76 protein-coding genes and 2 pseudogenes (1 of these 78 cut by a window edge) are annotated in these 94908 nt (G+C 66.6%); 35 read left to right on the forward strand and 43 right to left on the reverse strand.

Annotated features, from left to right (window positions below):
• Positions 1-1082, reverse strand: the beginning of a protein-coding gene (locus HWX08_RS31460) for a TonB-dependent siderophore receptor (protein ID WP_174921836.1). Its footprint begins 1108 nt before the window's first position; the window shows 1082 of its 2190 coding nt (coding positions 1-1082); its start codon is at positions 1080-1082; its stop codon lies beyond the left edge, outside the window.
• A 417-nt stretch (positions 1083-1499) separates the two neighbouring features.
• Between HWX08_RS31460 and HWX08_RS31465 the strand changes: the two genes are divergently transcribed.
• The gene (locus tag HWX08_RS31465; RefSeq protein ID WP_174921837.1) at positions 1500-1946 is read left to right on the forward strand and encodes a hypothetical protein; all 447 of its coding nucleotides are present in this window, start codon (positions 1500-1502) and stop codon (positions 1944-1946) included.
• Between the two features lie 24 nt (positions 1947-1970).
• On the opposite strand, the gene HWX08_RS31470 is transcribed toward HWX08_RS31465, so the two are convergent.
• The 5 genes from HWX08_RS31470 to HWX08_RS31490 all read right to left on the reverse strand — a co-directional run bounded on the left by HWX08_RS31470 (position 1971) and on the right by HWX08_RS31490 (position 7815).
• Positions 1971-3065, reverse strand: a complete 1095-nt coding sequence (locus tag HWX08_RS31470; RefSeq protein WP_174921838.1) for a porin — start codon at positions 3063-3065, stop codon at positions 1971-1973.
• 99 nt (positions 3066-3164) lie between these two features.
• On the reverse strand, positions 3165-4508 hold the full coding sequence (locus tag HWX08_RS31475) for an MFS transporter (RefSeq protein WP_174921839.1): 1344 nt from the start codon (positions 4506-4508) through the stop codon (positions 3165-3167).
• Positions 4509-4663: 155 nt separating this feature from the next.
• Complete coding sequence (locus HWX08_RS31480) at positions 4664-5725, reverse strand: aromatic ring-hydroxylating oxygenase subunit alpha (RefSeq protein ID WP_174921840.1); 1062 nt, start codon at positions 5723-5725, stop codon at positions 4664-4666.
• Between the two features lie 48 nt (positions 5726-5773).
• Positions 5774-6739, reverse strand: coding sequence for a PDR/VanB family oxidoreductase (locus HWX08_RS31485; RefSeq protein WP_174921841.1), 966 nt, complete (start codon positions 6737-6739; stop codon positions 5774-5776).
• Entirely contained in the window at positions 6736-7815 is a 1080-nt protein-coding gene (locus tag HWX08_RS31490; protein WP_174921875.1) for an aromatic ring-hydroxylating oxygenase subunit alpha, read from the reverse strand. Before HWX08_RS31490 ends, HWX08_RS31485 begins: the two co-directional genes overlap by 4 nt.
• A gap of 199 nt (positions 7816-8014) precedes the next feature.
• Between HWX08_RS31490 and HWX08_RS31495 the strand changes: the two genes are divergently transcribed.
• Complete coding sequence (locus HWX08_RS31495) at positions 8015-8503, forward strand: MarR family winged helix-turn-helix transcriptional regulator (protein ID WP_039339640.1); 489 nt, start codon at positions 8015-8017, stop codon at positions 8501-8503.
• A 66-nt stretch (positions 8504-8569) separates the two neighbouring features.
• Here HWX08_RS31495 and HWX08_RS31500 read toward each other — a convergent pair whose 3' ends face one another.
• Positions 8570-9316 (reverse strand): TetR/AcrR family transcriptional regulator, encoded by a 747-nt coding sequence (locus HWX08_RS31500; protein WP_069260725.1) that lies wholly within the window; start codon positions 9314-9316, stop codon positions 8570-8572.
• Positions 9317-9486: 170 nt separating this feature from the next.
• Between HWX08_RS31500 and HWX08_RS31505 the strand changes: the two genes are divergently transcribed.
• The 6 genes from HWX08_RS31505 to HWX08_RS31530 all read left to right on the forward strand — a co-directional run bounded on the left by HWX08_RS31505 (position 9487) and on the right by HWX08_RS31530 (position 17840).
• Complete coding sequence (locus HWX08_RS31505) at positions 9487-10668, forward strand: isovaleryl-CoA dehydrogenase (protein WP_069260724.1); 1182 nt, start codon at positions 9487-9489, stop codon at positions 10666-10668.
• A gap of 31 nt (positions 10669-10699) precedes the next feature.
• Complete coding sequence (locus HWX08_RS31510) at positions 10700-12307, forward strand: carboxyl transferase domain-containing protein (protein ID WP_069260723.1); 1608 nt, start codon at positions 10700-10702, stop codon at positions 12305-12307.
• Between the two features lie 19 nt (positions 12308-12326).
• On the forward strand, positions 12327-13112 hold the full coding sequence (locus tag HWX08_RS31515) for an enoyl-CoA hydratase/isomerase family protein (protein ID WP_174921842.1): 786 nt from the start codon (positions 12327-12329) through the stop codon (positions 13110-13112).
• Positions 13113-13157: 45 nt separating this feature from the next.
• Positions 13158-15155, forward strand: coding sequence for an acetyl-CoA carboxylase biotin carboxylase subunit (locus HWX08_RS31520; RefSeq protein ID WP_174921843.1), 1998 nt, complete (start codon positions 13158-13160; stop codon positions 15153-15155).
• 324 nt (positions 15156-15479) lie between these two features.
• Positions 15480-15683 (forward strand): hypothetical protein, encoded by a 204-nt coding sequence (locus HWX08_RS31525; RefSeq protein ID WP_069260720.1) that lies wholly within the window; start codon positions 15480-15482, stop codon positions 15681-15683.
• A gap of 42 nt (positions 15684-15725) precedes the next feature.
• Positions 15726-17840: a phosphocholine-specific phospholipase C gene (locus HWX08_RS31530; protein WP_069260719.1), complete on the forward strand. Its 2115-nt coding sequence runs from the start codon at positions 15726-15728 to the stop codon at positions 17838-17840.
• Between the two features lie 126 nt (positions 17841-17966).
• Here the strand turns inward: HWX08_RS31530 and HWX08_RS31535 are convergent, their stop codons facing one another.
• Positions 17967-18665: a class I SAM-dependent methyltransferase gene (locus HWX08_RS31535; protein WP_069260718.1), complete on the reverse strand. Its 699-nt coding sequence runs from the start codon at positions 18663-18665 to the stop codon at positions 17967-17969.
• Between the two features lie 315 nt (positions 18666-18980).
• Here HWX08_RS31535 and HWX08_RS31540 point away from each other — a divergent pair, with 315 nt between their 5' ends.
• From HWX08_RS31540 to HWX08_RS31550, 3 genes are all read left to right on the forward strand, one after another.
• Positions 18981-20123 (forward strand): DUF2827 domain-containing protein, encoded by a 1143-nt coding sequence (locus HWX08_RS31540; protein ID WP_069260717.1) that lies wholly within the window; start codon positions 18981-18983, stop codon positions 20121-20123.
• Between the two features lie 788 nt (positions 20124-20911).
• Positions 20912-21715 (forward strand): EAL domain-containing protein, encoded by an 804-nt coding sequence (locus HWX08_RS31545; protein WP_069260716.1) that lies wholly within the window; start codon positions 20912-20914, stop codon positions 21713-21715.
• 92 nt (positions 21716-21807) lie between these two features.
• Positions 21808-22224, forward strand: a complete 417-nt coding sequence (locus tag HWX08_RS31550; RefSeq protein ID WP_069260715.1) for a hypothetical protein — start codon at positions 21808-21810, stop codon at positions 22222-22224.
• Positions 22225-22323: 99 nt separating this feature from the next.
• On the opposite strand, the gene HWX08_RS31555 is transcribed toward HWX08_RS31550, so the two are convergent.
• The 11 genes from HWX08_RS31555 to HWX08_RS31605 all read right to left on the reverse strand — a co-directional run bounded on the left by HWX08_RS31555 (position 22324) and on the right by HWX08_RS31605 (position 41048).
• The gene (locus HWX08_RS31555; RefSeq protein WP_174921844.1) at positions 22324-24303 is read right to left on the reverse strand and encodes an FkbM family methyltransferase; all 1980 of its coding nucleotides are present in this window, start codon (positions 24301-24303) and stop codon (positions 22324-22326) included.
• A gap of 25 nt (positions 24304-24328) precedes the next feature.
• On the reverse strand, positions 24329-25465 hold the full coding sequence (locus tag HWX08_RS31560; protein ID WP_069260713.1) for a DUF2827 family protein: 1137 nt from the start codon (positions 25463-25465) through the stop codon (positions 24329-24331).
• A 26-nt stretch (positions 25466-25491) separates the two neighbouring features.
• The gene (locus HWX08_RS31565; RefSeq protein WP_174921845.1) at positions 25492-25959 is read right to left on the reverse strand and encodes a DUF4019 domain-containing protein; all 468 of its coding nucleotides are present in this window, start codon (positions 25957-25959) and stop codon (positions 25492-25494) included.
• A gap of 25 nt (positions 25960-25984) precedes the next feature.
• Positions 25985-27139, reverse strand: coding sequence for a DUF2827 domain-containing protein (locus HWX08_RS31570; protein ID WP_069260711.1), 1155 nt, complete (start codon positions 27137-27139; stop codon positions 25985-25987).
• 14 nt (positions 27140-27153) lie between these two features.
• Positions 27154-28299, reverse strand: coding sequence for a DUF2827 domain-containing protein (locus HWX08_RS31575; RefSeq protein WP_174921846.1), 1146 nt, complete (start codon positions 28297-28299; stop codon positions 27154-27156).
• A 409-nt stretch (positions 28300-28708) separates the two neighbouring features.
• A complete protein-coding gene (locus HWX08_RS31580) occupies positions 28709-29371 on the reverse strand; it encodes an OmpA family protein (RefSeq protein ID WP_174921847.1) in 663 nt (220 codons plus the stop codon).
• A 124-nt stretch (positions 29372-29495) separates the two neighbouring features.
• Positions 29496-37064, reverse strand: a complete 7569-nt coding sequence (locus HWX08_RS34650; protein ID WP_175806995.1) for a YadA-like family protein — start codon at positions 37062-37064, stop codon at positions 29496-29498.
• A gap of 1266 nt (positions 37065-38330) precedes the next feature.
• Positions 38331-39233 (reverse strand): aminomethyltransferase, encoded by a 903-nt coding sequence (locus HWX08_RS31590; RefSeq protein WP_069260706.1) that lies wholly within the window; start codon positions 39231-39233, stop codon positions 38331-38333.
• A gap of 95 nt (positions 39234-39328) precedes the next feature.
• Positions 39329-39547, reverse strand: coding sequence for a transcriptional regulator (locus HWX08_RS31595; protein ID WP_069261235.1), 219 nt, complete (start codon positions 39545-39547; stop codon positions 39329-39331).
• Positions 39548-39780: 233 nt separating this feature from the next.
• On the reverse strand, positions 39781-40431 hold the full coding sequence (locus HWX08_RS31600; RefSeq protein ID WP_174921848.1) for an NADPH-dependent FMN reductase: 651 nt from the start codon (positions 40429-40431) through the stop codon (positions 39781-39783).
• A gap of 311 nt (positions 40432-40742) precedes the next feature.
• Positions 40743-41048 (reverse strand): NIPSNAP family protein, encoded by a 306-nt coding sequence (locus tag HWX08_RS31605; RefSeq protein ID WP_174921849.1) that lies wholly within the window; start codon positions 41046-41048, stop codon positions 40743-40745.
• Positions 41049-41327: 279 nt separating this feature from the next.
• On the opposite strand from HWX08_RS31605, the gene HWX08_RS31610 reads away from it, so the two are divergent.
• The gene (locus HWX08_RS31610; protein ID WP_174921850.1) at positions 41328-42116 is read left to right on the forward strand and encodes a GNAT family N-acetyltransferase; all 789 of its coding nucleotides are present in this window, start codon (positions 41328-41330) and stop codon (positions 42114-42116) included.
• A gap of 227 nt (positions 42117-42343) precedes the next feature.
• Here HWX08_RS31610 and HWX08_RS31615 read toward each other — a convergent pair whose 3' ends face one another.
• Positions 42344-43702: a DUF3999 domain-containing protein gene (locus HWX08_RS31615; RefSeq protein WP_174921851.1), complete on the reverse strand. Its 1359-nt coding sequence runs from the start codon at positions 43700-43702 to the stop codon at positions 42344-42346.
• Positions 43699-47124, reverse strand: coding sequence for a DUF2339 domain-containing protein (locus HWX08_RS31620; protein WP_174921852.1), 3426 nt, complete (start codon positions 47122-47124; stop codon positions 43699-43701). The genes HWX08_RS31615 and HWX08_RS31620 overlap by 4 nt, the downstream gene beginning before the upstream one ends.
• 605 nt (positions 47125-47729) lie before the next feature.
• Between HWX08_RS31620 and HWX08_RS31625 the strand changes: the two genes are divergently transcribed.
• The 5 genes from HWX08_RS31625 (at position 47730) to HWX08_RS31645 (ending at position 52869) form a co-directional block, all read left to right on the forward strand.
• Positions 47730-48899, forward strand: a complete 1170-nt coding sequence (locus tag HWX08_RS31625; RefSeq protein ID WP_242448787.1) for a quaternary amine ABC transporter ATP-binding protein — start codon at positions 47730-47732, stop codon at positions 48897-48899.
• Positions 48892-49788: a choline ABC transporter permease subunit gene (gene choW, locus HWX08_RS31630; RefSeq protein WP_069260699.1), complete on the forward strand. Its 897-nt coding sequence runs from the start codon at positions 48892-48894 to the stop codon at positions 49786-49788. The genes HWX08_RS31625 and choW overlap by 8 nt, the downstream gene beginning before the upstream one ends.
• A 108-nt stretch (positions 49789-49896) precedes the next feature.
• Complete coding sequence (locus HWX08_RS31635) at positions 49897-50895, forward strand: GlxA family transcriptional regulator (RefSeq protein WP_011354068.1); 999 nt, start codon at positions 49897-49899, stop codon at positions 50893-50895.
• 104 nt (positions 50896-50999) lie between these two features.
• Positions 51000-51947 (forward strand): choline ABC transporter substrate-binding protein, encoded by a 948-nt coding sequence (locus HWX08_RS31640; protein ID WP_069260698.1) that lies wholly within the window; start codon positions 51000-51002, stop codon positions 51945-51947.
• A gap of 295 nt (positions 51948-52242) precedes the next feature.
• A complete protein-coding gene (locus HWX08_RS31645; protein WP_174921853.1) occupies positions 52243-52869 on the forward strand; it encodes a trimeric intracellular cation channel family protein in 627 nt (208 codons plus the stop codon).
• 9 nt (positions 52870-52878) lie between these two features.
• Here HWX08_RS31645 and HWX08_RS31650 read toward each other — a convergent pair whose 3' ends face one another.
• Positions 52879-53304 (reverse strand): PACE efflux transporter, encoded by a 426-nt coding sequence (locus HWX08_RS31650; RefSeq protein ID WP_174921854.1) that lies wholly within the window; start codon positions 53302-53304, stop codon positions 52879-52881.
• Between the two features lie 148 nt (positions 53305-53452).
• On the opposite strand from HWX08_RS31650, the gene HWX08_RS31655 reads away from it, so the two are divergent.
• On the forward strand, positions 53453-54385 hold the full coding sequence (locus HWX08_RS31655) for a LysR substrate-binding domain-containing protein (protein ID WP_174921855.1): 933 nt from the start codon (positions 53453-53455) through the stop codon (positions 54383-54385).
• Between the two features lie 69 nt (positions 54386-54454).
• On the opposite strand, the gene HWX08_RS31660 is transcribed toward HWX08_RS31655, so the two are convergent.
• The 3 genes from HWX08_RS31660 to HWX08_RS31670 all read right to left on the reverse strand — a co-directional run bounded on the left by HWX08_RS31660 (position 54455) and on the right by HWX08_RS31670 (position 56566).
• Positions 54455-55603, reverse strand: a complete 1149-nt coding sequence (locus HWX08_RS31660; RefSeq protein ID WP_174921856.1) for a WD40/YVTN/BNR-like repeat-containing protein — start codon at positions 55601-55603, stop codon at positions 54455-54457.
• A gap of 74 nt (positions 55604-55677) precedes the next feature.
• Positions 55678-55947: a MoaD/ThiS family protein gene (locus tag HWX08_RS31665; protein ID WP_174921857.1), complete on the reverse strand. Its 270-nt coding sequence runs from the start codon at positions 55945-55947 to the stop codon at positions 55678-55680.
• Between the two features lie 220 nt (positions 55948-56167).
• Positions 56168-56566 carry a nuclear transport factor 2 family protein gene (locus HWX08_RS31670; RefSeq protein ID WP_107310149.1) on the reverse strand — a complete coding sequence of 133 codons (399 nt, stop codon included), beginning with the start codon at positions 56564-56566 and terminating at the stop codon, positions 56168-56170.
• A gap of 80 nt (positions 56567-56646) precedes the next feature.
• Here HWX08_RS31670 and HWX08_RS31675 point away from each other — a divergent pair.
• Positions 56647-57604: pseudogene (locus tag HWX08_RS31675) on the forward strand (LysR substrate-binding domain-containing protein).
• Positions 57605-57629: 25 nt separating this feature from the next.
• Here HWX08_RS31675 and HWX08_RS31680 read toward each other — a convergent pair.
• The gene (locus HWX08_RS31680) at positions 57630-58319 is read right to left on the reverse strand and encodes an aspartyl/asparaginyl beta-hydroxylase domain-containing protein (protein ID WP_069260692.1); all 690 of its coding nucleotides are present in this window, start codon (positions 58317-58319) and stop codon (positions 57630-57632) included.
• 242 nt (positions 58320-58561) lie between these two features.
• On the opposite strand from HWX08_RS31680, the gene HWX08_RS31685 reads away from it, so the two are divergent.
• On the forward strand, positions 58562-58906 hold the full coding sequence (locus tag HWX08_RS31685) for a DUF4148 domain-containing protein (protein WP_174921858.1): 345 nt from the start codon (positions 58562-58564) through the stop codon (positions 58904-58906).
• Positions 58907-58986: 80 nt separating this feature from the next.
• Positions 58987-59262: a DUF4148 domain-containing protein gene (locus HWX08_RS31690; protein ID WP_174921877.1), complete on the forward strand. Its 276-nt coding sequence runs from the start codon at positions 58987-58989 to the stop codon at positions 59260-59262.
• Positions 59263-59529: 267 nt separating this feature from the next.
• On the opposite strand, the gene HWX08_RS31695 is transcribed toward HWX08_RS31690, so the two are convergent.
• The 3 genes from HWX08_RS31695 to HWX08_RS31705 all read right to left on the reverse strand — a co-directional run bounded on the left by HWX08_RS31695 (position 59530) and on the right by HWX08_RS31705 (position 62238).
• The gene (locus tag HWX08_RS31695) at positions 59530-60057 is read right to left on the reverse strand and encodes a cytochrome b (protein WP_069260690.1); all 528 of its coding nucleotides are present in this window, start codon (positions 60055-60057) and stop codon (positions 59530-59532) included.
• Between the two features lie 70 nt (positions 60058-60127).
• On the reverse strand, positions 60128-61546 hold the full coding sequence (locus tag HWX08_RS31700; protein WP_244134347.1) for an ATP-binding protein: 1419 nt from the start codon (positions 61544-61546) through the stop codon (positions 60128-60130).
• Positions 61547-61578: 32 nt separating this feature from the next.
• Complete coding sequence (locus tag HWX08_RS31705) at positions 61579-62238, reverse strand: response regulator (RefSeq protein WP_069260688.1); 660 nt, start codon at positions 62236-62238, stop codon at positions 61579-61581.
• A 67-nt stretch (positions 62239-62305) separates the two neighbouring features.
• Between HWX08_RS31705 and HWX08_RS31710 the strand changes: the two genes are divergently transcribed.
• From HWX08_RS31710 to HWX08_RS31720, 3 genes are all read left to right on the forward strand, one after another.
• Entirely contained in the window at positions 62306-62881 is a 576-nt protein-coding gene (locus tag HWX08_RS31710) for a hypothetical protein (protein WP_157126883.1), read from the forward strand.
• A 62-nt stretch (positions 62882-62943) separates the two neighbouring features.
• The gene (gene hpnI, locus HWX08_RS31715) at positions 62944-64113 is read left to right on the forward strand and encodes a bacteriohopanetetrol glucosamine biosynthesis glycosyltransferase HpnI (RefSeq protein ID WP_084636136.1); all 1170 of its coding nucleotides are present in this window, start codon (positions 62944-62946) and stop codon (positions 64111-64113) included.
• Entirely contained in the window at positions 64110-65198 is a 1089-nt protein-coding gene (locus tag HWX08_RS31720; RefSeq protein WP_107310157.1) for a lysylphosphatidylglycerol synthase domain-containing protein, read from the forward strand. The genes hpnI and HWX08_RS31720 overlap by 4 nt, the downstream gene beginning before the upstream one ends.
• Positions 65199-65245: 47 nt before the next feature.
• Here the strand turns inward: HWX08_RS31720 and denD are convergent, their stop codons facing one another.
• From denD to HWX08_RS31760, 8 genes are all read right to left on the reverse strand, one after another.
• A complete protein-coding gene (denD, locus tag HWX08_RS31725) occupies positions 65246-66217 on the reverse strand; it encodes a D-erythronate dehydrogenase (protein WP_174921860.1) in 972 nt (323 codons plus the stop codon).
• 28 nt (positions 66218-66245) lie between these two features.
• Entirely contained in the window at positions 66246-67022 is a 777-nt protein-coding gene (gene otnI, locus HWX08_RS31730; protein WP_174921861.1) for a 2-oxo-tetronate isomerase, read from the reverse strand.
• A 75-nt stretch (positions 67023-67097) separates the two neighbouring features.
• Positions 67098-68423: an MFS transporter gene (locus HWX08_RS31735; RefSeq protein WP_069260683.1), complete on the reverse strand. Its 1326-nt coding sequence runs from the start codon at positions 68421-68423 to the stop codon at positions 67098-67100.
• A 114-nt stretch (positions 68424-68537) separates the two neighbouring features.
• Positions 68538-69176: a 3-oxo-tetronate 4-phosphate decarboxylase gene (otnC, locus tag HWX08_RS31740; protein ID WP_107310160.1), complete on the reverse strand. Its 639-nt coding sequence runs from the start codon at positions 69174-69176 to the stop codon at positions 68538-68540.
• Positions 69173-70492, reverse strand: coding sequence for a 3-oxo-tetronate kinase (gene otnK, locus HWX08_RS31745; RefSeq protein ID WP_174921862.1), 1320 nt, complete (start codon positions 70490-70492; stop codon positions 69173-69175). Before otnK ends, otnC begins: the two co-directional genes overlap by 4 nt.
• Before the next feature lie 19 nt (positions 70493-70511).
• The gene (gene ltnD / locus HWX08_RS31750) at positions 70512-71402 is read right to left on the reverse strand and encodes an L-threonate dehydrogenase (RefSeq protein WP_174921863.1); all 891 of its coding nucleotides are present in this window, start codon (positions 71400-71402) and stop codon (positions 70512-70514) included.
• A 49-nt stretch (positions 71403-71451) separates the two neighbouring features.
• Positions 71452-72156: a FadR/GntR family transcriptional regulator gene (locus tag HWX08_RS31755; protein ID WP_069260679.1), complete on the reverse strand. Its 705-nt coding sequence runs from the start codon at positions 72154-72156 to the stop codon at positions 71452-71454.
• Positions 72157-72418: 262 nt separating this feature from the next.
• On the reverse strand, positions 72419-73492 hold the full coding sequence (locus tag HWX08_RS31760; protein ID WP_174921864.1) for a GlxA family transcriptional regulator: 1074 nt from the start codon (positions 73490-73492) through the stop codon (positions 72419-72421).
• Positions 73493-73820: 328 nt separating this feature from the next.
• Between HWX08_RS31760 and HWX08_RS31765 the strand changes: the two genes are divergently transcribed.
• The 7 genes from HWX08_RS31765 to HWX08_RS31795 all read left to right on the forward strand — a co-directional run bounded on the left by HWX08_RS31765 (position 73821) and on the right by HWX08_RS31795 (position 81246).
• Positions 73821-75206, forward strand: coding sequence for an L-serine ammonia-lyase (locus HWX08_RS31765; protein ID WP_174921865.1), 1386 nt, complete (start codon positions 73821-73823; stop codon positions 75204-75206).
• Between the two features lie 15 nt (positions 75207-75221).
• The gene (locus tag HWX08_RS31770; protein ID WP_006480591.1) at positions 75222-76466 is read left to right on the forward strand and encodes a sarcosine oxidase subunit beta family protein; all 1245 of its coding nucleotides are present in this window, start codon (positions 75222-75224) and stop codon (positions 76464-76466) included.
• 14 nt (positions 76467-76480) lie between these two features.
• Positions 76481-76780 (forward strand): sarcosine oxidase subunit delta, encoded by a 300-nt coding sequence (locus HWX08_RS31775; RefSeq protein ID WP_069260676.1) that lies wholly within the window; start codon positions 76481-76483, stop codon positions 76778-76780.
• Positions 76777-79788, forward strand: a complete 3012-nt coding sequence (locus HWX08_RS31780; protein ID WP_174921866.1) for a sarcosine oxidase subunit alpha family protein — start codon at positions 76777-76779, stop codon at positions 79786-79788. The genes HWX08_RS31775 and HWX08_RS31780 overlap by 4 nt, the downstream gene beginning before the upstream one ends.
• Positions 79778-80410 (forward strand): sarcosine oxidase subunit gamma, encoded by a 633-nt coding sequence (locus HWX08_RS31785; RefSeq protein ID WP_069260674.1) that lies wholly within the window; start codon positions 79778-79780, stop codon positions 80408-80410. The genes HWX08_RS31780 and HWX08_RS31785 overlap by 11 nt, the downstream gene beginning before the upstream one ends.
• On the forward strand, positions 80407-80847 hold the full coding sequence (locus tag HWX08_RS31790) for a dihydroneopterin aldolase (protein ID WP_069260673.1): 441 nt from the start codon (positions 80407-80409) through the stop codon (positions 80845-80847). Before HWX08_RS31785 ends, HWX08_RS31790 begins: the two co-directional genes overlap by 4 nt.
• 72 nt (positions 80848-80919) lie before the next feature.
• On the forward strand, positions 80920-81246 hold the full coding sequence (locus HWX08_RS31795) for a helix-turn-helix domain-containing protein (protein WP_174921878.1): 327 nt from the start codon (positions 80920-80922) through the stop codon (positions 81244-81246).
• Positions 81247-81378: 132 nt separating this feature from the next.
• Here the strand turns inward: HWX08_RS31795 and HWX08_RS31800 are convergent.
• A pseudogene (locus HWX08_RS31800) lies at positions 81379-82450 on the reverse strand (alkene reductase).
• Between the two features lie 171 nt (positions 82451-82621).
• On the opposite strand from HWX08_RS31800, the gene HWX08_RS31805 reads away from it, so the two are divergent.
• Entirely contained in the window at positions 82622-83497 is an 876-nt protein-coding gene (locus tag HWX08_RS31805; protein ID WP_174921867.1) for a LysR family transcriptional regulator, read from the forward strand.
• A 30-nt stretch (positions 83498-83527) separates the two neighbouring features.
• Here HWX08_RS31805 and HWX08_RS31810 read toward each other — a convergent pair whose 3' ends face one another.
• The 5 genes from HWX08_RS31810 to tssC all read right to left on the reverse strand — a co-directional run bounded on the left by HWX08_RS31810 (position 83528) and on the right by tssC (position 88500).
• A complete protein-coding gene (locus HWX08_RS31810) occupies positions 83528-84199 on the reverse strand; it encodes a lytic transglycosylase domain-containing protein (RefSeq protein ID WP_174921868.1) in 672 nt (223 codons plus the stop codon).
• A 185-nt stretch (positions 84200-84384) separates the two neighbouring features.
• Complete coding sequence (tssE, locus tag HWX08_RS31815) at positions 84385-84819, reverse strand: type VI secretion system baseplate subunit TssE (protein WP_174921869.1); 435 nt, start codon at positions 84817-84819, stop codon at positions 84385-84387.
• Between the two features lie 76 nt (positions 84820-84895).
• The gene (locus HWX08_RS31820) at positions 84896-85555 is read right to left on the reverse strand and encodes a DotU family type IV/VI secretion system protein (protein ID WP_174921870.1); all 660 of its coding nucleotides are present in this window, start codon (positions 85553-85555) and stop codon (positions 84896-84898) included.
• The gene (gene tssK, locus HWX08_RS31825) at positions 85552-86898 is read right to left on the reverse strand and encodes a type VI secretion system baseplate subunit TssK (RefSeq protein ID WP_076606033.1); all 1347 of its coding nucleotides are present in this window, start codon (positions 86896-86898) and stop codon (positions 85552-85554) included. Before tssK ends, HWX08_RS31820 begins: the two co-directional genes overlap by 4 nt.
• 48 nt (positions 86899-86946) lie before the next feature.
• Entirely contained in the window at positions 86947-88500 is a 1554-nt protein-coding gene (tssC, locus tag HWX08_RS31830) for a type VI secretion system contractile sheath large subunit (RefSeq protein ID WP_174921871.1), read from the reverse strand.
• Between the two features lie 372 nt (positions 88501-88872).
• Between tssC and HWX08_RS31835 the strand changes: the two genes are divergently transcribed.
• From HWX08_RS31835 to HWX08_RS31845, 3 genes are all read left to right on the forward strand, one after another.
• The gene (locus tag HWX08_RS31835) at positions 88873-91218 is read left to right on the forward strand and encodes a type VI secretion system Vgr family protein (RefSeq protein WP_174921872.1); all 2346 of its coding nucleotides are present in this window, start codon (positions 88873-88875) and stop codon (positions 91216-91218) included.
• A complete protein-coding gene (locus HWX08_RS31840; protein ID WP_174921873.1) occupies positions 91218-92225 on the forward strand; it encodes a hypothetical protein in 1008 nt (335 codons plus the stop codon). Before HWX08_RS31835 ends, HWX08_RS31840 begins: the two co-directional genes overlap by 1 nt.
• 5 nt (positions 92226-92230) lie before the next feature.
• Positions 92231-94908, forward strand: a 2678-nt coding sequence (locus tag HWX08_RS31845; RefSeq protein ID WP_279610529.1) for a T6SS effector BTH_I2691 family protein, incomplete at its 3' end; no start/stop codon positions are given.

The raw sequence follows: 94908 nt of genomic DNA on the forward strand, positions 1-94908 counted from the left end.
GTGCTGTTGAACGCGGTGGCGCGGGTGATGTACTGGTCGTAGCGATCGCGGCCCCAGCCGTAGGTCGCACGCACGCGCCACGCGTCGGAGAAGCGGTGCTCGATGCGCGCGCGCAGCGTTTCCTGGATGCCGCTGCTCTGCGACCACGCTTGCTCGTAGCGGCGATAGCGCAGCGCATCGTCGAGCTGGCCATTCACGAGCACGGTGCCGCGATCGAACGGCGTCGTGTAGTCGACGTACTGGTAGCTGACGTCGATCGACGTGTTCGCGTCGTGCCACGACAGCGCGGGCGCGATCAGCGCGTCGCGTTGGCGGCCGAAGCTGCGCCAGTAGCGGCTCGTGTCGTATTCGCCGGTCAGCCGGAACGCGAGCGTGCCGCCCGCGACCTGGCCCGGCTTGCCGAGCGGGCCGGTGAGATCGAACGTCGCGCTGCTGCCGCCGTGACTCGTGCGCGACGCGGAAATCGAGCCGCCGAACGTGTCTTCCGGCTTGCGCGTGACGAGGTTGATCACGCCGCCCGGGTCCTGCATCCCGTACAGCAGTGACGCCGGGCCCTTCAGCACTTCGACGCGGTCGATCGTCGCGAGATAGCTGTGCAGTACCGGCGTGCGCACGCCGTCGACGAGCACGGAGCCGTCGTTGTTCGACCCGAAGCCGCGCTTGATGAACGCGTCGCGCGTACCGCCGAGCGTGTTCGTCTGCGTGACGCCGCTGACGTTGCCGAGCACGTCGTCGAGCGAGCGTGCCTGCTGGTCCTGCATCACGCTGCTGCTGACCACCGCGACCGATTGCGGAATCTCCTTGATCGACCGGTTGTCGCCGCCCGCGATGCGCGTGGTGCGCGGCTGATAGCCGACCGTCGGATCGACGGTGGCCGATGCGCTGACGCTGATGGCGGGGAGTTCGCGCGCGGCCGACGGGGCGGGCGCGGCGGCGGACGCCGGGGCGGTGGGTTCTGCCGCCTCGGGTTCGGCGGCGAACGCATGCGTGCCGTTCGCGACGCACAGGGTGACGAGGGCAGGCAGGCTCGTGCGCCACGGACGCAAGGTCCGGGCGCGGCGGGGCGTTCGACGGGAGGGCATGAATCGATGCGAAAAGGAATGCTAAGGATCGTGTCGCGTGCCGCGGCGTTTCGCGGCGACCAAGAGGCGAATAATACATTTAATGAGAATCATTTGCAATTGTAATGAGAGGTTCGGCGGCAGGCGGGCGTTGGTTGCCGGGCCGTCGGCCGTCTGCTACCGTAGCGGCCAAAATCAGACGCAGTGAAATTCAATGAGAGAGCCCGGGGGCCGCACCATGTCATCTTCCTGTCACATCGCGTTTCGCGCGACGCTGCGCACCGCGCACGACCATGCGGGTGGTGAAGGCATCACAGCCGTGTTCCGCCATTCGAACGACTAAAACCACGAAAGCGAATTCATCGGGCGTCGTGCCGGGCAGCCGGCGCCGCGCCGCCTTCCATGACTTCAACCACCACGCTTGACGGGAGACAACCCATGAAAAAGATTTCCGCACCGTTCGCGGCGGCCGCGCTTGCCGCCTGCGCGATGCTGGCGGGCGTTCACCAGACCGCCCGCGCCGCGTCGGACGCCGAACCCGCGATCGACGCGCACTACGGCGCCGTGATCGAGGCGTATACACAGGACATGGCCGCCGCGAAGACGAAATACGACGGCAAGCGCCTCGCGTTCGTCGGCGCCGTGATCCGGATGGGCAGCGACCCGGGCGGCACGTACTTCGGCGCGCTGACCGCCGACGGCGAGCAGTTCGACACGCATTTCGACGTGGCCGACCAGGCTGCGCTGAAGCCGAAATTCCCCGGCGGCGAGATCAAGCCGTTCGTCACGTCGGCGGGGTTCCGCTTCAGCTGCGTGAACGAGGGCTATGTCGATGCGCCGGTGCTGCCGGGGTTGAAGCTATTGCATTGCCGGCTCGCGAACTGAGCAGGCGCGGGCGCCGCCCCGCGTTCAGAATTTCTGCTGGATGCCGGCCATCACGCCGAGCTGATTCATCCCGGTGCCGACCGTCCCGCCGGCGGCGACCGCGTTCGCGGCCAGCGTGCTGTTGAACATGTAGCCCACCGACGTATAAACGGTCGTCCGCTTCGACAGGAAATAGTTCGCGCGGCCGACGAGCAGCGTGGCGTTCGTGCCGCCTTCGCTGTTTTCGCGGCGTTGCAGGTAGCGTACGCCCTGCAGGTCGAGCGCGAGGTAGGGCGTCGCGTAGTACGTGCCGCCGGCAAATACGATGTCGGCCTGCAGGTGTTCGGCCGCCGCGAGGTTGCGGCGGATCCACCCGGCGCCCAGTTTCGCGGGGCCGATCTTCACGTAACCGGCGACGATGTCGCGCGTGTCGGTGTACGCCGGATTGTTCAGCGGCGCGAGCGCGCCGCCGCCGCCGCGCATCACGTCGTGCGACGCGGCGAGCCCGAAATTGCTCGCGTCGTATGCGAGCATCGCCGTGTACTGGCGGCAGGCGACGATGTCGCCGGGCACCTGTCCGGCGCAGCCGGTCGCCGACGGCCCCGCCGGCCCGGCCGCATCGCGGCCGAAGCTGTAGGTGGCGCCGAGCGTCACGCCGTGGAACGTGCCCTTGTAGCCGATCGCATTGTCGCTGCGCGCGTTCGGCAGATACGAATCGAAATCCGCCATCGAATGAATCGACGGGCCGATCACGTCGGCATTGGTCAGCACGATCATCGACATGTTCATCTGGCGGCCGAGGGTCAGTGCGCCGAACGGACCGTTCACCCCGACGTTCGCCTGCCGCCCGAACAGGCGCCCGCCGTAGTTCAGCGCGCCGGTGCCGGGCTGGAAGCCGTTTTCGAGCACGAAGAATGCCTGGTAGCCGCCGCCGAGATCCTCCGTGCCTCTCAGCCCCCACCGTGACGGCACTTCGCCGGTCAGCGTCGGCATGCCCGTGAACGATCCGCCGTGCGCGGCGTTGTTGTAGTAGGACACGCCGGTATCGATGATCCCGTACAGCGTGACGCTGCTTTGCGCGCAGGCCGGTCCGGCCAGCGCGATCGCCGTCGCGAGTGCGACGCCCAGTTTCGTTTTCATGACTGTCTCCAAACAGTATGTAGATGTACTGATATTTTTTTATTGACTCGGCTATCCCGGGCGGCCGACGGGTGTCGGCGAGACTGCGGGCGTCGCGTGTTACGGCATCGCCGGGTCGCGTTGCCGGTGCGGCGCCGCGGTGCGCGTACCCACCAGGGTGACGGCGACTGCCGCGCCGGCCATCGGCAGGAGGAACGCGAGATAGAGATGGGACACCGACCAGCCGTCGTCCAGCAGCGCACCGACGGTCATCGGCGACAGGATCGCGCCGAGGCGGCCGATGCCGACCGCGAGGCCGATGCCGGTCGTGCGGATTTCGGCGGGGTACGGCGTCGGCGACAGCGCATACATGCCGGCCACGCACGCATTGATCACGGCGCCGAGGAACACCGCGACGGTCATCCCGATGCCGAGCGAGCCCGTGTTCGCGCCGAACACGACCATCAGCACGCCGCCGAGCAGCAGTGTCGCGCCCAGCAAGTTGCGCAGGCCGAAGCGCGTCGACAGCAGGCTGAAGAGCGATGCGCCCGCAATGCCGCCGAGGTTGAGCAGGACGCCGCCGGTGACGCCCTGCGATGCCGACAGGCCGGCCTGGACCAGCAGCTTCGGCGTCCAGCTCACGACGAAGTAGAAGCTGCCCATCACGAGGAAGAACGCGACCCACAACGCGATCGTGCGGCGCGTGAGCGGCGCGCGCAGCACGGCGGTCCAGCCCGACGCGGGGCTTGCCGTGTCGATGGACAGGGCGGCGGCCGGCAGCGCGTCGATCGGGGCGCGCTTCATTCTCGCGAGGATGCGGTTGATTTTCTGCAGCGCGTCGTCCGGACGCCTCGCCAGCAGGAAGTCGAGCGATTCCGGCAGCAGCGCGAGCACCATCGGGATCGACAGCAAGGTCAGGATGCCGCCGAACGCGAACACGCTGCGCCATCCCCACGTCGACAGCAGATAGCCGGCGACGACGCCGCCGGCGGTGGCGCCGATCGCGTAGCCGGTCGACTGCATGCCGATCGCGGCGCTGCGCCATTTGTTCGATGCGTACTCGCCGCTGATGACGGTCAGGCTCGCCAGCATGCCGCCGATGCCGAGCCCCGTATACGCGCGTGCGATCGCGAGTTGCAGCGTGCTGTGGGTGGCCGCGCACGCGAGCATCCCGGACGAGATCACCGCGAGGCAGAGCAGGATGATGCGCCGGCGGCCGACGCGGTCGGCCAGCGGCGCGATCAGCACGGAGCCCACGCCCATGCCGGCCAGCCCGGCACTCAGCAGCAGGCCGATTTCCTTGCCGCTCAGTTTCCATTCGGCCGCGAGGTGCGGCGCGGCGAACGCGACGGCCAGCACGTCGAAGCCGTCGAGCATGTTCAGCACGATGCAGGCCGTGACCGCCATCGTCTGGAACGCGCTCATCGGGGATTCGTCGATCGTATTGCGGATAGGTGCGCTCACGTCAAAGATCCTTCATAAAATAGTAGGACTAATCAAAAGGGATGGACCAGAAGCCTGCGGCAGCGGACGGGATAAAGGTGAATGCGCGCGCTGGCGGGCATCCCCGGGAATACCCGCGTTGGCCGGCACGCATCGCTGGCGGGCCGGCACGATGCTCACGCGGGTTCGGGTTGCCGCAGCAGCCGTTCGATCACGCGCCGCGCGCGATTGGGGCCCGCGTCGACGTGAATGTCGATCTGGCGACCGTCCGGAAACCGCAACTGATTCCGGTATTGCGCTTCGATCACGGTCTTGTCCTCGTCGAACGTCGCCGCGGATTGCTCGATGACCGTTTGCGCGACGCGCTCGACGTCGTGTTGCGGATTGGTCGCGACGGTCCAGAAGTAGTGCGTGGTCGTTTCCGTCTCGGGCGTGATGCCGTGGAAGCCGCGCATGTGAAAGCCGCCGCGCGCCGGATCGTGCAGGGCGCCGGTGCCGGCGTCCATCGCGCCGGTCCAGATCCGGATGTGCGACACGTGGAACTCGATTTCCTGCCAGCGATCGACGCGCGCCGCGAACGGCCATGCGGCCGTGTAGGTCGGCGGCGGCTCGGAATCCGGCATCCGGCGCACCAGCGTTACCGTGTCGCCGTCGCTGCTGACGCGGGTTTCCGCGCCCATGTGCAGCGGCGCGTTGCCGCCGATCGTTTTCAGATGGACGTAACCGAGGTGGCTCAGGTCCATCAGGTTGTCGTGTATCAGTTGATACGGCGCGTCGTAATGGTAGCGGCCGCCGCCGAACCGGTAGTGCGGATCGCCGTGGAACGCGTAGCGCGGCGGCGCGCAGGTCGGTCGAGCCTGCGCGTCGGCGCCGATCCAGATCCATACGATCGCGTCCTGTTCCTGCACCGGATACGACGACACGCACGCCTTGGCCGGAATCCGGTCTTGCCCGGGGATCTCCACGCATGCACCGCCGCGGTCGAACAGCAGCCCGTGATAGCCGCAGCGCAGGCCGCGCGCTTCGAGCGAGCCGCACGACAGCGGCAGCGACTTGTGGCAGCAGCGATCCTCCAGCGCGCCGACTTCCCCGGACGGCAGCCGGAACAGGACGACCGGATGGCCGAGCAGCGTGCGGGCGACGGGTTGGTCCGTCAGCTCGGACGACAGCGCGGCGACCCACCAGCGGTCGACGGGAAATTTCGTACTATTAAACGGTGGTCGGGCGTGTCGTTCCATGGTTCGTCTCCAGTATTGTGCTTGGCCGCCGCGTATCGGGCGGTCCGTCTACAGATCGAGTACCAGCAGGTCGCTTCGCGCTCGCGAGCAGCAGGGCATGAACTGGTCGCCGGCGGCTTTTTCGTCGTCGGTCAGGTACGCATCGCGGTGATCGGGCTCGCCTTGCAGCACGCGCGTCACGCACGTGCCGCAGACGCCTTGCTCGCACGACGTCAGCACGTCGACGCCGTTCGCGGCCAGCGCCGCGATGACCGTGCATTCGGCCGGCACGTCGATCACCTGGCCGCTGCTCGCGATCCGCACCTGGAACGCGCGGTCCGAGCCCGACGACGCCACCGCGCCGCCGAAGAACTCATAGTGCAGCCGGTCGTCGGCCCAGCCGCGCTCGCGCGCGGCGTTCAGCACCGCATCCATGAAGCCGCGCGGGCCGCACACGTACAGGTGCGTGCCTTCGGCCGCAGCGGCGAGCACGGCGGCGACGTCGAAGCGTTGCTCGGGCGCGCCGTCGTCGACGTGGAGGCGGGTGCGATCGCGGAACCCGGCCGCGTCGATGCGTTCGACGAAGGCCATGCGGTCGGTCGAGCGCGCGCAGTAGTGCATGTCGAACGCGGCGCCCGACGAGAACAACCGTTCCGCCATGCAGAGAATCGGCGTGACGCCGATCCCGCCCGCGAGCAACAGGTGATGCGGCGCGTCGGGGGCGAGTGCGAACTGATTGCGCGGCACGCCGATCCGCACGGTATCGCCTTGCCGGATCTCGTCGTGAATGGCGCGCGACCCGCCGCGACCGTCGGGATCGCGCAGCACCGCGATCTGATAGCGATCGCCGTGTTCCGGGTGATTGCACAGCGAGTATTGGCGCACGAGGCCGCCCGGCAAATGCACGTCGATATGCGCGCCGGCGTCGAAGCGCGGCAGCGGCGAACCGTCGTCGCTGACGAATTCGAAGCCGCAGATGTCGCGCGCTTCCTGCCACTTGCGGGCGACGCGGACCGTCAGCGTCGCGGCGCTCACGATGCCTCCGAGATCGGCGTGACCGGGATCACGGGCCGCTGCGGGCTCGATGCGTTTTCGTCGGCGAGCAGCCGCTCGATCACCTTGCGCGACAGCACGCCGCCGGCGTCGATGTTGAGCTTGAGCAGCTTGCGGTCCGGCCATTTGTCGAGGTTCAGCTGCTGGCGCTCGAGCATCTCGAGATCCTCGGCGAAGATCTTGCCCTGGCCTTCGCGGATCTCGGCGGTCAGTGCGTGATCGTCGGGCCGGAAGTTGCGCGCCATCCCCCAGAAGTACCAGATCGACGTGTCCGTCTCGGGCGTGATGAAATCGACGACGATCGACGACGCCTTCAGGTCGGCCGGTGCGTCGTAGCCGCCGTGGCCCGCATGCGCGACACCGACCTCGATCATCACGTGGCTCGGCGGCGAGAAGCGACAGATCTGCCAGCGGTCGACCGGCACGTCGTCGGCCAGTCCGTTGCCGCGCAGCGCCATCCGCCAGAACGGCGGCGGCATCACGTTTTCCATGAAGCGGCTCGTGACGACTTCGTCGCCGTGGCTGGTGGTCTTCGGCGCCGCTTCGTCGATTTCCTTCTGGCCGATGCTCGATGCGTGCACGTAGGTCTCGTGCGTGAGATCCATCAGGTTGTCGATCATCAGCCGGTAGTCGCACCGGATGTGATACAGGCCGCCGCCATGGGCCCACGCCGGATCCTCGGCCCACGCCAGCGCGGGCAGCTTGGCGGGATCGGCAGCCGACGCGTCGCCCGGCCAGACCCAGATGAATCCGTACCGCTCGATCGCCGGGAAGCTGCGGATCGGCGGAAACCCGCCGACACGCTGGCCCGGCATGCCGGCCGTCTTGCCGTTGCAGCCCATTTCCAGCCCGTGATAGCCGCACACGAGCACGCCGTCGCGCACGAATCCCAGCGACAGCGGTGCGCCGCGGTGCGGGCAGAAATCCTCGAGCGCGGCGACCTGGCCGTCCGCCGCGCGGTAAAACACCATCGATTCGTTGCAGATCTTGCGGCCGAGCGGCTTGCCGTCGATTTCATCGGGCGTGCATGCCACGTACCAAGCATTCTTGAGAAACACGTTCGTCGTCTCCATCAGGTCGATGCCGCCGGTACGCGGCATCTCTTCATTCCGTGTACTGAATGAGATTCAGTGTACTCATTGAGATTGGCTGGGGCAAGGCGGGCGGTATACTGGTTTTCCCGGGAAATGGCGCGAGGCAGCGCCATGCCGTCGGCGCGTGCAACCGGCACGCGCCGCTTATGTCATCGACTCATTCATGGAAAAAACCAATCCCGCCGACCTGCCGGTTTTCCCGCTCGATCTGTACGACGAACCCGGGCATCTGATCCGGCGCGCGCACCAGATCGCGGTTGCGATGTTCTACGAGAAGCTGGGCCGGGACGTGACGCCGGTGCAGTACGCGGTGCTGCGGATGCTCTACGAGTGCCCGGGGCTCGATCAGGTGACGCTCGCGCAGCGGGTCGCGCTCGACACGTCGACGACCGCGGATCTCGCGGTCCGGCTCGAGGCGAAAGGATTGATCGTGCGCGAAGTGCTGCCGCGGCGTCAGCGCCGCCTGCTGCTGACGCCGGCGGGCGTCGAACTGCTCACGCACCTGATTCCGTCGGTGAAGGAGCTGCGTGCCGGCCTGTTCGACGGCATGGGAGAGGACGATTCGCAGGAACTGATGCGCCTGTTGCGCAAGTTCGTCCATTTGAACAACGAGCAGAGCCGCGCGCCGCTGCGCGTCGGCGACGAGTCATAGCCGCTTCGAATCCCGCGCCGGCGGCAAAGCGGCGCCGAGGGCGGGCGTGCTGCCCGCCGCCGCGCGTCACCGGCGCGTGCTTTCGCCTTCCAGCCGCCGCACGGCTTCGGCTACGTCGTTCCTGAAGCGCACGAGCGCCGCCTGTTCCGGCGCCGGCGGCTGCACGGCGGCCCACAGCATGTCGACGAGCTGCGTGGCCGTCGTTTCCGTATCGAGCTTGCGGTGCCCGAGGATCGCGTCCCACAGCACGTGCTCGATCGGCCCGAACACCATCGAGCGCAGCAGGCTCAGCGGCAGGTCGGTGCGCACCTGGCCGGCCGCCTGCCCGCGCGCGAGCACGTCCATCAGCGGCGCCGTGTAGCGGCGCTGCAGCGCGGTGAGCTCGTCGCTCAGCGCATGCTGCTTCGCGCGACCTTCCGACAGCACCAGCGCGCACAGGCCCGTGCCGTTCACCAGCATCAGCCGCAGGTGGGTGCGCACGATGAACGCGAACTGCTGCTGCACCGACGCGTCCTGCGGCATCCCTTCCTCGAACGCGGCGATGTTTTCGTCGTACCAATCCGCGATCACACGCGCGCACAGCTCGCGCTTGCCGCGGAAGTAGCTGAACACCGTCGCCTCCGATACCCCCACGCGCTGCGCGATCTCGGCGGCCGTCGCATGCTCGTAACCTTTTTCGGCGAACACTTCCCGGCCGGCGCGCAGAATGTCCTGCACGCGTTGCTGGGATTTGCGCCCGGCGGGCGCGCGCGACGTGTCGGCGCGGTCGGCTTTGACGGTGGCGGTCATGGTGTCGGCGGGTTCGGCTGTCATTCCCGCATGATATCTGAGTGTCACTCAAAAAACTATTGACGCCGAACCGGGCGACGCGCGAAACTGTGCGAAATTTACGCTGTATTGGTCAATGAATCGATGCATTCATTCGATTTGAGCGAAACTCAGAAATCGGTGAATGCCACCCACTTTCTGGAGACGGAGGAGACATGATCAACCTGCCCGGTGTGCAATTCATGCTCGGTGAAGACATCGAGATGCTGCGCGACGCCGTCGCGACGTTCGCGGCGAAGGAAATCACGCCGCGCGCGGCGGAGGTCGACCGCACCGACCAGTTTCCGATGGATCTGTGGAAGAAGTTCGGCGATCTCGGCGTGCTCGGCATGACGGTGGCCGAGGAGTACGGCGGCGCGAACATGGGCTACACCGCGCACATGGTCGCGATGGAGGAGATCTCGCGCGCGTCGGCGTCGATCGGCCTGTCGTACGGCGCGCACTCGAACCTGTGCGTGAACCAGATCCACCGCAACGGCACCGACGCGCAGAAGCGCAAATACCTGCCGAAGCTCGTATCGGGCGAACACATCGGCGCGCTCGCGATGAGCGAGCCGAACGCCGGCTCCGACGTCGTCAGCATGAAGCTGCGCGCCGACAAGCGCGGCGACCGCTACGTGCTGAACGGCACGAAAATGTGGATCACCAACGGCCCCGATTGCGACACGCTGGTGGTCTACGCGAAGACCGACGTCGAAGCGAATGCGCGCGGCATCACCGCGTTCATCGTCGAGAAGGGCATGAAGGGCTTCTCGGTCGCGCAGAAGCTCGACAAGCTCGGCATGCGCGGTTCGCACACGGGCGAGCTGGTGTTCCAGGACGTCGAGGTGCCGGAGGAGAACATCCTCGGCCAGCTCAACGGCGGCGTGAAGGTGCTGATGAGCGGGCTCGACTACGAGCGCGCGGTGCTGTCGGGCGGCCCGACGGGCATCATGGCCGCGTGCCTCGACGCGGTGGTGCCGTATATCCACGACCGCAAGCAGTTCGGCCAGGCGATCGGCGAATTCCAGCTGATCCAGGGCAAGGTCGCCGACATGTACACCACGTTCCAGGCATGCCGGGCGTACCTGTACGCGGTCGGCCGCCATCTCGATTCGGCGGGCAGCGACCACCTCCGCCAGGTGCGCAAGGATTGCGCGGGCGTGATCCTCTACACGGCCGAGAAGGCGACGTGGATGGCCGGCGAGGCGATCCAGATCCTCGGCGGCAACGGCTACATCAACGAATACCCGGTCGGGCGCCTGTGGCGCGATGCGAAGCTGTACGAGATCGGCGCCGGCACGAGCGAGATCCGCCGGATGCTGATCGGCCGCGAGCTGTTCGCGGAAACGATGTAACGCCCCACGTCACGCGAACGGAGCCTCGTCGATGCCGATCATCGAATCGAAACTGAACCCGCGCTCGGAAGACTTCCGCGCGAATGCCGCCGCGCTCGAGGCGGTCGTCGCCGACCTGCGCGCGAAGATCGAACAGCTCGCGCAGGGCGGCGGCCAGGCCGCGCGCGACAAGCACCTGGCGCGCGGCAAGCTGCTGCCGCGCGAGCGCATCGCGCAACTGCTCGATCCGGGCGCGCCGTTCCTCGAGTTCTCGCAACTCGCCGCGAACGGCATGTACAACGACGACGCGCCGGGCGCGGGCATCATCACCGGGATCGGCCGCATTGCCGGCCGCGAATGCGTGATCGTGTGCAACGACGCGACGGTCAAGGGCGGCACCTACTACCCGGTCACCGTGAAGAAGCACGTGCGCGCGCAGGAAATCGCCGCTGAGAACCGGCTGCCGTGCGTGTACCTCGTCGATTCGGGCGGCGCGAACCTGCCGAACCAGGACGACGTGTTTCCCGATCGCGACCACTTCGGCCGCATTTTCTTCAACCAGGCGACGATGTCGGCGGCGGGAATCGCGCAGATCGCCGTCGTGATGGGTTCGTGCACGGCGGGCGGCGCATACGTGCCGGCGATGAGCGACGAGTCGATCATCGTGAAGGAGCAGGGCACGATTTTCCTCGGCGGGCCGCCGCTCGTGAAGGCCGCGACCGGCGAGGAAGTGAGCGCCGAGGATCTCGGCGGCGGCGACGTCCACACGCGCCTGTCGGGCGTGGCCGACCATCTCGCGCAGAACGACGCGCATGCGCTGTCGATCGCGCGCAGCATCGTCGGGCATCTCGCGCCGAAGATCGCGTCGCCGGTGGCGCTGCGCGAGCCGAAACCGCCGCGCTACGACGCGAAGAGCGTGTACGGCGTGATTCCGGTCGATACGCGCAAGCCGTTCGACGTGCGCGAGGTGATCGCGCGCATCGTCGACGATTCCGAGTTCGACGAATTCAAGGCGCGCTTCGGCACGACGCTCGTCACGGGCTTCGCGCACATCTGGGGCCACCCGGTCGGGATCGTCGCGAACAACGGCATCCTGTTCTCCGAGTCGGCCGTGAAGGGCGCGCATTTCATCGAGCTGTGCTGCCAGCGCAAGATTCCGCTCGTGTTCCTGCAGAACATCACGGGCTTCATGGTCGGGCGCAAGTACGAGAACGAAGGCATCGCGCGGCACGGCGCGAAGATGGTGACGGCCGTGTCGAACGCGAAGGTGCCGAAGTTCACGGTGATCATCGGCGGCTCGTTCGGCGCCGGCAACTACGGGATGTGCGGCCGCGCATTCGGCCCGCGCTTCCTGTGGATGTGGCCGAACGCGCGCATTTCGGTGATGGGCGGCGAGCAGGCCGCGTCGGTGCTGGCCACCGTGCGCCGCGACGGCATCGAGGCGAAGGGCGGCTCGTGGTCGGCGGAGGAAGAGGACGCGTTCAAGCAGCCGATCCGCGACCAGTACGAGCGCCAGGGCCATCCGTACTACGCGAGCGCGCGGCTGTGGGACGACGGCGTGATCGACCCGGCGCAGACGCGCGACGTGCTCGGGCTCGGCCTCGCCGCGTCGATGAACGCGCCGATCGACGAGACGCGCTTCGGCGTGTTCCGCATGTAACGGCCGGGAGGGCTGAACGATGCGATACGAAACGATCAAGGTAAGCGAAGCCGGCCGCGTGGCGACCGTCACGCTCGCGCGTCCCGACGTGCGCAACGCGTTCAACGAGACGACGATCGCCGAGCTGACCACCGCGTTCGAGTGGCTCGACGCGCACGAAGGGGTGCGCGCGATCGTGCTCGCCGCGGAAGGCGCGGCGTTTTGCGCGGGCGCGGACCTGAACTGGATGAAGAAGATGGCCGGTTACTCGGACGACGAGAACCGTGCCGATGCGCGCAAGCTCGCGCGGATGCTCGAGGCGATCCATCGCTGCGGCAAGCCGGTGATCGCACGCGTGCATGGAGACGCGTATGCGGGCGGCGTCGGTCTCGTTGCCGCGGCCGACATCGCGATCGCCGCCGTCGGCGTGAAATTCTGCCTGTCGGAAGCGCGGCTCGGGCTGATCCCCGCCACGATCGCGCCGTACGTGGTGCGCGCGATGGGCGAGCGCGCGGCGCGCCGCTACTTCACGACGGCCGAGGTGTTCGACAGCGCGCGTGCGGCGTCGCTCGGCTTCATTCACGACGCGGTGCCGGCCGACGCGCTCGACGACGCGGTCGCGAAGCTGGCCGCGACGCTCGTCGCGAACGGCCCCGATGCGGTGAAGGCCTGCAAGCGGCTCGTCGCCGACGTGGCCGGCCGCCCGCTCGACGCCGCGCTGATCGAGCAGACCGCCGACTGGATCGCGCGCACCCGCGCCGGCGCGGAAGCGCGCGAAGGGATTGCCTCCTTCCTCGAAAAGCGCACGCCGTCGTGGCGTGAATGATCGCGCCGCGCGCGTGATTCCCTCTTTCCGGACGACATCGAAGCCATGTTCGACAAGATTCTGATCGCCAACCGCGGCGAAATCGCATGCCGCGTCGCCGCGACGTGCAAACGTCTCGGGATCGCGAGCGTCGCCGTCTATTCCGACGCGGACGCGAACGCGAAACACGTGGCCGCGTGCGACGAAGCCGTGCACATCGGCGGTTCGGCCGCGGCAGACAGCTATCTGCGCATCGAGCGCATCATCGAAGCCGCGCGCGCGACCGGCGCACAGGCGATCCACCCCGGCTACGGCTTTCTGTCGGAGAACGAAGATTTCGCGCAAGCGTGCGACGCGGCCGGCATCGTGTTCATCGGGCCGCCGGTCGACGCGATCGCGGCGATGGGCTCGAAGGCCGCCGCGAAGGCGCTGATGCACGCGGCGGCGGTGCCGCTCGTGCCCGGCTATCACGGCGACGATCAGGATGCGGCCCGCCTGCATCGCGAAGCCGACGAGATCGGCTACCCGGTGCTGCTGAAGGCGAGCGCGGGCGGCGGCGGCAAGGGGATGCGCGTGGTCGAGCGCTCGGAGGACTTCCCGGCGGCGCTCGCGTCGTGCCAGCGCGAAGCGGCGAGCAGCTTCGGCAACGATCGCGTGCTGATCGAGAAATACCTGACGCGCCCGCGCCACGTCGAGGTGCAGGTGTTCGGCGACACGCACGGCAATACCGTGTACCTGTTCGATCGCGATTGCTCGGTGCAGCGCCGCCACCAGAAGGTGCTCGAGGAAGCGCCGGCGCCGGGCCTGCATGAAGACGTGCGCGAGGCCATGGGCCAGGCGGCCGTCGCGGCCGCGCGTGCGGTCGGCTATGTCGGCGCGGGTACCGTCGAATTCATCATGACGGGCGAAGCGTTCTACTTCATGGAAATGAACACGCGCCTGCAGGTCGAGCATCCGGTCACCGAAATGGTCACGGGGCTCGACCTCGTCGAATGGCAACTGCGCGTCGCGTCGGGCGAGCCGCTGCCGCTGAAACAGGAAGAACTGCGCGTGCAGGGCCATGCGCTCGAGGCGCGCCTCTATGCGGAGAACCCGGCGCGCGGCTTCCTGCCGTCGACGGGCACGCTGAAGCACCTGCGGTTGCCGGCCGGTGTCGAGTTCGACATCGGCGCGCCGGTGCGCGTCGACAGCGGCGTGCGCGAAGGCGACGCGATCACGCCGTTCTACGACCCGATGATCGCGAAGCTGATCGTCCACGGCGCGGATCGTGCGGAAGCGCTGGGCTTGATGCTGCGCGCACTGCGCGCGTGCGAGGTGGTCGGCCTGCATACGAACGCCGCGTTCCTGCAGCGGATCGTCGCGTGCGAACCGTTTGCGACGGCCGATCTCGATACGGGCCTGATCGAGCGCAACCACGACGCGCTGTTCGCGCCGCAACAGCCGCCGCGTGCCGCGCTGGCGCTGGCGTGCGCCGCGTTGCTCGCGCGCGAACGCGGTGTGGATACGCAGCGGGCGTCACCGTGGCGCGCATTGCCGGACTGGCGGCTGAACGGCGGCTATCGTCGCACGCTCGAATGGCATGCGGTCGAGCGCGAAGCGGACGCGACGGTCACGTATGAGGACGACGGCGCCGGTGCGCGCATCGCGATCCAGGGTGACGCCGCGCAACCGTTCGCATGGACGCGCGGCGCCACGCCGCTCGATTTCGACGTGACGCTCGGCGGCGTGCGCAGCAGCGGCCGCGTGTATGCGGACGGCGACAATTTCCACGTGTTCACGCAAGGCGCGGCCGACACGTTCGAATGGCGCAACCTGATCGCGCATGCGGGCGACGCGGAGCAGGGCGGCGGGCGTCTGACCGCACCGATGCCCGGCAAGGTGATCGCGGTGCTGGTCGAACCCGGCCAGAAAGTCGAAGCCGGCACGCCGCTGATCGTGATGGAAGCGATGAAGATGGAGCACACGATCGGCGCGCCGAGCGCGGGCGTCGTCGCGGAAGTGCTGTACGGCGTCGGCGACCAGGTCGCGGACGGTGCGCAGTTGCTGATGATGGAGCAAGGCTGAGCGTCGCCTGCTTCGCTGCATGCGGGCTGGCTGCTGCGGCCGCCGGCCCGTAAAATGACGCTTCGCGGTTCGTTGCATGGCCTGTATTGCGACGGACCGGCTTCGGTCGCTTCGAAAAAAACGAAGCAATGCGAATCTTTCGATTGCATTACGCGCCTCGTGCTTTCTCTTTCTTCCGCCACTGCGCGAGCCGCGTCTGCGTGCACGCGGCTCGCGTCGTGGCGCGACACCATCGTGTAATACGTCGTTATTAGCATCTCGCCGTCGACATGACCGGCGCGCACCCGCGCCCGTGTCATGTCGTCACATCCACGGAGAGACGTTATGCGAAAGTCGGCCCTACGGCCTTTCGCGGTCGTCGGTCTGATCGCGCTGACCGCCGTCCTCGGCGCGTGCAACGACGACCTGACCGCACCCGCCGCGCCCGTCGCGCAGCAGAAGGCCGCGTGCGGTGGCGGTGTCGTCGCCACCGCGCAGATGCGCTGCCCGCCCGGTTTCACCGCGCCTGCGTCGTCGCCCGCTTCCTGATCCCGGTCGTTTCCACCAGAAATCCAATCAAGAGCTACCCGCATGGCCACCCATTCGCGACGCGATTTTCTGAAGTTCTCCGCCGGCCTCGCCGGCGCGACCGCCGCCACCGCGCTGCTGCCCGAATCGATCCGCAAGGCGCTGGCGATCGAGCCGAACACCGTGACGGGCACGATCCAGGATGTCCAGCACATCGTCGTGTTCATGCAGGAAAACCGCTCGTTCGACCACTATCTCGGTCACCTGAGCGGCGTGCGCGGCTACAACGACCGCTTCCCGGTCACGCTGCCGAACGGCAAGCCGGTGTGGTTCCAGCCGCGGCAGGAAGACAAGACGAGCGTGATCGCGCCGTTCCGCTACGACACGACCAACCCGGGTGTCAACGCGCAATGTATCGGCGGTCTGCCGCATACGTGGGCGACGACGCACGGCGCGATCGACAACGGCCGCGCGGACCAGTGGGCGGTGCAGAAGTCGAACATGACGATGGGCTACCACGTCCGCGACGACATCCCGTTCCACTACGCGCTCGCGGATGCGTTCACGGTGTGCGACCACTACTTCTGCTCGATTCCGGGCAACACGCACCCGAACCGCATGTACCTGATGACGGGCATGGTCGACCCGCTGGGCACGGGCGGCGGCCCGCTGCTCGACAACACCGACTACATCGACAATCAGTTCGACAAGATCCAATTGCCGCCCTTCAGCTGGACGACGTATCCGGAGCGTCTCGAGAAAGCGGGCATCTCGTGGCAGATCTACCAGCAGGGCACCGGATTCGACAACTTCACCGGCAACTACGGCACGAACATGCTCGCGTGCTTCGAGAACTTCGTGAATGCGCCGGCCGGCTCGTCGCTGCAGACGCGCGGGATGAGCACGCGCCCGATCACGCAGCTGAAGGCCGACGTGCAGGCGAACGCGCTGCCGCAGGTGTCGTGGCTGCTGCCGCCCGCCGCGTATTCGGAGCACCCGAAGTTCACGCCGCTGTACGGCGCGTACTACCTGTCGACGATTCTCGATGCGCTGACGTCGAATCCGGACGTCTGGAGCAAGACCGTCCTGCTCGTCATGTACGACGAGAACGACGGCTTCTTCGATCACGTCGTGCCGCCGTCGGCGCCGACGCTGCCGGGCTCCGGCATGAGCACCGTGGACGTGTCGCTCGAACGGCACAACGTCGTGACTTCGACGCAGACGGGCACGTACACGGCAGACAACCTGCCGTACGGCCTCGGCCCGCGCGTGCCGATGTTCGTGGTGTCGCCGTGGTCGAAGGGCGGTTTCGTCTGCTCGCAGGTCTTCGATCACACGTCGGTGCTGCAATTCATCGAGAAGCGCTTCGGCGTGATGGAAACGAACATCTCGCCGTGGCGCCGTGCGATCTGCGGCGACCTGACGTCGGCGCTCGACTTCTCGAAATCGGATACGACGCTGCCGACCCTGCCGAACACGCAGGCGTATGTCGCGCAGGCGGACCTGCAATGCTCGCGCGCGTCGTCGCAGACGGCGCCGGCCAGCACCGCGCAGCAGGTCGTGACGGCGCAGGAGCCCGGCACGCGGCCGGCGCGCGCGCTGCCGTACGAACTGCACGTCACCGGCCAGTTGCAGGCGCAGGGTTACGCGCTGACGTTCGCAAACACCGGTGCGCAGGGCGCGCATTTCTGGGTCTATACCGGCGACGCGACCGCGATGCCGCGCCGCTATACGGTCGAAGCGGGCAAGCAGTTGACCGATACGTGGGCGCTCGACGCGAACGGCAACTACCTCGTGAGCGTGTGGGGGCCGAACGGCTATTTCCGGCGTTTCGCGGGGTCGGCCGTCGCGGATGCCGGCGCGAAGCCTGAAATCACGCCGTGCTACGACACCGCCAACGGCGACGTGTACGTGACGATCGCCAACGCGGGTACCGGCACGCTCACGGTCACGGCGACCGATGTCGCGTACGGCGGGGCCCCGCGCACGCTGACGGTGCCGGCGGGTCAGCGCATCGAAGCGCACTGGGATCTGTCGTGCAGCAGCCACTGGTACGACCTGCAGTTCGCGGTGGCGGGGAACGCAGGCTGGACGCGCCGCATCGCGGGGCACGTGGAAACCGGCAAGCCCAGCGTCACCGACCCGGCGGCCGTCGCGCCGACGATTGCGGCGATCTGACGGTCGTTTGTGTGCGGGGCGCCGGCGGGTTCGCCGGCAAACGATCGGGCCCGCGCGTGGTGCTTCGATCGTGACGAAGGCGCGTCATGGCGCCTTTGTCGTTCATCGTGAATCACCTTCGCGAAATCACATCGGGCGAAATACCGCGTACTGGTCGCCATCGACGTGTTCCATGTACCGCGAGTCATGGAGCGTGAGGTTGACCGGCTGGCGGTGTTTTTCGTCCGTGGCGTCCTGTCCGTCGTTGGTGCGCGTGTTGAACAGGTTCGACGCGTTCGCGGAATTCACGAGGGAATCAAGCCGCGGCGCGTGCCAGTCGAGGTGCCCTCTGAGCAGGTAGAAGTGCATGATGCCGCATTGCTGGTGCGCCCAGTAGTCATGCCACGTAAACGAATCGGGCCGCCATACGGAGTTGTGGCTCTCGAAGAACGACGCGCCGTTCATCGGCATGCACTCGGGGGTCGAGATGATGATGTATCGCGATCGATAGTTGAGAAATTCCAGCAGATCGCGACCGTGCGAGTGACGCATGTGTTCGATGACGTCGCCCAGAATGACCGTGTCGTACGTGTCGCCGGCTCGTTCGTAAAGCGTGTCGCTGACGGCGGACACGATGTCGTCGTAGCCGTTCTCGCGCAGGAGCGGATGTGTGTTCTCGTCGCATTCCAGCGCCGTGAAACGGCAATCCGGCACGACCTGCTTGAGCAGGCGCCCGTATTTGCCGCCTCCGGCCCCGATATCCAGAATATTCGTCGGGGCGATCGACTTGACGAGATGCTGAGTGAGCCGATCGAAGGTCGGCCACGAATACCCGATCTGTTCCAAGCTGATCTCCGATGACGGCGGGTTCGAGGAATCGATTGTAGTCGCTCGGCGGCGTTTACCGCCGGAAATCGCGGCGTCGGCGCAGCAGCCCGCCCTGGATGCCGCTGCCGCCCGGCACCCGGCGGCAGCCCGACGGCGCGACCGAGCCGTCTTGCTCGGATTCACCTGCGCCGGCCCCGTGCTGACCATCCCTGACAGTATGCGGCCGGCGCTCCGCTAAAATGCCGGGTTGCCGCGCGCCGCTTGACGCGGGCCGCGCATCGCGCGCTACACTGCGTTCATTCCAGCCCCATTCAATCTTCCATCCCGCCGACGATGACGTCCCCTGTCCTGAACGGCCTGCGCATCGGTATCACGATCGGGCTGCGTGCCCCCGACGAAAGCCTGTGGATCAACGGCATCAAGCAGAACGCGCTGTTTCTCGCGAAGCTGCTGATGGCGTCGCCGCACGGCTACCGCGTGACGCTGGTCAACACCACCGACGTGCCGCTCACCGATGCACTGCCGTGGGATCGCAGCGTATTCGACACGCGCACGTTCGACGACATGAAGGACGCGCTCGACGTGGTGATCGAACTCGGCGGCCAGATCAACGCGGAGCAGACGGCCTACGTGAAGGCGCGCGGCGCGAAGCTCGTCAGCTACTGCTGCGGCGTCGAGTACATCAACGTGATGGAATCGATGCTGTTCGGCCGCCGGCTGTGGGATTCGCTGTTCATCAACCGCGGCTACGACGAGGTGTGGGCGATTCCGCAGATCGCGCCGTCGTCGCTGCCGTTCCTGCAGTCGATGCGCCGCTGCCCGGGGCGCGTCGTGCCGTTCGTGTGGGATCCGATGTTCCTGAGCGCGCGCGCCGCGTCGCTGCCCGAGCGCGGCGAGTACCGGCCGCGCAGCGAGCCCGGCAAGCGGCTGACCGTGATGGAGCCGAACCACGACGTGGTGAAGTTCTGCGTGTATCCGATGCTGATCATCGACGAAGTGTATCGGCGCGAGCCCGACGCGATCTGCTTCACGCACGTGACGAACGCCGATCGCCTCGCGCACGGCAGCCCCGAGTTCGTGATGCTGATGAACTACCTGGACATCGTGCGTGCGGGCAAGGCGAGCTTCGTCGGGCGCTTCGAGACGCCGCTGTTCCTGGCCGACCTGACCGATATCGTCGTGTCGCACCAATGGTCGAATCCGCTCAACTATTTCTATTTCGACGTGTGCTGGCAGGGCTATCCGCTCGTGCACAACGCGAGCCTCGCCCCCGATCTCGGCTACTACTATCCGGACAACGACGTGGAGCAGGGCGCCGCGGCGCTGCTGCGCGCGCTGCATACGCACGATGACGACTGGGAAGCGTACACGCGGCGCCAGCGCGAGATCCTCGGCCGCTATACGTCGGCGAATCCGGCGCTCGTCGCCGAATATGACGCGCTGCTCGCGAGCCTGATCGGCGTGTCGGCCGCATAAGTCCTCCCGATTTGCTCGCGGCGCATGTCGTTGCACCGCAGCCTGCCATCGGGATTGGTCCGCCTTTATGTCTGACGAAATGGTGCCGTTAAAAAAGAAACCGCCGAACCCGATTGGTTCGACGGTTTTGAAGGCACGAAATTGACGGCTCCGAGGGAAGTCCGTCAGAAATCATTTTAGAGGTTAACAAGTCTTAAATATTGTTAAACATGTTTCAATCGATAATCATCATATGATTAAAGTCGATTTTATCGATTGGAAACGTCTAGATTCGGTTTCCATTTTTAATAATGGGTTTGCAGCATGGAGATTGAGTGCTGCGATGATCGAATGACGGGCGGCGGACGATCTTTGGCGCCGGATGAGCCGGCTGGCGGGCTTCGCGGCGGGCCTGGCAGCGAGTGAAGGCGATACGTCCCGAACGGCTATTTATCCGATCAATTGGATATTTCCTGATTTGCGCGATGCGTGAATGGCGGGATAATTGATTCAGGTCAAGATGTTTAGGTAAAAAGAATAAACGGCATCTCGATCTGGATTCCGCAATTTGCGTTAGTGTGACCTGTCGCACAATCGATATCGCGCGCGTATGGTTTATTTCCACTAATTGAATATCGTTGAAAAATATCGAATTTGACGGCGCGCCGAAGCGAAAAGTACGCTCCCGGAAAAGATCGACATGACAGGATGGGCCGGGTAGGCGGCGGAGCGCGTGAAGGTCGACTTGCTCCGCAATGTTTGTTGAGGTCGAGCCGCGATTGGCGGCTCGCCATTTGCCGGAGCGCCGGATGAATGCGGTCGAAGCTCGCCTGGAGGCGAATCGGGAAGCGCAGCGTGACGAAATCGATGTCGTGTTCGGTGCACCCGACGATCATCCCGACCTCGCGTCGGTACGCAGTTTCGTGGAAAGCCGGCTCGGGTTCGCGCAAGAGCCGGTATGCCGCGCCGACCTGTCGGGTGGTGTGCTGTACCGGGAATGCCTAGCGAGACTGCGCTGGGGCGAGCGTGACGCGCTGCCGCCGGTCGCGTTCCTGCCGCGCCTCGAGGCGCTCGGGCTGATGCGGTGGTTCGACCGGCTCGTGGTCGGCCGGACGATCGACGCGCTGCGTGCCGATCCGGCGGCCGTGTTCGGCTGCAACGTGACGGCGGCGAGCGCGGTCGTCGACGACGGGTGGCTGGCGATCTTCAGGCGGCTCGAGCGCGAGCCGTCGGTCGCGGCGCGGCTGGTGGTCGAAATCACGGAGACGGGGCCGCTGAATCCCGTCGCCGGGCGCTCGTTCGTGAACCGCTTCCAGCGGGCCGGATGCCGGATCGCGATCGACGATTTCGGGGTCGGCTTCAGCGCGTTGAACAACCTGGTGGTCGGCAATCCCGACATCGTGAAGCTCGACCGTTCGATCCTGTCGATGATCAAGCGCAACGCGATCGGGCGCTACCAGTTCCGCAGGCTGATCGCGTTCGCGCATGAAGGGGCGCGGCACGTCGTCGTCGAAGGCGTGGAGAGCGAGAGCGACCGGCAGATCCTCGTGGACGCCGGCGTCGCGTGGGCGCAGGGCATCCGTTTTTCATGGCGGTCGCCGGCCGCCGCTTGACGGCGGGGAACCGGCGAAGTGGCGTGCATGACGCACGCCGGTATCGGGCGTGGCCGGCGCGTGGCCGGGACGAATCGCAAAGGGGCGTGGGCATGGCGGGGACGAAGGCCGGAGGCGGAACAGGCACGCAGGCGGGCGGTGCGCGCGATCTCGTCGCGATCGCCGAGCTGGCCGACATGCTGCGGCAACTGGGCACCGAATCGCCCGAGGTGCCGATCGACGTCGCGCCGTATCTCGACGGCCTGGCAGCCGTTGCGCGTCGCATTCGGCGGATGAAGCCGCTCGACGCCGGCGCCCGCGAACTGGCGGCGCGGCACTATTACGCGGGCGTCATCGCCGGCGCATGCGGCGACGATTCGGCGATCGCGCGCGGCGTCACCGACAGCCTCGCCAGTCAATCCGGCGGCGCGAGCCCGACGGCGGCGCGCTGTTTCGCGGCACTCGCGCGCACGGGGCGGCGGCATGGTCGTGCGTTCGCCGCGCAGAGCGGCAATCGGGTGCCGGTCTAGCGGCCGGTCACACCGGTCACGGGCCGAGGCACGGCGCGAGGCGCGCGGCCTGCGTCGACCTCATCGGCACGCAGCAGCGCCCGGCCCGCGGCGAATCGATCAATCCTTCCCGAATCCCCCGAGCACGAACGCCATCGCGCGGTCGACCGCGTCGTCCCATTTGCCGACGTGCGCGGCGCGCACGATCCGGATGCCCGGATAGAGCGCGGTGCGCGAGCCGGTTTCCCAGCGTGCGTCGGCTTTCGGGCTGAGCAGCAGGACGGCCGGCACGCCGAGCGCGCCGGCTAAGTGGATGTGCGCGGTGCAAGTGGTCACCACGGCGTCCAGTGCGAGCATCAGCGCCGCCAGGTCGCTGAAATCGCCGATCGCGTGATGCGGGAACGTCACCGGCAGGTCCGACTGCTCGGACTGCGCGGACAGGTCGCGATTGATGCAGTACGCGGCGTGGCCGTGCAGCCGCGTCAGCGGAGCGAGGTCGCGCAGGCTGGCCGCGCGATGGAAGCGCGCATCGCTTTCGTCGCGGCCGCGCCAGTTGAGCCCGATGCGGCGCGTGCCGGCGGCATGGCCGTCGCGCGACACGCGTTCGCGCCACGCCGCCACGTGCTCGGGCGGGCAAGACAGGTAGGGCGCCGACGATCCCGTCGGCGCCGGTGCGTAGCCGAACTCCGCGGCGAGCACCAGGAACGAGCACCAGTAGTCGTGCGCGATCTGCGACGTGTCGACCCACGCGCCGTGTGCGCCGATGAATTCGACGTGCGGGAACGTGTGGCGCAGCAGGCCCGTCAGCGCGTCCGGCACGACGACCGTCACGTCCGTGCAGCCGAGCGTGTCGAGCGCGTGCAGGTAGCGCGCGTACTGGAGCTGGTCGCCGACCCCGCCGTAGCTGAGCACCAGCAGCCGCTTGCCCCGCAGCGGCTGGCCGCGGTAGAGCCGCTCCGTCGGCAGTCCAAACTGTGCGGCCGTCAGGACGTTTTCACTTGCAATGGTCGCGCGGGCCGCTTCGGCGCGCCGGCCGGCGCGCAGCAGCAGCGCCGAGCGCGCCAGCTCGATGCGGCCGCGCGTCGCGTCGGGCAGCGCGTCCGTATCGCCGAAATGTTCGAGCGCCACGAGCCCGGCGTCGGGCGCACCGGCGAAGCCGTAGCACGACGCGAGCTGCAGCGCGATCGCATCGTCGTCGAGCCCGCGGCCGCGCGCGCGTTGCCAGCGGGCGATCGCATGTCCCCACTCGCAGCGCGATTCGTGGTCGAGCGCGCGGTTCCAGTTCGCTTCGGGCGCGTCGGCATCGACGTTGGCGGCAGGCGCTGCCGGGGGCTGTATGTCGGCTTCGGCCGTCGTATCGATCGCGACCGGTTCGAGCGAGATGGTCAGCCGCTGCCGGTCCCAGCGTGCGTTCGGCACGCACAGCAGGTTCAGCGTGTCGGCCCGGTAGAACGTATAGTCGAGGCCGGCAAAGGTCGCGAGGATCGGCGCCTCGCCGACTTTCCAATATTCGATCCAGCACCACGGCAGATGTGTCTCGATCAGCCGGCGCGCGCCGCGCAGCGCATCGATCTCCATCCCCTCGACATCGAGCTTCAGGAAATCCAGCCGCGGCAGCCCGAGCGAATCGAGCGTGACGACCGGCGTCGGCGTGCCGCCTTCCGCATGCGCGTCGACGAGCGAGACCACGCCGAAGTCGGCGTCGCGCCCGTAATCGACGTCGGGCACCTTCATCGTGCCGTTGGTGCCGGCAAGTCCCATGTTCAGCAGATGCACGTTGTCGAGCTCGTTGAGCGCGAGGGTGCCGCCGAGCGCATGGCACAGCGTGCGCTGCGGCTCGAACGCGTAGACGCGGCCGCCGCGCGGGCGCAACCGATGGGCGATCGGCACGCACACGAGCCCGGCATTCGCGCCGCCGTCCACGGCGATCGCATCGTCCGGCAATTGATCGATCACGCTCAGGATCGCGTCGAGCTCGCCCTGGATGTGCGGCCGCCCGGTCTTGATCAGCGCCTCGGCCTGGAACGCGCAATGCCGGTTGATGACGAACGGGCCGTGAATCGAATCGATCACGACGAAATTGCGGACGGCCTGGTTCATGGCGCGGTAGTGTGGACGAATGAGGTCAGCCGAGCGCGCGGTCGGCGAACAACTGCCGGATCTGCGCGGAATACGCGTGGACGTTGTGGTCGGCGAGCGCGTCGACCTGGTGCAGGCAGCGGCGGGCCGCGGCCGCGTAGTCGTCGAGCCGCGCGTCGTGCGTCTGCGCGGCGGTCGCGATCGCACGCGCCGCGTCGAAGATCTCGAAGTCCGGGTAGTAGTAGCCGACGTCGCGCAGGAACGGCGAGTTGTGCACGAGCGGATAGTTGCCGTACAGCGCGTCGTACAGCAGGTAGTTCAGGCCGTTTTCCCAGTGATGGGACACGACGATGTCGGTGTGATGCGCGGCCCACGCGACGAACGGCGCGCGCACGTCGGCGGTCGCCTTGCCGTCGCGCACCATTTCGAGCCCGAGCGCGAGATGCTTGAAGGCGACGTTTTCCTTCTTGTCGAACGTGTTGGTCATGAACACGTGCTCGACGAGCTCCGGATGCTCGACGTAGCACGCGTTCGCGGCAAGCATCGGCACGATCGAACTCTTCACGACGTTCAGGTTCGGTTCGAAGAACGCGATGCGCTTCGCGGTGCCGTGGTTGCGGTAGCCGAAGCGTGCCTTCAGTTCAGGATCGGCGTCGAGGCTGCGTTCGATGAAATACGGCGACCAGATGTGCGGCAGCTCGATCACCGGCGCGCGATAGACGGCCTGGAAATACGCGGCGCACGTATGCATGTGCTGCGGGTTGGTCCAGATCTCGTCGAACTGCACGCGGTTCGGGTTCGGCCGCCACTGGTTCTTCTCGAAGTTGATCGTCTCGACGGCGATCACGTAGTCGTTGCCGAAGCGGTACGACACGCACTTGCCGCCGCGCCGGCGCACGGCGTCCGTGTGGGTCGAATCGATGAACGCGTTCATCTCGATCAGCAGGTCGGTCTGGTGGACGACGCTCGACAGCGGCCGCAGCGCGTCGCCGAACGCGTCCATCATCAGCGCTTGCGGATAGTCGGTGATGCCGTCGTCGTGCGCGAGCCAGACCTCGCCGATCAGCGGCGAGCGCTTCAGCAGCATGTACAGGTACACGCAGTGCTGGTTCGCGCCGTTGTACCAGATCGACTGGGTCGCGTCGCGCTGCACGTTCATCGTTATCGCGACATTGAGTTTCATCGGGGCGGCTCCGTGGGGCGCGCGGCTTATTGCGCGAAATTCTGCGATTGGCGCGGGACGTAGCCCGTCAGGTGCCAGCGGCCGTCGTCTTCGAGGCGGAAGCTCAGCTTCTCGAACACGGTCGCGCCGCTCGTGAGCGTCGTCGCAAAGTCGAGGTTCGCGTAGAGCCCGTCGGGCATCGCCGCGGCATTCGTGTAGCGAATGCGCGTGATCTGCGCCCAGCCGCGACGGCTGACCGCACCGACCGACTGGCGGGCATGCTGCATGTCCGCCGCGAACTGGTCCTGCTTGATGCGCGCCTTCACGAACGCGGCGGCGTCGGTCCACACTGCGCCGTACTGACCGGCGTCGAGCTGCTTGAACACCGTATCCGAGTCGCGGAGCAGCGCGTCGGCCGATTCGCCCGACGATTGCGCATGCGCGCAGATCGCAATCGACGCGACGGCGCAGCCGATCAGCCATTTGGCGCGGGTGAGGGTCGTGCGTGTGCTCATGTCGGAGTCCGGAATGGGCGGCGCGTCACGCGTCGCGATAGAGGGTGGCGATCGCGTCCGTATAGGCGGCGACGTTCTCGGGGTTGTAGATGCTCACGGAACTGAGCACGTGCTTCGACTGCTCGCGGTACGCGTCGAGATTCGCATCGTGCTCGGCGAACGCCTTCAGCAGCGCGCGGCCGCCGGCCTGGCAGTCGAAGTCCGGATAGAAATACCCGGCCTTGCCGAGGAACGGCGAGTTGTGGATCAGCGGGTAGTCGCCGTACAGCAGCTCGTAATACAGGTAGTTCTGCGCGTTTTCCCACGTGTGCGATACCACCGCATCGCCGTACGCGGCCATGAACTCGTACACCGCGTAACGGCTTTCGAACGTCGTGATCCCGTGGTTCACGATGTCGAGGCTCTTCGCGAAGTGGACGAACGTCGCATGCTCCTTCAGGTGCAGCGTGTTGCACACGCGCACGAACTCGAGGAAATCGGGCTTCGCGCGATACGCTTCCTCGGCCACGAGCATCGGAATGACGCTCGTCTTCACCATGCAGATGTTCGGCTCGAACATCGTCACGCGCCAGCGCGGCTTGCCCGGCTGATAGCCGAACGACAGCCCGGCGCCGAGCGTCGCGCGCGCCTTGTCGAACAACATCGGGTGCCAGATGTGCGGGACGATCGTGACGGGTGCACGCAGGCCCGTCTGGTAATAGTGCAGGCACGAACGCTCGAATTCGGGAATCGTCCACACGGCGTCGTACGGCGCGCCCGAGAACAGAAAACCCGACGGCTTGTCGAACATCGCGCGTTCGATGTCGATCACGTAGTCGTTGCCCACGCGCATCGTGACGACCTTGCCGCCGCGCTCGCGGAACGCGCGCAGGTAGTCCGCGCCGAATTGCGCGCTCATTTCGATCAGCACGTCGCAGCGCTGCAGCGCTTCGTCCATCGACAGCAGCGGCACGTCCCATTCGCCGAGCATCATCTGCGGATCGGCGACCTGTTCGCCGCCGTTCACCATCACCGCTTCGGCGACGAGCGGCGACTGGCGCAACAGCAGGATCAGCAGCAGGCAGTTCTGGAAGATGCCGTTTTCCCACAGCGACTGGCCGGCGCCGCGCACGAACAGCGACACGCCGACGACGAGACGTTTGCCCTCGCCGGGCGCTTGACGGGCATTGGAGTCCGACATGCGTATTCTCCGGTTCAGGCGACCAGACGCGAGACGAACGCGTCGAGGTTCGCGGGGTTGTCGATCGAGACCGACTGCAGCAGCCGGCCGGCCTTCGTGCGGTAGTCGTCGAGGCGTTCGTCGTGATGCAGCCACGCGTCGAGCAGCGCGCGGCCGCCCGCGGCAGAATCGAAGTCCGGGTAGTAATAGCCGGCATCGCCGATCAGCGTCGAGTTGTGGATCAGCGGATAGCCGCCGTACAGCACGTCGTAATACAGGTAGTTCTGCCCGTTTTCCCAGTGGTGCGACACGACCGCATCCGCGTGGCGCGCCATGAAGCCCGGCAGGTCGAGGCGCGGCTCGAAGGTCGCCTTGTGCTGGCGCACGAGATCGAGGCTGTTCGCGAAGTGCACGAAGGTCGGGTGCGTCTTCATGTGCAACGAATTCACGACGAACATGTGTTGAACCGCGTCCGGACGCGCGCGATAGAACTCGTCGCACGCGAGCATCGGGTAATGGCAGGACTTGGCGACCGAGATGTTCGGCTCGAGCATCGCCAGTTGCCACGGGCGGCGGCCGGGCCGATAGCGGAACGTCGCGCCTTCGGCGGCGAGCGCGGCGATGCGGCGCTCGAGGAAGTACGGCGACCAGATATGCGGCATCAGGTGGACCGGCGCCCGCAGGATCGTCTGCAGCATCGGCGCGGCCGTCTTGTCGTATTGCGGCAGCAGCCACACTTCGTCGAACGGCGCGCCGTTGAAGACGTGGCCCGACGGCTTGCCGAAGATCGGGGTTTCGCACAGCCCCGCATAAACATGCCCGCAGAAGAACGCGGCGATTTTCTTGCCGAGCGCCTTCATGTGCCGCAGCCATTCGACCGGCAGCTGCGCGCCCATTTCGATCACGACGTCGAGTTCGTGCGTGACGTCGGAGGGCTTCACGAGCGGGATGTCGAGGCCGTCGAGTTCGAGGCCGGCCGGCAGCGCGCTGGCGTCGCCGCCGTTCAGGAAGTAGACGGGGCCGACGCGATCCGAGCGCTTCAGCATCATCGCGAGGAACGCGATGTTCTGGTGGATGCCGTTTTCCCAGATCGCCTGGCCGTCGCGCGCAAACAGCGAGATGCCGACGGCCGGCCGTTGCTTGCGGGTGCCGCCCGAGGCGGCTTCGTTGATGTCCGTCACCGGTTGGTTTCCTCTGCGGCGTCGTGCGTCAGGGCATCGCGTCGAGCGTCTGGCCTGGAAGCGGCGCGCCGTGGATTGTCATGGTTGCATGTGCACCGTGCGCCGCGGCGGGCGAATCGGGCGACGTGGCTTGCCGGGCGGCAGCCGGATTCCGGCATGTCGACGGGCGCGCCTGGCACGGCGCGCGGTTCGGGCTGATTCGGGCGGGCTGCCCCGGCGGCTGTCTGCGGCGATTGTGGCACGGAAACCGTCGTTTTTGGTGTCGCGTGACGAACTTTGACATACCCGCCGCCCAACGGAAACGGGCGCCGACGAAGCGGCGCCCGGCGTGTCCGGCGAAGGTCGGGGCCGGCCCGGCACGACGCTGGCGGCCTGCCGGGGCGGGGTGCCGCGCGCGGCGGCAGCCCGCTCAGTGCTGCAGACGGATCTCGACGCGGCGGTTGCTGGCGCGGCCTTCGGGCGTCGCGTTGGACGCGACCGGATCGGCCTTGCCGCGGCCGGTGACCGTCAGCCCGTCGGTCTTCAGGCCGTGTGCCTTCAGGTAGGCCGCGACGGCTTCGGCGCGGCGCTTCGACAGCGCGAGATTGTAGTCGTCGCTGCCCACCGAATCCGTGAAGCCGGTGACGGTGACCTGCGAGTACGTGTGGTCTGCGCGCTCGTTCAGCAGCCGGTCGAGCGATTCGCGCGCGGTCGGGGCGAGCGTCGCGTGGTCGGTCGCGAACAGCGCGTCGCCCGACAGGTTCACCTGTTCGACGACGGCTGCCGCCGGCGCGGCGGCCGACGCCGCTTCGGCCGGCGCCGCGCCGCACTGGAACACGAGCGTCGCGGGATCGGATTTGTCGCGCAGCGCACGGGCCGAGTCGACGGCGCGCACCGGCTCTTCGCCGCAAATCTTGCGGGCGGCCTTCATGCAGGTCTGCGGGCCCGACAGCAGGCCGTGGCAATCCACCTGGAAGGTCCGCACGCCGTCGCGCGGCTGCAGTTCGGAGGCGCTGAAGGTCGGGCCGGATGCGGTCGAGCACGCGGCGAGGGCCGTTGCGGAAAGTGCGAGCGCAAGAGCGAGTTTGTTCACGGTTACTTCCTCAATGCTTGGGTTGACTGAAGCCCGCCACGGGGCGCGCGGCGGGCTCGTCCGGCCGTCGGGGCCGCCGCGGGCCGTCCGGCTGGCGAGCCGGACGGCCTGGCGGCGCGACGCGTTACTTCCACTGGTACAGCATGCCGGCGCCGATCACCTTCTGACCGCCGCTGAAGCCGCCGTTGACCGACGCCTTCAGGTTCTCCGTGATGCGCGCCTGCATGCTGACCGCCATCGCCTTCTGGCCGAGGAAGGTCGACGTGCCCACGCCCATCCCGAAGTTGGCGTCGCGATCGAGCTGCGGGATCGACGCCATCGCACCGACGGCCGCGATACCCTGCTTCGCCATCTGGTCGGTCTGCTGCAGTTGCGAACCCAGCGAGTTGATCTGCGCCTGCTGGCCCGACAGTGCCGTCGACAGCGTCGTCTGCACCTGCGTCAACTGGTTCACGTTCACCGCGTCGGTGCCTTGCGTACCCGGCGCGACGTTGATGACCTGGCGCTGCTGCGTGTCGCTGCCGACCGATACGACGTTCTGGCGGTTGCTGTCGGTCGAATTCGCGCCGATCGCCACCGAGTTCGAGCCGGCAGTGACCTTCGGCGCATCGCTGCCCGTACCGTTCATGTCGGCCGCGATGCCGTTGTTGTTGGCGGCACGCGTCTGGTTGTTGTTGATCGTCGTCGACAGCTGGTTCAACGTGTTGTTGATGTTGTTCACGCCGGTCGACAGCGACGCCACGTTGCTGTTCGTCGTGCTCAGGCCGGTGGACAGCGAGCCGATGCCGGTCGAGGTCGACGTCGACAGCGAGTTGACGTTGCTGTTCGTCGTGCTCAGGCCCGTCGACAGCGAGTTGATCGCGGTCGAGGTCGATGTGGACAGCGACGCCACGTTGCTGTTCGTCGTGCTCAGGCCGGTGGACAGCGAGTTGATGCCCGTCGACAGCGACGCGACGTTCGACGCGGTCGACGTCGACAGCGCATTCACCGCGTTGTTCGTCGCGTTCAGCTGGCTGCCGTTGATCGCGTCCGTGCTCGTGTCGGAGATCCGGCCGGCGGCGACGTTCGTGATCTGGCGTTCCTGGCCCGGTGCGCCGACGCTCACCACGCCGACCGGCGAGTTGCCCGCGAAGAAGTACTGGACGCCGCCGATCGTGGCGCTCGACGTCGGGTTCGCGGTGCTCGTGACCGAGTTCGCGCCGAGTGCGATCGAGTTGGCGACGTTGGCCTGCGCGTTCGTGCCGAAGGCGAGTGCGTCGGCGGCCGTGGCCTTCGCGGCCGAGCCGTAGGCCTGCGCGCCGACGGCGCTGGCCGTGGCCTGGCTGCCGAGTGCGATCGTGTTGTCGGCGAGCGCCTGGTTCGAGCTGCCGAGGGCGAGCGCGCTCGCGCCGTTGGCCGTGTTCGCGTTGCCGAGCGCCACTGCGCCGTTGCCGGTCGCCGTGTCGTTCGCGCCCATCGCCACCGCGCCGGTACCCGTTGCGATGCTCGGGTCGCCGATCGCGACTGCGCCGTCGCCGCTTGCCGTGTTGCCGGAGCCGATCGACACCGCCTTGCCGCCCGATGCCGATGCGTTCTGGCCGATCGCGACCGCGCCTGCCGTCTGCGCGTTCGAACCGTCGCCGACTGCCACGCTGCTGTTGCCGGCCGCGCTGGCGTTCGTGCCGGCTGCCAGGGCGTTGACGCCCGTCGCGCCCGTGTTGTCGTAGTTGCCTTGCTGCGTGCCGTTGTCGTTGACGCTGTAGTAGTGCGTCTTCGCGGCATTGATCGCGGTCGAGGTCGAGGTCGACAGCGAAGCGACGTTGCTGTTCGTGGTGCTCAGGCCGGTGGACAGCGAGCCGATGCCGGTCGACGTCGACGTGGACAGCGACAGGATCGTGCTGTTCGTGTTGCTCAGGCCGGTGGACAGCGAGTTGATGCCGGTCGAGGTCGAGGTCGACAGCGACGTGATCGAGCTGTTGGCCGACGACAGGCCGGTCGAGGTCGAGGTCGACAGCGAGCTGATCGAGCTGTTAGCCGACGACAGGCCGGTCGACGTCGAGGTCGACAGCGAGCTGATCGAGCTGTTGGCCGACGACAGGCCGGTCGAGGTCGATGTGGACAGCGACGTGATCGAGCTATTAGCCGACGAGAGGCCGGTCGAAGTCGAGGTCGACAACGACGTGATCGAGCTGTTGGCCGACGAGAGGCCGGTCGAGGTCGAAGTCGACAGCGAATCGATCGAGCTGTTAGCCGAAGACAGACCGGTCGAAGTCGAGGTCGACAGCGACGTGATCGAGCTGTTGGCCGACGAAAGGCCGGTCGAGGTCGAAGTCGACAGCGAATCGATCGAGCTGTTAGCCGACGACAGGCCGGTCGACGTCGAGGTGGAAAGCGACGTGATCGAGCTGTTAGCCGACGAAAGACCCGTCGAGGTCGAGGTGGACAGCGACGTGATCGAGCTGTTAGCCGACGAAAGACCCGTCGAGGTCGAAGTCGACAACGACGTGATCGAGCTGTTGGCCGACGAGAGGCCGGTCGAAGTCGAGGTCGACAACGAAGTGATCGAGCTGTTAGCCGACGAAAGACCCGTCGAAGTCGACGTGGACAGCGACGTGATCGAACTGTTGGCAGACGAAAGACCCGTCGAGGTCGAGGTCGAGAGCGACGTGATCGAGCTGTTGGCCGACGAGAGGCCGGTCGAGGTCGAGGTCGACAGCGAATCGATCGAGCTGTTAGCCGAAGACAGCCCGGTCGAGGTCGAGGTCGACAGCGACGTGATGGAGCTATTGGCCGACGAGAGGCCAGTCGAGGTCGAGGTCGACAGCGAGGTGATCGAGCTGTTGGCCGACGAGAGGCCGGTCGAGGTCGAGGTCGACAGCGACGTGATGGAGCTATTGGCCGACGAGAGGCCAGTCGAGGTCGAGGTCGACAGCGAGGTGATCGAGCTGTTGGCCGACGAAAGGCCGGTCGAAGTCGAAGTCGACAGCGAATCGATCGAGCTGTTAGCCGACGACAGGCCGGTCGACGTCGAGGTGGACAGCGACGTGATCGAGCTGTTGGCCGACGAAAGACCCGTCGACGTCGAGGTCGACAGCGACGTGATCGAGCTGTTAGCCGAAGACAGACCGGTCGAGGTCGAGGTCGACAGCGACGTGATCGAGCTATTAGCCGATGAGAGACCCGTCGAGGTCGAGGTCGACAGCGACGTGATCGAGCTGTTAGCCGACGACAGGCCGGTCGAAGTCGAGGTCGACAGCGACGTGATCGAGCTATTAGCCGACGACAGGCCGGTCGAGGTCGAGGTCGACAGCGACGTGATCGAGCTGTTAGCCGACGACAGGCCCGTCGAGGTCGAAGTCGACAACGACGTGATCGAGCTGTTGGCCGACGAGAGGCCAGTCGAAGTCGACGTGGACAGAGAGTCGATCGAGCTGTTGGCCGACGAAAGACCCGTCGAGGTCGAAGTCGACAGCGACGTGATCGAGCTGTTTGCCGACGAAAGACCCGTCGAGGTCGAGGTCGACAGCGACGTGATGGAGCTGTTTGCCGACGAAAGACCCGTCGAAGTCGACGTGGACAGAGAGTCAATCGAGCTGTTGGCCGACGAAAGACCCGTCGAGGTCGAAGTCGACAGAGACGTGATCGAGCTGTTTGCCGACGACAGACCGGTCGAGGTCGAGGTCGACAGCGACGTGATCGAGCTGTTTGCCGACGACAGGCCGGTCGAAGTCGAAGTCGAGAGCGACGTAATCGAGCTGTCAGCGGACGACAAGCCGGTCGACGTCGAAGTCGACAGCGAGTCGATCGAGCTGTTTGCCGACGACAGGCCGGTCGAAGTCGAAGTCGACAGCGACGTGATCGAGCTGTTTGCCGACGAGAGGCCCGTCGAAGTCGAAGTCGACAGCGAGGTGATCGAGCTATTAGCGGACGAGAGGCCCGTCGACGTCGAGGTCGAGAGCGACGTGATCGAGCTATTAACCGACGAAAGGCCAGTCGAGGTCGAAGTCGACAACGAAGTGATCGAGCTGTTGGCCGACGACAGGCCCGTCGAGGTCGAGGTCGAGAGCGAAGTGATCGAGCTGTTAGCCGAGGACAGACCCGTCGAAGTCGAAGTCGACAACGAAGTGATCGAGCTGTTAGCCGATGACAGACCCGTCGAGGTCGACGTGGACAGCGAAGTGATCGAGCTATTAGCCGACGACAAGCCGGTCGAAGTCGAGGTCGACAGCGATGTGATCGAGCTGTTAGCCGACGAGAGGCCCGTCGACGTCGAGGTCGAGAGCGACGTGATCGAGCTATTGGCCGACGACAGGCCCGTCGAGGTCGAAGTCGACAGCGAGGTGATCGAGCTATTAGCGGACGACAGGCCCGTCGAGGTCGAGGTCGAGAGCGAAGTGATCGAGCTGTTAGCCGATGACAGACCCGTCGAAGTCGAAGTCGACAACGAAGTGATCGAGCTGTTAGCCGACGACAGACCCGTCGAGGTCGACGTGGACAGCGAAGTGATCGAGCTATTAGCCGACGACAGGCCCGTCGAGGTCGAGGTCGAGAGCGAAGTGATCGAGCTGTTAGCCGAGGACAGACCCGTTGAAGTCGAAGTCGACAACGAAGTGATCGAGCTGTTAGCCGATGACAGACCCGTCGAGGTCGACGTGGACAGCGAAGTGATCGAGCTATTAGCCGACGACAGACCGGTCGAAGTCGACGTGGACAGCGAGGTGATCGAGCTGTTAGCCGACGAGAGGCCCGTCGACGTCGAAGTCGACAGCGATGTGATCGAGCTATTGGCCGAAGAGAGGCCGGTCGAAGTCGAAGTCGACAGCGACGTGATCGAGCTGTTAGCCGACGACAGCCCCGTCGACGTCGACGTGGACAGCGACGAAATGGCGCTGGTCGCGGAACCAACTTGTTGGGCGACCGAGTAAAGCTGGCTGCCGTTGATCGCGTCGGTACTGGTCGGCGTTACCTGGCCGGCGGCGACATTGGTGATTTGTCGCTCCTTGCCCGCGCTGCCGACGCTGACGGTGCCGGCCGGCGTGGAGCCTTGGAATCCACCGAACGTAACGCCGTTTACAGTCGCGCTGCTCGTGCCGACGGCCGGGCCGGTCTTCGAATTGGCGCCGAGTGCCACGGAATTGCTGTCGCCGGCATTGGCGCCGTTGCCAATGGCAATCGAATCGTTGGCGCTGGCAACGGCGGCGGTGCCGATCGCGATGGCGTCGGTGCCGGACGCGGTGCTGTCGGCGCCGGTCGAGTTCGCGTGGAAATACTTGATGCCCTTGCTGTTGATGTTGTCGATCGCCGAGCCCACGCTGTTGGCCGTCGCCGTCGTGCCGTCGGCGTTGTACGTGGTGTACGCCGGCGCCGAGACTTTGCCGGTCGTCGGGTCGTACGTCGAGCCGCCGCCGAGTGCCGACGCCGTGCTGGTGCCGAGATTGTCCGTCTTGGTCGAAACCGTGCTCAAGCCGGTGGACAGCGAGTTGATGCCGGTCGAAGTCGACGTGGACAGCGAGGTGATCGAGCTGTTGGCCGACGACAGGCCGGTCGACGCGGACGTGGACAGCGAGTTGATCCCGGTCGAAGTCGACGTGGACAGCGAGGTGATCGAGCTGTTGGCCGACGACAGGCCCGTCGATGCGGACGTGGACAGCGAGTTGATACCGGTCGAAGTCGACGTGGACAACGAAGTGATCGAGCTGTTGGCCGACGACAGACCCGTCGATGCGGACGTGGACAGCGAGTTGATGCCGGTCGAAGTCGACGTGGACAGCGACGTGATCGAGCTGTTGGCCGACGACAGGCCGGTCGATGCGGACGTGGACAGCGAGCTGATGCCGGTCGAAGCCGACGTGGACAACGAAGTGATCGAGCTGTTAGCCGACGACAGACCCGTCGAAGCGGACGTGGACAGCGAGTTGATGCCGGTCGAAGTCGACGTGGACAGCGACGTGATCGAGCTATTGGCCGACGACAGGCCGGTCGACGCGGACGTGGACAGCGAGTTGATGCCAGTCGAAGTCGAGGTGGACAACGACGTGATCGAGCTATTGGCCGACGACAGCCCCGTCGATGCGGACGTGGACAGCGAAGAGATCGAGCTGTTGGCCGACGACAGGCCGGTCGACGCGGACGTGGACAGCGAGCTGATGCCGGTCGAAGTCGACGTGGACAACGAAGAGATCGAGCTGTTAGCCGACGACAGGCCGGTCGACGCGGACGTGGACAGCGAGTTGATGCCGGTCGAAGTCGACGTCGACAGCGAAGTGATCGAGCTGTTAGCCGACGACAGGCCCGTCGATGCGGACGTCGACAGCGAGGTAACCGAGCTGTTTGCCGAGCTGATACCGGTAGACAGCGAGTTGATGCCAGTCGAAGTCGACGTGGACAGCGACGTGATCGAGCTGTTGGCCGACGACAGACCGGTCGAAGTGGACGTTGACAACGAAGTAACCGAGCTGTTAGCCGAGCTGATACCGGTAGACAGCGAGTTGATGCCAGTCGAAGTTGACGTGGACAGCGACGTGATCGAGCTTGTGGCCGACGACAGGCCCGTCGACGTGGAGGTCGACAGCGAAGTAATCGAGCTTTTTGCCGAGCTGATGCCGGTAGACAGCGAGTTGATACCAGTCGAAGTCGAGGTGGACAGCGAAGTGATCGAGCTGTTAGCCGACGACAGGCCAGTCGACGTGGAGGTCGACAGCGAGGTGACCGAACTGTTGGTCGAGCTCAGGCCAGTGGACAGCGAGCTGATGCCGGTCGAAGCCGACGTCGACAGGCTGCTGATCGCGCTCGTCGTCACGCTCATCCCGGTGCTGAGCTGGGAGACGGTGACGGCATCCTGCGGCGCCGAGCCGTCGGCGACGTTCGTGATACGGCGCAGTGCCGTTGAGCTGCCGACCGAAACTTCCGACAGTGGCGCAGCGCTGCCCGTCAGATAGCCCGTTCCCGCCGGCGCGGCCGTGCCGGTCACGCTTCCCGCGCCGATCGCGACGCTGGACGCGTAATTGGCCGTGCTGCTTGCGCCGAGCGCCAGGGAGTTGGTGCCGGCGGCCGTCGCGCCATAGCCGAGGGCGGACGCGCCAGCACCACCCGCCGTGGCCGCCGAACCGAGCGCCGTCGCGTTGTTGCCTGCCGACGTAACGGCTGCGTTTGCACCGATCGCGATACCCGACGTCGTCGCGGAGTTGACGTTCGAGAAGCGGCCCACCGCGATTGCATTCGTGCCTGCCGCAACCGCGCCGCCGGTGCCGGAGCTGTTGCCGCCGCCGATCGCGATTGCGCTGGAGCCTGATGCCGTGGTGTCGTTGCCGACTGCGGTTGCGCCCGTGTTCAGTGCCTTCGCGCCGGAGCCGATACCGATTGCACTTGCGCCGGTTGCCGTCGTGGCCTGGCCGAATGCCTGCGAGTAGTTGCCCGATGCCGTCGCGTTTGCGCCGATTGCAATCGACGTTGCGCCGCTGGCCGTTGTCGTGCTGCCGTTGTTGCCCCCGATCGCGATCGCCTGGCCGCCAGTTGCGGAGACGCCGCCCCCACTATTGCCCGCCACATACTGCGCGTGCGCGACGTTGCCGGCTGTTCCCGCGACGAGCACAGCGGCTGCGACGGCCCTGACGACGGCCGACTTGTTCGGCTTTCCCCGTGCCGAATCGTGTTCCGACGCGGCGACCCACGCGCCAAGGGCTTCGTTCCAGATCGAGCGGTATGTGCGGTTCATGTCCTGCTACCTCCAAATATGCACGCCACACACCGGTCTCTTTCGTTAGAGGAATATTCCGTGCGTTCGCGCGAATCTCAAAATTGATGGGCGGAGTTTATTGGAGGAGGATTTATAAGATTGCTAAAAAGTGACAAATAGCGGGTTGGTAAAGTTAAAGGATGGTTAATAAGTCGTCTTTTGATGTATTGGGTTCGAATGTATTTGAAGGTTGTAAGAATGATAAATGAAGGATTCGAATCATCTGCTGCACATCCAATGTTTCTCATAAAAATCAATGAGTTGCTGTCGATATGTGCGATGGATTACACATGGAAACGTCTCAAACGTAAGACAAATGAAATGGCAAACGTTTGCGCGATGATGGATTCTTTCATCTTTGTAATTTTTGAGAATGCGCTGCCGGATAATTCAATTGTATTTTTATTAATTTGTTAATTTTATGTTTTTCACGCAGTTTGATTTTAATTTATTTAATTAACTGCCAATCTCTTTAATTGGAAATCCCGACTACCGGACTATGCTGATCTGCGCATCTCGTCCGCTGCGATGGTCCGCGCGGCGGGCGTTCCCGGCGGGTTGGCGCGTCGAAGTTGTAAAAAAGTGCTACGGCGTGATGAACTTGTTCACCATCATGCATTTTCGAATTTGTCTTATTGACTATTTCCGTCGTGGTGGTAATGCAGCGGTGTTCGCAGAGGGTACGAATCAATCAGGGAGGCGTGACCTGCTCCTGCTGCGGGCTTGCGGGGGAGGAGGTGTTAAAAACGCCGGCCGGGCGTCGGCGGCGACGTTCCCGAATCGTCAAATTTCGGGTGCGACAATGTGTCCGCGCGCCCCGAAACGTCGAAGAAAAAAGGGCGGGAATAAATGTGTCGGATGCGCGACATTCGGCAGCCGGATGCACGTCGGTGCGATCCTGCGCCGTGTCCGGTGGAGGGGCTTCGAGCGGGTGTCGGGCCCGCACAGCACAGGTAACGGGGTGCGCGCGATGCAAATACGACGAACGCGCACTACTGAAGTCCGAACCGAACGGGACACGCGGCGCGGGGCACGGAACAGACCGAATGCGTCGATCACTGCGTGTCGCGCCGCTGCACGCCCGGACGCGGGGCGATGCGATTGCCCGCGTCCGGATCGGGCCGGAATTCAGCCCGCCTCGCCGTTTCGATCGCCGATAACCTTGCCCGATCGCTCGACCTGACCACCGGCAACCGGGCAACCGGACGACCGCGGGCAACCGCGCGATTGCCCGCAGCGGCTGCGTTACTTCCTGAGAAACCGCAGCGCGAGCCGCGCCATCCGCGGCACGAACATCGGGCGCAGCAGGCGCTTGTCGTATCCGGCCATCCGCCGGTCGTTCTCCTCGAGACACAGCGCGATCAGTTCGCGCGGGTTCAGCGCGTCGCCGATGTCGGCGGTGCCGGTTGCCGGAAAATTCGCATCGCGCGCCGCGCCGTCGGCGTCGATGCCGCGCGCGATGCTCATGCGGTCGCGGATCAGGCACACCCATACGGCGGCGACGCGGGCGAAGAACCACGGCCGGCGCCACCACGGCATCGTGCGCCAGTACCACGCGTACCAGTTCACGAAGAACAGGATGTGGCGGCCTTCTTCCTGGATCACCGGTTCGAAGGTCTCGACGAGTTCGGGCGGGAAATAGCCGGAGCGCTGCGCGGAGCGGAACAGGCCGAATGCGAAGAAGCTGTCGATGCATTCGCTGAAGCCCGTCATCATCCACGACCATTCGGGATCGGTGGGCGCCGGGTAAGCCGGCTCGGGCGCGAGCCGGATACCGTACGCCTCGACGAGCTTCGACAGCACGACCTTGTGGCGCGCTTCCTCGTTGCCGTCCATCTCGAGCGCGCGGCGCAGCAGCGGATCGCCGATCGTGGCCGCATAGGTCGCCACGCGGATCGATGCGCGGCCTTCCGTTTGCACCGCGATGTCCCAGATCGGCAGCGACGTGAGCCGCCTGAGCTCGGCGGGCTTGAGCGCTGGCCAGTCGATCACCGCCGGCTTGTACGGGTTGTGTGTGTCGAGCAGCATGCGGCAGAACATCTGCTTGTGCGCATCGGAACCGATCCGGACCGGACCTTGCCTCTCGAAGGTCCAGTTGCGCATTGCGTGATCTGCGGCTGCGTGCTCTTCCTGCAGCGTGTCACTCATGGCTATTGTTATGCGATTACGGATCGAAAGATTCTTACATACCTTCCGTAAACGCGTATTTTCGAGCGGCGATGCGCAGGCCGGCCCCGCGTGCATCACGCGTGCGTGTCGACCCAGAGGCGACCCCAGCGGGACGCGTAGGCCAGCGCGTGTTCTTCCTCGAAGAAGAAATCGATTGCGTCGAACGACACGGAGCGCGGCGACGGGCCGCTGCTCGCCTTCTCGATCGTCAGGTTGGCGGCGAACAGCCCGTTCGGCAACCGGGCGGCAGCGGGGGCGACTTCATAACCCTTGTAGCGGATCGTACGGTTCATGGCGTGCGCGGAGAGAGTGCGGAGGTTCAGCGTACGAAAACCCGCCTGCGGCGTGAACCAATCTTTCGGCCAATGCAAATCACGCGGCGGGCCGAATCGTTATCGGCACGGGGGTGCGGGAAAAGAGCGATCTAGGAGAAGCGTCGGCGTGCGCGGCGCATGGCCGCTCGGATGTGCGCCGCCCGCGCCGGCGAAGCAGGTCGGCCGGGCGCGGGCGGTGGAAGGCGGGAGACTTACTGGTTGGCGATCTTCAGCACGGGCGCGAGCGCATCGACCGATGCCGCATGCGATGCCGCACGGTGCGACGCGAACGCGAGCGCGAACTCGGCCGCTTGCGAGCCGACCGTTTCGAGCTGGGCGACGACCTTCGGATCCGAGCAGCTGTCGGCGCTGTCGAAGCGCGTTTCGAGCGTGTTCACGGTTGCGCCGAACGGCGTCGGCCAGCCTCGCAGCGCGTGCACGATCGAACGCAGCGACGTCAGCACGGTGCCGGCCGCCTGCCAGCCGTAGGCGGTGACGATCAGGCCGACCGCGCGCCCGTCGAGGTACGGACGATCGTCCGCGCGCAGTTCTTCCAGCGTGTCGAGCGCGTTCTTCACGAGGCCGGAAACGCCGCCGTGATAGCCGGGCGTCGCGATGATGATCGCGTCGGCTTCGCGTACGGCGTCGATCAGTTCGCGCTGCGCGTCGGTCAGCGTTTTATGTTCGGGGGCGTAGTGCGGCAGCGTATGCAGGAACGGGCCGTCGAACAGGCGCGTACGTGCGCCGGCGGCCTGCGCGCCGCGCAATGCGAACGACAGCGCGCGTTCGGTGGACGACGCTGCCCGGGTGGTCCCGCCAATGCCGACGACGAACGGGCGGCGGTGCTGATCGAATGCAGTCAAGGGGCGCTCCTTGGGGATGGCTTGCCCGGCTAAGCACAGGCTTAAAACCAGATGGTAACGACCCCGACGCCACTCTGAAAACGACTTTTCGTTCTATCGATATGCCGCGCGGCAGGGGCAATCGTGTGCGCGCCCGCCCAGATCGATAGCAGAAATGCTTGGTTGGGACGGCGGGCCGCGGTCGATAAGATGGGCCCGTCTCCTCCATGATGTCTCTACTGACATGGGTTGGCCCCGCCGCGCGGATGCAGGCGGGGCTTTTTTTCGTCCCGTTCCGGAAAAGGGGGCGCGATGTACCGGGCCGTGGCCCGTTACGCGAACACCGGCCGGAAGAAGCTGCGCTCGTAACTGACGATGCAGCGCGTTTCCTCCGCGTAGCGGAACGCCGCCTGACAGGCCGGATCGTCCATCGACCGTTCTCGGTAGCGCTCGTATTCGGCGAGGCTCGGGAACGAGAACATCGCGAGCGCGATGTTGTTCGCCCCTTCGGACGGCAGGAAATAGCCGTGATGCGTGCCGCCGAACCGCTCGACGAGCGGAATCCACATCTGGCCGTAGGTTTCGAACTGGTCGAGCTTGTACGGATCGACGACGTAGCGAAGGTAGCAGGTGATCATGAGCGCGCCCGGGGCAAGGAGGAATCCGCGAGTCTGGCGGGCGTTGCCGCATGTGTCAACGGCGCATGCCGGTGAGCGGTGCCGTCGCGCGATGCGTTGCTTGCGCGGGCAACGAACGGCATTCCGTCATGCGTTCGCCGCGACGCGCGCAGCGTTGCCGCACGCACCGCCGCCACCGTTTCTTCCGCTCGCCAACCGCCCGACTTTTACGACATTTTTTCTTGCGAGGGCGGTCGGCGCGCTCCTAGACTTCGGGCATCCCAACCACGGAGCATGGCGATGTCGATACCCTGGAACGCAACCGCCGAACGCACACCTGCCGCGCCGCCTGTCGCGTGCGCCGATCGGGTGATCGTGCGGCGTTTCGATCCGGCTTTGGACAGCTATGCGCAACTCACGCCGATGCTGCATCGCGCGTTCGCGCGGCTCGGCGCGATGGGGCTCAACTGCACGTGCGTCGACCAGGACGTCGACGTCACGCGCCGTCGCGCGGAAGCGGGCGAGTGCTATGTCGCCGTGTGCGGCGGGCGCGTGATCGGCACGGCCACGCTGTATGCGACCGATCCGTCGTCGGCATGCTCGCTGTACCGGCGCGAAGGCGTCGCGAGCGTGCGGCAGGTGGCGGTGGACCCGGCTTGCCAGAGCCGCGGGATCGGCGCGTTGCTGCTCGCGTTCGCCGAGCAATGGGCCGCATTGCGCGGCTATACGCTGCTCGCGCTCGATACGCCGCATCCCGCGTCGCACCTGCTCGCGTTCTACGGCGCGCAGGGTTTCGACGTCGTCGACGTGATGCGCTTCGACGGCAAGTGCTACGACAGCGCGATTCTCTGCAAGCGGCCCGTCGCGCACGTCGTGCGTCGCGTGTCGACGGCGTCGCGCGTGGCCGCACGCGTGGCGGCCGTGCGTCGTCTTGTGCACGCGTTGCCGTCGCGTGTGGCCGTGATGGCCCGACGCGACTTGCACGTGCGACGTGGCGCGGGCTGGGCGGCGCGACGCGCGGCCGGTGCCGCGAGCTGCCGCTCGTCGCCGTGGCGGCCGCGTCAGCACGGACGCTACACGTTCGGCTGAACGCCGCGCGCCGTCTTTTCCTGTTTTGCCGCGCAAACGTCGCGTGAGCGGAGTGTGGCGCTCCCGCTCGTGTCAGGCCCTCGAGACACCCCCGCCGCATCGCGGCGAAACCGATGTTTACGCGCTTTTTATGCTGCCGCGCGGCGTGCTCGTGTCATTGCCGTTCATTGCGCCGATCGACATCGTGCCGCAGGCCTGCGAACGGGCCCGGGCATGACCGCGCGGCGTTACTCGTCGCGGCCGTGCGTAGCGCCGCCGCCTTTCGCGACGCGCCATGCGATCGTGCCGAGCACGCCGACCGCGACGACGAGCGCCGCCCACAGCACGTAGCGGCGCGGGGCGTCCGTGTCGGCGGCCGGTGCCGGCGCGACCGCCGAAACCGGCAACGCCGCGCCGACGCGCGCGGGCCGCACTTCGGGCGCCATGCCGACCAGCAACGCATCGCGGCTCACGGCCGACGACCCGAGCGACGCGGCGCCGACGCCGAGCGTAAACGGCGGCGTGCCGCGTGCGACGAAGGTCAGCGCGGCCGGATGCCAGCCGATCGAGACGGCCGGCTGGCCGCCGCCGAATCCGCCGTTGCGCATGTCGACGACGATCCGCCACGCGCGATCCGTATTCGCCGCGAACTCGAGCGGCGGATTGCGCTGCTCGCCGGCCTTGCCGTGCAACCGGAACAGCACGGCAGCCGCGACGTCTCGCCACGGCGCCTGCGCGTCGGCGCGGCTCTGCAGCGTCGCGCGCGCGACGGTGTTCGGCTGCGGCAGGTCGATGCGCACGCGGTCGACCGGATACGCGCCGTCGGTGTCGAACAGGTATTCGCCGGGCGTGCCGGCCGCCCGCACGCGTACGGCGTCGCGCCATTGGCGCGGCACGGACGCGGTATCGGTCCCGAGCGCATCGCGCGGGTGCGTTTCGACGTCGATCGATGCGATCGCGGGCGCACCGTCGAGCCAGTCGAGCCGCAGATAGCGCGGCGCCGCGCCGTCGAGCGCGATGCGTTCCTGCACCAGCATGTCGTCGCCGTGGCCGACCTTCAGCAGTTGCGTGCTGCCGAGTGCGCGCCAGTTGCGCAGGTCGTCGCTGGCTTCGACGGCGACACGCCCCTGGTAGCTGTCGTCGCCCACGTGCACGAGCAGCGCGTCGATGTTGCCGTCCGCATGCGACAGGTCGACGAGATCCGCGCCATGCTTCGCGCGCGCCGGTGCGGCGACGCCCGCGCGCAGCGCGCCGTCCGGGCCGACCGTCACGCCGAGCGGTGCGTTGCCGTCGTCGGCGCGCGCGGGCGGCAGCGCAAACCAGTGCACCGGCGTGCGGTGCGGCGGCACGGCGGGTGCGGCCGCGGCGGGTGCATCGAGCGAATACGGCACCGGCTCGCCCGCGCCGTTGAAGATGCGCACGTCGCCGAGATCGTCGCGCCGGCTCGCCGCATAGACGGGCTGCGGCACGGTGAGCTGGTAATACGCGGCGGCGCCGTCGAGGTCGAGCGAGAAGCGCTGCGCGACGCGCCCGGCCTCCGGCGCGCCGTCGGCCGCGGCGAACGACGCGAGCACGCTCAGTCCGAGCAGGGCGGCGAATCGTTTCATGCGGCGTCGTCCCGTGGCGCGGCGGCCTTCGGCGGCAGCGGCGAGAAGTAGCCGATCAACAGCAGCAGCACGCCGATGCCGATGAACGACACGATGCGCTCGATGCCGGTCACGTGCGACAGGTCGAACAGGAACAGCTTGACGACCGTGAGCGCGAGCAGCGCGGCGCCGACGAACCACAGCGGGCGCAGCCCGCGGCGCGTGGCCCAGATCGTGATCGCGAGCGCGCAGAGCGTCCAGTACACGGACACCGACGCCTGCACGAGCGTCGATTCCGCCATCGCGCCGAGTGCGTACGGCACGCCGGCCCAGTGATGCAGCGTGCGCAGCAGGATCGCGTTCAGCCACAGGAACGCGGTCGCCCCGGCTGCGCTCAGCAGTTGGACGCGGTACTGGCCGAACGACCAGCCGAGCTTGCGCGCGCGCACGAACCACGACGCGGCGAGCGCATAGACGACCGCGAGCACGAGGTCGAGCGGATTGAAGAGCGGCACGCGCGCCCAGCTGCCGCCGTCCTGCGTGAAGTTCGCGTAGAAGGTCCACACCCACATCACGACGATCAGCGGCAGCGACGCGAGCGCGCACACACGGGCGATGCCGTCGCGACGCGTCAGCCACATCCCGGCGAACGCGAACAGGCTCCAGCCGACCATGAACACTTGCTGGATGTCGAACGACGACAGCACGGTGTCGATGTCGTAACCCGTGTGGAAACGGTGATGCAGCGTGCGCAGCAGCAGCGCGTTGAACCACAGGAACACGGTTGCGATCGCCACGTAGTCGACGATGCGCGGATGCCACGCGATGCCGAGCGTGCGCAGGCGGCGCAGCCATACGGCGAATGCGACGAACACCAGGAACTGCGCGATGTCGAGCGGATTGAGCAGCGGGAGCCAGAAGAGCGGCGCCGCGTTGCCGTCGCTGATCACGCTGGCGACGCTCCACAGCCACAGCAGTGCGGCGAGCGGTGCCGCGCCCCACACCTGGTACGCGCGCGGAAACGTCGCGACGGGCCAGCGCAGGCGCGAGCCGGGGCCGGACACCAGCAGGAGCAGCGCGCCGAAGCCGTAGGCCCACGCGCTCCAGCTCCATGCGCCTTCGGGCACGTACGCGCGCAGGCGCCAGAAGCCTTCGAGCGACAGCAGCCCGCACACGGTCCAGAACATCAGTGTGTGCAGCGGCGCGACGATGCCCGCGGCGACGGATGGCACGAGACCGGGCGCGGTGCCTGTCGCGGGTTCGACGGTCGCCGGCCCGCGCGACTGGCGCCACAGCAGCGCAAGCGCCGCGCCGACCGCGACGGGCCACGCGAACGCGCCCATTCCCGACAGCGGCGCCTCATGCGCATCGAACGCGCGCAGCGCGAGCAGCGCCAGCACCGGCGTCAGCGCGAGCGCGGGCCATTCGGCGAGCGGCCACGCGAGCCGGCGGCGCGCGACGTGCGCGAGCCACGCGGTGCCGGCCGCGAACAGCGCGGTAGTATCGACGACGAAGCGATCGGCATGCAGGTCGACGTGACGGCTCGCGTAGACGAGGATCTCGTGCAGCACGCCGCTGACCCACCACAGCAGCCCCCACGCGGCCGCGGCGGCGCCGATCTCGGGCATCCACGCATGCCACGCGCGCGCTTCGCCGCGCCCGTGCAGCCACCAGCCGGTGAACAGGCCGGCGAGCGCGATCAGCAGCATCGCGATGTACGGGCTGTTGAGCACGGGCAGCGCGGTGGTGTCGGCCGGCCCGAGCAGGCTCGTGAAGAACGCACCGGCCGCGGCAACCTGCATCAGCAGCCCGAAGCCGAAGCGCAGCATGCGCTTCTCGCGCACGCCGAGCCACACGACGGCCGCGCCTTCGATCGCCCACGCGGCGCTCGTCGTCGGGCCCGAGAACGCGAGCGGCACGGCCAGCGTCGCGAAGATCACCGCGAGCGCGAGCGTGGATTCGAACAGCAGCGCGAGGCGGTCGCGGCGCCGCGCGAGCCAGGCGGTGACCGCGACGTAGAACGCCGACAGCGCGACCGCGCTCCACGCGAGCCCGAACGGCACGTCCTTCACGAGCGACGCCTGTAGCGCGGTCGCGACGATCGGCGTGCCGAACACGAGCGTGCCGTCCACGTAGTGCCGCAGCGCGAGCTCGCGCTTCACCGCATACAGCAGTGCGATGCCGACATACATCAGGAAGAAGAGGATCAGGAACGGCTCGGTGCTCGCGAACAGCGCGGGGCGGTAGGCCGTCACGCCCCACGCCGAACCGATCGTGAACGTGAACACGAAGCCGAGCAGGTTCAGCGGACGCCACGCCTTGAACCACGCGATCGCGAAGATACCTGCGTTCAGCAGTGCGTAGTAGCTGAACAGCGCGACGTGGTTGCCCTGGCCGGTCGACAGCAGCACCGGTGCGAGAAAGCCGCCCGCGCTGCCCATGAACGCGAACGGCAGTGCGTTCTGCCGCACCGCGAGGAACGCGCTCAGCGCGCACACGGCCACCATCAGCGGAAACGCGGCGCCGACGGGCAGCAGCGCGTAGAGCTTGGTCGCGGCGAAGATCGTCAGGTACAGGATGCCGACGCCACCGCCCTGCAGCACGAGCCCGTACGCGGCGCGGCGCGCGCGCACGCGCCAGCCGACCGCAAGCAGCGCGGCCGCGGCGAGCGCGGTGCCCGCGAGGCGGAATTCGATCGGCAGCATATTGTTGTCGGCCGCGTACTTGAGCAGGAACGCGACACCGAAGAACAGCACGACGATCCCGACGCGCACGACCGTGTTGCCGCCGAGCAGCCAGTCGCGCGCGGCGCGGAACGCGCGCTCGGCGATGCCGGGTTCGCGCGGTTGGGGCGGTGCGGGCGGGATCGACGGTGCGGCCGGTGTTTCGCTTGCACGGGGCGTCGTGGCCGGCGCCGGTGCGGCGGCGCGAACCGGTGCGGAAGAGGGCGCCGATACGGATGCGGATGCGGATGCGGATGCGGATGCGGATGCGGATGCGTCCGCGCGTGCGGCTGCCGGCTGGGCCGGCGGGCGCGGCGGCAGCGCAGCCGACGGCGGGACAGGGGCGAATGGCGTGGCGGATGCGGATGCAGTTGCGGTGCCCGCGGGTGTGGGCGCGGTCGCGCCGGTGGTGGCCGAGCCGGCGTGCGCGCCGGCAAGCTGGCCGCGCAGCGACGCGACTTCACGGGTCAGCGTCTCGACGGTCGCTTCGAGGCGCGCGACGCGCTCGGCCAGCGGAACCGGCGGCGGTGCAGGCGGCGCCTGCATCGCGAACGTGCCGGGTGTCGCGCCCTTGGCTTTGCGCTTGCGCTGTTGCAGCGTGTTGTCGAGGCAGAACCCGATCGCGGCGCCGAGCACTGCGCCGTTGATGGCGGAGAAGTCCCCGATCAATGCGGCAATCCCGCCCACGATGAAGCCGATTGCGGTAAAAGCCCAGTTCATCTCGCCTTGCTCCCTCTCTCGTATCGTTATCGGCCTGCGACCGGATGTTTGCCGATCGAGGCGGTGTCGGCATGGCCGGCAGGCGAACCGGCATGCGCTGCTGACAGCGGGGGCCGCGTGGCGGCCTGCGTCGCGATCAGCCTGTTGGCGGGGAATGTATCACAGCGGCCATCGTGGATTTTCCGGGTTGACGCGGTATCGCGGCGTGCGCCGTCCGGTGTCGCCACACGGTTCTTTCTGCACGATCATGCTTTTTGCCGGTGCGCGCGACGCGCATTCGTCAGAGCAGAGCGACGCGCGAACGGACGTGAAATTGTCGTAAAGCGACGCGCGCCCGATGCGAATCGGCGCACCGCGCGGCGCGATATGCGTCGCGCTGCTGCGCACAAGTCCGGTGCGCGATGCCCGCCGTTGCTGGCCGTGCGCGTATTGCGCCGCCGCAATCGGGTGCCGACCCGTGCTGCGGGCCGCCGGGCGGGGCCGGCGACCGTGTCGTATTTGCGCAAGCGTTTGTCGTAATTCGTCGGCAGGTCGGGGTTTTTTCTGGCAACTATGTAGGCACGCTATGCAAGTGCGAGTCCCCGCTACACGAGGAGAAGGTTTCGATGGATGCCCCCAAGGTCGTGGTCGAAGGTCTGTGCAAGGTGTTTGGAAGTAATCCGCAGCAGGCGCTCGACATGCTCGCCGCCGGCGCGACGAAGGACGATGTGCTCAAGCGCACCGGCCAGGTCGTCGGCGTGCACAACGTCTCCTTCGATGTGCAGGAAGGCGAAATTTTCGTGCTGATGGGCCTGTCCGGCTCCGGCAAGTCCACGCTGATCCGCCTCGTGAACCGGCTGGTCGATCCGAGCGCCGGCAAGGTGATGATCGACGGGCTCGATGTCGCGTCGGCACGCCGCTCGGCGCTGACCGCGCTGCGCCGCAAGGACATGAGCATGGTGTTCCAGTCGTTTGCGCTGATGCCGCATCGCACCGTGGTGTCGAATGCCGCGTTCGGGCTGGAAGTCGCGGGCATGGGCAAGAAGGAGCGCGAGCGCCGTGCGATGGAAGTGCTCGAGCAGGTCGGCCTCGCGCCGTTCTCGCACAAGCTGCCGTCCGAGCTGTCGGGCGGCATGCAGCAGCGCGTCGGCCTGGCCCGCGCGCTGGCCGTGAACCCGTCGCTGATGATCATGGACGAGGCGTTCTCCGCGCTCGACCCGCTCAAGCGCCGCGAAATGCAGGACGTGCTGCTGCAACTGCAGAAGGAGCAGCGCCGCACGATCATGTTCGTGTCGCACGATCTCGAGGAAGCGCTGCGCATCGGCAACCGCATCGCGATCATGGAAGGCGGCCGGCTCGTGCAGGTCGGCACGCCGCAGGACATCATCGCGAACCCGGCCGACGATTACGTGCGCGCATTCTTCGACGGCATCGACACCAGCCGCTACCTCACGGCCGGCGACCTGATGCAGACGGGCGCCGTGCCGCTCGTGTCGAAGTGCGATGCCGCGAACGTCGCGGCGACGCTCAACGGCAGCGCCGAATACGCGTTCGTGCTCGACGCCGAACGCAAGATCCGCGGCTTCGTCACGCGGGACGCGCTCGGTCAGGCCACGCCGTCGGTGCGGCCGATCGAAAGCATCCGGCGCGACGCGTCGCTCGAACATGTCGTCGCGCGCGTGGTCGCGAGCCCGAATGCACTGCCGGTCGTCGACGACGACGGCTGCTACTGCGGCTCGGTCGATCGTGCGCTCATCCTGAAGGCCATCACGCGTTCGCGAGGTTCCCATGTCTGAAATGATTCCGCTCGGTACCTGGGTCGACCAGTCCGTTCACTATCTGCTCGACCACGACGCAAAGACGTTCGACGCGATCGGCCAGGCGATCGAAGGGCTCGCGGCATTCGTCGAGCACGGCCTGCAGGCGATCCCGATGTGGATGATGATGGCCATCTTCATCGGCGTCGGGCTGTGGCGGGTGGGCTGGCGCTTTGCGCTGTTCACCACCGCGTCGCTGCTGCTGATCTTCGCCACCGGCTTCTGGGACCAGACGGTCATCACGCTCGGCCTCACGCTGTCGTCGACGATCATCAGCCTCGTGCTCGGCATTCCGCTCGGCATCTGGGCCGCGAAGAGCAAGTGGGTTGCCGCGATCGTGCGCCCGATCCTCGACCTGATGCAGACGATGCCGGCCTTCGTCTACCTGATTCCGGCCGCGATGCTGTTCGGTCTTGGCCGCGTGCCGGGGATCCTGTCGACGGTGATCTTCGCGATGCCGCCCGCGGTGCGCCTGACGAGCCTCGGTATCCGCCACGTGAACCGCGAGATCGTCGAAGCCGGCCAGGCATTCGGCTGCACGCCGTGGCAATTGCTGTACAAGGTGCAGTTTCCGAACGCGCTGCCGTCGATCATGCAGGGCGTGAACCAGACGATCATGATGGCGCTGTCGATGGTGATCATCGCGTCGATGGTCGGCGCGGGCGGCCTCGGCAACGACGTGCTCGCCAGTATCCAGCGCCTCGACATCGGTCTCGGTTTCGAAAGCGGCCTGTCGGTCGTGCTGCTCGCGATCATTCTCGACCGCATCACCGAGAGCTTCGGCCGCGCGCCGGGCACCGTGAAGGCGCCGCTGTTCTCGGGCCTCAAGCAGCTGTTTCGCGTGAAAGCCGCACACGCACAAGCGTGACCTCCGGCGGCCGGCACCGCCGGCCGCTCACCCTGAATATTTGATAACGGCCTCCGCGGTTCGCGCCGCGGGGCTAGCCCCCTGCAACCTCCTCGCCAGGAGACCGATGTGACGTCCGCCGTCGCCGTGGCGCCCGCCGCCTGCGTTTCACCGGTTTCGTCTCTCGCCCATTTCGGCTTCCTGACGCTGCCGAACTTTTCGATGATCGCGTTCTCGAGCGCCGTCGAAGTGCTTCGGATGGCGAACTACGTCGGGCGAGCCGATCACTACCAGTGGTCGATCTACTCGCTCGACGGCAGTCCGGTGCACGCCAGCAACGGCATCGCGGTACGGCCCACGCAGGCGCTCGACTACACGAACCTGCCCGACGTGATGATCGTGTGCGGCGGTATCCGCATCCGCGACGTGGTCGACGAAGGCGCGCGCGATACGCTCGCGGCCCTCGCCGAACGCGGGCTGCCGCTCGGCGGTATCTGCACCGGTGCGTACGCGCTGATGTCGAGCGGGTTGCTCGACGGCTATCGCTGCACCGTGCATTGGGAGAACCTGTCCGCGCTGCATGCCGAGTTTCCGCAGGTCGGGTTCGCCGACGAGCTGTTCGTCGTCGACCGCGACCGGCTGACCTGCACCGGCGGCACCGCGCCGCTCGACCTGATGCTGAACCTCGTCGGCATGCGTTTCGGCCAGCAGCTGGCCGCGCAGGTGTCCGAGCAGTTCATCCTGGAGCGCATCCGCAGTTCGACCGATACGCAGCCGATTCCGGTCGATGCGCGGGTCGGCTTCTCGCGCGCCGAGCTGATCGAGGTCGTGCGGCTGATGGAGGCGAACATCGAGGAGCCGCTGTCGCTGGAGGAACTCGCGCGGCTCGTGCGGCTGTCGCAGCGGCATCTGCAGCGCATGTTCAAGGTGTACCTGAACGTGTCGCCGACCCACTATTACCTGACGCTGCGCCTGAAACGCGCACGCGACCTGCTGCGCACGACCGACGCGTCGATCGCGCGCGTGACGACCGTCTGCGGCTTTCATTCGCCATGTCATTTCAGCAAGGCCTATCGCGCGCAGTTCGGCCATGCGCCGAGCTACGAGCGCCGGCTGCCGGGGCGCTGAACCGGGGCCACGATTCGGTCCGCGACGCCGCCGGGATCGCGGCGCGCGGCTTCAATAAACGATCCCGCATTCAAGCAAACGACATCACTTTGAGGAGAAGCAAGATGAAGCGCCTATTGATCGCAGCGGTGTGCGGGGTCGGGATAACCGCGCCGATGTCGGCCGTGTATGCGGCCGATCCGCCCGTATGCAAGAACGTGCGCTTCGCGGATGTCGGCTGGTCCGACATCGCGGCGACCACCGGCCTCGCATCGACGATGCTGCAGGGGCTCGGCTACAACCCGACGAAGACGATCGCATCGGTGCCGATCACGTTCGCGGGGATCAAGAGCAAGCAGATCGACGTGTTCCTCGGCTACTGGTCGCCGACGATGGACCCGATCATCCAGCCGTTCACGAAGGCCGGCACGATCAAGGTGCTCGCGACGCCGAACCTGACCGGCGCGAAATACACGCTCGCGGTGCCCGACTACGTGTACCAGGGCGGCCTGAAGTCGTTCGCGGACATCCAGAAATACGCGGACAAGCTCAACGGCAAGATCTACGGGATCGAGCCGGGCAATGACGGCAACCTGCTGATCAAGAAGATGATCGACGGCAACCAGTTCGGCCTCGGCAAGTTCAAGATGGTCGAGTCGAGCGAAGCCGGGATGCTGGTCGAGGTGAATCGCGCGATCCGCGACAAGCAGTGGATCGTGTTCCTCGGCTGGGAACCGCATCCGATGAACGTGCAGATGAAGATCGACTACCTGAGCGGCGGCGACGCCGTGTTCGGTCCGAACTACGGCGAAGCGAAGGTGCTGACCGCGACGCCGCCCGATTATTCGCAGCGCTGCCCGAACGTCGCGAAGTTCGTGTCGAACCTGCAGTTCACGACGTCGATCGAGAACCACGTGATGATGCCGATCATGAACAAGGAAGACCCGAACAAGGCGGCGGCCGAGTGGCTGAAGGCGAACCCGCAGGCGCTCGACAAGTGGCTCGCCGGCGTGACGACGCTCGACGGCAAGCCGGGGCTGCCGGCGGTGAAGGCGTATCTCGGCGTGCATTGAGCGACGGGCACGGGGCTTCACGGTCCTGACCGGGAGCCCGGCGCGTCGTCGAGCCGGTGGAAGCGGGGCGCACGTCCTGCCTCCACCGGCTTTTTGCATTCGGCTTCACGCGCGGCGCGATGGCAAGAGGACGATGCGCTAGACTGCTCGATCCGATCGAGGAGGCGGCGATGATCCGCAACACGCGTGATGTATCCGGATGGCGACACGAACACGGCAGGCGGCTGAACGACATGTCCATGCGTGCCGACGAGGGCCGCAGCCGGATGACGCGGCATCCCGACGGTCGTTTCGCATGAAGCGCATCGAGCAAGTGGTGCTCGCCGCCGATCTCGCGGGCACGGTGGTGTTTGCGATCGAGGGCGCCAATGCGGCGATTGGCGCCGGCCTCGACCTGTTCGGGGTCATGGTGTTGTCGCTCGTCGTCGCGCTCGGCGGCGGCGTGATCCGCGACCTGCTGATCGGCGCACGGCCGCCGAGCGCCGTGAGCGACTGGCGCTATCCGGCGCTCGCGTTCGCTTCCGGGTTGTTCGCGTTCGTGTTTCACGAGCGGGTCGCCGCGTTTTCTCCGTCGCTGCTCACGACGCTCGATGCGGCCGGCCTCGCGTTGTTCGCGGTCGCGGGCGCGGTGAAGGCGCTCGAATTCCGGGTTCACCCGTTCATCGCGACGCTGATGGGCGCCGTGACCGGCTGCGGCGGCGGTGTCGTGCGCGATGTCCTGCTCGCGCGGGTGCCGGCGGTCCTGGTCACGGATATTTATGCGAGCGCGGCGCTGCTCGGCGCGGTGTGCGTCGTGTCGTGCCGGCGGCTCGGTTGTCCGCCGGTCGTCGCGGCCGTGCTGGGCGGTGTTGCGTGCTTTGCGCTGCGGATGGCGGCGGTGCGCTTCGGCTGGCAATTGCCGAAAATCACCACCGGCGCGTGAGCGCTCGGCTCACGGTTCCTTCGTTGCCGCCGGTACGTCGAACACCCGATCGAACGCCCACTGGAACACGAACGCATAGCAGAAGAAGAACGCAAACAGCCCGATGTCGACGACGAACGCGTCGAGCCACGAGATGTCGAGCCACCACGATACGACCGGCACGAGGATGAAGATCAGCCCGCCTTCGAATCCGGTCGCGTGCAGGATGCGTCGCCCGAGCGTGCGCGTCGGCCGCCGGCGCGACGCTTCCCAGCGCTCGAACAGCGCGTTGAAAAGCATGTTCCACAGCAGCGCGATCGCCGACATCGTTGCCGACAGTGCGCCCGAATAGACGAGGTCCTGCTTGAAGATCGCCGCGATCACGGGCGAGATGCACGAAATCGCGATCGCTTCGTAGAGCACCGCCTGCGTGATCCTGCGCGGTAGGCCTTGCACGTAGTTGCTCCGGTTGACCGTCACGCGCCGCGGCACCGTGCCGCGGCGTCCCGCAAGGCTATGCGCGTTGCACGTCCGCTTCAATTCACCTAATCTCACCCCGATTGAATCCAATTCAACCCGGCCCGATCCGGCCCGCGAGGCCCCCGTGTTCTCGAAAATTCCCCTGACCGCATTGCGTGTATTCGAGTCGGCGGCGCGCCTCGGCGCATTCAAGGCTGCCGCGGATGAACTGTCCGTGACGCCGGCCGCCGTGTCGCATCAGATCAAGTCGCTCGAAAGCCGGCTCGGCGTGCTGCTGTTCGAGCGCGGGGCGAGCGGCGTGCGGCTCACGGACGAAGGCGAGCGCCTGTTTCATACGAGTCACGAGGCACTGCTCGCGTTGAGCCGCGGGCTCGATGCGGTGCGGCCGGAGACGCCCGAAGACCGCACGCTCGTGCTGACCACCACGCCCGCGTTTGCCGCGATGTGGCTGATTCCGCGTCTCGGCCGGTTTCGTCGCATCGATCCGCAACTGCACATCAAGGTCGAAACGGGCAACACGCTCGCCGATCTCGAACGCGATGCGCGGATCGATCTCGCGATTCGCGCGACGTCGCGCACGTTTCCGGCGCTGCACGAGATTGCGTTGATCGACGAGTATTTCGGCGCGTATGCGGCCGCCGGGTTCGATGCGCATCGCACGGACGAGCCGCTCGACCTGATCGAGACCGTGTGGGATACGCCGCTGCCGGTGTCGGTCGACTGGGCGTCGTGGTGCCGTGCGGCAGGCCACGAAGCATGGCTCGAACGCGCGGTGTTTCGCCATTACGACGACGAGCATTACGCGTTGCAGGCGGTGCTGCACGGGCAGGGCATCGCGCTGCTCAGCTCGGTGCTGGCCGCCGAGCATGTCGCGCACGGGGCATTGGCGCCGATCGAGCCGGCGGTGCGGATCGAAGGCGCGCGCTTCGTCGCGCTGTGCCGGCCGGGACGGGAGCGGGAGCCGCAGGTCAGGTCGTTTCTGGACTGGCTCGCGGCGGAGATTGCGCAGACGCGGGACGCGGTGGGGCGGATGGGGGAGGCGGACATCGAGCGGTAACGGGCGGGCTGTGCGCCCCGCTCCGAAATTGCCATCCCGGAGCGGGGAAACCGGCCCCACCGCGTGCGCTCACCCGAACCTGACGCAATAAACCGGAGGCAAATGCGCAGACACCAACTGCCAGTTCTCGCCGCCGTCATCGGACGTCCATAACCCGCCAGTGGTCGATCCCATCGCGAGGCGCGTGCCGGTGTCGTCGATCGCGAGCCCGTGCCGATACACGAGGTCGTACGCCGGCGCACTCGGCAACCCGTTCGAGAACTGCTCGAAACTGCGCCCGCCGTCGCGCGTGCGCGTGACGACGAAGCGGCCATCCACCGGAATCCGGCACGCATCCTTCACGGCCGGCACGAACCACGCCGTATCCGGCTCGCGCGGGTGCACGGCCACCGCGAAACCGAAGCTCGAAGGCTGCGCCTCGATGCGCCGCCAGTGTTCGGCGCCGTCGGTCGAACGGAAGATCGCGCAGTGATGCTGCGTCCACAGCACGTCAGGGTTCGCCGCGCACTGCACGACGCGGTGCGGGTCCTGCGCGTTGGGCTCGCCGCGCCGTTCGGGCGGCATGTAGTCGGCTTCCATTCCGTCGGCGGTCACCCGCCACGTCGCGCCGCCGTCGGCGGTCTGCCAGACGCCGCCGCACGAGATGCCGATCGTCACGTGCCGGCTGTCGCGCGGATCGACCATCACCGAATGAATGCCCGGCGCATCGTAGCCGCCGCCGCCCCATTCGGCGCGTTCGGGGCGGTCCCACAATGTGCGGTTCAGTACCCATGAGTTGCCGTGGTCGTCGGAGCGGAACAGCCCGCCGGGAATTGTGCCTGCCCACAGCGCGCCCGGCTCGTCGGCGCCGCCGGCTTCGAGCGACCAGATCTGCTGAAGCGTCCACGGCGGCTGCGGCGGGGCGGGGGGCTCGTCGTCCGCGTCGCCCTTGCCCGCGTGCGCGCCGGCGCCGCCAGGCGGTTCGTCGGCAGGCTGCGGCGGATAGACGGGAACCGCGCATTCTTCCCAATCGACGGCGCCCGCTCGCCTGCGGTGCAGCTTCACGCCGAAATGGCCGAGGTTGAGCGCCGCATAGAGCGTGCCGTCGCGCGGGTCGGCGAGCGCCACGCTGACGGGCTCGCCGATGAAATGCGGCTCACCGGGCGTCCAGCCGCCGCTACCGTCGGGTTGCATGACGAACAAGCCCTTGCGGGTCGCGACGAGCAGTCGATCGTTCATGTGCGATGTCTCCTGATGGTCCGCCTTGGCGCGATAGCGCTTGTTATCGGGGCTGCGCCCGTGCATGGGTCCCTTTATCCGCCCGTCAGCGCCTGGACGACATACACGCGGCTCGCGTCGCCGAGCGCATCGGACAGGCGCTGCCGGTCGCGGATCGGCTGGCCGTCGATGAAGACCGACAGGTGTTTTCGCAGCGCGCCCTGGTCGTCGAGGATGTAGCCGCGCAATCGCGGCTGCTCGCGGAAAACGGCGTCGAATGCTTCGCCGACCGTGCGCGCATCGATTTCGCGCTCGGGCGTTTCGATATGCCGCTGGATCGACGCGGCGAAGAAGAGGTGCGCCATGACGGGCAGATCGGAAGAGGGGCGAAGGGACGGTCTGTAGTTTAGGCGATCCCGCCGGGCGTTTCAGGGCCGCGTCACATGCCGGCGGCAGGCTGTCGGCGATATAGCGGGGTCGAAAGACAGCGGCCCGGACAACGCGATCGCCATGCCCGGTCGACAGGATTCGGTGAATCGGCAACAATCGTGCCGCGATCGTGGCGGCACGCGTCAGGCAGTTGTACTACGCATACTTGTCGCCAACCGTCTCCCTGACGGGGTGCGTGTCGTACACGATGACCATGCGCTCGACGAGCCCGCTTTCGTCGAATTCGAACACGTCGACACATTCGAACTGCACCGCCGAGCCGTCGTTAAGCCCCCAGTCGTACACGAAGTAACCCGTTGCCCGTCGTGCGCCGGTCGCGCTGACGCAGATGTCGATCAGGGTGATCCGGCTTTGTCCGGATGCGGCAACGACCTTGTCGAAGAACGGTTTCGGCTGCATCCAGCCGAGAAACGGAGAAAAAATCCGTGCATCCGGCGTGAACAGCGCGCAGATCGACGCGACGTCGCCGCGCTCGAGCGCCTTCAGATAGGTGTCGACCTGCTGCGTGTATAGTGCCTCCGACGACGAGACCATGCTCTTTCTCCGCTGATTGTTGACGAGCCGGGACGCAGTAGCCGCTGCGAATCCGATGCACCCACGATAGCGATGCAGCGATGACCGAACAATCGAAAAATCCGCAACCCGGGCATGCGGCCCGTGCATACCCGCTTGCCGAACTCACGCGAGCGCTGCCGCCGTTGACGGCGTTCCAGGCATTCGTCGCCGCCGCCGAACTGGGCAGCTTCAGCCGGGCCGCCGATCATCTGTGCAGGACCCAGGGTGCGGTGAGCCGTCAGGTGCAGCAACTGGAAGTGCATTACGGGTGCGCGCTGTTCGTGCGTCATGCGTCGGGGCTGGCGCTGACCGCGGAAGGCGGCGCGTTGCTGACGGTGGCCGTCGACGTCCTGACGCAACTGGCACGCCACGCGGGAAGTTCATGGCGGCGTCGCGCCGGTTCTCACGCTGCGGTTGCCGTCCACGTTCGCGATCCGCTGGCTGCTGCCGCGTCTTCCCGCGATTCATCGCGCACTCCAGCCGACCGAACTGCGGATCCAGACGTCGGCGGACGACACGCCGGATTTCGCCGGAACCGACGTCGACGCGATCGTCGTGCGCGGGGCCGGGCACTGGGCCGGCATGGTGTCGGTTCCGCTGTTTGCGGAGCGGCTGACGCCGATGTGTACCGGCACGCTGGCCGCTTCATTGAAATCGTTCGCCGACCTTGCGCGGGCCACGTTGCTTCATCCCGCCCGCGGGCATGACGAGTGGCGCTGCTGGCTCGCTGCGGTCGGCGCGACGCAGGTCGATCCGGAAACCGGGCTGGTACTGGACACGCTCGAGTTGACGCTCACGGCCGCGGAGCAGGGGCACGGCGTGGCGATCGGCGACCCGCGCATGGCCCGGGACCGGCTCGTGGCCGGGACGCTGGTGGCTCCCTTTGGCGACGTCGTGGACAACGGTCTCGGCTATTTTCTCGTGTACCCGTCGCCGCGCGCGACGCAACCCAGGATTCGCGCGCTGACGTCGATCCTGACGGAACTCGCGCAGGACGATTCGCCGCGCACCGCGTGACGGGCATCCGTGCCGGTCACACGCGCTAGACCGGAATCGACCGCCCGCGCATCCGGATCCCGATCCGCACGATACCGATCACCACATTCGACAGCCACGTGAGCCAGCGCGGCATCCCGCGCCGGCGGATATCGAGCAGCAGCACGATCCGCACCGCGTCGCTGTCGTTCCACACCTCGTGCGTGAACGTGTCGTCCCACAGCAGGAAGCGTCCTTCCTCGAGCCGGTATTCGTGGCCGTCGACCTTCAGCACGGCGGCCGGCGTGCCGTCCGCGCGCGTCGGCATCGACAGCACGAGATAGCCGCGCAGGATGCCGCGAAACGGGCCGCGATGCGGCGGAATGTGCTTGCCGGGCGCGAGGAACGACAGCGATGCGGACAGCACGTCCGGCGACGTCGCGACGATCGACGCGACGGTCGGGCAGCGCGACAGGTTGCGCGGGAACGGCTGGCCGTACGCCTGCATGATGAACATCCGCCAGTCGCGCGCGTCGTTGGCCGAGATGTCGTACTGCTCGCGCATGATTTCGTGAAAGCGCGGGATGCGCGGCATGTCGCGCGCCACCGCGAATGCCTCTGCCCGGATGTCGGCCCACGCGCGGACGAAACGCTCGGCATCGGGAAACGCGGCCGTATCGAGCACGGCGCCGCTGTCGATATGGCGGTCGTATAGCGTGCGCAACAGGCCGGCTGCATAGTCGTAAGCGACGGACATGGTCGATCGAAAGGCGATCCGTAAAGGTGTCGTCAGTCTGCACGAAGCGCGGCGCGCGCTGCGTTACGTCAGGTTACGCCGGCTGACGAAAGAATGACAGTTTCATGAACGTCCGTCGCAGGCGCTTCCGGCGCCGGGAAAGCCGCGTGCTCCGGGCTGCGCGACGCGCGGGAATAAACGCACACGCTCCGGCGTCATACGGGTGTAGCACATCGTCTCGTTGACTTCTCGAGGAGTGGAACATGCATACGCATTGGCTGGTGGCCGCCGCCGTGGCGGCGATTTCTCTCGCGGGTATCGCGACTCAAGCGTCGGCCCAGGGACTGACACGCGCGCAGGTCAGGCAGGAACTGATCGACGCTGAAAACAACGGGCTGCGCTTCGTGACCGATACGTCGTATCCGGACGTGAGCCCGCTGTTTCAGCAGCAGGTCGAACGGATGCCCGGGCATCAGGCGAGCACGGCGGTCGGCAGCGATCCGGCCACGTCATCCGAAGCGGGCAAGCCGGCGACGATGTCGCCGCGTCAGGGTGCCGCCGCGTGCGTCGGCCCCGCGAGTTTCTGCACGATTTATTTCGGGAGCTGACGCAGCCGCCTGCATCCGCGGGTCAGGCATTCAAGGTTTTCGACAAGGTTGATCGATGCGTAACATTGAAGGAGTTCATGATGAAAACATATATCGCAGTCCTGACGATGATCGGAGCGATCGTCTGTCAGTCGGCATTCGCACAAACGGCTGCGCCGCTGACGCGTGCGCAGGTTCGCGACGAATTGATGCGTCTGGAAGCGGCCGGGTACGACCCGGCGAAGGGAGACGAAGGCGAGTATCCGGCGGACATCCAGGCGGCGGAAGCGAAGCTGGCCGAGCAGGACCGGGCCCGAATGGCGGCGGCCGCCGCGCTTGCGCCGGCGGCCGGCATGCCGGCGCCGACCGGCAACTAGGTGCCGACATGGTCTTGTGTGACTTCAGTCCGCCGTGCTCGCGGCACGGCAGTTCCGCAGCCGTTCGTCACGCGCGGCGCGGCAGAGGGGCGCCGGCTGCGCTGCCTGTCATCGCGCGCCGTTTCGCACGGCGCCGCGATCATCTCGTCAGCCGCGCGCGACAGGCGGGCAGGCCGGTCGTGCGATGAACCGGAACGAAGACGGTATCGGCCTCGGCGGCAACACGGTTCATGTGCGCGGTGGCATACCGCGCCGCCAGCGTGGCGATCACCAGGGCAGCATGCGCTGCACGACCTGATCGCGCAGCACGAAGCGGTGCGCCAGTGCGGCTGCGACGTGCAGGCAAATGGCGCCGAACAGCACCCAGGCGAGGATGCCGTGCACGCCGCCCATCGCGTGGCCGAATCCGGAGCCGGCCGCCGACAGCGCGGGCAACGGCACGATGCCGAGTAGCGTCACGCCCCAGGCGCGCGACGACGCGTTGATCCAGCCGAGCAGCGGCACCCCGATCAGCAGGGCGTAGAGCGCGAAATGCGTGACGCCCGACAGTGCGCGCATCGCGCGCGGCAGGTCGCTCGCGGGCGGGCGATGCGTCGCGCGCCACAGCACGCGGCAAGCCATCGCGGCGAGCAGCGCGGTTCCTACGAGGAGGTGCGCGGCGATCAGGCCGATGGGCTGCGTATCGCGGTGCACGTCGGGCATCGTCCAGCCGATCGCAAATTGCGCAACGACCAGCGCGACGATCAGCCAGTGAAGAAAGCGCGCAACGGCGTCATAGCGGGCGGGCGTGGACATGCGGACTCCTGACGTACGACGGGGACGATATCGATCGGGCGAATTCTACGGATGCTTCCTTAACGAAACGTTAAGCGCGCGGCATCGCACGCGACGACCGGTCGTCGGGTGTGCCGGCCGGCACCGAGCCGCCCGCGTCCGCCGGCGGCAGCGTGATCGCGACGCCGAGGCCCCGGCCGCCGATGCCGGCCCCGAATTGCACGGTGCCGCCGAAGTACTGGGTGATGCGCGTGACGATCGACAGCCCGAGTCCGCTGCCGGGCGACTGCGCGCCGCTGCCGCGATAGAAACGGTCGCCGAGCCGCTCGTGCTCGCCGGGCGCGACGCCCGGGCCGTCGTCGCGCACGACGATGCGTTGCCGCCCGCCGTCGTCATGCACCGCGAGTTCGATGCGGCCGCCCGCGCGGCCGTACTTGACGGCGTTGTCGACGAGGTTGTCGAGCAGGATGCCGATCAGGATCGGATCGGCATCGATCGCCCGGCCGGATACGTGGCCGGCCACGACGTCGATGGCCTTGTCCGAAGCCTTCTGGAGATGGCGATCGATCGCGGCGTCGACGAGTTCGCGAACGACGACGGCGCGCGTCGGAATGCGTTCGTATTCGTCGAGTCGAGCGAGCAGCAGCAACTGTTCGGCGAGCCGCGCGCTGCGGTCGACACCTTGAACGACCCGCTGCATCGCCAGTTGCGTGCGAGCCGGATCGTCGGACGCGATCGCGACCTGGGCCTGGACCTTGATCGCGGCCAGCGGCGTCTTGAGTTCGTGCGCGGCGTCGGACGTGAACGCGCGTTCGCGCACGATCGATTGCCGCAGCCTGGCCAGCAGGCGGTCGATCGCGTCGACCAGCGTGCGCACCTCGTCCGGCACGGTCGCGATGGCGAGCGGTTCGAGCGATCGCGCGTCGCGCGCGCCGATCAGCGTCGAAAGCGTTTTCAACGGCGCGAGACCGCGCCCGATCAGGTACCAGAGGAGGAGCGCCAGCACCGGGAGCGCGACGATCAGCGGCAGGACGATGCCGCGTGCGATGCCGGTCGCCAGATCGCTGCGCGTATTGGCGATCTCCATCACGCGTATCCAGCGCCCCGACGCGTTGTCGCGCAATGTGTGCGTACGCCACGGCGCGTCGTGAATGACGATCGTCTCAGGGGCGCCGCGCGGGTTGCGGATATCCGGCAACGCGGCCGCTTCGGCCGGAAGGCTTGATGCGACCACGTTGCCTCGGGCGTCGCGTACCTCGAACAGGATGTCGCGCGGCAGGCGATCGCCATCGCTTTCAGGGCTGGGTCTCGCGCTGCCGCGATCCAGTTCGACGCGTGCGTCCGGCGGAAAACGGGCGAGGCGGCCGAGGTCGGCGGCCGACAGATCGACCAGGAGCGACGCATATTCGACGAGGCGGGCGTCTTCCCATTCGCCGATCTCGCGCGTCGCATAGCGGAAGCCGCCGAGTACGGCGACGAGCCACACGACGGTCACGCAGCCGAGCGCCATCGATGAAACGCGGCGCCGTATCGAGCGGGAGATCATGCGAGGTCGACCACGTAGCCGATGCCGCGGACGGTGCGGATCAGTTCCGCGCCGAGCTTCTTGCGCAGGTTCGAGACATGGACCTCGATCGCATTGCTTTCGATGCCTTCCTGCCAGCCGTACAGCGTGTCTTCGAGGCGCGCGCGCGACTGCGGCGCGCCCGGGTGGCTGACGAGCTGAACCAGGATCGCCCACTCGCGCGAGGTCAGCGCGATACGCGATGCATCGCGCGTCACCGTGTGGGCGGTCAGGTCGATCGTGATGTCGCGCCACACGATTTCATCACCGGCGCGACCTTGCGAACGGCGCACGAGCGCACGACAACGGGCAAGCACCTCGGTCAGCTCGAACGGTTTCGCGAGATAGTCGTCCGCGCCGTCGTCGAGGCCGCGAACGCGGTCGGCCACGGTGCCGCGCGCGGTCAGCACCAGCACGGGGACCGTATCGCCCGCGTCTCGCAACGCACGCAGCAGTTCGGTGCCCGATTTTCCCGGCAGACCGAGATCGAGCACGACGAGTGCGAAGCGCGTCGTCGCGAGCGCCGCGGCGGCCGCGTGACCGTCGCGCAACCAGTCGACGTGATAGCCGGCCTGACTCAGGCTGATCTCGAGACCGCTGCCGATCAGGTCGTCGTCTTCAACAAGGAGGAGTCGCATGGTCGATTCGGGGGGCGGATGCCTGCGATTGTACGAGTGCAACCGTGCATGCGTGCAACGGATTGTAATGGTGCAGCATCCGGCTTTCCGCGATTCTGAAGAACGCTTAAGGTTTGCCTCCGGCAATCCCGCTACCATCGGCCACACCGTTTCTCGGGTGTCATCCGTTCCCAGGATCCCGAACCGGGTCACGCATGTCCGGCACATGCCGCGCGTGCTTGCCCGTCAATCCGCGGCCCTTTCGATCGATCTCCGATCGATGCGTGTCGTCCGTACGGGAGGTTCATTCTCCATGGCATCTTCGACGATCGGGCGATGGCGTGCCCACCTGCTGATCGCCGCACTGGCCGGCATGTTCATTCAGTGTTTCGTGCTGGTGTCGTTGCTCGCAGGCCGCATACCCGAAGCATTTTTTACCACGACGACGTTTCGCGTCTGGACCGTCATCGCGGTCGCCACCGCGATCCTTTCAGCCCGCAAGCTTGCCGATACGGCGTTTCGGGCCGCCGTCGCATGCGGCTACGTGCGCGTGACCGGAATCGATCGCCGCACGGTAGTTGTGTCATCTGATTGCGCGTACCGTCGCCTGGTCGTCCTTCACATCCGGCTGCACGGGAATCGATACGGCGGCGCGCACGGGTGAGCCCGCGTGCGCGCGGCTGCGCCGGGGTGTCGTGGTCGTACGGGTCACCACTGGGGAGAAGCATGGTTTTGCTGCATGTGCTGCACGCGCTGGCCGGCGCAATGTCGATCGTCTGCGGGCTGGGCGTGTTGCTGGGCATTGCCTACACGGTCACGGCCAGCGTGCTGGTCGGCCGGTTCTTTTCCCGGGCGGCGGCCCGGCCGCGCGCGTATCCGGGCGTCACCGTCGCGAAGCCGCTGCACGGTGACGAGTGGCAACTCGTACAGCATCTCGAAAGCTTCTTCGTGCAGAATTATCCGGGCCCGGTCCAGCACCTGTTCGGCGTGCACGATGCGGCCGACAAGGCGCTTGCCGCCGTCGAGACGCTGCGCGCGCGCTACCCGGACGCGAACGTCAAGGTTGTCGCCGATGCGCGGCTGTACGGGCCGAACCGCAAGATCGCGAATCTCGTGAACATGCTCGAACACGCGGAGTATTCGGTGCTCTGTCTCGCCGACAGCGACGTGCTGGTCGAGCGCGATTATCTGTGTGCCGTCGTCGGCGCGCTACAGCAGCCGGATGTCGGCATCGTGACGAGCGTGTATCGCGGCATCGCATCGCCGGGCTTCTGGTCCGGTGTCGCGGTCGCGATGACGAACTACCATTTCCTGCCGGGCGTGATCACCGGGCTCTTCATCGGGCGTGCGCGGCCGTGCTTTGGCCAGACGATCGCGATCACGCGCGCAACGCTCGACCGCATCGGCGGCCTGACGCGTTTCGCGCATCACCTGGCCGAGGATCACGCGCTGGGCGAAGCGGTGCGGCAGGTAGGCGCGCAGGTCGTCATCCCGCCGTTCGTCGTCGGGCATGCGTGTGTCGAGGAGACGTTCGCGAAGCTCTACGCACACGAGTTGCGCTGGAGCTGCACGATCCGCGCGGCGGACCGGCTCGGTCACGCGGGCTCGGTGCTGATGCACCCGGTGCCGCTCGCGCTGCTGGCGCTGGCGTTCTCCGGCGGCACGGCTGCCGCGTGCTGGCTGGCGGTGGCGGCGCTCGTCGCGCGCACGCTGCTGATGCTGAGAACGAGCCGCGCGACCGGCGCGGGCCTGCGCGGCGCGATCTGGCTGCCGTTCGTCGATCTCCTGCAGTTCTTCGTGTTCGTGTCGAGTTTCTTCTCGTCGCACGTCGTGTGGCGCGGCACGCGCTTTCGCGTCGACCGGGAAGGCCTGCTGTCGTCGGCGAGCGAATCATGACGACGCAGACTAACCCCGGCGCCGATGCAGCGGAGCGGAACGCCGCGCGGGGCGACGCGCGGCTTCGCCATGTGGGGCAGGTGGCGGCGCTGGGCGGGCTGGCGCTCGCCGTGTGGCTGATCTGGCGCGAACATCCACTGGACATCCTGCATCGGCTGCAGATCGCCGGCGCGGGGCTGCTGCTCGCGGCGCTGGCGCACATCCTGCCGATGCTCGCGAATGCATGGGACTGGCGGATGCTGATCCGCAGCCCGCGCCGGCCGTCGTTCGCGACGATGCTGAAGCTCGTGTGGATTCGCGAATCGATCAACGGATTGTTGCCGGTCGCGCGGATCGGCGGCGAGATCGTATCGTTCGGCCTGTTGCGGCAGGCGGGCGTGCGGCCGGCGACCGTGGTGGCGAGCCTCGTCGCCGACATGCAGCTGACGCTGATCAGCCAACTGGTGTTCGCGCTGGTCGCGATCGGCTACGTGCTCGAGCACGTGTCGTCCGATGCCGCGCGGGTGGCCGGCAACCTCGCGATCGGCATGGCCGCGCTGGTGCCGGTGCTGCTGCTGTTCGCGCTGGTGCAGCACGCGCGGCCGTTCGAGCGCGCGATGCGCGTGCTCAACCGTGTCACGAGCGGCAAGGTGGTGGCGCTCGTCGGCGAATCGGCGCGCACCGATCAGTCGATCCGGATGATCTGGAGAAAGACCGGCATCGTCGTGCGTTATCTCGTGATCTGGCAGACGCTTCAGTTCGTGGGCTACGCGCTGGAAATCTGGCTCGCATTGTACTTCCTCGGCGCGGAGCCGACCTTCGCGCAGGCGCTCGCGATCGAGGCGCTGATCCAGCTCGTGAGCAGCATCGCGTTCCTGATGCCGGGCGGCCTCGGCGTGCAGGAGGGCGGGTTCGTGCTGATCGGCGGACTGCTCGGGTTCGACCCGCCGACTTGTCTCGCACTGGCCGGCGCCCGCCGCGTGCGCGACCTGCTGTTCTATCTGCCGGGCTTGCTCGCATGGCAGTGGGCGGCCGGTTCGACGCATCGGCCGGGCGGCACGAAACGCGCGTCGTTGCCCATCGGGGAATCCGCCCGGCCGCATTGATGCGACCGGGCGCCCATGCCGCCCACGCGCGGCGGGCGGCGCGGGAATCAGCGCCGTTCGTCCGCGATGTGGCTGCGGATCACGTCCGCGAACGACGTGTCGCCCTTCAGCCCGAGCGCTTCCGCGCGCGACGTATCCCAGCGGCCCGGCCAGCTGCCGACGATCTTCTCGACGCGCTCGTCCGGTACGTGGCGGATCAGTTTTACGACGTCGTCGCCGGCAACTTCACGCAGCGCGGCGATCATTTCATCGACCGACACCGACAGGCCGGGCAGATTGATCACCCGTTTGTTGCCGAGCTTCGCGCCGTCGATCTCGCAGCCGGCGACGAGCGCGTCGATCGCGCCGCGCGGCGACAGCAGCCACAGCCGCGTCGAACCCGGCACCGGGCACACGCTTTCCTCGCCGTTCAGCGGCTCGCGGATGATGCCGCTCGCGAACGACGACGCGGCCGCGTTCGGCCGGCCCGGCCGCACGCTGATCGTCGGCAGGCGCAGCACGCGGCCGTCGACGAAGCCGCGTCGCGCGTAGTCGCACAGCAGCAGTTCGGCGATCGCTTTCTCCGCGCCGTACGACGATTGCGGATTCAGCGCGGTGTCGTCCTGCACGACGTCGGGCAGCGCGCCGCCATACACCGCGACCGAGCTCGTGAACACGACGCGCGGCTGGTGGCCGCGGGCGCGGCACACTTCGAGCAACGTGCGCGACGCATCGAGGTTGATCCGCATGCCGAGATCGAAATCGGCTTCGGCCTGCCCGCTGACGATCGCCGCGAGGTGGAAGATCGCGCCGGTCTGCGTGTCGATCGCGCTGTCGAGCACCGTGCGATCGGCGATATCGCCGACGATCGACGTCACGCGTGCGTCGCCGAAATCGCTGCCCGCGACGACGTCGAGCAGCACCAGCTCGTCGATCTTCTCGCTGCGGCCGCCGGGGCCGGTCAGTTCGCCGCGCTCGAGCAGTTTGCGCGCGAGACGCTGGCCGAGGAAGCCGGCGCCGCCGGTGATCAGTACTTTCATGTTCTTCACCCTCAGAGGAATACGGGAATTACAGGTACGGCCTGAGCCAGCCGAGCCCTTCGGACGTGCCGGCTTTCGGCCGGTATTCGCAGCCGATCCAGCCGTCGTAGCCGAGCGCATCGATCAGCGCGAACAGATACGGGTAGTTGAGTTCGCCGACGTCCGGCTCGTGGCGCTCGGGCACGCCCGCGATCTGGATATGGCCGATGCCCGCGAAATCGCGCTTGAGCTTCATCGCGAGATCGCCTTCGACGATCTGGCAGTGGTAGCAGTCGAACTGCACCTTCAGGTTCGGCGCGCCGACTTCCGCGCAGATTGCCTGCGCGTCGTCCTGGCGGCTCAGGAAATAACCGGGCATGTCGCGCTGGTTGATCGGCTCGATCAGGATCGTGATGCCGTGCGCGGCGGCGGCCTGGGCGGCATGCCGCAGGTTCGCCAGGTAGGTGTCGCGATGGCGCGCGCGGTCGGCGCCCGGCGGCACCATGCCGGCCATCACGTGCAGCTTCCGGTTGCCGAGCACGCGCGCATAGTCGAGCGCCTGGTCGATGCCGTTCCGGAACTCGTCCTCGCGGCCCGGCAGCGACGCGGTGCCGCGTTCGCCTGCGGCCCAGTCGCCGGGCGGCGCGTTGAACAGCGCCTGTTCGAGATTGTGTGCGTCGAGGCGCGCGCGGATGTCCTCGGCGGCGAAGTCGTACGGGAACAGGTACTCGACGGCCTTGAAGCCGTCGTAGGCGGCAGCGGCGAAGCGTTCGAGAAACGCATGCTCGGTGTACATCATCGAGAGGTTGGCGGCGAAGCGTGGCATGGCAGCGGGTCCTGTGAATGAATGGGGCGGGGCGTCGGGCGCCCCGCGTCGAATGGCTGCGCGATGAGCGGCGCGTCAGCGATTCACGAGTTTCGCGGGCGTGAGCCACACGGCGAGCGCGCCGATCACGAGCATCGCCGCGAGCACGTACATCCCGGATGCGGTGCTGTGCGTGACGTCCTTCAGGTAGCCGATCACGTATGGGCTCGCGAAACCGGCGAGGTTGCCGACCGAGTTGATGATCGCGATCCCGGCCGCGGCCGCGGAGCCGGCGAGGAACGCGGTCGGCAGCGACCAGAACAGCGGCGCGCAGGTCAGCACGCCGCCTGCCGCGAGCGACAGGAACACGATCGACACCGCCGTATTGTGCGAGTACGACGCGGCGACCGCAAACCCGAGCGCGCCCATCAGCGCCGGCACGATCAGGTGCCAGCGGCGTTCGCGGCGCTTGTCCGCGCTGTGGCCGAACAGGTTCATCACGACGATCGCGACAAGGAACGGAATCGCGGACAACAAGCCGATCTGCAGCGTATCGGTGATCCCGGTCGATTTGACGAGCGTCGGCATCCAGAACGTGAGGCCGTACTGGCCGGTGACGAACGCGAAGTAGATCAGCGACATCCACCACATGCGCGGGTCGGCGAATACGGCCTTCAGCGAATGGCCGTGCTTCTGCTGCTCCTGCGGCTGCGCGGCGATTTCGTCTTCGAGCAGTTGCTTCTCGCGCTCGTCGAGCCACTTCGCGCTGCGGATGCTGTTGTCGAGATACAGGATCGTCGCGATGCCGACGAGCACGGCCGGCACGGCTTCGATCATGAACATCCATTGCCAGCCATGGAAGCCCGAGCCGCCGTGAAAGCGCTCCATGATCCAGCCCGACAGCGGGTTGCCGAAGATGCCCGATACCGGAATCGCGGACATGAACACCGCGATGATCTTCGCGCGGCGATGCGACGGGAACCAGTACGTGAGATACAGGATCACGCCCGGATAGAAGCCGGCTTCCGCGAGGCCGAGCAGGAAGCGCAGCACGTAGAACTGCGTCGGCGTCTGCACGAACGCGAACAGGCCGGACAGCAGGCCCCACGTGATCATGATCCGCGCGATCCAGATGCGCGCGCCGATGCGGTGCATCAGCATGTTGCTTGGCAGTTCGAACAGAAAATAGCCCAGAAAGAAAATGCCGGCGCCGAGCCCGAACACGGTTTCGCTGAACGCGAGATCCTGCGACATCTGCAGCTTCGCGAAGCCGACGTTCACGCGGTCGAGATACGCGACCACGTAGCAGAGCATCAGGAACGGCACGATGCGCCAGAACACTTTCTTGTAGGTGCGGTCGAGTTCGGCCGAATGGGCGGGCGCGGCGGGCGAGCGGCCAGCGGCCGCGTCGAGAGCAGTCATCGTCGTCTCCAGGATGTTGTCTGCCGGCGGCGCGCGCGCCGCCGGATCATGTGTGTGTGCTGACGGAACGGCCCGCGCACACGGCGGGCAGGAAAATCGTTGCGCGGCGCGTCGTTACCAGCGCGCGCCGAAGCTGGCACGCAGTTCGTCGAGCGCCGCGTCGTCGAGCGGTTCGGGTTTCGGGTGCGTCATCAGCCACAGCCGTGCCGTTTCCTCGAGTTCTTCGAGCGCATACGACGCGTGCGATACCGACGGCCCCCACATCACCGGGCCGAGGCGCTCCAGCAGCACGCCGCGCACCTGGTCGGCGAGCGCCGCGACTTCGGCCGCGACGGCCGGGTCGCCCGGGCGGCGGTAGCGGATCAGCGGAACGTGGCCGACCTTCATCACGTAGTACGGCGTGATCGGCGGCAGCACGTCGGTGTCGCGCCACACGCCCGCGAGCGTCAGCGCGACGAGATGCGTCGAATGCGTATGGACGACGCCGTTCGCCTCCGCGTTGCGTGCGTAGATGCCGCGATGCAGCGCGAGCGTTTTCGACGGCTTGCCGCCCGACACGGGCTGGCCGTCCGTGCCGACCTTCGCGATGTCGTTCGGGTCGAGCCGGCCGAGGCACGCGTCGGTCGGCGTGATCAGCCAGCCGTCGGGCAGGCGCGCGCTGATGTTGCCCGCGCTGCCCACCGCATGGCCGCGCGCATACAGGCTCGCGCCGACCACGCAGATTTCCTCGCGCAGTTTGGCTTCGCTGCTCATCGTGCGGCTCCGTCGAGCGCGCGCAGCGCCTTGTCGAAAAAGTCCGTGGTGCCGAAGTTGCCGGATTTCAGCGCGAGGCCGAGCGGCTGCGCGTCGCTGGCCCCGCTTCCTTCGGGCGTGGCGGTGGCCGGCACGCCCGGATCGATCTGCGCGCCGATCTGCAGCGACTTCACGTCGAGCGCCTGCACGACCGCGCCGGACGTCTCGCCGCCGGCGACGACGAACTTGCGCACGCCGAGATCGCGCAGGCCGCGCGCGATCGCCGCGAGCGTGGCTTCGACGAGATGGCCGGCCGCGTCGACGCCGAGCGCCTGCTGCACGGCCTTCACTTCGTCGGGCGTGGCCGTCGCGTAGATCAGCACCGGCTGCGGCAGGTGCGAGCGCGCGAACGCGAGCGCCTGGTCGACGACGGGTTCGCCGCGCGCCGCCGCGAGCGGATCGATGCGAAAGCTCGGCCGCGTCGTGCGCCATGCGGCGACCTGCGCGTTGGTGGCCTTCGATGCGCTGCCGGCGAGCACGGCCGACAGGCCTTCGATGCGCGGCAGCGACGCCGCGTCGTCGCGCTCGGGCAATTGCTCCGCGCGGCGGAAATTCGCGGGCAGGCCGAGCGCGATGCCCGAGCCGCCGGTGACGAGCGGCAGGCCCGCGCACGCTTCGCCGAGCACGTAGAGATCGCGGTCCGACAACGCATCGGCGATCGCGAAGCGCACGCCTTCCGCGCGCAACTGGTCGATCCGCGTGCGCACGGCGGCCGCGCCCAGCGCGATCGTGTCGTAGCGGATCAGGCCGACCGGCGACTTCGTCTGCCGCTGCAGCACGCGCACGAGGTTCGCGTCCCGCATCGGCGTGAGCGGATGGTTTTCCATCCCCGATTCGTTCAGCAGCACGTCGCCGACGAACAGGTGGCCGCGATAGATCGTGCGGCCGTTCTCGGGGAAGGCCGGACACGCGATCGTGAAGTCGCCGCCGGCCGCATCGAGCAGCGCATCGGCGACGGGCCCGATGTTGCCCGCGTCGGTCGAATCGAACGTCGAGCAATACTTGAAGAAGAACTGCCGGCAGCCCTGCGCGCGCAGCCACGCGTACGCGGCGAGCGATTGCGCGACGGCGTCGGCAGCAGGGATCGTGCGCGACTTCAGCGCGACGACGATCGCGTCGGCATCGAGCGCCGCGTCGGCCGCGGCGCCGTCGGCGGGCACGCCGATCGTCTGCACGGTGCGCATGCCGCTCTTGACGAGCATGTTCGCGAGATCGGTCGCGCCGGTGAAATCGTCGGCGATGCAGCCGAGCAGGGGACGGGAAGCGGAAGCGGTCATGGCGGGTACGTCGTTCGAATCAGCGGGCGGGCGGCAGCGTGATGCCGGGGAAAGTCTTGATCACGGCGGAATCGTCCTCGCCGCCGTGACCGGCGCTCGATGCGCTCATGAACATCTGGTGCGCGGTGGCCGACAGCGGCAGCGGGAACTTGCTGCGGCGCGCGGTATCGAGCACGAGGCCGAGATCCTTCACGAAGATGTCGACGGCCGACAGCGGCGTGTAGTCGCCGTTCAGGATGTGCGGCACGCGGTTCTCGAACATCCACGAGTTGCCGGCGCTGTGCGTGATCACGTCGTACAGCGCGTCGGCGTCCACGCCTTCGCGCAGGCCGAGCGCCATCGCCTCGGCCGCCGCCGCGATGTGCACGCCGGCCAGCAGCTGGTTGATGATCTTCACTTTCGAGCCGATGCCGTGCGCGTCGCCGAGGCGATAGACCTTGCCGGCGATCGCCGCGAGCACGTCCTCGCAGCCCGCGTACGCGGCGGTCGGGCCCGACGTCATCATCGTCATCTCGCCGGCGGCCGCGCGCGCGGCGCCGCCGGACACCGGCGCATCGAGCATCTGCAGGCCGGCGGCCTCGATGCGTGCGCCGAGCGCGACCGCGAATTCGGGCGCGACGGTCGCGCTCGCGATCACGACGCCGCCCGGCTTCATCGCCGCGACCGCGCCGTGTTCGCCGAACAGCACCGTTTCGGTTTGCGCGGCGTTGACGACGAGCGTGACGACGACGTCGCACTGCGCGCCGAGTTCGGCCGGGCTCGCGCACGCGATGCCGCCTTCCGCGGCGAACGCCTGCAGCACGGTGTCGCGCACGTCGCATGCATGGACGCGCAGGCCGGCGCGCAGCAGCGAGCGGGCGACGCCGAGGCCCATCGCGCCGAGGCCGATGACTCCAACATTTCGTGACATGGTCAACCTTGATCGATTCGGGAGTGGGGCGGCGCTGTGGCCGCCGGTTTCAGCAGATGCCGGCTTCCGCGAGACGGCGGGCGGCGTTGTACATGTGCGTGCGTGCCGCGTTGCGCGCGGCCATCGGGTCGCGGGCGCGGATCGCGTCGGCGATCGCTGCGTGCTCGTCGCGCACCTGGCGCGAGAAGTCCTCGCGCGTCGCTTCGTTGCGCCGCGTGACTTTCACGCCGGCTTCGAGATACTGGTTCAGGAACTGCAGCGTCTTCAGGAAATACGGGTTGCCGGTGACGGCCGCGATCGTGCGGTGGAACGCGACGTCTTCCGCGACGCCGTCGCGGCCTTCGGCCACCGCATCGTCGATCCTGCGCAGTGCGTCGTCGATGTCGGCCATGTCTTCGTCGGTGTGATGCAGCGCCGCTTCGGCCGCGACCTCGGCCTCGATCGCGCGGCGCACCGCGAGCAGATGCGGCAGCGACGTGGCTTCGACGGCTTCCGCGTAGTCGATCCGCAGCGGCCGGATCGCGCCGTGCTGGTTCACGAACACGCCGCTACCCTGGCGCGGCTCGACCACGCCTTCGTTCTTCAGCCGCGAGATCGCCTCGCGGATCACGGTGCGGCTCACGCCGAATTCCTGCGCGAGAACCGCTTCGGTCGGCAGCTTGCCGGTGGCCGAGAAACTGCCGGCTTCGATCTGCTTGAGCAGTTGCTGTGCGACGTGGTCGCTCATCGCACGGGCGGGAATTTTCTCGAACATGACACTCAGGTTTGTAAGGTGATGTGGTCATCATACAAATTTGGACGTGCGTCAGCATCCGGGATAACCCTCGGTCAACAGCGGCGAACGTCGGTTAACTTGATTGGAACCGGTTCCAATTGCCGGTATTGCACGGCGTTGAAGTCGTGGTGACCAGGCGGACGTGCTTGACGACGGGACGGGGGAGACGACGCCCGTGGCGTCGCGGGGCGCGCGCCGGCGTGGCCTGCGTTCACATCGGGTGCGGCGGCCGCGCGAGCCCTCAGTCGACGATGTCCTCGGTCGCGCCGGCCGCCGCCGTATCGGCTGCCGCGTCCGTCTCGGCCGCGCCGCCGCGCTCCCGATACGCCGCCGGCGGCACGCCGAACTGCTTGCGGAATTCGCGCCCGAGGTGCGACGCGTCGGCGAACCCGCAGCTCGATGCGATATCGGCCACCGTGCGGTCCGAGCTCGTCAGCAGCCACGCGGCCGTGCGCAGCCGCACCTGCTTCGCGAACACCTGCGGGCTCTTGCCCGTTTCCGCCTTGAACAGCCGTTCGAGCTGCCGCGTCGAAAGATCGAGCTTGCTCGCGAGCTCGTCGAGCGACAGCGCGCGCCCGACATGCTGTTCCATCAGGAGAATCGCGCGCTTGACCTTCGGATGCGTCGCGGGTTCGAGCCCCGGCGGGTGGGGCTGCGGCGCATTGCCCTTCTGCATCTCGCCGACGAGCAGGATGCGCAGCGCCTTCTGCACGGTCGCGTGATCGAAATGGCGCAGCAGGATCGCGGCGGCGACGTCGATCGACGCGCGGCCGCCCGAACACGTGATGCGGCGCCGGTCGATCACGAACAGCCGGTCGGCGATCAGCAGGTCGGGATCGGCGTTCGGAAAGCGCTCGATGAAATCCCAGTAGTGAAACCAGCTCACGCAGGTGCGGTAGCCGTCGAGCACGTTCGCGCGCATCAGCGTGAACACGCCGGTGCAGATGCCGACGACCGTCGCGCCGCCGGCCGCCGCGCGGCGGATGAAGTCGAGCGTTTCGGGGCCGGCCTGCGGCCCCGAATGCAGCAACCCGCCGACCACCACCACGTAGTCGAACGGCTCGGCCGCGTCGAACGTCTCCCACGGCGTGATCTGGATCCCGCAGCTCGCGCGCACCGGCGCGAGGGTTTCGCCGATCACGCTCCACGCGCAGCGCACGGGCTTGCTGTAGTCGCCGTCGTCGGCCGACAGCCGGAGCATGTCGACGAAGCCCGAGAAGGCCGTCAGCGTGAAGTTTGGCAGCAGCACGATGCCGAAGCGGATGCGCCGCGGGGCGGGTTCTGCGAGGGGGGAAGCGGGTACGTCGGTTGTCATCGCGGCCAATCTCTTCACGCCCGGCGGGCGGTCTCACTCAGTCTGTTGATGCAGGTCATGCGGATACGGCAGCCGGGCACGGCCGGGCGGTGCGGTCAGGGCCCGTTCCCGGCGGGAACAGGCCCTGAGCCAGCGTCGCCGATCGGGTCGCGCCCGACTTGTGGTTTTCCGTCGCGAACCATCGCCAAAGCGTACTTCCGGGCCGGCCGGCGCGGGGTTTGGCGGCGGTATCCCACGCCGATGCCGTTTTTGTTCTATCGGCCGATTTTACGCTTTGATGTACTGGCGCCAACGTCATTTCACGTGTGTCTCATCCAGAGGAAGCCAGATGAACGTCAGCGTCTTCGACCTGTTCAAGATCGGCATCGGCCCGTCCAGTTCGCATACGGTCGGCCCGATGATCGCCGCGTGCCGCTTCGCGTCGCACGTGGAGGACGCGAACCTGCTCGGTTTCGTGCGCCGCGTGCGGGTCGAACTATATGGCTCGCTCGGCGCGACCGGCAAGGGGCACGGCACCGACAAGGCCGTGCTGCTCGGCCTCGAGGGCCACCTGCCCGACACGATCGATCCGGACCTGATCGAGCCGCGTCTCGCCGCGATTCGCGCGGAGAAATCGCTGTCGCTGCTCGGCAAGCAGACGGTCCGCTTCGACGAAAAGGAGCATATCGGCTTCTATCGCAAGCTGATGAGCGGCACGAGCATCGTGCACCCGAACGGGATGCGCTTCCAGGCATTCGACGAGCACGGCCAGCTGCTCGTCGAGAAAGAGTATTACTCGGTCGGCGGCGGCTTCGTCGTAAACCGCGACGGCGACCGCGTGAATGGCGTGCGCGCGGCGGTCGAGGTGCCGTATCCGTTCCGCACCGGCGACGACCTGATGCGTCAGTGCCGCGAACACGGGCTGTCGATCGCCGAGCTGATGATGCGCAACGAATGCGCGCTGCGCCCCGCCGACGAAGTGCGCGCCGGGCTGCTCGCGATCTGGCGCACGATGGCCGCCTGCGTCGAGCGCGGCTGCAAGGTCGAGGGCGACCTGCCGGGCCCGATGCGCGTGAAGCGCCGCGCGGCCGAGCTGAACGCCCGCCTGCGCGCGCGCTCGGAAGAATCGCTGCGCGACCCGCTGTCGATGCTCGACTGGGTCAACCTGTATGCGATGGCCGTGAACGAAGAGAACGCGGCCGGCGGGCGCGTCGTCACCGCGCCGACCAATGGCGCGGCCGGCGTGATTCCCGCGGTGCTGCACTACTACGTGAAGTTCGTGCCGGGCTCGAACGAAGCCGGCATCGTCGAATTCCTGATGACGGCCGCGGCGATCGGGATCATCTACAAGGAAACCGCGTCGATCTCGGGCGCGGAAGTCGGCTGCCAGGGCGAAGTGGGCGTCGCGTGCTCGATGGCCGCCGCCGCGCTCGCCGCGGTGATGGGCGGCACGCCCGACCAGGTCGAGAACGCGGCCGAGATCGGCATGGAGCACAACCTCGGAATGACCTGCGACCCGGTCGGCGGGCTCGTGCAGATCCCGTGCATCGAGCGCAACGCGATGGGCGCGATCAAGGCGTTGAACGCGTCGCGCATGGCGCTCAAGGGGAACGGCCAGCACTACGTGTCGCTCGATTCGGTCATCAAGACGATGCGCGAGACGGGCGCCGACATGAAGACGAAATACAAGGAAACGTCGCGCGGCGGTCTGGCCGTGAACGTCATCGAATGCTAACGAAGGATCACTAACATGAGCCGCTACTCGATATTCAGCCTGTTCCGCAACGGCCTCTCGTATCACGAGAACTGGGAAAAGCAGTGGAAGAGCCCGGAACCGAAGAAGGAATACGACGTCGTGATCGTCGGCGGCGGCGGCCACGGCCTCGCGACCGCCTACTATCTCGCGAAGGAACACGGCATCACGAACGTCGCGATTCTCGAGAAGGGCTGGATCGGCGGCGGCAACACCGCGCGCAACACGACGATCGTGCGCTCGAACTATCTGTGGGATGAATCGGCCGCGCTGTACGAGAAGGCGATGAAGCTGTGGGAAGGGCTGTCGCAGGACCTGAACTACAACGTGATGTTCAGCCAGCGCGGCGTGATGAACCTGGCCCACACGCTGCAGGACGTGCGCGACACCGAGCGCCGCGTGAACGCGAACCGGCTGAACGGCGTCGACGCCGAATTCCTGACGCCCGCGCAGATCAAGGAAATCGAGCCGACCATCAACCTGAACAGCCGCTACCCGGTGCTCGGCGCATCGATCCAGCGCCGTGCGGGTGTCGCGCGCCACGACGCGGTGGCGTGGGGCTTCGCGCGCGGTGCCGACCGCGCCGGCGTCGACATCATCCAGAACTGCCAGGTGACGGGCATTCGCCGCGAAGGCGGCGCGGTGGTCGGCGTCGATACGGTGAAGGGTTTCATCAAGGCGAAGAAGGTCGCGGTGGTCGCGGCCGGCAACACGACGACGCTCGCCGACATGGCCGGCGTGCGCCTGCCGATCGAAAGCCACCCGCTGCAGGCGCTGGTGTCCGAGCCGATCAAGCCGGTCGTCAACTCGGTGATCATGTCGAACGCGGTGCACGCGTACATCAGCCAGTCCGACAAGGGCGACCTCGTGATCGGCGCCGGCATCGACCAGTACACGGGCTTCGGCCAGCGCGGCAGCTTCCACATCATCGAAAGCACGCTGCAGGCGATCGTCGAGATGTTCCCGGTGTTCTCGCGCGTGCGGATGAACCGCCAGTGGGGCGGCATCGTCGACGTGTCGCCGGACGCATGCCCGATCATCACCAAGACCGACGTGAAGGGCCTCTATTTCAACTGCGGCTGGGGCACCGGCGGCTTCAAGGCGACGCCCGGCTCGGGCTGGGTGTTCGCGCACACGATCGCCCGCGACGAACCGCATCCGCTGAACGCGCCGTTCGCGCTCGACCGTTTCTATACGGGCCACCTGATCGACGAGCACGGCGCTGCCGCCGTCGCGCACTGAACGAGGAGAAAAACATGTTGCTGATCGAATGTCCGTGGTGCGGGCCGCGCGCCGAATCCGAGTTCTCGTGCGGCGGTGAAGCCGACATCGTGCGCCCGGTGAACAACGAGAACATGACCGACCGCGAATGGGGCGAGTACGTGTTCATGCGCGAGAACAAGCGCGGGCTGCACAAGGAGCAATGGCTGCATGCGCAGGGCTGCCGCCGCTGGTTCAAGGCGACGCGCGACACGGTGACCTACGATATCAAGGGCTACGAAAAGTTCGGCGGTGAAGCTGCCGCCAACGCACACGAAGAGGGCACGAGCAAATGAGCCAGAAAGACCGCCTCGGCACCGGTGGCCGCATCAATCGCGCGATTCCGTTGACGTTCACGTTCAACGGCCGCACGTATCAGGGCTTCCAGGGCGACACGCTCGCGTCCGCGCTGCTCGCGAACGGCGTGCACTTCGTCGCGCGCAGCTTCAAGTACCACCGCCCGCGCGGGATCGTGACGGCGGACGTCGCGGAACCGAACGCCGTCGTGCAGCTCGAATCGGGCCCGTACACGGTGCCGAACGCGCGCGCGACCGAGATCGAGCTGTACCAGGGGCTCGTCGCCACCAGCGTGAACGCCGAGCCGACGCTCGAGAACGACAAGTACGCGATCAACCAGAAGTTCTCGCGCTTCCTGCCGGCCGGCTTCTACTACAAGACGTTCATGTGGCCGCGCAAGATGTGGCCGAAGTACGAAGAGAAGATCCGCGAGGCGGCGGGGCTCGGCAAGGCGCCCGAGGCGCTCGACGCCGATCGCTACGACAAGTGCTACGCGCACTGCGACGTGCTCGTCGTCGGCGGCGGCCCGTCGGGTCTCGCGGCCGCGCATGCGGCGGCCACGGCCGGCGCGCGCGTGATCCTCGTCGACGACCAGCGCGAACTCGGCGGCAGCCTGCTGTCGTGCCGCGCGGAGATCGATGCGAAGCCGGCGCTGCAGTGGGTCGAGAAGATCGAGGCCGAACTGCGCAAGCTGCCCGACGTGACGATCCTGTCGCGCAGCACGGCGTTCGGCTACCAGGACCACAACCTCGTGACGGTCACGCAGCGCCTGACCGATCACCTGCCGGTGTCGATGCGCAAGGGCACGCGCGAGCTGCTGTGGAAAGTGCGCGCGAAGCAGGTGATCCTCGCGACCGGCGCGCACGAGCGCCCGATCGTGTTCGGCAACAACGACCTGCCGGGCGTGATGCTCGCGGGCGCCGTGTCGACCTACGTGCATCGCTTCGGCGTGCTGCCGGGCCGCAACGCGGTCGTGTTCACGAACAACGACCGCGCGTATCAGGCCGCGCTCGACCTGAAGGCATGCGGCGCGAAAGTGACGGTCGTCGATTCGCGCGCCTCGTCGAACGGCGCGCTGCCGGCCGCCGCGAAGCGGCAGGGCGTGACGGTGATGAGCGGAGCCGTCGTCACGAGCGCATCGGGCAAGTGGCGCGTATCGTCGGTCGACGTCGCGTCCCACTCGAACGGCCAGGTGGGCGGCAAGCTGCAGACGCTGCCGTGCGACCTCGTCGCGATGTCGGGCGGCTTCAGCCCGGTGCTGCACCTGTTCGCGCAGTCGGGCGGCAAGGCGTGCTGGAACGACGAGAAGGCATGCTTCCTGCCGGGCAAGCCCGTGCAGGCGGAAGCGAGCGTCGGCGCGGCGGCCGGTGAATTCGGCCTGGCGCGCGCGCTGCGGCTGGCGGTCGATGCGGGCGTGGAAGCCGCGAAGGCGGCGGGCTTCACGGCCGCGCAGCGCGCGGTCGCGCCGCAGGTCGCCGAAGCCGTCGAAGGCGCACTGCAGCCGTTGTGGCTCGTCGGCAGCCGCGAGGCCGCGGCGCGCGGGCCGAAGCAGTTCGTCGATTTCCAGAACGACGTGTCGGCGGCCGACATCCTGCTGGCCGCGCGCGAAGGCTTCGAGTCGGTCGAGCACGTGAAGCGCTATACGGCGATGGGCTTCGGCACCGACCAGGGCAAGCTCGGCAACATCAACGGGATGGCGATTCTCGCGGGCGCGCTCGGCAAGACGATTCCGGAAACGGGCACGACGACGTTCCGCCCGAACTACACGCCCGTGTCGTTCGGCACGTTCGCGGGCCGCGAGCTGGGCGATTTCCTCGACCCGATCCGCAAGACCTGCGTGCACGAGTGGCACGTCGAGCACGGCGCGCTGTTCGAGGACGTCGGCAACTGGAAGCGGCCGTGGTACTTCCCGAAGAACGGCGAGGATCTCCATGCGGCCGTGAAGCGCGAATGCCTGGCGGTGCGCAACAGCGTCGGCATCCTCGACGCGTCGACGCTCGGCAAGATCGACATCCAGGGCCCGGACGCGGTGAAGCTGCTGAACTGGATGTACACGAACCCGTGGAACAAGCTCGAAGTGGGCAAGTGCCGCTACGGGTTGATGCTCGACGAGAACGGCATGGTGTTCGACGACGGCGTGACGGTGCGCCTCGCCGACCAGCATTTCATGATGACGACCACGACGGGCGGCGCGGCGCGCGTGCTGACGTGGCTCGAACGCTGGCTGCAGACCGAATGGCCGGACATGAAGGTGCGGCTGTCGTCGGTCACCGATCACTGGGCGACGTTCGCGGTGGTCGGCCCGAAGAGCCGCAAGGTCGTGCAGAAGGTGTGCCAGGACATCGACTTCGGCAACGACGCGTTCCCGTTCATGAGCTACCGCAACGGCACCGTCGCGGGCGCGAAGGCGCGCGTGATGCGGATCAGCTTCTCGGGCGAACTGGCCTATGAAGTGAACGTGCCGGCGAATGCGGGCCGTGCGGTGTGGGAAGCGCTGATGGCGGCCGGCGCCGAGTTCGACATCACGCCGTACGGCACCGAGACGATGCACGTGCTGCGCGCGGAGAAGGGCTACATCATCGTCGGCCAGGATACCGACGGCTCGATCACGCCGTACGACCTCGGGATGGGCGGGCTCGTCGCGAAGTCGAAGGACTTCCTCGGCAAGCGTTCGCTCACGCGCTCGGATACCGCGAAGGAAGGCCGCAAGCAGTTCGTCGGTCTGCTGACCGAAGACGAACAGTTCGTGCTGCCGGAAGGCGCGCAGATCGTCGCGAAGGACACGCAGGTGTCGGCGGTCGATCCGACGCCGATGATCGGCCACGTGACGTCGAGCTACTACAGCCCGATCCTGAAGCGCTCGATCGCGCTCGCGGTGGTGAAGGGCGGCCTGAACAAGATGGGCGAGAGCGTCGTGATTCCGCTGGCCGACGGCAAGCGCATCACCGCGAAGATCTCGAGCCCGGTTTTCTACGATACCGAAGGGGTGCGCCAGCATGTGGAATGAAACCAGAAACCAGACGCAGGTGGCGGGCGCGGGCGGCGTCGCGCTCGAGTCGCCGTTCGTCGGCGCGGCCGACGTGCTGAAGCCGCACCAGGCGCGCGCATCGAAGAAGTTCACGCTGCGCGAGCGGCCGTTCCTCGATCTCGTCAACGTGCGCGGCGAGTTGAGCGATCCGGCGTTCGTCGCCGCGTTCGAGCGCGTGGTCGGCTGCCGGCCGCCCGCGCAGCCGAACACGGTCGCGCGCGGCGCCGAGTACGACGTGCTGTGGCTCGGCCCCGACGAGTGGCTCGTGCGCTCGAACGGGCCCGTGCAGGCCGGCGTGCTCGAAGCGCAGCTCGCGGAGGCCGTGCAGGGTTCGTATGCGGCGGCCGTCGACGTCGGCAGCGGCTATACCGTCGTCGAGATCAGCGGCGAACGCGTGCGCGACGTGCTCGCCCGCGGCTGCCCGCTCGATCTCCATCCGCGCGCATTCAAGCCGGGCCAGTGCGCGCAGTCGCACTACTTCAAGTCGTCGATCGTGCTGATTCCGACCGGCGACGACGCGTTCGAGATCGTCGTGCGCCGCAGCTTCGCCGACTACTTCGTGCGCATCATGCTCGACGCGGCCGCGCCGCTCGCATCATGAAGCCGTTCGACGAACCGTTCGTGGCGATCGACACGCCGCGCCTGCGCGGGCGCGGCTGGAGCGTGTTCGTCGACGAACTGAAGGTGCCCGCGCGGATCGGCATTCATGCGCACGAGCATGAAGCGCCGCAGCCGATCGTGATCGATGCGCGGCTCGGCTATCGCTGCGAGCCGAGCGAGCAGGGCGAGTGGATCGATTACGACGGCTATTGCGCGCGCGTGGCCGCGTTCCTGTCGCACAAGCCGCATACGCGGCTGCTGGAGACGCTCGTCGCCGACATCGCGGTGCTGTCGTTTCGCGAATGGCCGGCGCTGGAATCGCTGACGCTGTCGGTGTACAAGCCGAAGATCCGGCCGGGGACGAAGCGCGTCGGCGTGTCGCTCGACTGGACGCGCGGGGATTATTTGCGGTGGACGGGGGCGGCGGGGCAGTTTTGATGGGGAAAGGGCCAATCGTTCCGATATTTACGTAACGATGCCGCCGGCGCGCGTTCGGCGGCGCTTTTGTTCCTGGTATCCCGGAATTATGGCTCGTACGCTGCCTCGCCCGATCCGCTTGCACCGGATCTTGCGGCGTTGGGGGCGCTCGTCCGCAACCGGCGGGCGCAGAACCGGATGCGGATCGATGACGCGGCCGATATGCTCGGCGTCTCCAAGGACGTGCTGTCGCGTCTCGAAAACGGCCGGTCAGTGAGCGTCGACAAATTGTTCAAGGTGCTCGATGGCCTAGGCCTCAATGTGCTCGTCGTGTCGAAACGCGACGTGCCGGTGGCACGCAAGGCGCTGCGTGAGTTGGCCGAGCCGCCCGATCCGACCGTGTCGCGGGAGGGGGCCTGACGGTTCATCGCCTGCGCATCGCGCCGATGGTGCCCAAGGTGACCACCGCGCTGCTTTGACGTCGAGCGTTCCGCGGGCGGTCGCCGCGGCACCCGTTCCAGCGTGCCGCGGCTTTCGCCCCGAGCGGTCGCGTCAAGCCGCGGCCGCCCCATCCAGCGTCGGATAGTCCACATATCCGCGCGCATCGCCGCCGAAGAACGTTTCGCGCTGCGCGTCGTTCATCGGCGCGCCCGTCTTCAGCCGCGTCACGAAGTCCGGATTCGCGAGCACCATCTGCCCGTACGCTTCGAGATCGGCGAGCCCCGTCTTCAAGTCCGCGCCGATCGCGTCGCGCGTGCGGCCCGGGCGGTTCAGGATCAGCATGCCGTTCCAGCGCGCGCAGGTCGGCCAGCAGCGCTTCATTGCCGTGATGCATCACGTGCAGGTAAGCGAGGCCGAGACGGTCGAGCTCGGTCACCAGATAGCGGTTCAGGTCCGGCCCTTGCTCGCCTTCGTCCACGCCGCCGAGCGTGGCGCCGGGCGACAGGCGGATCGCGGTGCGGTCGGCGCCGATCTCGTCGGCGATCGCCGTCGCGACCTCGATCGCGAAGCGGGCGCGGTTCTCGATGGAGCCGCCATACACGTCGGTGCGCGTGTTCGCATTCGGCGAGAAGAACTGCTGGACGAGATACCCGTTCGCACCGTGGATCTCGACGCCGTCGGCGCCGGCCTCGATCGCGCGGCGCGCCGCGGTGCGGAAGTCGTCGACGGTCGCGCGCACTTCCTCGGTCGTCAACGCGCGCGGCACCGGGATGTCCTGCATCCCCTTGACCGTGAACATCTGCGCGCCCGGTGCGATCGCCGACGGCGCGACACCCTGCCGGTGATGCGGCGTATTGTCCGGATGCGACATGCGCCCGACGTGCATCAGCTGGATGAACAGCCGGCTGCCGCGCGCATGCACCGCGTCGCTGATGGTCTTCCAGCCGGCGACGTGCGCGTCGGTATAGATGCCGGGCGTCGTGAGATAACCCTGCCCGTCGTCGGAGGGCTGCGTGCCCTCGGTGACGATCAGGCCCAGGCTCGCGCGCTGCGCATAATATTCGGCGGCCCATTGGCCGGGCGTGCCGTCGAAGGCCGCGCGGCTGCGCGTCATCGGCGCCATGACGAGGCGGTTTTGCAGCGTATAGCGGCCCACGCGGGCCGGGGTGAACAGTTGGCTCATGATGCGTTGCTCCTCGAAGTTCGGGACGGCGGCACCGGGACGATGCCGCTTCGGGCGCCGGCCGCGCATCGTTGCGCGGGCCTCGCCTCCACGCAGTCATCATCCATTGCTTCCTTTTCGGGATAAACCGGGTAATCTGGATAACATTGATCCAATGATGGAGCAGTCGACGTGGAATTGCTGAACGATATGGCGCTGTTCGTCGAGGTTGTGAAGGCGAAGGGCTTTCGCAGCGCGGCGGAAACGCTGGGCGTGCCGAATTCGACGCTGTCGCGGCGCATCGGCGCGCTGGAGAAGGCGATCGGGTTGCGGCTGCTGCATCGCACGACGCGCCGGATCGAGCTGACCGAGGCCGGCCGGCTGTATTTCGAGCGCTGCAAGCGCATCGTCGACGAGGCGCGGCTTGCGCACGAGCAGCTCGGCGGTCTGCTGGCCGAACCGACGGGCGTGCTGCGCGCGTCGTTTCCGGTCGATTTCGCGGTGACCTACCTGGCGCCGCTGATCGTCGAGTTCTCGAACCGCTACCCGAAGCTGACGTTCGATTTCGAGCTGACGTCGCGACGTGTCGATCTGGTGAGCGAACCGTTCGACGTGGCGATCCGCATGGGCGAATCCGAGGATTCTCAACTGATCGCGCGGCGGCTGGCTACGCTCGGGAACTACCTGTATGCGTCGCCCGGCTATCTCGACCGGGAGGGCGAGCCGCGCATGCCGGACGACCTGACGCGGCATGCGTGCCTCGGCCTCGCGAGAGCCGGCACGTGGACGCTGCACGATGGCGTGCGCACGGTGTCGGTGCCCGTGAGCAGCCGCTTCGCGGTGAACAGTGTCGGCATGCTGCGGCGCCTGGCCACGCTCGACGCCGGCATCATCGTGCTGTCGGAAGAGATCGTCGCGGACGACCTGGCCGCCGGCCGCTTGCGCCGCGTGATGCCCGCATGGGAAGGCGAGCCGGTTCCCGTCTATGCGATGACGGAAACGCGGCTGCTGCCCGCGAAGACGCAGCATTTCATCGAGTTTTTGCGGGAGCGTTTCGCGCAGGCGTGACGGGCGGTTGCGCGGGTATCTTGCCGTCGATCACTGCGTGCCCGACTTGTCGCTGACCGGCACCATGCGGGCTTTCGTATCGTTCACGGAATTCACGGAATTCACGGCCTTCGCGTCGTCGCCCGGTTCGAGCACGAAACGGAACGAATCGACCCGCTGCATCACCTTCGCCGCATACGCGTTCGAGCCGCCGCTGTAACTCCTCAGTCCGGCCCGCACATCGCCACCGGCAGCCCTCACGTAGCCCGACAGGATCGCCGACCCGACTTCGACGTTCGCGTTCGGTTCGGTCAGGTCCTTCACGTTGCGCAACAGGCCGCGGTGCGCGGCCGGCACGACCTGCATCAGCCCGGTCGCGCCATGCTGGCCGCGCGCCTTTTCCTGGAAGCGCGATTCGATCGAAATGATCGCGTAAACGAGTGCCGGAGGCAGGGAATATTTCGTCGCAGTTACGCTCACGATATCGGCGAGCTTCGCGGCCCGCTCCTTCGCGACACCGAATTTCTTCGTCAGGTAGGACGTGATGCGGCGGTTTGCTTCGTTGGGCTGATCGTTCGCGTCGGCGAGCGGCGCGGAGGCGGCGGGCGGCGCGGACGCAGCCATTTGCTCGGGCGCGGAGGCGACCACCGCCGACGCCTGTTGCGCCGATGCCGTGTGCGGCAAGCCGAGCGAAAGTACGATCAGCCAGAGTAACCGTCGCATGGTCGAGTGCGGGGAAATGGGAGGCGCATAGTATATCGGCCAATCGCGGCCGATGTGTGCGCGCGGGATCGAATGAAAGCGCAGTGTCAGCTTGTTGCGGTGCGCGGCGCCAGATCGTGGACCGTTGCGCGGACACACATCGGAGTCCAGAGCGACGTTGCGACCGATCCGGGAGCGCATCTCCGTCAGTCGCGATCGAGATCGGCCTTGAGCATATGAAGGCGGGTTCGTCCGTCGGGAGTGAAATGCGTACCGAAGCGTACCAGCCCTTCCCGATGCAGATGGCAACTCATGGTAAAGCTCAGCAGCATGCCGGGCTCGACATCCCGGACCTGGAGATCGATCGACTTGACGCGCGGCTCGTACTTGAGAATCGTCGCTTCGATTGAATGTCGGAGCCGGTGCGCAGACGATGGCAGATGACGATAGATTTCCGAAAGATCGTCCAGGCCGTAGTCCGGCAGATGCGCAAGACTGTTGCGTCGGCTGTTCAGGATGCGCTGTATGTTGTCCTGTACGGAAAGAAACGTCTGCGTCGCTGCGTCGAAATCGGCGATGTTGGAACCGTTTGAAAAATGTCCGGTGAGGGCTTCGAAGAGGCCGGGGCCCATCGGGTTCATCCATTCACCTCCGCGTTAAGATGAAAATTGTCCGGCACCTGCCCGGTATGAGAGCACCGGAATGTGAGTTGCAGGTTCATGGCTGCACGATTTCAGCGACTGAACGACCGAGCCATTCATTGAGCGCGAGATAGAGCATGCCCCCCATGATGAACGAGAGGGCGAGCCAGCTGAACGGCCCAAAGCGGCCGCTCGGCCGGCATGCGGTGACGCCATCGATCATGACGGGAAGGTGCGTGTCCGGCTTGCCGCCGAGGCGCTCATCGATTGCGTTCAGAAGCGCGGCATGAGCGCCACGCTCGCCGAGTGCGAGCTTGCCCGCAAACCCGAGATCCAGTATCGCCCGGAAGATCGCAAGTAGCGGCAGAACGGGGCGGGGCTCGGCAACGCGGTGTTCGATGCGCGAAATCACCTCGTGGCCGGCGTCGTTCCGGCCAAAGGCTTCGACCTGCAACGGTTCGCGCTCCCAGGCGGTGCGATCGTCTCCGGTCAGGTTGCGCAATGCCGTCTCGTCGAGTAATGCGCATTGGGCGTACAAGGCGTCCTTGATCACGTCCAGCGGATGGCCGGCCGACGTCATTTCGTCGCGCAGTCGGGCAACCTGTGCGCTGCACGAATGCCGAAGCGGGGCGAACGAATGGCGTGCCGGTTCGTGGGTGAGACTCGCGACGGTCATCGCGGTATCGCGTAAGGCGACCGGCAGCAGTATTGCGGCATCGACGGGCTGCGGCATCATGCGGGAAGCACCACGTAAAGTTCGAGCGAGACGTCGGGTACCGACGCGGGGATATAGAACTGACATGCCCGTGCATCCATCATGCGCTTGAACGCGGCGTGAGCACCGTCAAGAGCAAAGTACTGGTTCTCGATGCGAACCGGAATGGCGGCGGGAACGCGCGACATGGCGCGCAGCGGAATGCCGGGCAGCGCGGAGTTGACGATCTGCTCGACGTCGTCGGGCGATCCGGCCTTGCACAGGCGCGGTAGCTGTTCGAGCAACGCATGAGCGGGCAACCCGGACTGGACCGACAGGTAATACTCCGCACCTTCGACGAGCCGGTCGTCGTTGATTTTGCCCAACCATGACGTCCCGCGAAGCTTCTCCAGGGCGATCGGTACGACACGCGATGGAACGACCGTATCGAGGAGCGTGCGAATCAACGATTCGAGTTCCGCGAAAACCGGATCGGGATCGAGATGATCGTAGGCAGGAATGGATTGCAGGGTTTCCGCTGTCGAGAATGTCAGCAACGAACCGGCCAGGCGTGCCAGCGTGCCATACAGTCGTTCGGGGTGCTGATCGGGAGCCTGACACAGTCGTGCAAGCTCGGGCCAACAACTGTTCACGCTGTGCAACAGCCAGAACAGCGACACGTCGGCGACCGCGTAGTCGGCGATCTGATCGGAACGCTCCCGGCGTCGCACGGCGAGGCTGGCGCTCTTGGCCAGCAGGATCTCGGATAGCCGGGTCATGCGGCCGACAAGGTGGCTGCTGGCCGACAGGAACAGACACGGCGGCACGAAGGCGGCGTCCATCTCGAAACGCCCCTGCGCGTTGCGCGAGATTCTTCCGATCGGGCAGGTGACGTAGTCGCTCGACACCTCGAAATCGAACAGCAACGCCAGCGCATGGCGTTCTACGCTGATCTCCTCCACGTTGTCGCCGTTCACGTCGGCGACCTGGAGATACTCCCGCCGAAAACGCCGCGGCCGCGCAGGTCTTTCGTCAATGTCGATACAGTTGCCGCCTTGCGGATCGAGGAGCGGTAACCCGATGAGCACGACAACCGAATCGGCTTGCGCGGGGACGTCGTTCAGATCGCGCGCCGGCGGAAGGCGATCGGCCGACTCGCTGTCGACCAGGGTTCCGTCCGGCAGGCGCAGATCGAGTGCGGACACCTGCAGGCGATCGATCGTTAGGGCCTGGGTGTCGAACGCAATCCGGCATACGCCCCACGGATCGGGGCTCGTGATGCGCGCGATGCGTTCGTCGGTCGCGTGGTTCCACAACGCCTGCTGCTGAAAGTGCTGGGGCGTCATGAAAATTCCCTTGGCCCACAGCGGTCTCGTTATCTTCATCGTCGTTCGATAGGCATGAAAAATATAGTTTGAGGACGGCCCCGATAGTCAGCGTCGGTTTTTTGCCTTGGGCATTTGAGAGACGAGCGACAGGCCGATGTCCATCCCTTCGATCTGAAAGTGCGGAACCACGAACAGCCTGATGCGAAAAAAGCCGGGGTTGTCTTCGATGTCCTCGACGCTGACGCGTGCTTCCCGTAGTGGGTGCGATGTCTGCAGCTCGTCGCCTGGATCGGTCATTTCCGTTACGAGCGACTTGATCCAGGTATTCAACTCCAGTTCGAGCAGGCGCCTGTCTTTCGTCGTTCCGATGTTCTCGCGCTGGATCAGCTTCAGGTAATGCGCGATACGCGAGATCAGGAAAATATAGGGGAGTCGCGCATTGATGCGGCTATTCGCCGCTGCTTCCTTCGCCTCGTATGAAAGGGGTTTCTGCGCGGAGTTCGCCGAAAAGAAGCAGGCGAAATCGTGGTTGCGATAGAACGAAAGCGGAATCAACCCGAGGTTCGCGAATTCGGCTTCGCGCGTTTCCGGAATCAGCGCCTCGGTCGGAATTTTCGCCGGGGTTCCGCCGCCGAGATCGTAGAGATGAACTGGCAGGTCCGTCACGAGGCCGCCCGCGCGAGGCCCGCGAATCTGCACACACCAGCCGTTCCGGACGAAGCTCTTTACCAGGTTCGCGGCGAACACGAACGAGGCGCTTGCCCAAAGGTAGCGGCTGGAGTCGGCGCCCTTGACGGTTTCACGATAGCTGAACGCCCGAACGGGCACGGTGTCCGGGCCGTATGGCGGACGGGCCAGGAAACGCGGGAGCGTGAGCCCGACATAACGGGCATCGTCGGATTCGCGAAAACTTTTCCATTTCCGGTATTCGACGCGATCGAGATAACTGTCGACGTCCCGAATGCAGACGACTTCCTCCATCGTCCGCTTGCCGAAGAACAGCGGCGATACCGCGCCGATGAACGGCATGTGCGCCGCGGCGGAAACCTTCGAGATATCGCGCAGCAGCGCGATGTCCGGCGCGCTGCGATCGAATGCGTAACCGGCAATGATGGCGCCGATCGGCTCTCCACCCGGCGTGTCGTATTCGCGGACGTACGTATGCAGAAAAAGGCCGCTCTGAATGATTTCGGGCGAGTCCTCGAAGTCATGCCGTAACTGTTCCTTCGAGACGTCGAGCACTTCGATACGTACGTTCTTGCGGAAATCGGTGCGATCGACCAGGTATTTCAGACCGCGCCACGTCGATTCGATTTGCTGAAACGCGGCGTCGTGCAGGATCGCGTCGATCTGGTTGCCGATTCGCGCGTCCAGTCGGGCGATGTGGAAGTCGATCAAGCTCTTGTCCAGCACGTCGATCTTTTGCGACGTGCTCCCGATGGCGTCGATGAGTACGGCAATCGCATGCACCAAGCGCTCGCCTGCCGTCGATCTCGACACGATATCGGGCTGCGCGAACGCATGCAGAGGCTGCACGGGCACCGTGGGCGAGATGCCGAGCGTGTCGCACAGCGACGCATAGATTCCGTCCGACGACGCGGATGCGCCGGGGTCCGTGCTCGTCGCCGACTCACGCGGAGCGGTTTCGCGTTCCGACATGTCTCAATACTCGTCGATGATCACTTGATATGTACGAGTCAAGCAAGACGCACTCTCGAAATTTCAATCGATGAATGTGACTGATCGAAAGTATTCGATTGCTTTCTAGTACAAATTCCATTGATTGAATGGTCGGGTAATTACGAGATAAAGATTCGTACATCAAAATTCTAAGTTCGGATAAATAGCACATAAATTTCATCTTGAAATTTTCATTCGAAATAATTTTTGAAATTTGCGAAAAAACCATGAATGTCGATTCACAACGGATGCCGAACTGTTTACCATGCGTCGAAAAAATTCATATACCGGCTGTTGCGCCAGCGTGCGCGATATCGATCATGAGCATGATGCGAACGGGAAACGAGGGCGATGGCGGATCTGCTTGAAAGGGTGGAGAGGTACGGAGCGAATCACGAGGCGGTGACGGGGCGGCAGGCGTATTTCCTGGACGTCGCGGGAAGCGCTGCGGGCCGGGAATTGTCGGTGGTGTCGTTCACCGCAACCGAACGTATCGGCGATCCTTACCGGATCGTCATCGAGCTGACGCATCCGGACAGCCTCCTTCGCGGCGACTATCTCGGGCGCGACGCCACATTCACCATCGCCCCGGAAGATGGCACACGGTCGCGCGTGTTCGCCGGATGCGTGACGCACTTCGCAAAAACGAAGACGACGAAGGATTTCAGCCTGTACCGGCTGGTCGTCGAGGCGCACACCGCGCGTCTTCGGCTCGCACGCACGAGCCGCATCTATCAGCAACGGAGCGCACCGCAGATCATCGAGGCAATCCTGCGCCGCCATGGCTTCAAGGGGCACCAGTTCGCGTTCGCGCTGCGCCGCCAGTATCCGCAGCATGCATTTCGTTTCCAGTATCAGATGTCGGATCTGGCCTACATCGGCATGCTGATGCAGAAGGAAGGAATCTACAGCTACTTCACGCAGGGCAAGCATGGCGATGTGCTCGTGTTTGCCGACGACGTCGATCACTACGTCTACGCGCCGGAACTGAATGCGCGTTATCGGGAGACGGCCGGCCTGGAGGCCGGCGTCGAGGCCGTGTTCGCGCTCGAGATGCACGCGAAGACGGTTCCGCAATCGATTCTTGTCGCGGATTACAACCCGGATCAGGCCTGGGAGCGCTTCAAGGCCGATGCGAACGTGGCGAAGAAGGACGTCACGACTTACGGGCAAGCCTACGTTTACGGCACGCATCACCTGGATCAGGAGGGCGCGCGCTGGGAGGCGCAACTGCGTCACGAGGCGGAGATCGCATGGCAGGTGATCTACGAAGGCGAGAGCAACGTTCTCGAACTGCGGCCGGCGCGTGTGCTACGCGTCGACGAAGCGTTGCCGGATGCACCGACCGGCCAGGTCGTGGTTGAAACGGTTCACACGGGCGGGCGCGGGCGCGCCTATCGCAACACCTATCAGGCGATTCCCGCGGATCGCCGTATCAGGCTCAGGCTCGACGAGGCGGCGTGGCCGAAAATCAACGGCACGTTGAGCGCGCGCGTCACGTCGCCCGGCGACTACGACTATGCGTACCTCACGCAGCAGGGCCGCTACACGGTGCGCTTCGACCTCGACTTCGACGAATGGAATCCCGGCGGCGAGAGCGTGCCGCTGCGGCTTGCGAAGCCGTTCGCCGGCAGCCTGCAGACCGGCTTTCATTTTCCGGCGCTGCACGGCGACGAAGCCGTGGTGGCCTTTCGCGACGGCGATCCGGACAAGCCGTACCTGTCCCAGTTTCACCACCACAGCCAGGCGGTCGACCTCGTCACGAATCAGGATCGGTGGCTGTCGCGCAACGTGATCCGGACGCAGAGCAACAACAAGCTGCGGATGGAGGACTGGCGGGGATGCGAAGGCATCAAGCTGTCCACCGAGCATTCCGGCAAGAGCCAGCTCAATCTCGGTTATCTGGTCGATTCGAACAAGCAACGGCGCGGCGAAGGGTTCGAGCTTCGCACGTCGGGATACGGTGCGATTCGTGCCGGGAAGGGGCTGTTTGTCACCACCGACGATCGACCGAAAGCCGCCGGCGATCAACTCGACATGCAGGAGGCGCTCGCGCGTCTGAACGACGCGCAGGCCCGCATGGAAGGGCTGGCTCAGGCGGCGGCCGTCGCGCAGGCCGATGCGGCCGATGCCAGATCGATGCAGCAGGTGCTCCAGGACCAGATTCGCGATCTCAGGCAAGCGGTGATGCTGCTGTCGTCGAATGCGTCGATCGCGACGGTTACGCCGGATACGCTGATTCACAGTGCCGGCGCCAATCTGACGATGACGGCCGGCGCCAATGCCGATATCGGCGTGCTGCGCAAGTTCACAGTCGCCGCCGGCGAGACAGTCAGTCTGTTCGTGCAGAAGATGGGTATCAAGCTGTTTGCCGCGCGCGGCAAGGTGCGGCTCCAGGCGCAGCGCGACGAAATGGAGCTGACGTCGCAGCAGAACCTGACCGTGACCAGCAGCGACGGCCACGTGATCGTCCAGGCGGGCAAGTCGATCATGCTCACGGACGGCGGTGGCGCGTACATCAAGCTCGACAACGGCAACGTCACCATCGCATCGCCGAACAAGGTGACGATCCGCATGGCCGACTTCGCCTGGGACGGGCCGGACAGCGCGGCCGGGAAGCTGCCGGCGTTTGCCGTCTGCGCGGGGTCGAAGGCGGCGGCGTCGATCGCCGGTGAAAACAGCATGGCGTTGTCGTGATGGCGAATCCGCAAGCTACCACCCGCGTTTCGCGTTGCGAGCCGCCGGCACTTGCAAGCGGCGGCTTTCTGCTGGTCGATCCCGATGCATTTTCCGACGTCGACATGATTGCCGCGCTGAACCCGACGCGGTGCAGCCCGACCAACTGGGGCAAGGATCCGGCCGGCCTGCCGGCGATCATCGATCTCGGTCGGTGCGACGAATGGCAGATTGCGTGGCTGGCAGCGGTGCTCGACGTGGAGCACGCGAACCGGAAGCACACGCCGTTGATGGCGGCGGGAATCGGCGCCTATATCGACGCATCCGCGTCGCTCGATGCGCTCGTGGAGCACATCGCCGGTCTTCTCCTGGTGCTGCCGGTCAACCGGCACGGCAATCGCTCGCCCGGCGGCGCGCTGTGGCGTTTCTTCGATCCGCGCGTGTTTGCTCATCTGTGCTGGATGCTCGATTCCGGCACGCTCGACGAACTGGTCGGGCCCGTGTCGAGCTGGTCGTTTCCCTGGCTGGATGGGTGGTTCAGATTCGACGTGAAAGTTCGGCATGCTGATGAGAACAGGCAGGCCCCTGTCGTGTTGTTCGAGGCGCGCGCCGGTGAGTTCCGGCGCATCGACGCTGCCGTATGGGCGCGGGCCCAGCGAATCGCGAGCATCAATCGGGTGGTCGCTTGCCTCGATAACCCGGAGGAACTCGACTGGCCGCAGCGGGTTGCAATCGCGTCGCGAATCGAATCGGCATTGACGGCGGCCGAGCACAGGCTGCATTGGCGCGACCGGGAGGACTGCGTCCGCTATGCCGAGTACGCGGTGCGCTACGGCGCGGCGTTTCTCGATCATCCGAAGCTGGTCGACTGCTGGGCGCGGCTGGAAACCCGCGCCGCATCGATGGGCTGGGCCGACGTGATGGCTTTGCTGACGCCGGACGAGCATTGCGCGTTGTCTGGGTGCGTGACCGATGGCGTAGCGCCGGATCGGCCATTGACGAATCACTTTTTACTCGACGGGACCTGACATCGATGACCGCTGCGACAGAACCGAAGTGCGATCTTTGCGACAAGCACGGCTTGCTGCTGATGCCGGTGCGCTATGCGGTTGCGCCCGTCAGCAGCGGGCTGCCGGCGGTGAGCGCGCCATTGAAGGTCGAGGATGCGGCGCGTAGCGTGGGCAACGGCAAGCCGCAGAACCTGGCGATGCAGGGTGGCAGTGCGCGATACACGGCGCGGCTGCTGCGCAGCGGCTATCTGTATGTGTACGACGAGAAACGCGACCGGATGGACGCGTACTGGATCACGGAAGACGGCAACTATCTGCGCATCGCGCCGGAAGCCGCGGTGCCGGACGGCGCGAGATCGGCCAGACCGTGCAACTTCACCGGGCATCGGGAACTGGCGGGCTGCATTGCGATTCCGGACGCGCGCGACGCGGGCATCGTCTGGCTCGGATATTCCGACGTGCAATGGACGCAGGCCGTGATCGACGCGCACAAGGGGGCGAACGGGAAGCGCCTGCGCGAACTGCACATGCGGGCGTTCGATGCGGGCGCGTGGGCGAACGCGCATCCGGGTATGACCGGGAAGAGCGCTTCACGCGGGCGGGGCGGGGTTCCGCATGCGGTGCCGATGAGCGAGCTTGCGACGACCGTGGGCGAGTACGCGACGGCCAAATCCGTGCCGAACGGTTTCGCGCCGTCCTCCGTGCCCCGTTTCCATTTGCATGCGGGCAAGGCCGACGGTGTGCTGGCGGCGTGCAGCCGGCGCAGCCCGGAGCTGCTGGGCGCGATCGTGGCGGTGGACGATCCGGCCGGTGTCGCGCAGGACCTGGCCGCGCTGATCAACTGGCACAAGGAACGGTTGAACGATACGCGCGTGGAGAAGGAGAAGTACGGGGCCGGATATGGCCCGTATCCGACGACCTACCGGGACCTGGTCGCACTCGATGTGGCGATCAAGACCTTGCATGCGTCCAACGATGTGAAGGTCAAGAGGGAGGTGTTCCAGCAGGCGGACGACCTGGCGGACTACCTCAAGGTGAGTTACGAGGTTGCACGCGAGCATGGTCGGGCGATGGGAAGTGCGCCGCCCAGGAATCCTGCGCGCGAGCAGGAACTGGACGCACTCATCCGGCACCCGTCGCCGGAACGGTGGGAGAACGCGCAGCAGAAATCGTGGAATGCGTTTCTGGTCAAACTGAACGTCGACGCCTACGGCAAGTGGAAGACGGAATACGAGCAGGCGGAGAAAACGTTGCATACGCAACATATCGAACCGTTGGCGAAGGCGCATGCAGCGTGGATGCAAAGCAATCAGCTCGCCAACAAGCTCGACTGCACGCACGACGGCAAGGATGCGTTGGCCGGTGACGTCTACGCAGAGACGCTGCAGCGCTGCATGGCGGCGACGCAGGAGATCGCGGGCTGCAGCGAAGTTTACGTGCGCTGGCTGAAGGGCGCGATCACGGAGAAGACCAATTTGCTGCTGCGTGCGCTGGTGCTGCGTCAGGACGATCTGATCGAGGCACTCGCGGCTGCGCCGCTCGATCCGGAGGCGGTGCCGTGGAAGGCCCTGATGGATCGGTACGCACAGCGCTGCCAGGCGCTCATCAAATCGGACCCGGTCGCACAGGCCAAGGCGCGGATGAAGCAGGCGGCGGCGGACAAGGCCAGGGCGCAAGCGGAAGCCGCTCGCCGAGAGCTCTCTTTCGCGGCCGCGATGTCGTCGGGCGTGGCGCTGTTCGACAACCCGCTGAGGCGCGCTGCCGAACAGAAGGAAGCGGCGGCGAAATCGAGCCAGGCGCAAGCCGAGCAGGCGAAGCAGGAAGCCGCGCCGAAACTGTTGCCGGATTCGGTGGCGAACGTGCTGACGCAAATTGCCCGACCGTTGGCGACCGTGTTGCGGGAGTTCAACGAGAACGCGGCGGAGAAGACGCTGGCGCGGTGGATGGCGGTCGTTGGCGTGGCGCTGAAGATGCCGGCGGGCACGGTGGAGATCAATGGAACGGCGCGGGACACGATCAAGACGCTGTCGAAACTGTTCGTCGACAACCTGGTGGATGCGGGGGAGCAGTCGGGCAAGCCGCTGTCGGCGCAGCAGGTGAGGCAATTGACGACGCTGGCGGAGCGGCAGGTGGTGGGGAGTTTTGCGAGCGGGAATCTGGCGTCGTTCGAGGCGCGGGCACGGGATGGGAACGTGAAGGCGCGGCTGGTGGTGTTCATCAACGACGACATCCGAGAGGCACTGAAAGCGACGAGCGATCCGACGTTGAGGGTGAAGTTGCTGGCGGAGAAGGTGACGTCGCCGGGGAGTGTGCGTGAGTTCCGGTTGCTGCGGGCGAAGCTGGGGGCGTCGGTGTATGGGGCGGCGACTGAAGGCGCGCTGACGGCGATCGATGCGGTGTGCAAGTACGCGGGATGGAAGGCATTGCTGGATAGCGAAAGGAAGGCGCTGTCGTTTCAGAAGACGCGGCAGCAGGATTGGCGGGAGACGCTGGGCGGCGCGCTGTTTGTGGGTGCGCTCGGTACCGGGGTGGGGAATGTGGCGAAGACGTACGGGACGTGGCGGAATCAGTACGCGACGGGGATGGCGGAGCGGGTGGCGGGCGGGAAGCTGGCGACGCGTGCGGATATTGCGCTGCGGGTGGCGGGAGTGGTGGCTGCTGCGGTGTCGGGGGTGGTGGCAGTGATGGATTTTGTTGATGC

Origin of the sequence: Burkholderia metallica (genome assembly GCF_902832845.1) — a bacterium.
Lineage (GTDB): Bacteria > Pseudomonadota > Gammaproteobacteria > Burkholderiales > Burkholderiaceae > Burkholderia > Burkholderia metallica.

Coding starts and splice junctions, on each gene's coding strand:
- HWX08_RS31510 (WP_069260723.1), top strand. CDS start 10,700: ATGCCGATCATCGAATCGAAACTGAACCCGCGCTCGGAAGACTTCCGC.
- HWX08_RS31660 (WP_174921856.1), bottom strand. CDS start 55,603: ATGAACGATCGACTGCTCGTCGCGACCCGCAAGGGCTTGTTCGTCATG.
- HWX08_RS31480 (WP_174921840.1), bottom strand. CDS start 5,725: ATGGAACGACACGCCCGACCACCGTTTAATAGTACGAAATTTCCCGTC.
- HWX08_RS31605 (WP_174921849.1), bottom strand. CDS start 41,048: ATGATCACCTGCTACCTTCGCTACGTCGTCGATCCGTACAAGCTCGAC.
- HWX08_RS31520 (WP_174921843.1), top strand. CDS start 13,158: ATGTTCGACAAGATTCTGATCGCCAACCGCGGCGAAATCGCATGCCGC.
- HWX08_RS31690 (WP_174921877.1), top strand. CDS start 58,987: ATGAAAACATATATCGCAGTCCTGACGATGATCGGAGCGATCGTCTGT.
- HWX08_RS31640 (WP_069260698.1), top strand. CDS start 51,000: ATGAAGCGCCTATTGATCGCAGCGGTGTGCGGGGTCGGGATAACCGCG.
- HWX08_RS31565 (WP_174921845.1), bottom strand. CDS start 25,959: ATGAGCACACGCACGACCCTCACCCGCGCCAAATGGCTGATCGGCTGC.
- HWX08_RS31645 (WP_174921853.1), top strand. CDS start 52,243: ATGAAGCGCATCGAGCAAGTGGTGCTCGCCGCCGATCTCGCGGGCACG.
- HWX08_RS31680 (WP_069260692.1), bottom strand. CDS start 58,319: ATGTCCGTCGCTTACGACTATGCAGCCGGCCTGTTGCGCACGCTATAC.
- choW (WP_069260699.1), top strand. CDS start 48,892: ATGTCTGAAATGATTCCGCTCGGTACCTGGGTCGACCAGTCCGTTCAC.
- HWX08_RS31780 (WP_174921866.1), top strand. CDS start 76,777: ATGAGCCAGAAAGACCGCCTCGGCACCGGTGGCCGCATCAATCGCGCG.
- HWX08_RS31840 (WP_174921873.1), top strand. CDS start 91,218: ATGGCGAATCCGCAAGCTACCACCCGCGTTTCGCGTTGCGAGCCGCCG.
- HWX08_RS31790 (WP_069260673.1), top strand. CDS start 80,407: ATGAAGCCGTTCGACGAACCGTTCGTGGCGATCGACACGCCGCGCCTG.
- otnK (WP_174921862.1), bottom strand. CDS start 70,492: ATGACCGCTTCCGCTTCCCGTCCCCTGCTCGGCTGCATCGCCGACGAT.
- denD (WP_174921860.1), bottom strand. CDS start 66,217: ATGAAAGTACTGATCACCGGCGGCGCCGGCTTCCTCGGCCAGCGTCTC.
- tssC (WP_174921871.1), bottom strand. CDS start 88,500: ATGTCGGAACGCGAAACCGCTCCGCGTGAGTCGGCGACGAGCACGGAC.
- HWX08_RS31610 (WP_174921850.1), top strand. CDS start 41,328: ATGTCGATACCCTGGAACGCAACCGCCGAACGCACACCTGCCGCGCCG.
- HWX08_RS31770 (WP_006480591.1), top strand. CDS start 75,222: ATGAGCCGCTACTCGATATTCAGCCTGTTCCGCAACGGCCTCTCGTAT.
- HWX08_RS31785 (WP_069260674.1), top strand. CDS start 79,778: ATGTGGAATGAAACCAGAAACCAGACGCAGGTGGCGGGCGCGGGCGGC.
- HWX08_RS31505 (WP_069260724.1), top strand. CDS start 9,487: ATGATCAACCTGCCCGGTGTGCAATTCATGCTCGGTGAAGACATCGAG.
- HWX08_RS31500 (WP_069260725.1), bottom strand. CDS start 9,316: ATGACAGCCGAACCCGCCGACACCATGACCGCCACCGTCAAAGCCGAC.
- ltnD (WP_174921863.1), bottom strand. CDS start 71,402: ATGTCACGAAATGTTGGAGTCATCGGCCTCGGCGCGATGGGCCTCGGC.
- otnI (WP_174921861.1), bottom strand. CDS start 67,022: ATGCCACGCTTCGCCGCCAACCTCTCGATGATGTACACCGAGCATGCG.
- HWX08_RS31550 (WP_069260715.1), top strand. CDS start 21,808: ATGGCGGGGACGAAGGCCGGAGGCGGAACAGGCACGCAGGCGGGCGGT.
- HWX08_RS31570 (WP_069260711.1), bottom strand. CDS start 27,139: ATGTCGGACTCCAATGCCCGTCAAGCGCCCGGCGAGGGCAAACGTCTC.
- HWX08_RS31545 (WP_069260716.1), top strand. CDS start 20,912: ATGAATGCGGTCGAAGCTCGCCTGGAGGCGAATCGGGAAGCGCAGCGT.
- HWX08_RS31540 (WP_069260717.1), top strand. CDS start 18,981: ATGACGTCCCCTGTCCTGAACGGCCTGCGCATCGGTATCACGATCGGG.
- HWX08_RS31495 (WP_039339640.1), top strand. CDS start 8,015: ATGGAAAAAACCAATCCCGCCGACCTGCCGGTTTTCCCGCTCGATCTG.
- HWX08_RS31775 (WP_069260676.1), top strand. CDS start 76,481: ATGTTGCTGATCGAATGTCCGTGGTGCGGGCCGCGCGCCGAATCCGAG.
- HWX08_RS34650 (WP_175806995.1), bottom strand. CDS start 37,064: ATGAACCGCACATACCGCTCGATCTGGAACGAAGCCCTTGGCGCGTGG.
- HWX08_RS31560 (WP_069260713.1), bottom strand. CDS start 25,465: ATGAAACTCAATGTCGCGATAACGATGAACGTGCAGCGCGACGCGACC.
- HWX08_RS31835 (WP_174921872.1), top strand. CDS start 88,873: ATGGCGGATCTGCTTGAAAGGGTGGAGAGGTACGGAGCGAATCACGAG.
- tssK (WP_076606033.1), bottom strand. CDS start 86,898: ATGAAGATAACGAGACCGCTGTGGGCCAAGGGAATTTTCATGACGCCC.
- HWX08_RS31820 (WP_174921870.1), bottom strand. CDS start 85,555: ATGATGCCGCAGCCCGTCGATGCCGCAATACTGCTGCCGGTCGCCTTA.
- HWX08_RS31695 (WP_069260690.1), bottom strand. CDS start 60,057: ATGTCCACGCCCGCCCGCTATGACGCCGTTGCGCGCTTTCTTCACTGG.
- HWX08_RS31620 (WP_174921852.1), bottom strand. CDS start 47,124: ATGAACTGGGCTTTTACCGCAATCGGCTTCATCGTGGGCGGGATTGCC.
- HWX08_RS31595 (WP_069261235.1), bottom strand. CDS start 39,547: ATGAACCGTACGATCCGCTACAAGGGTTATGAAGTCGCCCCCGCTGCC.
- HWX08_RS31530 (WP_069260719.1), top strand. CDS start 15,726: ATGGCCACCCATTCGCGACGCGATTTTCTGAAGTTCTCCGCCGGCCTC.
- HWX08_RS31755 (WP_069260679.1), bottom strand. CDS start 72,156: ATGTTCGAGAAAATTCCCGCCCGTGCGATGAGCGACCACGTCGCACAG.
- HWX08_RS31705 (WP_069260688.1), bottom strand. CDS start 62,238: ATGCGACTCCTCCTTGTTGAAGACGACGACCTGATCGGCAGCGGTCTC.
- HWX08_RS31465 (WP_174921837.1), top strand. CDS start 1,500: ATGAAAAAGATTTCCGCACCGTTCGCGGCGGCCGCGCTTGCCGCCTGC.
- tssE (WP_174921869.1), bottom strand. CDS start 84,819: ATGAACCCGATGGGCCCCGGCCTCTTCGAAGCCCTCACCGGACATTTT.
- hpnI (WP_084636136.1), top strand. CDS start 62,944: ATGGTTTTGCTGCATGTGCTGCACGCGCTGGCCGGCGCAATGTCGATC.
- HWX08_RS31470 (WP_174921838.1), bottom strand. CDS start 3,065: ATGAAAACGAAACTGGGCGTCGCACTCGCGACGGCGATCGCGCTGGCC.
- HWX08_RS31720 (WP_107310157.1), top strand. CDS start 64,110: ATGACGACGCAGACTAACCCCGGCGCCGATGCAGCGGAGCGGAACGCC.
- HWX08_RS31615 (WP_174921851.1), bottom strand. CDS start 43,702: ATGAAACGATTCGCCGCCCTGCTCGGACTGAGCGTGCTCGCGTCGTTC.
- HWX08_RS31515 (WP_174921842.1), top strand. CDS start 12,327: ATGCGATACGAAACGATCAAGGTAAGCGAAGCCGGCCGCGTGGCGACC.
- HWX08_RS31590 (WP_069260706.1), bottom strand. CDS start 39,233: ATGAGTGACACGCTGCAGGAAGAGCACGCAGCCGCAGATCACGCAATG.
- HWX08_RS31710 (WP_157126883.1), top strand. CDS start 62,306: ATGGTGCAGCATCCGGCTTTCCGCGATTCTGAAGAACGCTTAAGGTTT.
- HWX08_RS31735 (WP_069260683.1), bottom strand. CDS start 68,423: ATGACTGCTCTCGACGCGGCCGCTGGCCGCTCGCCCGCCGCGCCCGCC.
- HWX08_RS31700 (WP_244134347.1), bottom strand. CDS start 61,546: ATGGCGCTCGGCTGCGTGACCGTCGTGTGGCTCGTCGCCGTACTCGGC.
- HWX08_RS31555 (WP_174921844.1), bottom strand. CDS start 24,303: ATGAACCAGGCCGTCCGCAATTTCGTCGTGATCGATTCGATTCACGGC.
- otnC (WP_107310160.1), bottom strand. CDS start 69,176: ATGAGCAGCGAAGCCAAACTGCGCGAGGAAATCTGCGTGGTCGGCGCG.
- HWX08_RS31760 (WP_174921864.1), bottom strand. CDS start 73,492: ATGACAACCGACGTACCCGCTTCCCCCCTCGCAGAACCCGCCCCGCGG.
- HWX08_RS31625 (WP_242448787.1), top strand. CDS start 47,730: ATGGATGCCCCCAAGGTCGTGGTCGAAGGTCTGTGCAAGGTGTTTGGA.
- HWX08_RS31810 (WP_174921868.1), bottom strand. CDS start 84,199: ATGCGACGGTTACTCTGGCTGATCGTACTTTCGCTCGGCTTGCCGCAC.
- HWX08_RS31670 (WP_107310149.1), bottom strand. CDS start 56,566: ATGGTCTCGTCGTCGGAGGCACTATACACGCAGCAGGTCGACACCTAT.
- HWX08_RS31525 (WP_069260720.1), top strand. CDS start 15,480: ATGCGAAAGTCGGCCCTACGGCCTTTCGCGGTCGTCGGTCTGATCGCG.
- HWX08_RS31665 (WP_174921857.1), bottom strand. CDS start 55,947: ATGGCGCACCTCTTCTTCGCCGCGTCGATCCAGCGGCATATCGAAACG.
- HWX08_RS31765 (WP_174921865.1), top strand. CDS start 73,821: ATGAACGTCAGCGTCTTCGACCTGTTCAAGATCGGCATCGGCCCGTCC.
- HWX08_RS31685 (WP_174921858.1), top strand. CDS start 58,562: ATGCATACGCATTGGCTGGTGGCCGCCGCCGTGGCGGCGATTTCTCTC.